At 72.2% G+C, this 114474-nt stretch carries 100 protein-coding genes, 2 tRNA genes, 4 pseudogenes and 1 riboswitch; of the genes and pseudogenes, 59 read left to right on the top strand and 47 right to left on the bottom strand.

What is annotated here, in order from left to right:
• Positions 1–30: 30 nt before the first annotated feature.
• On the top strand, positions 31–159 hold the full coding sequence (locus tag OO52_RS51935) for a DLW-39 family protein (protein WP_003999697.1): 129 nt from the start codon (positions 31–33) through the stop codon (positions 157–159).
• Between the two features lie 371 nt (positions 160–530).
• Positions 531–1838: a hypothetical protein gene (locus OO52_RS00525; RefSeq protein ID WP_030640195.1), complete on the top strand. Its 1308-nt coding sequence runs from the start codon at positions 531–533 to the stop codon at positions 1836–1838.
• Here the strand turns inward: OO52_RS00525 and OO52_RS00520 are convergent.
• Both OO52_RS00520 and OO52_RS00515 read right to left on the bottom strand, forming a co-directional pair.
• Positions 1802–3172, bottom strand: a complete 1371-nt coding sequence (locus OO52_RS00520; protein ID WP_030640197.1) for a serine/threonine-protein kinase — start codon at positions 3170–3172, stop codon at positions 1802–1804. The genes OO52_RS00525 and OO52_RS00520 overlap by 37 nt on opposite strands.
• A 112-nt stretch (positions 3173–3284) precedes the next feature.
• Positions 3285–3833, bottom strand: a complete 549-nt coding sequence (locus tag OO52_RS00515; RefSeq protein WP_030640199.1) for a helix-turn-helix domain-containing protein — start codon at positions 3831–3833, stop codon at positions 3285–3287.
• Positions 3834–4014: 181 nt separating this feature from the next.
• Between OO52_RS00515 and OO52_RS00510 the strand changes: the two genes are divergently transcribed.
• Positions 4015–4087, top strand: a tRNA-Ala gene (locus OO52_RS00510).
• Between the two features lie 189 nt (positions 4088–4276).
• Here OO52_RS00510 and OO52_RS00505 read toward each other — a convergent pair.
• Positions 4277–4978, bottom strand: a complete 702-nt coding sequence (locus OO52_RS00505; RefSeq protein ID WP_030640201.1) for a DUF5324 family protein — start codon at positions 4976–4978, stop codon at positions 4277–4279.
• A gap of 274 nt (positions 4979–5252) precedes the next feature.
• Between OO52_RS00505 and OO52_RS00500 the strand changes: the two genes are divergently transcribed.
• Together OO52_RS00500 and OO52_RS00495 are read left to right on the top strand one after the other, a co-directional pair.
• The gene (locus tag OO52_RS00500; protein WP_030640202.1) at positions 5253–5783 is read left to right on the top strand and encodes a peptidylprolyl isomerase; all 531 of its coding nucleotides are present in this window, start codon (positions 5253–5255) and stop codon (positions 5781–5783) included.
• 84 nt (positions 5784–5867) lie between these two features.
• Positions 5868–6758, top strand: a complete 891-nt coding sequence (locus OO52_RS00495) for a rhomboid family intramembrane serine protease (RefSeq protein WP_030640204.1) — start codon at positions 5868–5870, stop codon at positions 6756–6758.
• A gap of 266 nt (positions 6759–7024) precedes the next feature.
• Here OO52_RS00495 and crgA read toward each other — a convergent pair whose 3' ends face one another.
• Positions 7025–7279, bottom strand: coding sequence for a cell division protein CrgA (gene crgA / locus OO52_RS00490; protein WP_014673794.1), 255 nt, complete (start codon positions 7277–7279; stop codon positions 7025–7027).
• A gap of 152 nt (positions 7280–7431) precedes the next feature.
• Here crgA and OO52_RS00485 point away from each other — a divergent pair, with 152 nt between their 5' ends.
• The 6 genes and pseudogenes from OO52_RS00485 to OO52_RS00460 all read left to right on the top strand — a co-directional run bounded on the left by OO52_RS00485 (position 7432) and on the right by OO52_RS00460 (position 11742).
• Positions 7432–8220 carry a DUF881 domain-containing protein gene (locus OO52_RS00485; RefSeq protein WP_030640206.1) on the top strand — a complete coding sequence of 263 codons (789 nt, stop codon included), beginning with the start codon at positions 7432–7434 and terminating at the stop codon, positions 8218–8220.
• Between the two features lie 21 nt (positions 8221–8241).
• Positions 8242–8908 (top strand): annotated as a pseudogene (locus tag OO52_RS00480) (class E sortase).
• 53 nt (positions 8909–8961) lie between these two features.
• Positions 8962–9123 (top strand): hypothetical protein, encoded by a 162-nt coding sequence (locus tag OO52_RS49360; protein WP_030609287.1) that lies wholly within the window; start codon positions 8962–8964, stop codon positions 9121–9123.
• On the top strand, positions 9120–9758 hold the full coding sequence (locus tag OO52_RS00470; RefSeq protein WP_030640214.1) for an aminodeoxychorismate/anthranilate synthase component II: 639 nt from the start codon (positions 9120–9122) through the stop codon (positions 9756–9758). Before OO52_RS49360 ends, OO52_RS00470 begins: the two co-directional genes overlap by 4 nt.
• Entirely contained in the window at positions 9755–10957 is a 1203-nt protein-coding gene (locus OO52_RS52390) for a class E sortase (protein WP_030640216.1), read from the top strand. The genes OO52_RS00470 and OO52_RS52390 overlap by 4 nt, the downstream gene beginning before the upstream one ends.
• 29 nt (positions 10958–10986) lie before the next feature.
• Positions 10987–11742 (top strand): class E sortase, encoded by a 756-nt coding sequence (locus OO52_RS00460; RefSeq protein ID WP_030640218.1) that lies wholly within the window; start codon positions 10987–10989, stop codon positions 11740–11742.
• Positions 11743–11802: 60 nt separating this feature from the next.
• Here OO52_RS00460 and pknB read toward each other — a convergent pair whose 3' ends face one another.
• The 6 genes from pknB to OO52_RS00430 form a co-directional block, all read right to left on the bottom strand.
• On the bottom strand, positions 11803–13791 hold the full coding sequence (gene pknB / locus OO52_RS00455; RefSeq protein WP_030937538.1) for a Stk1 family PASTA domain-containing Ser/Thr kinase: 1989 nt from the start codon (positions 13789–13791) through the stop codon (positions 11803–11805).
• Between the two features lie 195 nt (positions 13792–13986).
• Positions 13987–15474: a peptidoglycan D,D-transpeptidase FtsI family protein gene (locus OO52_RS00450; protein WP_030640222.1), complete on the bottom strand. Its 1488-nt coding sequence runs from the start codon at positions 15472–15474 to the stop codon at positions 13987–13989.
• Positions 15471–16913 (bottom strand): FtsW/RodA/SpoVE family cell cycle protein, encoded by a 1443-nt coding sequence (locus OO52_RS00445; protein ID WP_030640224.1) that lies wholly within the window; start codon positions 16911–16913, stop codon positions 15471–15473. Before OO52_RS00445 ends, OO52_RS00450 begins: the two co-directional genes overlap by 4 nt.
• A gap of 27 nt (positions 16914–16940) precedes the next feature.
• Positions 16941–18509 (bottom strand): Stp1/IreP family PP2C-type Ser/Thr phosphatase, encoded by a 1569-nt coding sequence (locus tag OO52_RS00440; RefSeq protein ID WP_199819931.1) that lies wholly within the window; start codon positions 18507–18509, stop codon positions 16941–16943.
• Positions 18510–18641: 132 nt separating this feature from the next.
• Positions 18642–19169 (bottom strand): FHA domain-containing protein FhaB/FipA, encoded by a 528-nt coding sequence (locus tag OO52_RS00435; RefSeq protein WP_030640228.1) that lies wholly within the window; start codon positions 19167–19169, stop codon positions 18642–18644.
• Between the two features lie 10 nt (positions 19170–19179).
• Positions 19180–20049: an FhaA domain-containing protein gene (locus OO52_RS00430; protein WP_030640230.1), complete on the bottom strand. Its 870-nt coding sequence runs from the start codon at positions 20047–20049 to the stop codon at positions 19180–19182.
• A gap of 484 nt (positions 20050–20533) precedes the next feature.
• Here OO52_RS00430 and OO52_RS00425 point away from each other — a divergent pair.
• The 6 genes from OO52_RS00425 to OO52_RS00400 all read left to right on the top strand — a co-directional run bounded on the left by OO52_RS00425 (position 20534) and on the right by OO52_RS00400 (position 27913).
• Positions 20534–20617: transfer RNA gene (locus OO52_RS00425), tRNA-Leu, on the top strand.
• A 310-nt stretch (positions 20618–20927) separates the two neighbouring features.
• Positions 20928–24185 (top strand): FG-GAP-like repeat-containing protein, encoded by a 3258-nt coding sequence (locus OO52_RS00420; RefSeq protein ID WP_234339559.1) that lies wholly within the window; start codon positions 20928–20930, stop codon positions 24183–24185.
• A gap of 231 nt (positions 24186–24416) precedes the next feature.
• A complete protein-coding gene (locus OO52_RS45970) occupies positions 24417–24932 on the top strand; it encodes a DUF3293 domain-containing protein (RefSeq protein ID WP_051818158.1) in 516 nt (171 codons plus the stop codon).
• 110 nt (positions 24933–25042) lie between these two features.
• Positions 25043–26530, top strand: a complete 1488-nt coding sequence (locus tag OO52_RS00410; protein WP_234339557.1) for a DUF2252 domain-containing protein — start codon at positions 25043–25045, stop codon at positions 26528–26530.
• Between the two features lie 191 nt (positions 26531–26721).
• Positions 26722–27534, top strand: coding sequence for a hypothetical protein (locus OO52_RS00405; protein WP_030640238.1), 813 nt, complete (start codon positions 26722–26724; stop codon positions 27532–27534).
• A 49-nt stretch (positions 27535–27583) separates the two neighbouring features.
• Positions 27584–27913: a rhodanese-like domain-containing protein gene (locus OO52_RS00400; RefSeq protein WP_030640240.1), complete on the top strand. Its 330-nt coding sequence runs from the start codon at positions 27584–27586 to the stop codon at positions 27911–27913.
• 42 nt (positions 27914–27955) lie between these two features.
• Here the strand turns inward: OO52_RS00400 and OO52_RS00395 are convergent.
• The 6 genes and pseudogenes from OO52_RS00395 to paaA form a co-directional block, all read right to left on the bottom strand.
• Positions 27956–29096: pseudogene (locus OO52_RS00395) on the bottom strand (acyl-CoA dehydrogenase family protein).
• Between the two features lie 116 nt (positions 29097–29212).
• Positions 29213–30277, bottom strand: coding sequence for a 2Fe-2S iron-sulfur cluster-binding protein (locus OO52_RS00390; RefSeq protein WP_030640242.1), 1065 nt, complete (start codon positions 30275–30277; stop codon positions 29213–29215).
• Positions 30277–30837, bottom strand: a complete 561-nt coding sequence (paaD, locus tag OO52_RS00385) for a 1,2-phenylacetyl-CoA epoxidase subunit PaaD (RefSeq protein ID WP_030640244.1) — start codon at positions 30835–30837, stop codon at positions 30277–30279. The genes OO52_RS00390 and paaD overlap by 1 nt, the downstream gene beginning before the upstream one ends.
• A complete protein-coding gene (paaC, locus tag OO52_RS00380; RefSeq protein ID WP_037628465.1) occupies positions 30831–31586 on the bottom strand; it encodes a 1,2-phenylacetyl-CoA epoxidase subunit PaaC in 756 nt (251 codons plus the stop codon). The genes paaD and paaC overlap by 7 nt, the downstream gene beginning before the upstream one ends.
• Positions 31583–31870 carry a 1,2-phenylacetyl-CoA epoxidase subunit PaaB gene (paaB, locus tag OO52_RS00375; RefSeq protein ID WP_030640248.1) on the bottom strand — a complete coding sequence of 96 codons (288 nt, stop codon included), beginning with the start codon at positions 31868–31870 and terminating at the stop codon, positions 31583–31585. Before paaB ends, paaC begins: the two co-directional genes overlap by 4 nt.
• Positions 31867–32883, bottom strand: coding sequence for a 1,2-phenylacetyl-CoA epoxidase subunit PaaA (gene paaA, locus OO52_RS00370; protein ID WP_030640250.1), 1017 nt, complete (start codon positions 32881–32883; stop codon positions 31867–31869). Before paaA ends, paaB begins: the two co-directional genes overlap by 4 nt.
• Positions 32884–33314: 431 nt before the next feature.
• Between paaA and OO52_RS00365 the strand changes: the two genes are divergently transcribed.
• The 3 genes from OO52_RS00365 to OO52_RS00355 are packed head-to-tail and all read left to right on the top strand — an operon-like array spanning position 33315 to position 36126.
• On the top strand, positions 33315–34169 hold the full coding sequence (locus tag OO52_RS00365) for a DUF5819 family protein (protein ID WP_030640252.1): 855 nt from the start codon (positions 33315–33317) through the stop codon (positions 34167–34169).
• Positions 34166–35377, top strand: coding sequence for an HTTM domain-containing protein (locus tag OO52_RS00360; RefSeq protein ID WP_030640254.1), 1212 nt, complete (start codon positions 34166–34168; stop codon positions 35375–35377). The genes OO52_RS00365 and OO52_RS00360 overlap by 4 nt, the downstream gene beginning before the upstream one ends.
• Positions 35374–36126, top strand: coding sequence for a TrmH family RNA methyltransferase (locus tag OO52_RS00355; protein WP_030640256.1), 753 nt, complete (start codon positions 35374–35376; stop codon positions 36124–36126). Before OO52_RS00360 ends, OO52_RS00355 begins: the two co-directional genes overlap by 4 nt.
• On the opposite strand, the gene paaN is transcribed toward OO52_RS00355, so the two are convergent.
• Positions 36123–37814: a phenylacetic acid degradation protein PaaN gene (gene paaN / locus OO52_RS00350; RefSeq protein WP_030640258.1), complete on the bottom strand. Its 1692-nt coding sequence runs from the start codon at positions 37812–37814 to the stop codon at positions 36123–36125. The two genes, OO52_RS00355 and paaN, sit on opposite strands and share 4 nt — an antisense overlap.
• A gap of 159 nt (positions 37815–37973) precedes the next feature.
• Between paaN and OO52_RS00345 the strand changes: the two genes are divergently transcribed.
• Together OO52_RS00345 and OO52_RS00340 are read left to right on the top strand one after the other, a co-directional pair.
• Positions 37974–39488: a 3-hydroxyacyl-CoA dehydrogenase gene (locus OO52_RS00345; protein WP_030640260.1), complete on the top strand. Its 1515-nt coding sequence runs from the start codon at positions 37974–37976 to the stop codon at positions 39486–39488.
• Positions 39485–40072 (top strand): TetR/AcrR family transcriptional regulator, encoded by a 588-nt coding sequence (locus OO52_RS00340; RefSeq protein ID WP_030640262.1) that lies wholly within the window; start codon positions 39485–39487, stop codon positions 40070–40072. Before OO52_RS00345 ends, OO52_RS00340 begins: the two co-directional genes overlap by 4 nt.
• 2 nt (positions 40073–40074) lie before the next feature.
• Here OO52_RS00340 and OO52_RS00335 read toward each other — a convergent pair whose 3' ends face one another.
• The gene (locus OO52_RS00335; protein WP_030640264.1) at positions 40075–40560 is read right to left on the bottom strand and encodes an Lrp/AsnC family transcriptional regulator; all 486 of its coding nucleotides are present in this window, start codon (positions 40558–40560) and stop codon (positions 40075–40077) included.
• Between the two features lie 190 nt (positions 40561–40750).
• On the opposite strand from OO52_RS00335, the gene pdhA (OO52_RS00330) reads away from it, so the two are divergent.
• The 7 genes from pdhA (OO52_RS00330) to OO52_RS00300 are packed head-to-tail and all read left to right on the top strand — an operon-like array spanning position 40751 to position 48827.
• Complete coding sequence (gene pdhA, locus OO52_RS00330) at positions 40751–41914, top strand: pyruvate dehydrogenase (acetyl-transferring) E1 component subunit alpha (RefSeq protein WP_030640266.1); 1164 nt, start codon at positions 40751–40753, stop codon at positions 41912–41914.
• On the top strand, positions 41911–42915 hold the full coding sequence (locus tag OO52_RS00325) for an alpha-ketoacid dehydrogenase subunit beta (protein ID WP_030640268.1): 1005 nt from the start codon (positions 41911–41913) through the stop codon (positions 42913–42915). Before pdhA (OO52_RS00330) ends, OO52_RS00325 begins: the two co-directional genes overlap by 4 nt.
• Positions 42915–44351, top strand: a complete 1437-nt coding sequence (locus tag OO52_RS00320; RefSeq protein WP_030640270.1) for a dihydrolipoamide acetyltransferase family protein — start codon at positions 42915–42917, stop codon at positions 44349–44351. Before OO52_RS00325 ends, OO52_RS00320 begins: the two co-directional genes overlap by 1 nt.
• A gap of 60 nt (positions 44352–44411) precedes the next feature.
• A complete protein-coding gene (locus tag OO52_RS00315; protein ID WP_030640272.1) occupies positions 44412–45341 on the top strand; it encodes an NTP transferase domain-containing protein in 930 nt (309 codons plus the stop codon).
• Entirely contained in the window at positions 45338–46723 is a 1386-nt protein-coding gene (locus tag OO52_RS00310; RefSeq protein WP_030640274.1) for a molybdopterin molybdotransferase MoeA, read from the top strand. Before OO52_RS00315 ends, OO52_RS00310 begins: the two co-directional genes overlap by 4 nt.
• The gene (locus OO52_RS00305; RefSeq protein ID WP_030640276.1) at positions 46720–47817 is read left to right on the top strand and encodes a potassium channel family protein; all 1098 of its coding nucleotides are present in this window, start codon (positions 46720–46722) and stop codon (positions 47815–47817) included. Before OO52_RS00310 ends, OO52_RS00305 begins: the two co-directional genes overlap by 4 nt.
• Before the next feature lie 29 nt (positions 47818–47846).
• Entirely contained in the window at positions 47847–48827 is a 981-nt protein-coding gene (locus tag OO52_RS00300) for an NAD(P)H-quinone oxidoreductase (protein ID WP_030640278.1), read from the top strand.
• 24 nt (positions 48828–48851) lie between these two features.
• On the opposite strand, the gene OO52_RS00295 is transcribed toward OO52_RS00300, so the two are convergent.
• Entirely contained in the window at positions 48852–49721 is an 870-nt protein-coding gene (locus OO52_RS00295; RefSeq protein WP_234337815.1) for a hypothetical protein, read from the bottom strand.
• Between the two features lie 198 nt (positions 49722–49919).
• Here OO52_RS00295 and OO52_RS00290 point away from each other — a divergent pair, with 198 nt between their 5' ends.
• Positions 49920–50465: a bacterial proteasome activator family protein gene (locus OO52_RS00290; protein ID WP_030640283.1), complete on the top strand. Its 546-nt coding sequence runs from the start codon at positions 49920–49922 to the stop codon at positions 50463–50465.
• 82 nt (positions 50466–50547) lie between these two features.
• Here OO52_RS00290 and OO52_RS00285 read toward each other — a convergent pair whose 3' ends face one another.
• Positions 50548–52185 (bottom strand): Stk1 family PASTA domain-containing Ser/Thr kinase, encoded by a 1638-nt coding sequence (locus OO52_RS00285; RefSeq protein ID WP_030640285.1) that lies wholly within the window; start codon positions 52183–52185, stop codon positions 50548–50550.
• A 343-nt stretch (positions 52186–52528) separates the two neighbouring features.
• Here OO52_RS00285 and OO52_RS00280 point away from each other — a divergent pair, with 343 nt between their 5' ends.
• Positions 52529–54166, top strand: a complete 1638-nt coding sequence (locus tag OO52_RS00280) for a protein kinase domain-containing protein (protein ID WP_030640287.1) — start codon at positions 52529–52531, stop codon at positions 54164–54166.
• Between the two features lie 99 nt (positions 54167–54265).
• On the opposite strand, the gene OO52_RS00275 is transcribed toward OO52_RS00280, so the two are convergent.
• Positions 54266–55282 (bottom strand): phosphotransferase, encoded by a 1017-nt coding sequence (locus OO52_RS00275; RefSeq protein ID WP_030640289.1) that lies wholly within the window; start codon positions 55280–55282, stop codon positions 54266–54268.
• Positions 55283–55820: 538 nt separating this feature from the next.
• Between OO52_RS00275 and pdhA (OO52_RS00270) the strand changes: the two genes are divergently transcribed.
• From pdhA (OO52_RS00270) to OO52_RS00260, 3 genes are read left to right on the top strand one after another with little or no spacing between them, the layout of a single operon-like run.
• The gene (pdhA, locus tag OO52_RS00270) at positions 55821–57059 is read left to right on the top strand and encodes a pyruvate dehydrogenase (acetyl-transferring) E1 component subunit alpha (RefSeq protein WP_030640291.1); all 1239 of its coding nucleotides are present in this window, start codon (positions 55821–55823) and stop codon (positions 57057–57059) included.
• 1 nt (position 57060) lies between these two features.
• Positions 57061–58038: an alpha-ketoacid dehydrogenase subunit beta gene (locus OO52_RS00265; protein WP_030640294.1), complete on the top strand. Its 978-nt coding sequence runs from the start codon at positions 57061–57063 to the stop codon at positions 58036–58038.
• Between the two features lie 10 nt (positions 58039–58048).
• Complete coding sequence (locus OO52_RS00260) at positions 58049–59437, top strand: dihydrolipoamide acetyltransferase family protein (RefSeq protein ID WP_030640296.1); 1389 nt, start codon at positions 58049–58051, stop codon at positions 59435–59437.
• Between the two features lie 73 nt (positions 59438–59510).
• Here OO52_RS00260 and OO52_RS00255 read toward each other — a convergent pair whose 3' ends face one another.
• Entirely contained in the window at positions 59511–60413 is a 903-nt protein-coding gene (locus tag OO52_RS00255; protein WP_030640298.1) for a D-alanyl-D-alanine carboxypeptidase family protein, read from the bottom strand.
• 189 nt (positions 60414–60602) lie between these two features.
• On the opposite strand from OO52_RS00255, the gene OO52_RS00250 reads away from it, so the two are divergent.
• Complete coding sequence (locus OO52_RS00250; RefSeq protein ID WP_030640300.1) at positions 60603–61277, top strand: GntR family transcriptional regulator; 675 nt, start codon at positions 60603–60605, stop codon at positions 61275–61277.
• Positions 61274–62584 carry an MFS transporter gene (locus OO52_RS00245; protein ID WP_030640303.1) on the top strand — a complete coding sequence of 437 codons (1311 nt, stop codon included), beginning with the start codon at positions 61274–61276 and terminating at the stop codon, positions 62582–62584. The genes OO52_RS00250 and OO52_RS00245 overlap by 4 nt, the downstream gene beginning before the upstream one ends.
• Before the next feature lie 61 nt (positions 62585–62645).
• Here the strand turns inward: OO52_RS00245 and OO52_RS00240 are convergent, their stop codons facing one another.
• Entirely contained in the window at positions 62646–63470 is an 825-nt protein-coding gene (locus tag OO52_RS00240; RefSeq protein WP_030640305.1) for a maleylpyruvate isomerase family mycothiol-dependent enzyme, read from the bottom strand.
• A gap of 183 nt (positions 63471–63653) precedes the next feature.
• On the opposite strand from OO52_RS00240, the gene OO52_RS00235 reads away from it, so the two are divergent.
• Positions 63654–64448 (top strand): carbon-nitrogen family hydrolase, encoded by a 795-nt coding sequence (locus tag OO52_RS00235; protein ID WP_030640307.1) that lies wholly within the window; start codon positions 63654–63656, stop codon positions 64446–64448.
• Between the two features lie 7 nt (positions 64449–64455).
• Here OO52_RS00235 and OO52_RS00230 read toward each other — a convergent pair whose 3' ends face one another.
• Positions 64456–64950: an LURP-one-related/scramblase family protein gene (locus OO52_RS00230; protein ID WP_030640309.1), complete on the bottom strand. Its 495-nt coding sequence runs from the start codon at positions 64948–64950 to the stop codon at positions 64456–64458.
• Positions 64951–65038: 88 nt separating this feature from the next.
• Between OO52_RS00230 and OO52_RS00225 the strand changes: the two genes are divergently transcribed.
• The gene (locus OO52_RS00225) at positions 65039–65545 is read left to right on the top strand and encodes a hypothetical protein (protein WP_030640311.1); all 507 of its coding nucleotides are present in this window, start codon (positions 65039–65041) and stop codon (positions 65543–65545) included.
• On the opposite strand, the gene OO52_RS00220 is transcribed toward OO52_RS00225, so the two are convergent.
• Positions 65499–66551, bottom strand: coding sequence for a helix-turn-helix domain-containing protein (locus tag OO52_RS00220; RefSeq protein ID WP_078876843.1), 1053 nt, complete (start codon positions 66549–66551; stop codon positions 65499–65501). The genes OO52_RS00225 and OO52_RS00220 overlap by 47 nt on opposite strands.
• Positions 66552–66602: 51 nt before the next feature.
• Here OO52_RS00220 and OO52_RS00215 point away from each other — a divergent pair, with 51 nt between their 5' ends.
• The 3 genes from OO52_RS00215 (at position 66603) to OO52_RS00205 (ending at position 69959) form a co-directional block, all read left to right on the top strand.
• Entirely contained in the window at positions 66603–66989 is a 387-nt protein-coding gene (locus OO52_RS00215) for a cupin domain-containing protein (protein WP_030640315.1), read from the top strand.
• Positions 66990–67159: 170 nt separating this feature from the next.
• Positions 67160–68014, top strand: coding sequence for a calcium-binding protein (locus OO52_RS00210; RefSeq protein ID WP_030640318.1), 855 nt, complete (start codon positions 67160–67162; stop codon positions 68012–68014).
• Positions 68015–68123: 109 nt separating this feature from the next.
• Positions 68124–69959: a thioredoxin-like domain-containing protein gene (locus OO52_RS00205; RefSeq protein ID WP_030640320.1), complete on the top strand. Its 1836-nt coding sequence runs from the start codon at positions 68124–68126 to the stop codon at positions 69957–69959.
• Positions 69960–70030: 71 nt separating this feature from the next.
• Here OO52_RS00205 and OO52_RS00200 read toward each other — a convergent pair whose 3' ends face one another.
• The 3 genes from OO52_RS00200 to OO52_RS00190 form a co-directional block, all read right to left on the bottom strand.
• Positions 70031–70282, bottom strand: a complete 252-nt coding sequence (locus tag OO52_RS00200) for a DUF6458 family protein (RefSeq protein WP_014673852.1) — start codon at positions 70280–70282, stop codon at positions 70031–70033.
• Positions 70283–70348: 66 nt separating this feature from the next.
• On the bottom strand, positions 70349–71647 hold the full coding sequence (locus OO52_RS00195; protein ID WP_030640323.1) for a M18 family aminopeptidase: 1299 nt from the start codon (positions 71645–71647) through the stop codon (positions 70349–70351).
• A 97-nt stretch (positions 71648–71744) separates the two neighbouring features.
• Positions 71745–73571 carry an acyl-CoA dehydrogenase gene (locus OO52_RS00190; RefSeq protein WP_030640325.1) on the bottom strand — a complete coding sequence of 609 codons (1827 nt, stop codon included), beginning with the start codon at positions 73569–73571 and terminating at the stop codon, positions 71745–71747.
• 263 nt (positions 73572–73834) lie between these two features.
• Between OO52_RS00190 and OO52_RS00185 the strand changes: the two genes are divergently transcribed.
• The 4 genes from OO52_RS00185 to OO52_RS00170 all read left to right on the top strand — a co-directional run bounded on the left by OO52_RS00185 (position 73835) and on the right by OO52_RS00170 (position 77084).
• A complete protein-coding gene (locus OO52_RS00185) occupies positions 73835–74263 on the top strand; it encodes a calmodulin-binding protein (RefSeq protein ID WP_030640327.1) in 429 nt (142 codons plus the stop codon).
• 39 nt (positions 74264–74302) lie between these two features.
• Positions 74303–74779, top strand: coding sequence for an SseB family protein (locus OO52_RS00180; RefSeq protein WP_030640329.1), 477 nt, complete (start codon positions 74303–74305; stop codon positions 74777–74779).
• Positions 74780–74892: 113 nt separating this feature from the next.
• Positions 74893–75864, top strand: coding sequence for a pirin family protein (locus OO52_RS00175; RefSeq protein WP_030640331.1), 972 nt, complete (start codon positions 74893–74895; stop codon positions 75862–75864).
• A gap of 155 nt (positions 75865–76019) precedes the next feature.
• Complete coding sequence (locus tag OO52_RS00170) at positions 76020–77084, top strand: AI-2E family transporter (protein ID WP_030640333.1); 1065 nt, start codon at positions 76020–76022, stop codon at positions 77082–77084.
• On the opposite strand, the gene OO52_RS00165 is transcribed toward OO52_RS00170, so the two are convergent.
• Complete coding sequence (locus OO52_RS00165; protein ID WP_030640335.1) at positions 77036–79186, bottom strand: ATP-binding SpoIIE family protein phosphatase; 2151 nt, start codon at positions 79184–79186, stop codon at positions 77036–77038. The two genes, OO52_RS00170 and OO52_RS00165, sit on opposite strands and share 49 nt — an antisense overlap.
• 162 nt (positions 79187–79348) lie before the next feature.
• Here OO52_RS00165 and aspS point away from each other — a divergent pair, with 162 nt between their 5' ends.
• Complete coding sequence (aspS, locus tag OO52_RS00160) at positions 79349–81112, top strand: aspartate--tRNA ligase (protein WP_030640337.1); 1764 nt, start codon at positions 79349–79351, stop codon at positions 81110–81112.
• A 111-nt stretch (positions 81113–81223) separates the two neighbouring features.
• Here aspS and OO52_RS00155 read toward each other — a convergent pair whose 3' ends face one another.
• The 3 genes from OO52_RS00155 to OO52_RS00145 form a co-directional block, all read right to left on the bottom strand.
• The gene (locus tag OO52_RS00155) at positions 81224–81916 is read right to left on the bottom strand and encodes a nucleotidyl transferase AbiEii/AbiGii toxin family protein (protein ID WP_030640338.1); all 693 of its coding nucleotides are present in this window, start codon (positions 81914–81916) and stop codon (positions 81224–81226) included.
• A gap of 63 nt (positions 81917–81979) precedes the next feature.
• Positions 81980–82300, bottom strand: coding sequence for a hypothetical protein (locus OO52_RS00150; protein ID WP_030640340.1), 321 nt, complete (start codon positions 82298–82300; stop codon positions 81980–81982).
• The gene (locus OO52_RS00145; protein ID WP_048910359.1) at positions 82297–83226 is read right to left on the bottom strand and encodes a DNA-binding protein; all 930 of its coding nucleotides are present in this window, start codon (positions 83224–83226) and stop codon (positions 82297–82299) included. The genes OO52_RS00150 and OO52_RS00145 overlap by 4 nt, the downstream gene beginning before the upstream one ends.
• Positions 83227–83607: 381 nt before the next feature.
• Here OO52_RS00145 and OO52_RS00140 point away from each other — a divergent pair, with 381 nt between their 5' ends.
• Positions 83608–84483, top strand: a complete 876-nt coding sequence (locus OO52_RS00140) for a helix-turn-helix domain-containing protein (protein WP_030640346.1) — start codon at positions 83608–83610, stop codon at positions 84481–84483.
• Positions 84480–84692 (top strand): DUF397 domain-containing protein, encoded by a 213-nt coding sequence (locus OO52_RS00135; protein ID WP_030640348.1) that lies wholly within the window; start codon positions 84480–84482, stop codon positions 84690–84692. Before OO52_RS00140 ends, OO52_RS00135 begins: the two co-directional genes overlap by 4 nt.
• 88 nt (positions 84693–84780) lie before the next feature.
• On the opposite strand, the gene metG is transcribed toward OO52_RS00135, so the two are convergent.
• The 5 genes and pseudogenes from metG to OO52_RS00110 form a co-directional block, all read right to left on the bottom strand.
• A complete protein-coding gene (gene metG / locus OO52_RS00130) occupies positions 84781–86397 on the bottom strand; it encodes a methionine--tRNA ligase (protein ID WP_030640351.1) in 1617 nt (538 codons plus the stop codon).
• Positions 86398–86478: 81 nt separating this feature from the next.
• A complete protein-coding gene (locus OO52_RS00125) occupies positions 86479–88110 on the bottom strand; it encodes a VWA domain-containing protein (protein ID WP_030640353.1) in 1632 nt (543 codons plus the stop codon).
• Between the two features lie 84 nt (positions 88111–88194).
• A complete protein-coding gene (locus tag OO52_RS00120; RefSeq protein WP_030640355.1) occupies positions 88195–90138 on the bottom strand; it encodes an FUSC family protein in 1944 nt (647 codons plus the stop codon).
• A 62-nt stretch (positions 90139–90200) separates the two neighbouring features.
• Positions 90201–90443, bottom strand: a pseudogene (locus tag OO52_RS00115) (endonuclease/exonuclease/phosphatase family protein); the annotation flags it as partial.
• Positions 90444–90477: 34 nt separating this feature from the next.
• Positions 90478–91260 (bottom strand): alpha/beta fold hydrolase, encoded by a 783-nt coding sequence (locus OO52_RS00110; RefSeq protein ID WP_030640358.1) that lies wholly within the window; start codon positions 91258–91260, stop codon positions 90478–90480.
• 87 nt (positions 91261–91347) lie between these two features.
• Here OO52_RS00110 and OO52_RS00105 point away from each other — a divergent pair, with 87 nt between their 5' ends.
• The gene (locus OO52_RS00105; RefSeq protein ID WP_030640360.1) at positions 91348–92694 is read left to right on the top strand and encodes a PLP-dependent aminotransferase family protein; all 1347 of its coding nucleotides are present in this window, start codon (positions 91348–91350) and stop codon (positions 92692–92694) included.
• On the opposite strand, the gene OO52_RS00100 is transcribed toward OO52_RS00105, so the two are convergent.
• Positions 92594–93517: a hypothetical protein gene (locus tag OO52_RS00100; RefSeq protein ID WP_031097533.1), complete on the bottom strand. Its 924-nt coding sequence runs from the start codon at positions 93515–93517 to the stop codon at positions 92594–92596. The genes OO52_RS00105 and OO52_RS00100 overlap by 101 nt on opposite strands.
• A gap of 209 nt (positions 93518–93726) precedes the next feature.
• Positions 93727–94242, bottom strand: a complete 516-nt coding sequence (locus tag OO52_RS00095; RefSeq protein WP_030640364.1) for a membrane protein — start codon at positions 94240–94242, stop codon at positions 93727–93729.
• Between the two features lie 151 nt (positions 94243–94393).
• Between OO52_RS00095 and OO52_RS00090 the strand changes: the two genes are divergently transcribed.
• A complete protein-coding gene (locus OO52_RS00090) occupies positions 94394–95518 on the top strand; it encodes a PP2C family protein-serine/threonine phosphatase (RefSeq protein WP_199819930.1) in 1125 nt (374 codons plus the stop codon).
• A gap of 361 nt (positions 95519–95879) precedes the next feature.
• Complete coding sequence (locus OO52_RS00085) at positions 95880–97028, top strand: hypothetical protein (RefSeq protein WP_030640368.1); 1149 nt, start codon at positions 95880–95882, stop codon at positions 97026–97028.
• Positions 97029–97031: 3 nt separating this feature from the next.
• Here OO52_RS00085 and OO52_RS00080 read toward each other — a convergent pair whose 3' ends face one another.
• Complete coding sequence (locus OO52_RS00080; RefSeq protein ID WP_030640370.1) at positions 97032–99005, bottom strand: YncE family protein; 1974 nt, start codon at positions 99003–99005, stop codon at positions 97032–97034.
• Positions 99006–99689: 684 nt separating this feature from the next.
• A complete protein-coding gene (locus tag OO52_RS45965; RefSeq protein WP_030640372.1) occupies positions 99690–99893 on the bottom strand; it encodes a hypothetical protein in 204 nt (67 codons plus the stop codon).
• Between the two features lie 115 nt (positions 99894–100008).
• Between OO52_RS45965 and OO52_RS00070 the strand changes: the two genes are divergently transcribed.
• On the top strand, positions 100009–101352 hold the full coding sequence (locus OO52_RS00070; RefSeq protein WP_030640373.1) for a helix-turn-helix domain-containing protein: 1344 nt from the start codon (positions 100009–100011) through the stop codon (positions 101350–101352).
• Positions 101353–101356: 4 nt separating this feature from the next.
• Here the strand turns inward: OO52_RS00070 and OO52_RS00065 are convergent, their stop codons facing one another.
• Positions 101357–102145 (bottom strand): hypothetical protein, encoded by a 789-nt coding sequence (locus OO52_RS00065; protein WP_030640375.1) that lies wholly within the window; start codon positions 102143–102145, stop codon positions 101357–101359.
• Between the two features lie 300 nt (positions 102146–102445).
• On the opposite strand from OO52_RS00065, the gene thrS reads away from it, so the two are divergent.
• Positions 102446–103672 (top strand): threonine--tRNA ligase, encoded by a 1227-nt coding sequence (gene thrS / locus OO52_RS00060; protein WP_037628473.1) that lies wholly within the window; start codon positions 102446–102448, stop codon positions 103670–103672.
• Between the two features lie 48 nt (positions 103673–103720).
• The gene (locus tag OO52_RS00055) at positions 103721–104683 is read left to right on the top strand and encodes a nucleoside hydrolase (protein ID WP_030640379.1); all 963 of its coding nucleotides are present in this window, start codon (positions 103721–103723) and stop codon (positions 104681–104683) included.
• Positions 104684–104685: 2 nt separating this feature from the next.
• Here the strand turns inward: OO52_RS00055 and OO52_RS00050 are convergent, their stop codons facing one another.
• Positions 104686–105768, bottom strand: coding sequence for a HoxN/HupN/NixA family nickel/cobalt transporter (locus OO52_RS00050; RefSeq protein ID WP_234338044.1), 1083 nt, complete (start codon positions 105766–105768; stop codon positions 104686–104688).
• A gap of 28 nt (positions 105769–105796) precedes the next feature.
• Positions 105797–105978, bottom strand: a riboswitch (cobalamin riboswitch).
• Positions 105979–106058: 80 nt separating this feature from the next.
• Between OO52_RS00050 and OO52_RS00045 the strand changes: the two genes are divergently transcribed.
• Together OO52_RS00045 and OO52_RS00040 are read left to right on the top strand one after the other, a co-directional pair.
• The gene (locus OO52_RS00045) at positions 106059–106409 is read left to right on the top strand and encodes an ArsR/SmtB family transcription factor (RefSeq protein WP_030640383.1); all 351 of its coding nucleotides are present in this window, start codon (positions 106059–106061) and stop codon (positions 106407–106409) included.
• 80 nt (positions 106410–106489) lie between these two features.
• The gene (locus tag OO52_RS00040) at positions 106490–108148 is read left to right on the top strand and encodes a glycoside hydrolase family 13 protein (RefSeq protein WP_030640385.1); all 1659 of its coding nucleotides are present in this window, start codon (positions 106490–106492) and stop codon (positions 108146–108148) included.
• Here OO52_RS00040 and OO52_RS00035 read toward each other — a convergent pair.
• Complete coding sequence (locus OO52_RS00035; protein ID WP_030640387.1) at positions 108145–108897, bottom strand: DUF4142 domain-containing protein; 753 nt, start codon at positions 108895–108897, stop codon at positions 108145–108147. The genes OO52_RS00040 and OO52_RS00035 overlap by 4 nt on opposite strands.
• A 225-nt stretch (positions 108898–109122) precedes the next feature.
• On the opposite strand from OO52_RS00035, the gene OO52_RS00030 reads away from it, so the two are divergent.
• From OO52_RS00030 to OO52_RS00020, 3 genes are all read left to right on the top strand, one after another.
• A complete protein-coding gene (locus tag OO52_RS00030; RefSeq protein WP_030640390.1) occupies positions 109123–109809 on the top strand; it encodes a DUF6445 family protein in 687 nt (228 codons plus the stop codon).
• Positions 109810–109890: 81 nt separating this feature from the next.
• Positions 109891–110556 (top strand): SDR family NAD(P)-dependent oxidoreductase, encoded by a 666-nt coding sequence (locus tag OO52_RS00025; protein ID WP_030640392.1) that lies wholly within the window; start codon positions 109891–109893, stop codon positions 110554–110556.
• Between the two features lie 147 nt (positions 110557–110703).
• Positions 110704–111651 carry an MIP/aquaporin family protein gene (locus OO52_RS00020; protein ID WP_030640393.1) on the top strand — a complete coding sequence of 316 codons (948 nt, stop codon included), beginning with the start codon at positions 110704–110706 and terminating at the stop codon, positions 111649–111651.
• A gap of 162 nt (positions 111652–111813) precedes the next feature.
• On the opposite strand, the gene OO52_RS00015 is transcribed toward OO52_RS00020, so the two are convergent.
• The 3 genes and pseudogenes from OO52_RS00015 to OO52_RS00005 form a co-directional block, all read right to left on the bottom strand.
• Positions 111814–112410 (bottom strand): hypothetical protein, encoded by a 597-nt coding sequence (locus OO52_RS00015; RefSeq protein WP_051818161.1) that lies wholly within the window; start codon positions 112408–112410, stop codon positions 111814–111816.
• Between the two features lie 41 nt (positions 112411–112451).
• Positions 112452–112877, bottom strand: coding sequence for a hypothetical protein (locus OO52_RS00010; RefSeq protein ID WP_078876837.1), 426 nt, complete (start codon positions 112875–112877; stop codon positions 112452–112454).
• A gap of 505 nt (positions 112878–113382) precedes the next feature.
• Positions 113383–114474 (bottom strand): annotated as a pseudogene (locus tag OO52_RS00005) (cbb3-type cytochrome c oxidase subunit I); the annotation flags it as partial.

Below are 114474 nucleotides of genomic sequence, written 5' to 3'. Positions count from 1 at the left end.
CCCTACGTCAAGGAAAGACGAGGTCGCGCGGTGAAGAAGCTGCTCCTGGTCGCACTGGCCGCCATCGGCGGGCTCCTCGTGTACCGCCAGATCCAGGCGGATCGCGCCGAGCAGGATCTGTGGACGGAGGCGACTGACTCCGTGCCCACGGGTTCGTGAGTCCCGATACCCGATCTGTACCGACCCCGGCCGCCTGCGCGGTCGGGGTTTCGCGTTCCCCGGCCGTGTCGGGCGGGCCCCCGCTTCGTGTTGCGGGGTCCCGGCGGGTGCGGTAGACGGCCGGGGCGGACGGTGCCGGACGGTGCCGGGCGTTTCGGACGGGCGTACGCGTTGCCCGGATGGCGCAGCGGCGGCCGGGGCAGGATGGGCCTGCGGTCCGCCGGTCCGGTGCGGCCGTCCGACGACTGGGGGTGTGGCGCGTGCGGGGCCGAGGGGGCGGTACGGCGGCGGGGGCGGGGTCGGCCGGGTGGTCGGCGGCGTGTCCGGCGCGGGCGTGGGCGCGACGGCGGGCGGTCGTCGCCCAGAGTGCCGTGATCGCGCTGCTGCTGGGGCTCTCCGCCGTCCTCGCCCCGCCGACCGCCGCCCTCGCCGTGCCGGCCGGTGCTCCGGCCGCCGCCGACGCACGCCCGGGGTCCTACGCCTTCACCCCCGGCGCCCGGACGGTCGCGGGCACGAAGAGCCCCACGGACGCCGTCCTGCTCGACCCCGGCCACACCTACCGCAGCTCCCTGCCCCGCGACGGCAGGCTCTACTACCGCCTCCGCCTGACCGCCACGGACACGGCGTACGCCCCCGTCACCGCCGTACCACCGGCGGACACCACCGTCTCCTCCACCGACGGCATCCGCGTCTCGCTCCGGGACGCGAACGGCACCTCCTGCTTCTACGACTCCGCCCGCATCGGCGCCGGGCTCAGCCCGCGCCCGGTCACGGCCCTGGCCCAGCGCGAGGCCGGCAAGGCGCTGTGCCAGGGCGGGGGGACGTACTACCTGCTCGTGGAACGCCTCGACGCCGAGGGCTCCGGGGCGGCGGCCTCCGCCGAGCCGTGGGACCTGGAGATCGCGCCCGCCACGGAACCCGGCCTCGCCGAGGCCGGACCCACCACCGCACCGCGGCCCTGGGACTCCACCACACCGCAGCCCCTCGCCGGCACCCCCGAAGACCGCTCCGGCGGCACCGGTTTCGCCACGGCGCGCGCGGTGGGCCAAGGGATCTGGCGCACCCGCCTCACCCCCGGTGAGACCCGCTTCTACAAGGTGCCGCTGGACTGGGGCCGGCAACTGCACGCCTCCGCCGAGCTGGACGGCGCCCCGGGCCACGGCTACGTCGGCGGCGCCCTCGGCCTCTCCCTCTACAACCCCGTCCGCGGTCACGTCGACGACGCCTCCCTCGGCTACACCGGCACCCCGAAGTCAGCCGCCCTCGCACCGCTCCCGCCGGTGGGGTACGCCAACCGGTACGCCGTTCCCGCCGGGGTGACCTCCGTCCGCTTCGCCGGCGAGTACTACCTGGTCCTGCACCTCAGCGCGCGGCTGGCCGACACCTTCGGGCAGGGTCCGTTCGAGGTGACCCTGCGGGTCCGGGTGCGCGGACAGGCGCAGCCGGGGCCCGCGTACGCCGGCCGGCCCGTGCCGGACGACGTCTTCACGGTCACCCACGACGACCGTGAGGCCGCGCTGACCGGGGGCACCGGGGGCGGGTCCGACGACCGGACGATGCGGCTGGTCGCCGCCGGCGGGATCGGCACGGGTACCGCGCTGCTGCTGGTCCTGGGCGGGTGGACGGTGGCGGCCCGGCGGGCTCACACCCGGGCCAGCGCCCAGAAACCCACGGCGTAGCAGGCTAGCGCCAGCAGCAGGAGCGGGATCGCGGCCCCGGCCGGGGGACCGGGCCGCCGGGCCGCGCGCCGCGCCCGACGCCCGCGGGTGGGTGGTCGGGGGGCCGGTGAGGGCGGTGGAACCTGTGGGTCGCGGGTGGTGTAGGCGGCGGTGGCGGTGTCGATGCGGGGGTCCGGAGCCGGTACGGGGACCGGGGGCGGGGTCGATACCGGATGCGGGGGCGGGACCGGGGGGACGGGTGATTGCTGGGGAGGTGGCAGGCGGAAGCTCCCGGTGTCCGAGAGGGAACCGGTGGACGTGGGCGTCGGACGCGCGTCCACCGCGGAACCCGGAACGGGGCCGGCCGACCCACCGTCGGCACCCTCGACTGCCCTGCCCGTCACCGGATCAGCCGCCGCACCGGACCCGGCGCCCCCGCCCGGGACCAGTTCCGCCGCCACACCGGAGGCCTGCCGGAGGGGGCCGTCGGGCCCGAACCCCGGGGGCAGCGGGCCGAGTTGGTCGAAGATCTCGATGATCTCGTCGTCGGGACCCGGTTCCGGCAGGAGTTCCGCGGCGGCGGCGAGCGCCTTGCGCGCCCCCGTGGCGGTGCGGAACCGGTCCGCGGGATCGGGCTGGAGCAGTGAGGCGACGACCTGCCACAGCGGCTCCGGAACGCCCTTGGGCGCGCCGGGCGTTCCGTGTTCCAGGAAGTACTGCACCAGCGCCTTGGCGTCGGGCTTGGCGCCTTCGAGGAGGTACAGGGCGACCAGGCCGACGGCGAACAGGTCGGCCGGGAAGTCGGGTTCGGCGCCCAGCATCTGCTCGGGGGCCAGGTAACCGGGCGTCCCCACCACGAGGTTGGTCTCCGTCAGCCGGGGCTCCCCGAGCCGCATGGCGATCCCGAAGTCGGACAGCCTGAGCCGGGGCCGGCCGGTGCCGGTGGCTTCGAGGAGCACGTTGGCGGGCTTGACGTCCCGGTGGACGACGTCCTCTGCGTGGACGGCGGCGAGCCCGGACAGCAGCTGGTCCAGCAGCGTGCAGACGAACGCCGGCGGGAGGGGGCCGTAGTCGCCGACCAGATGGACCAGGGAGCCGCCGGCGACCAGGTCCATGGTGAACAGCACCTTGTCGTCGTCGGCGGCCCAGCTCGCCGGGGCGAGGACGTGCGGGTGGTCGATGCGCAGGGCCTGCTCGCGGACGAAGCGGAGCAGGGAGTGGGCGTCACGCTGCTGGAGGACCTTGGCGGCCACGTACCGCCGGCGGCGGTGGTCCCAGGCACGCCACACGGCGCCCACCCCACCGCGTCCGATCGGGTCGGCCAGCTCGTACCGGCCGGCGAAGACCTCACCCATGGCAGCCGCCGCTCCTCCCCTGGTCCGACGAAACCCCCACGCCACCGCACTCCTGCGGGACGTACCCCGCCTCCGGCCGGCCCGGACCCCCCGTCCCGAACCGGCCGCCGGGTCAGTTCTGGTGGGACTGGTAGTGCGCGACGGCGTCGGAGGTGCGGCCGGCGCCGTAGACGCGGAGGAACTCCGCGAGTTCGGGGTGGCTCGGGGCGAGGGTGTCCGCGGCGTCGATGATGTCACCCGCGGCGGCCACCGAGCGGAGCAGCGACTGGATCTCCCGCACCACCCGCTTGACCGTGGGCACGCCCGAACTGTTCGTGGTGTGGGTGGTGTTGCTGAGCACGGAGCCCCCCTGCGACTTCTTGATCTCGTCCATCCGCTCGGTCGCCTCGGCGGCGCTGACGCTGCCGTCCGCGACCTGGGACGCCAGTTCCTGGAGCAGCTGCACCCGCTGGACCACCGCCGGATTGCCGATCTTCGCGCGCTGGCCGCTCATGAGCTGCGAGAGCATCGGTGCGGACAGGCCCAGGACCGCCGCGAGCCGGGCCTGGTTCAGCCCGAGATCGTCGATGAGCTTACGGAAGAGCGCCCCCAACGGCTCTCCGTACCAGTTCCGCTGCAGCTCCCGCGCTCTGGCGGTGGCTTCCTGCTGTGCGGCGTCCATTGCGTCTCCCCATCGCTTCCCCTGAAAACCGCGGTTCGCTGTAGCGAACCACGTCGAGCATCTTACGGAGAGTGGTCATCCGCGGGGACCCCCAATCTTTTTGCGGGATACGGGGGGTGACCCGGTACTCTGGTCTGCGGCGCCCGCCGGACGTGATCCCTCCGGCCGGTCGCTCCTTCTCGGGGCCTTAGCTCAGTTGGTAGAGCGCCGTCTTTGCATGGCGGATGTCAGGGGTTCGACTCCCCTAGGCTCCACGCCGAGAAATGCCCCCTGACCTGCGGGAACGCAGTGTCAGGGGGCATTTTGTGCGAAGCTCCCGGCGCATGCGGCACGACCCGGGTGCGCGTACGACAAAGACCCTCCGGCCCGATCGATCACGGCCGGAGGGTCTCCTGGTGTCTTTCCGGTGTCTTCCGGTTTCTTCCTGAACGTGTGCCTGGCGCTCAGACCTCGTCGTCGCGGTCCGCGGCGTCGTCCTCCGCCTGCTTGGCCTGGACCTCGGGGTCCAGGGCCGAGGCGTCGCTGCCGTCCACGGACGTGATGCGGCCCTCGTCGGGGACCTCCGTCGCCGCGGGCGGTTCGACCAGCCAGTCGGGGTTGGCCTGCTTGTCCCACCACTTCCAGGCCGCGAAGGCGCCTCCCGCCAGGGCGGTCAGCACCGCCACCACCTTCAGGGTGCGGCCGGCCCGGGACCGCCGGGCGTTCCGCCGGGCCAGCTTCTGGATGTCCTGGGCCGAGACCTGGCCGCGCAGCGCGGCCAGCGCGGCGGCGCCGCGCGCGGCGGCCTCGTCGCGGACCGGAGCGGCCACGGCCACTGCGTGTTCGATCTTCGGACGTGAGTAGGCGGCGGCCTGCAGGGCCGCCTTGCGGGTGCGGACGGCGGCTTCCTGCGCGGCCAGGTCCACCTTCGGCGGTACATGCGTGCGGGCCTGCTCCAGGCGCGGGGCGAGCCGGGCGTCGTACTGCACGCGGGCCTGTTCGGCGGCCTGCGACACCACGGGCGCCAGCCGTACGCGTGCCTCCTGCGCGTAGTACGCGGCACGCTCCTTGGCCGTGTCGGCGTAGGGCGCCACCACTTCCGCGGCGTGCAGCACGCTGTCCTTCGCCGAGCCGGTCGCGGCGCGCACGCTGTCGATGCGGGTCACGGGTTCCTCCTCCTCGGTGGCGTACGGTATTTCGACTTTCCACCCTTTTACGGATCATGCCTGTCCGCGGCCGGTGTGGCATGTGCGGGCGGGCATACGGGTGCCGATCTCCCCCTCCGGCGTGATTCGGGGCAACGGGGGCTTGCGGTCGACACTGCCACGAATCACCGGCGCGCGCCGCCCGCCCCGCACAAGTCACGGCCGCCCGGCGACGCGCGGACGGGAGCGTGGAAGGATCGGAGGTGTCGCGGCGGACGACGACGGAAGGCAGATCGTGGCCGAGCAGCTCTACGCCACCTTGAAGACCACCCTCGGCGACATCGAGGTGCGGCTCTTCCCCCTCCACGCCCCCGTCACGGTCAGAAACTTCGTCGAGCTGGCCCGCGGCGAACGCGAATGGACCCACCCGGGCACCGGCGAGAAGAGCAGAAACCCGCTCTACGACGGCACGGTCTTCCACTCCGTCATGAGCGGGTTCATGATCCAGGGCGGTGATCCCCTGGGCAACGGCCTCGGCGGGCCCGGTTACGACTTCGAGGACGAATGCCACCCGGACCTGGCCTTCGACACCCCCTATCTGATGGCCATGGCCAACGCAGGCCCGGGCACCAACGGCTCGCAGTTCTTCATCACCGTCACCCCGAGCACCTGGCTGAACGGCAAGCGCACCATCTTCGGCGAGGTCACCGACCCGGCCTCCCAGAAGGTCGTCGACGCCATCGCGAACGTGCCGACCGGACGCAACGACCGTCCGCTGGCCGACGTCGTCATCGAGACGGTGGTGGTGGAGACCCGCGAGGGCTGAGGGAACCAAACACACCGCTCGTCCGTAAGGATGGGCGGGGCAGGATTGTGCCGTCAGGACGGACACGACGAGCAAGGGGATCCGATGGACCAGGCCGAAGGGAGGGCGCAGGACGCCGCCCGGAGCGTGCCCGTGTGCTACCGGCACCCGGACCGCGAGACCGGCGTGCGCTGCACCCGTTGTGAGCGGCCCATCTGCCCCGAGTGCATGGTCAGCGCCTCGGTCGGCTTCCAGTGCCCGGACTGCGTCCGCGAGGGCTCGGGCACGGGACACGGGCCGGCGGCGTCCCGGCCGCGCACGGTCGCCGGGGGCACGGTCACGGCCGACCCCCGCCTGCTCACCAAGATCCTGATCGGGATCAACCTCGCGGTGTTCATCGCCGTCCAGGCCGACAGCTCCCTCCTGAACCACCTGGTGCTCTACGGAGCCTTCCCCCCGAAGCCGTTCGCGCCGACCTCGGGCGTCGCAGGCGGCGAGTGGTACCGCTTCGTGACGTCGATGTTCACGCACCAGGAGTACTGGCACATCGGCTTCAACATGCTGAGCCTGTGGTGGATCGGCGGCCCGCTCGAAGCCGCCCTCGGCCGGGCCCGCTACCTGGCGGTCTACTTCGTCTCCGGACTGGCCGGCGGCGCGCTGACCTACCTGCTCACCTCCCCGCAGACCGCCTCGCTCGGCGCCTCGGGCGCGATCTTCGGGCTCTTCGGCGCGACCGCCGTGCTGATGCGCCGGCTCAACTACGACCTGCGGCCGGTCATCGCGCTGCTGGTGATCAACCTGATCTTCACCTTCAATCCCACCATGAACATCGCCTGGCAGGCGCACATCGGTGGCCTCGTCGCCGGCGTCGTCACCGGGTACGCGATGGTCCACGCCCCGCGCGAGAAGCGGGCCCTGGTGCAGTACGGCACCTGCGCCGTCGTCCTGGTGCTGTCGGTGGCGCTGGCGCTGGTCAGGACCGCTCAGCTCACCTGAGACCCGGGGGAACGGGGTGGGGAACACCCTGATACCGAACCGTTGTCCACAGGGTGTGGCGGATCTTGTGCACACTGTGCGACCACAGGTGCGCCCCCTGTCGCTCGGATGTGTTTCCGCAGGTCGGACAGGGGGCGAACGGGTGTCTGACGGGCAGTCGGCCAGTCACACCGGCGTCAACACCCGATGGGTTATCCACAGATCTTCGTTCTTTTCCCCATGTGGAAAACCGCTGTGGATAACTCAGTGGATAGCCGTGGGCAGAGCTACTTCCACTGCGTGGAGACGCCGAAGCCGGCGGCGATGAAGCCGAAGCCGACGACGATGTTCCAGTTGTCCAGGCTGTCGACCGGCAGCGAGCCGTCGGTCACGTAGAAGACGACGATCCAGGCCAGGCCGATCAGGAACATGGCCAGCATCACCGGTGCGACCCACGCGCGGTTGGTGAGCTTGATGGCCTGCGCCTGCTTCGCCGCCGGCGGCGTGTAGTCGGCCTTCTTGCGGATACGTGACTTCGGCACGAGGGTCTCTCCTGTCGATGCGCTGCGTGGCCGCGCAGGTAACTGGGTCGGGCTCGGGGCAGCGTACAAGGGGCCAACATGACGACTCTGTGTGCTCCCCCGGGCGTCCGTTAGCGTAGTGCTTCCGCGGCGCCGAAGGAGATAAGGGTACGTTGAGCAATTCTGCCGACTCCCCCGGGACGGGATCAACGGGTGCGGGCCCCGTCCGCCGACCGCGTGTGCGGCCCGTGCGGATCCTCACCGCGGCCGTCTTCGCGCTCGCCGGGCTCATCTTCTTCACCAGCTTCAACACGGCCAAGGGCACCGACATCCGCCAGGACGGCTCCCTGCTGAAGCTGTCCGACCTGATCCAGCAGCGCAGCCGCAAGAACAAGGAGCTGGACGAGTCCAACGCGACCCTGCGCGACAGCGTGGAGTCGCTGGCCGAGAGCGACGACGGCAGCACCAAGGCCGAGGACGAGAACCTCGGCCGGCTGGAGAAGAGCGCGGGCACCCAGAAGCTGACCGGTGAGGCCATCACCGTCACCCTGAACGACGCTCCGCCCAACGCCACCGCCAAGCTCCCCGGCTATCCCGAGCCGCAGCCCGACTACCTGGTCATCCACCAGCAGGACCTCCAGGCCGTGGTGAACGCGCTGTGGCAGGGCGGTGCCCGGGGCATCAAGGTCATGGACCAGCGGCTGATCTCCACCAGTGCGGTGCGCTGCGTCGGCAACACCCTGATCCTCCAGGGCCGCGTCTACTCACCGCCGTACAAGATCACGGCGGTCGGGGACCCGGACCGGTTGAAGCAGGCGCTCGCCGCGAGCAAGGCGATCCAGACCTACATGGTCTACGTCAACGTCTACGGCCTCGGCTGGAAGGTCACCGACGACGGGACGGTGACTCTTCCCGGCTACTCCGGCACAGTGGATCTGCACTACGCGAAGCCAGTGGGGTAGACGTCCGTCCGGGAGCCGCCGGTGCGCGTGATCGTCAGGACCGTCAGCGAGCTGTGCATCACCGTCGGCACCCTGATCGTGCTCTTAGTCGTCTACGTGCTGTTCTGGACGGGTGTGCAGGCCGATCGGGTGATGGGCGACCAGATCGACCGGTTGCAGCAACGGTGGTCGCGGGGGAGTGTCCAGCCGGAGGCCGTGGCGGCACCCCAAAGGTACGAACCGGGCGCACCCTTCGCGATCATGTACATCCCGCGGCTCGGTTTCACGTGGAACAAGCCGGTGCTGGAGGGCACCGCCACCGGCACCCTCAAGAAGGGCCTCGGCCACTACGCGCGCACCGCGCGGCTCGGCCAGAAGGGCAATTTTCGCGGTGGCCGGGCACCGGCGGACGTACGGCGACCCGTTCAAGGACTTCCCCGAGCTCCGGCCGGGTGACGCGGTGGTGCTCACAAACGGAACCACTTGGTTCACGTATCGGATCGACAAAGGGCCATACAAAACAGTGCCGACCGATGTTGAAGTGATCGACCCTGTCCCCCGTAAGTCCGGGTCCACACGTCCGGGCCGGTATCTGACGCTGACCACGTGCGATCCGGAATGGGGGCACAGTCACCGGCTGATCGCCCGGGCGCACCTGGATTCCACACAGCCTGTGGAGGCAGGCGAACCGAGGGCTCTGCGCCGTTAGTCTGGTGACGTACGGCGTGGGTCTGGTGCCGTAGGGGATACGGAAGGGACGGCATGTACGGCTGGATCTGGCGGCATCTGCCGGGCAACGCGTGGGTGAAGGCCCTGATCTCCCTCGTACTGATCCTGGCCGTGGTCTACGTCCTCTTCCAGTACGTCTTCCCGTGGGCCGAACCGCTGCTGCCCTTCAACGATGTGACGGTGGACAACCAGTGAGTGCGCGGATTCTCGTCGTCGACAACTACGACAGCTTCGTCTTCAACCTCGTCCAGTACCTGTACCAGCTGGGCGCGGAGTGTGAGGTCCTGCGCAACGACGAGGTGTCGACCTCGCACGCCCAGGACGGCTTCGACGGCGTGCTCCTCTCGCCCGGACCCGGGACCCCGGAGGAGGCGGGCGTGTGCGTGGACATGGTCCGGCACTGCGCGGCCACCGGCGTGCCGGTCTTCGGCGTGTGCCTCGGCATGCAGTCGATGCAGGTGGCGTACGGCGGTGTGGTCGACCGGGCACCCGAGCTGCTGCACGGCAAGACCTCGCTGGTCGAGCACGAGGGCAAGGGCGTCTTCGCGGGGCTGCCCTCCCCCTTCACGGCGACCCGCTACCACTCCCTGGCCGCCGAACCGGCCACGGTCCCGCCCGAGCTGGAAGTGACCGCCCGCACGCACGACGGCATCATCATGGGCCTGCGCCACCGTGAACTGCTGGTGGAGGGCGTGCAGTTCCACCCCGAGTCGGTGCTGACCGAGCACGGCCACCGGATGCTGGCCAACTGGCTGGCCGAGTGCGGCGACCAGGGTGCCGTGGCGAGGTCGGCGGGGCTCGCCCCGGTGGTGGGCAGGGCCACGGCGTGACCGCGCTGCGCCCCGAGCGCGAGGACTTGTACGACGGCGAGAGACCGTACGAGTCCTCCGGCGGTGCGCGGCCGTACGGGGCCTCCGGTGGTGCGGGGTCGTACGAGCTCTCCGGCGGTGCGGTGGCGTACGTCCGACGGCGGCAGGATCCGCCGACGGCTCCGATGCCCCGGCTGACCGAGGAGAACCCCACGGCGCCGCCGCCCGCCGTCGGTGAGGACCTCACGGCACCCCTGCGTCCCGTCGACGAGGAGACGATGGCGCTGCGGATCCCGCGGCCGGCGGGGTACGGCGCGGAGGGCGACGCCACACGGACGGGCACAGGGGCCTCTGGAGCCTCGTCGGCCGCTTCGGCCACCGGAGTCACACCGGGCGGCCGTGCGGCCCGGAGAAAGGCCGCCAAGCGGCGTGGTGGGCGGCACGGCGGGCCCAGGGACGCCCGTGAGCCGGTGGCTCCCCCCACGGAGGGGGACCCGCGGCGGCCCCTGACCCGGGTGGAGGCCCGGCGGCAGGCCCGGCTGCGCAAGCCGAGCCCGGCGACCGTGGCGAGCCGGGCGATCGGCGAGGTGTTCATCACCACCGGCGTCCTGATGCTGCTGTTCGTCACCTACCAGCTCTGGTGGACCAACGTCCGCGCGCACGCGCAGGCCGGCAGCGAGACGCACCAGCTCCAGGACGACTGGGCCAACGGCAAGCGGAATCCGGGCGTCTTCGAACCGGGGCAGGGCTTCGCCATCCTGCACATCCCGAAGCTGGACGTGGTGGCGCCCATCGCGGAGGGCGTCAGCAACAAGAGGGTGCTCGACAAGGGCATGGTCGGGCACTACGGCGAGGCCCCGCTGAAGACGGCGATGCCCGACGCCAGGACCGGCAACTTCGGTCTCGCCGCGCACCGCAACACGCACGGTGAGCCCTTCCGGTACATCAACAGGCTCAGGGCCGGCGACGCGGTCGTGGTCGAGACGCAGGACACGTACTTCGTGTACAAGGTGACCTCGATGCTTCCGGTGACCCCGCCGTCCAACACCAGCGTGCTGGATCCGGTCCCGCCGGGCTCCGGTTTCACCGGGCCCGGCCGCTACATCACCCTGACCACCTGCACGCCGGAGTTCACCAGCAAGTACCGGTTGATCGTCTGGGGCAAGATGGTCCAGGAACGCCCGCGCAGCAAGGGCAAGCCGGACGCGCTCATCGAGTAGGGCTCACCGAACCAAGGGCAGAGGACACAGTGGCAGCGACCGCCGACGAGACCGAAGAGACCACGGACGCGTCCGAACCGGATCCGGAACCGGCTCCGCGCCGGCGCCCCGGCCGGATCGCGCTGGCGGTCAGCGTCTTCGGGGAACTCCTCATCACGGCGGGTGTGCTGCTCGGCCTGTTCGTCGTCTACTCGCTGTGGTGGACGAACGTGATAGCGGACCGCAAAGCGGACCGGCAGGCCGACAAGGTGCGCGAGCACTGGGCCGAGCAGCAGCAGTCCGGTCCCGGCGCGCTCGACACCAAGGACGGCATCGGGTTCCTGCACGTGCCGGCGATGCGGAACGGCGAGGTGCTGGTCGAGAAGGGCACGGGCACGGACGTCCTCGACGACGGTGTGGCCGGCTACTACACGGACCCGGTCAAGGCCACGCTGCCCACCACCGGCAAGGTGGGCAACTTCGCCGTCGCCGCCCACCGGGACGGGCACGGCGCGAAGTTCCACAACATCGACAAGCTGAGGACGGGCGACCCGATCGTCTTCGAGACGAGGGACGACTGGTACGTCTACAAGGTCTACTCGGTCCTCCCCGAGACCTCGAAGTACAACGTCAAGGTCCTGTCCTCGGTCCCCAAGGAGTCCGGCAGGAAGAAGCCGGGCCACTACATCACCCTGACGACCTGCACCCCCGTCTACACCTCCCGCTACCGGTACGTGGTCTGGGGCGAACTGGTCCGCGTGGAGAAGGTGGACGCCGAGCGGACGCCGCCGAGGGAACTGCGCTGAGAGTGCGCGTGGGCCCCTGCCGGGAAGTCCTGGCAGGGGCCCACGCGTGTGCGGGGTGTGTCAGCCGCCGATGAAGCCGCCGCCGCCGTTGTCGCCGCCGTTGTTGCCGCCGCCGAAGTCCGCGGTCGTCAGGACGATCTGGGTGCTGCCGGGGTCGGCCTGGGTGCCCTGCTGCGGGGTCTGGAAGACGACCCGTGCTTTGTCGTCATTGGGTCCGTTGACCTGGATCTGGGTGAAGCCCTGCTGTTGCAGGATCTGCTGGGCCTCCTTCACGGTCTTCTGCGTCACGTCCGGCACCGGCTTCTGCTGCGGTTGCTGCGCCTTGCCCACGTTGATCGCGACGGGCGTGTTCTTGGAGACCTGCTGGCCCGCCGCCGGGTTGGTGTTCTGGACCTTGCCGTCCTGGGCGGGGTCGGCGACCGGGGTCTCGGTGCAGCTCGAGTTGGGTGCCAGCCCCTTGGCCTGGAGTTCGGCCTTCGCCTCGTCGCAGGACTTGCCGGTGACGTCGGGGACGGTGATCTTCTCCTCGGCCTTGGCGACCGTGAGGGTGATCGTGGTGCCCTTCTCCTTGCTGGTGCCGCCCTCGGGGTCCTGGGTGATGACGACATCGGGCGTCTGGGTCGACACCTGCGTCTTCTTCTCGACCTGGAAGCCCTTCTCCTTGAGCTGGGCCTCGGCCTGGTCGAACTGGATGCCGCGCACGTCCGGCACGGTGACCTTCGGCGCACCCGTGGACACCACCAGGGTGACGGTGCTGTTCTTGTCGACCTTCGTGCCCTCGTCCGGGTCCTGGGAGCACACGTTGCCCGTGGCCTGGTCCTCGCAGGCCTTCTTGGTGATCGACACCTTGAGGTCGACGTTCTCGGCCATCTTGCGGGCCGTCTTCTCCGGCTGGCCCACGAACGACGGCACGGGCACCTTGCCGTCGCCCTTGCCGTCGCCGCCGAACGCGTACATGCCGATCAGGATCGCGCCGACCAGCACCAGCACGCCCGCGACCACCAGCAGGATCGTGGAGCTGTTGGACTTCTTCTGCTGGCGGCGGCGGTCCGGGCGCTCGTCGTAGCCGTAACCGCCGTCGTCGGGGTTCATCGGCGGGAGCATGGTGGTCGCTCCCGCGCCCGGCTCCGAGCGCAGGGCGGTCGTCGCCTGGTCGTCGTGGTAGCCGCCGTAGCCGACGGCGCCCATCGCGGCCGTGGCCGCGACCGGCTGGCCGTCCAGGCACGCCTCGATGTCGGCGCGCATCTCGTCGGCCGACTGGTAGCGGTAGTTGGGGTCCTTGACCAGCGCCTTGAGGACGATCGCGTCCATCTCGGGCGTGATCTCGGGGTCGAAGACCGACGGGGGCTGCGGTTCCTCCCGGACGTGCTGGTAGGCCACGGCCACCGGGGAGTCGCCCACGAAGGGCGGCCGTACCGTCAGCAGTTCGTACAGGAGGCAGCCGGTCGAGTAGAGGTCCGACCGGGCGTCGACCTGCTCGCCCTTCGCCTGCTCCGGCGAGAGGTACTGGGCGGTGCCGATGACCGCCGCGGTCTGGGTCATGGTCATGCCGGCGTCGCCCATGGCACGGGCGATGCCGAAGTCCATCACCTTGACCTGGCCGTTGCGGGTCAGCATGACGTTGGCCGGCTTGATGTCGCGGTGGACGATGCCGCTGCGGTGCGCGTACTCCAGGCCCTGGAGGATGCCGATGGTCATCTCCATCGCGCGCTCGGGCAGCAGCTTGCGACCGGAGTGCAGCAGCTCGCGGAGCGTGGAACCGTCGACGTACTCCATCACGATGTACGGGATGGAGACCCCGTCGATGTAGTCCTCGCCCGTGTCGTAGACCGCGACGATCGCGGGATGGTTGAGCGAGGCGGCCGACTGGGCCTCCCGGCGGAACCGGGCCTGGAAGGACGGATCGCGCGCGAGGTCCGCGCGCAGCGTCTTCACCGCCACGGTGCGGCCGAGCCGGGTGTCATGCGCGAGGTAGACCTCCGCCATGCCACCGCGGCCGAGCACCTGGCCCAGCTCGTACCGGCCGCCGAGGCGACGCGGCTCTTCCATAGCTACCTACCAGCCCTCTCCGTCGGTCTCGGCCGCGCACCTCTGTGCGCGGCCGGAGGCTGCCGTCCGGGCCTACCGTACCCGGCTCGCTCTGTGTGACCTGGCCAAGCCCGTAACCCGATACAGGACCGGTATCGCAACGTGCGGCGATGTGAAGGAGATGTGAGCGGCGTCACTCCCGGTGGCCGACGACGGTCACTTCTTGGAGTCGATGACCGCCTCCATGACGTTCTTCGCGATCGGCGCGGCCAGGCCGCCACCGGAGATGTCGTCGCGGTTGGCGCTCTCGTCCTCGATCACCACGGCCACGGCGACCGGCGAGCTGCCGTCGGGCAGCTTGGCGTAGGAGATGAACCAGGCGTACGGGTTCTCGCTGTTCTCCACACCGTGCTGGGCGGTACCGGTCTTGCCGCCGACCGTCACGCCGTCGATCTTCGCCCGCGTACCGGTGCCCTTCTCGACCACCGTCTGCATCATGTCCTGGAGGATCTGCGCGTTCTTCGGCGACAGCGGCCGGCTCAGCTCCTCCGGCTTGGTCGTGGCGACCGGGTCCAGGTTGGAGGACTGGAGCGAGTCGACCATGTACGGCTTCATCAGCTTGCCGTCGTTGGCGACCGCGGAGGCGACCATGGCCATCTGCAGCGGGGTGGCGGCGGTGTTGTACTGGCCGATGGAGGACAGCGCGGTCTGCGACTGGTTCATGTCGTCCGAGAACACCGAGGCGCTGGAGCGGACCGGGGTGAACTGCTCGGCGTCGAAGCCGAACTTCTTCGCTTCCTCGAGCATCTTGTCGTTGCCGAGGTCGGCACCGATCTTGCCGAAGACGGTGTTGCAGGAGTACTGGAGCGCGACCCGCATGGTCGCGTTCTCGCACGGGATGTTGCCCTCGTTCTTCAGCTCGGTCGTGGTGCCCGGCATGGTCCACGGCAGCGGCGAGTCGGTCCGCTCGTCGGCCGAGGTGTACTTGCCGTTCTCCAGCGCCGCCGCGGCCGTGACCACCTTGAAGGTGGAGCCCGGCGGGTAGGTCTCGCGCAGCGCCCGGTTCAGCATCGGGTCGTTGGGGTTGTACTTCTTCTGGAGCTTCTTCCAGGCCGCGGCGTCGTCGTTGGTGTTGCCCGCGAACGACGAGGGGTCGTACGACGGGTAGGAGGCGAGCGCCAGTATCTTGCCGGTGGAGGGGTCCAGGGCGACGACCGCGCCCTTGCCGCCGCGCTGCTTCAGACCGTCGTACGCAGCCTTCTGCGCGGCGGCGTTGAGCGTGGTGACGACGTTGCCGCCCTGCTGCTCCTTGCCGGTGATCATGTCCAGCGTCTTGCGGAAGAACAGCCGGTCGTCGTCGCCGGTGAGGATGCCGTCCTCGATGGACTCGAGCTGGGTGGCGCCGAAGGCCTGCGAGGCGTACCCGGTGACCGGCGCCCACATGGGGCCGTTCTTGTACGTGCGCTTGTACTTGAGGTCGTTCAGACCGGTCTTGCTGGTCAGGGTGGACCCGGTGATGGGGTCGCCGCCGGACACGATGATGTCGCCGCGCGGGGTGGCGTAGCGGGCGATGGTGACGCGGCGGTTGTTCGGGTCGTCCTTGAGCTTGTCGGCCCTGACGTACTGCAGGTAGTTGTCCCGCAGCAGCAGGGTGAGGACGAGGAGGCCGCAGAAGATCGCGATCCGGCGCAGGGGCTTGTTCATGACGGGCGGACCACCTGGGTCATCTCGGCGTCGGGGTTGGCGGCGGGAGCGGGCGCCGGGCGGCGGGCGGTGTCGCTGATGCGGATGAGGATGCCGATCAGCGCCCAGTTCGCCAGCACGGAGGAACCGCCGTACGCCATGAACGGCATGGTCATACCGGTCAGCGGGATGAGGCCCATCACACCGCCGGACACGACGAAGACCTGGAGCGCGAAGGCGCCGGACAGGCCGATGGCGAGCAGCTTGCCGAAGGGGTCGCGGGCGGCGAGGGCGGTGCGCACGCCGCGCTCCACGATCAGGCCGTAGATCAGCAGGATCGCCATGATGCCGGCCAGGCCCAGCTCCTCGCCGAAGGTGGCGAGGATGAAGTCGGAGTTGGCGGCGAAGCGGATCAGGTCCGAGTGGCCCTGGCCCCAGCCGCTGCCGAGGGTGCCGCCGGAGCCGAAGGCCCACAGCGCCTGCTGGAGCTGCTCGGAGTGGCCGACCTGGCCCTGGCGGCTGAGGGTGTACTCGCGCATCGGGTCGAGCCAGGACTGGACGCGGCTCTTCACGTGCGGCTCGATGCTGGCCACGCCGACCGCGCCCGCCGCGGACATCAGCAGACCGAAGACGATCCAGCTGGTCCGCTCGGTGGCGACGTACAGCATGATCACGAACATGCCGAAGAACAGCAGCGAGGTGCCGAGGTCCGTCTCGAAGACCAGGATCAGGATCGAGATCGCCCAGACGACCAGGATCGGGCCGAGGTCACGGCCGCGCGGCAGGTAGAGGCCCATGAAGCGGCGGCTGGCGAGGGCCAGGGCGTCACGCTTCACCATCAGGTAGCCGGCGAAGAAGACCGCGAGGACGATCTTCGCGAACTCACCGGGCTGGAGGGAGCCGAGACCGGGGATGTTGATCCAGATCTTGGCGCCGTAGATGTTGGCGCCAAGACCCGGCACCAGCGGCAGGACCAGCAGGACCAGCGCGCTGAACATGGAGATGTACGTGTAGCGCTGCAGGACGCGGTGGTCCTTCAGGAAGATGAGCACCACGACGAACAGGGCGATGCCCAGGGCCGTGTACAGCAGCTGGCGGGGCGCGGCCGCGACGAAGTTCGGCAGCGACTGCAGCAGCTTGGACTGGTCCAGCCGCCAGATGCACACCAGGCCGAGCCCGTTGAGCAGGGTGGCCAGCGGCAGCAGCAGCGGGTCCGCGTACGAGGCGAACTTGCGTACGGCGACGTGGGCGACGCCGGCCAGCAGGCCGAGCCCGAGGCCGTAGCTCAGCAGGCCCGCGGGGACCCGGCCGTCGAGGGCCAGACCCACGTTGGCGTAGGCGAACACCGGGATGACCACGGCGAAGATCAGCAGGGCCAGCTCGGTGTTGCGGCGGCTCGGCGCGCCGATCGCGCCGATCGTGGACGTGTGGTGCGTCGGCGAGTTCGTAGTACTGCTCATCGTGTGACAGGGCCTCTCACGGCTTGCCTACTGCTTACCGCACAGCGAGACGACCTTCTGCTCATCCTCCGAGAGAGTGGGGCCGGGGCTGGGGGTCGCGGACGGGGTCGTGGACGGCGACTTCGAAGGGGACGTCGGGGACGTCTTCGAGGCCGACGGGTTCGGGGTCGTGTTCGGCGTCGGGGAGGCCTTGACGAAGGCGGTCTGCGTGGTGGTGCCCGTGGACGCGCCGGTGCCGGTCTTGTCCTTGCCGTTCTTGGCGTCGTTCCGCGCGCGCTCGGCCGCCTGGCGCTCGGCCTGCTTGCGGCAGGCGGAGGCCTGCACGGCCAGCTCCTGGACCTTCGTCTGGGCCGCCTGCAGACCGCCCTCCGTGATCGTCGCCTTCACCTGCTTCTGCTGGTACGGCGGCAGGTACTTGAGTTCGATCTCGGGGTGGTCCTTCTCCACCTTCGACAGCGACACCCAGGCCAGGTCCTGGCTGATCCCGCGGTACAGCGCGACGTGCTCGTCCTTGGCGCCGACGTAGTACTGGGTCTGCGTCCAGCGGTAGCCGCCGTACAGACCGCCGCCGACGACGGCGAGGGCGAGGACGCCGTAGAGCGAGGTCTTCAGCCATCTGCGCCGCTTGCGCGGCTTGGTGAAGTCGTCGTCGGCGTAGTCGCCGAAGCCGTCGGCCGGGATGTAGCCGGTGTCGCCCGAGCCGGGCGGACCGAACTCGCCGCCGCCGTGCCCCTGGCCCTGACGGCCCAGGTGGGAGGCGCGGCCGGCCGGGGTCTGCATGATGCCGTTGTCGTTCAGGTGGTGCTGGTTCTCGGCGACGGCGCCGACCACCACGGGCTGGTCGGACAACTGCCCGGCGAGGGTGTCACCGGTGTCCAGGTCGAGCACGTCGGCGACGATGACCGTGATGTTGTCGGGGCCGCCGCCGCGCAGCGCGAGCTGGATCAGCTCCTGCACGGTCTCCTGCGGGCCCTGGTAGCTTGCGAGGGTCTCCTCCATCGTCTGGTGGGAGACCACGCCGGACAGGCCGTCGGAGCAGATCAGATAGCGGTCGCCGGCCCGGACCTCGCGGATCGACAGGTCGGGCTCGACGTGGTCGCCGCTGCCGAGGGCGCGCATCAGCAGCGAGCGCTGCGGGTGGGTGGTGGCTTCTTCCTCGGTGATCCGGCCCTCGTCCACGAGCCGCTGCACCCAGGTGTGGTCCTGGGTGATCTGGGTGAGCACGCCGTCACGCAGCAGGTACGCGCGCGAGTCGCCGACGTGCACGAGACCGAGCCGCTGGCCGGTCCACAGCAGGGCGGTGAGGGTCGTCCCCATGCCTTCGAGCTGGGGGTCCTCCTCGACCATGGCGCGCAACTGGTCGTTGGCGCGCTGCACGGCCGCGCCGAGGGAGGTGAGGATGTCGGAGCCGGGCACGTCGTCGTCGAGCGTGACCAGGGTGGAGATCACTTCGGAGGAGGCGACCTCGCCCGCCGCCTGGCCGCCCATGCCGTCGGCGATGGCGAGCAGGCGCGGACCGGCGTAACCGGAGTCCTCGTTGCCCTCCCGGATCATGCCCTTGTGCGATCCGGCGGCGAAGCGCAGTGACAGACTCATGCGCACCTCGCCCGTCGGCTCCGGGTACAGCCGGTCGTGTCGAGCCACACTGCCCACCCTCCGGTTGGGAGCGCGCCGGAGACCGGGTGGCGGCCTGCCGCTGCGTGCTCGCTCCGCTCGCTCATCTTCGTACTACTTCCGCAGCTCGATTGCGGTCTTGCCGATGCGGATCGGCGCGCCCAGCGGGATCGGTGTGGGGGTCGTCAGCCGGGACCGGTCCAGGTAGGTGCCGTTGGTGGAACCGAGATCCTCGATGATCCACTGGCCGTCACGGTCCGGGTAGATCCTGGCATGGCGGCTGGAGGCGTAGTCGTCGTCCAGCACGATCGTGGAGTCGTGCGCCCGGCCCAGGGTGATGGTCTGGCCCTGCAGCGCGACGGTGGTGCCGGTCAGTGTGCCCTCGGTCACGACCAGCTTGGTCGGGGCGTTGCGGCCACGCCGGCCGCCGCCCTGCTGGCCGCGCTGCGGCGGGGGCGCGGCCTGTTGCCGGGGCTGCTGCCGGCCCGGCTGCTGCGGCCGGGCCGCCTCCCTACGCGATCCGCGCTGGGTGACGCGCGTACCGAACAGGTCGCTCCGGATGACCTGCACGGCCACGATCACGAACAGCCACAGTACGGCCAGGAAACCCAGCCGCATGACCGTGAGGGTCAGCTCTGACATTGCCCCCGCTTCACCCTTCGGCTTGCCTATAGATAACGGTGGTGCTGCCCACGACGATCCGCGAGCCGTCGCGGAGCGTAGCGCGGGTGGTGTGCTGCCCGTCCACCACGATGCCGTTGGTGGAGCCGAGATCCTGGATCGTCGAGGGCGTTCCGGTCCGGATCTCGCAGTGCCGGCGGGACACGCCGGGGTCGTCGATCCGCACGTCGGCGTCGGTGCTGCGGCCCAGCACCAGCGTCGGGCGGGAGATCTGGTGGCGGGTGCCGTTGATCTCGATCCAGTAGCGGGTGCGCGCGCCGCTCATCGGCGCCGCGGCCGGCCGCTGCGTGGCGGGCTGCGGGTAGCCGTACCCGCCGGGGCGGGTGCCGGGCGGCGGTGCGGACGGCATCGGGGGCGCGCCGGCCGGCGGGGCGGCCGGCGGGTAGCCGTAGCCGCCGGGGGCGCCCGGCGCGGGGCGGCCGGCCGCCGGCGCGCCGGGAGCCTGTGGTGCCCCTTGCTGGTCGCTGGAGGAGGCGAGGGTGCGCGAGCGCACCCGGTACAGGCCGGTGTCCAGGTCGTCGGCCTTCTCCAGGTTGACCTTGATCGGGCCCATGAAGGTGTAGCGCTGCTGCTTGGCGTAGTCGCGCACCATGCCGGCCAGCTCGTCGCCGAGCTGCCCGGAGTAGGGGCTGAGGCGCTCGTAGTCCGGCGCGCTCAGCTCCACGATGAAGTCGTTGGGCACGACGGTCCGGTCACGGTTCCAGATGGTGGCGTTGTTGTCGCACTCCCGCTGGAGCGCTCCGGCGATCTCCACGGGCTGGACCTCGGACTTGAAGACCTTGGCGAAGGTGCCGTTCACCAGACCTTCGAGACGCTGCTCGAACTTCTTCAGGACTCCCATGGGGCACCTCCTCCGTCCCTGCCTCGTCTTGCCTGCTCTGTGCCGCTGCCTCGGCCGCCGCTCGGCCGCTGCTTCGCCGGCTGCCTTGCCGGGTACTGCTGGTACTGCTCACTGATCGTATCTACGCGCCCGCCAATCAGCCGGTTCCCCCAGCGGCTCCCCTTCGAACTCCCGGGTGCGTGTCCTGCTGCATGGATCGTAGAGGTGGGCGAAGTCCAGTGTCCCGCACCCGGCTGCGGACCCGGGCCGCCTCCCGGGCAGATGGCCTGGACCGGTACGAGGTTGATACGAGAAGCGCGCCTCCTTGATACGTGCGGCGTTCGGTGGGTGCGTCGTTGAGGCGCGCGCCGCGCGCGCCGGGGGTGGTGGCCGGGGGGTGGAGCCCGGCGGGAAGCGATGTGAATCCACCCCGTACGACGTGCTAATGTTCTGGGTGTCGGAAGGGGCCGGGCCGAAAGGGCCGGAGCCGGAAGACACACCCAATGCGCGGGTGGCGGAATAGGCAGACGCGCTGGATTCAGGTTCCAGTGCCCGCAAGGGCGTGGGGGTTCAACTCCCCCCTCGCGCACAGAGAAACCGATGAGACGGGTCTCTGCCGGTGACGGAAGTCACGGCAGGGGCCCGTTTCTCGTTGTACTCGCAGTTGTGAGGGATCGCACAGCCGGGCGTCGGTGTGCCGGGACCCGTCTGTGAACTAAGTCACGGGCAGGGTGCGGGGCCAGGCTGCCGCTCCTCCTCGGGAAACCCGCCGAGAGCGTCATGTCCATGCTGTTAGCCTTCTGCGCACGCGCGCGTGGGGGGAGCGGCCGGGGGGCCGGAGGGGATGCCGCGGCGTTGCCGTACCTCCGCCCATGCCTCCCCTGCTCTCTGGAGGAACGGTGGCCCGACTCGGCACGCACCGGCACAGACCCCAGCCCGCATCACGCTCGGCACGACGCACCGCGGCCGTCCTCGCGGCGGCGCTCGGCCTCGGCCTGCCCCTGGCGACCACACCCGCGACGGCGGCGCCGGCCGCGCCCACGGTCTCCGCGGGAGAACTCGTCCTGCCCGCCGCCGCGCGGGCCGTACCCCGGTTCACCTGGATCCTCAACGCCGGGACCAGCGGCTTCCTGTGGGTGCAGGAGGGCGACGACCGGTACCTGTGGACGGACTACGCCACCGGCGCCACCACCGCGCTGGACCAGCGCATGCCGGTCCCGCTCCAGTACGACATCGACAACGGCTCCTACCGTGGGGACGTCTCCTTCGAACCCGGCCACTACGGCGACGGATCGGACACCGTCGCCCTCTACTCGGAGGAGGACGCCCAGGTCACGCTCGTCAAGGGCGCGGGAACGCCGGGCGGCACCGCCGTGGTGCCGGTGCCCGAGGGCCACACGTACGAGGGCACGTTCGGCGACACCGTGCTCACCAGCACGAGCGACCTCGCCGGCAACCCGGACGCGTGGCAACTGCTGCGTGCCGAGAACGGCGAGGTCCGCCGGACGCCCGTGACGGGGCTTCCCGGCGGCGCCTACGGCTTCCGCGTCGAGGACGGCGACGCCCGGTCCGTCATCCTGCGCTACGAGACGGAGGACGGCGGCCACTGGAGCATCGTCGACCTCGCCACCGGCGCGGCGGACCCGCTGCCCGACCGGCCCAGCCCGCAGGAGGCCTGGGAGGTGACCGGCTTCCGGCTGAGCCCCGGCTCGGTGCTGCGGCTGCGCACCGGACGCGGCAAGGCGGACCTGCTCGACCGGGCCGACCCGGCCGCGACGCCCCGCACCCTGGAGACCAGTTCGCTGACGTACCAGGCCTCCTACGCCGTCGTCGGCTCGGCACTGCTGGGCGTCGAGCCGATGTCGCCGGGCGACGACAAGTACCGGGGCCAGCCCCTGTTCGCCCTCACGTCCGACGGCTCGGACACGGCCCTGACCAAGGTCATGGACCCGGCCGCCCATCAGCTCGTCCAAGCCCCGGACGGCTCCGTCCTGGTGGCGGGCGCCGCGACGTACGTGGACCGGGGCGACCTCGACTGGGGCGTGTACCGGGTCGCCCAGGGCGCCGACGGCTCGGTCACCCGCAGCCGCCTGACCGCCGTACAGCCGATGCCCGCGCAGGTCCACGGACTCTCCCTCGGCAGCGGCATCCTCACCACCGCCGACAACAGCACGCTCTACCAGCCGCACACGGTCCTCGGCGCCTACCGCAGCACCTGGCTCACCACGAGCGGCACCCCGAGCCCCGCACGGACCACCGTGGACGGCCTGGTCAGCGGCTGGGACGGGTTCTGCGACGAGACCACGCCCCGCTGCATCCGGATGTTCGCCGACGGCACCGGCCGGCACGGCCGCCGCGACGCCACCGAGTCAGGCCTGACCATGCTCCGCGCCAACGGCGCCGCCGACTGGGGCCCGACGCTCGACACCGGCGACGACTCCCCGGAGCTCAGGGACCTCTCCGGGCGGTACGCCGTCGTCGACGGCGCCTCCTCCGGCAAGCAGTACATCGGTCAGTTCGCCACCGCCGGGGCGGGCAAGGTCCTGCTCGAGCGCGACCGGGTCGCCGCGGCCGTCTGGGGGAACACCCTGTGGAGCGGCGCGGCGAGCGGCGGGAAGGTCACGGCCACCCGGCTCCCCGCGGGGACCGCCGTCGAGTCCTTCACCACCCGCGACGGCTGCACCCCGTCCGACCTCCAGGCCGTGGGCCGCTTCGTCTACTGGGTCTGCCGGGACGCCTGGGGGGATGCGCGCGGCGCCGGTCTGTACGACCGTACGACCAAGCGCACCTCCACCGCCCCGGACGGCCGGGTCCTGCTCGGGGACGGATACCTGGTCGAGCGGGTTCCCGGTACCCAGTCGGACAGCGGGCTGAGGCTGCTCGACCTGCACAACGGGCTGCCGTCCGGCGGCAGTCACACCGGCCTGCCGAGCCGCGAGCTGGCCGACTGGACCGACATCGGTGAGGACAACACCGGCGCCGGGACCAGTTGGACCGTGGACCGCTTCGGCGGCGGCGTCGCCTACGCCGACCGGGACCAGCGCGTGCACGTCGTACCGGCCGGCGTCCCGGCGTCCCCGCTCACGGCCGTCGACGCCACGGTCACCGCGGGATCCGCCAACTGGTCCGGTACCTGGTGGCTGTCCAAGCCCGCCGCCGACTGGAAGGTGACCGTCCGTCGCAAGGCGTCCGGCGCCACCGTCCGTACGCTCTCCGGCGGCACGGCCCGGGGCCTGCTGACGGCCGCCTGGGACGGCAGGGACACCGCGGGCCGCCTGGTCACCAACGGCGCCTACACCTGGACCCTCACCGCCCGGCCCGCCGACGGTCAGGGCGCCGCGCTCACCCTCTCCGGAGACGTCAAGGTGACCGCGGGAACGGCGGCACCGCGCGACTACGCCGGCAACGACGGGGTCGGTGACGTCCTGACCCTCAGCTCCTCCGGCACCCTCACCGTCCGGCGCGGCACCGGTACGGGCACGCTGGGCGGCACGGTCTCCGGCTCCGGGTGGTCTGCCACCGCCCGGATCGTGCCGTTCGGCGACCTGAACGGCGACCACTGCAACGACGTGCTGGTCCGCACCGGCGGCGCCCTGCGGGCCTACCGCCCGGCCTGCGGCAAGGCGCCGACGCCCGCCACGCCGTACACCTCGCTCGGCACCTCCGGCTGGAACGCGTACGACGTCCTGACCTCGCCCGGCGACGTCGACGGCGACGGCCGGCCCGACCTGATCGGCCGCCAGTCCTCGACCGGAGACGTCTACCTCTTCAAGGGCGCGGCGAACGGCAAGCTCTCCGCCCGCACGAAGATCGCCTCTCACTGGACCGGCTACAAGAAGATCGTCGGCGCCGGTGACCTCAACGGCGACGGCCGCGGCGACCTCCTCGTCCAGGACAAGTCCGACGAGCTGTGGCGGTACGACGCCAACACCACGACCACGGGCGGCTTCAAGGCCCGGGTCAAGGTCTTCGCGGACTGGGGCGCCTCCTACAACGCGGTCGTCGGCGCGGGCGACTTCACCGGCGACGGCCGCGCGGACCTCGTGGCCCGTGACACCGCGGGCACCGTGTGGCGGTACAACGGCAACGGCAAGGGCTCGTTCGGGGGCCGCGTGAAGATCGCCACGGGGTGGAAGGCGTACAAGGCCGTCATGTGACGGCGACGGGGCCGTCGCGGGCCGGTCACGGACCCGAACTCCGGGTCCGTGGCCGGTGCTTGACGAGGAGGCGGGGAAGTGCCCGCACCTTCCGGAAGCTGGACTTCCCGCTCGCCCCTGTGTCAACATCCGCCTCGGTCACGAAGCCGATCGCTCCCCCACCGTCCCGTAGGGGTGAGCGCGGATCTCCCTGCCCGGTGGGTAAGGGGGTCCCTCTCGAAGGTGACCCCCATGACCGCCGGCATCCCGATCACGCGAACGCCCCAGTGGGGTCTCTACCAGCGGGCCGTCGTGGACGTGGAGTTGCCCGCAGGACCGGTCCGCATCAGCCCGGCGCCGCCCGGAGTGGCGGTCGGCCGGTTTCCGGTCCCGCACGGGGAGACCGTCCATGTGGTCACGGCCCACAACCCCCGGGGCGCCCGCGCCTCGCGACGGCACAACCACCGCGCGCATCAGGAACTGCTCGGCCTGCTGCGCCGGCGGGGGCTTTCGTGGTGGCCCGCTGTCGGTGGCGACCCGGAGGGCCGGCACACCGAGGCGAGCGCGGCGGTCGTCGGCCTGAGCGACGACGAAGCGCGGGCGCTGGGGCGGGAGTTCGGGCAGGACGCGGTGTTCGCCTGGTCGGCGCCTGCCTGGCGGCTGCTGGCGTGCTTCGGCGCCGAGGAGGCGCTGACACTCGGGTGGCGGGCCACAGAAGCGTCGTCGCGATCCTCGCCCGATGAAGCGCCGGGTTTCCCGGTGGGGTGAGGTCCGAGCGCGGCGTCGAACACCGCACGGCCGCCGGCCCGTGGCGCCGGCGGAGTTTTCCACAGGGTCTGACGCTTTTCGGCCACCGGTTGTACGGTCTTGCCGAGTTGATGTTCGTACCGTCGCCTGTTCGCAGGCGGGCGGGCTGTGCGGGGGAGGCGGTCGCGGTGACCGGAACCGATGGGGGAGCGACGGACGCGGCGGACCGGGGCGCGCGCCGCCTGCCCCGCGTGCGCGGGTTCGCCGCATGGCCGCCACAGGGCTCGCCGAAGGAGGAGGGCAAGGCGCTCCGTTCGAGCGTGCCGCGCTCCGCCCACCGCACGCTGGACCTGGACGCCGCCCGCCCCGACGCGGTGAGCGCGGTGGCCGAGTCCAACGCCGGCCGCATCCCCGAACTGACCCCGCTCCGCGTGGGCCGGATGGCGGCCACCCCCTTCGCCTTCCTGCGCGGCTCCGCCGGACTCATGGCGTACGACCTCGCGCGCACCCCCACGACCAGGATCGGCACCCAGATCTGCGGTGACGCGCACGCGGCGAACTTCGGGCTGTACGGCGACGCCCGCGGCGACCTCGTCATCGACCTCAACGACTTCGACGAGACCGTGCGCGGCCCCTGGGAGTGGGACCTCAAGCGCCTCGCGGCCTCGCTGGTGCTCGCCGGCCGCGAGGCGGGCGCCGACGAGGACACCTGCCGCGCCGCGGCCCGGGACACGGCAGGCGCCTACCGCCGCACCATGCGGCTGCTCGCCAAGCTGCCCGTGCTCGACGCCTGGAACGCCATCGCGGACGAGGAACTGGTCTCCCACACCGACGCCCACGACCTGCTCGGCACGCTCCATCGGGTCTCGGAGAAGGCCCGGGCCAACACCAGCGGCCGGTTCGCCGCGAAGTCGACCGAGCCGGTGCCGGACGGCGGACGGCGGTTCGTGCCCGCGCCGCCGGTACTGCGCCGCGTACCGGACGCGGAGGCCGCCGCGGTCGCCGCGTCCCTGGAGTCGTACGTCGACACCCTTGGCGAGGACCGCCACCCGCTGCTCGCCCGGCACGCCGTGCACGACGTCGCCTTCCGGGTGGTCGGCACCGGCAGCGTCGGCACCCGGTCCTACGTCGTGCTGCTCCTCGACCACCGTGGCGAGCCCCTGGTCCTCCAGGTGAAGGAGGCCCGTCCCTCCGCGCTGGTCCCGCACCTGGTCACGGCCGGTTTCGAGGCGCCCGCGGTGCCGCACGAGGGGCGTCGCGTGGTCCTCGGGCAGAAGCGGATGCAGGTCGTCAGCGACACCCTGCTGGGCTGGACCACCGTCGAGGGGCGTCCGTACCAGGTGCGGCAGTTCCGCAACCGCAAGGGCAGCGTCGACCCGGCCGCCCTCGCCGCCGACCAGATCGACGACTACGGCCGCATGACCGGCGCCCTGCTGGCCCGCGCCCACTCCCACAGCGCCGACCCCCGGCTGATCGCCGGCTACTGCGGCAAGAACGAGGAGCTGGACGAGTCGATCGCCGCGTTCGCCGTCGCCTACGCCGACCGCACGGAGGCGGACCACGCCGAGCTGGTCGCGGGGATCAGGACGGGACGGATCGAGGCCGAGCTGGGGGTGTGACGAGGGAGACCTCCCGGGCCGTGAGGGACGGCTTCCCGTGAGCCGGGGGGCCGCGGCTCCTCGGGGGCGCGGGGAACTGCGCCGGCGACCCCGACGCATCCGGACCCGCACCCGGCACCGACCGGCACCCCTGCGGTGCGCTGCCGCCCGGCCCGAACCGTCCCCGGCGGTATGACGGCTACTCTGGGCGGGTGACGACCCCGGAAGCCGACCAGTCCCAGGCCCCGCGTCCCGAGGAACGGCTGGAACAGGCCGTACGGGCCGCCGAGCAGGCGTTGATCGAGTACGAGATCGCCGTGGAGACCTTCCGCGTCGAGGTCGAGAACTTCGCCCGCCTCCACGAACAGCGACTCGGCCCGCTCTACAGCCGCATCGAGGCGCTGGACGCGGAGATCGCCGAGGCGAAGGCCGCCCGCACCGGCGACCCCGAGGACATCCGCCGCGCCGCGGAGGCCCGCGCCCAGGTGATGCCGATCCCGGGCGTGGAGGAGCTGCTGCACGGCTGGATGGACGGTGACGGCCTGTTCCCGGAGGCCGTCGCCATGCTCACCGACCAGCCGGTACGGCCCCCGCAGCGGGTGCGGCCCAGCGAGGAGGCCCGCAAGCTCTACCGCGAGCTGGCCCGCAAGGCCCACCCCGACCTTGCCCAGGACGAAGCGGAGCAGAAGCGGCGCGAGGAGTTCCTCAGCCGGGTCAACGCCGCCTACGCCCGCGGCGACGAGACCCTGCTCCGGGAGCTGGCCGAGGAGTGGGCCGCCGGACCGGTACCGCCCGAGCGCCGCCCGAGCCCCACCGAGGAGCTGTACGCCCGCCTCGAATGGCTCGCCCAGCGCAAGGAGCTGCTCACCCTCGTCGCCCGCGAACTGGAGGATGGCGCGATCGCCGGCATGCTCCGCCTCGCTCCGGACGACCCCGACGGGCTGCTCGACGAGATCGCCGACCGGCTGCGCGCCGACATCAGCCAGCGGGAGGCGGAACTGGCCGCCCTGCTGGGCCAGGGCTGACCCACCCCCCGCTTCGGGTAGCGTCGGAGCCATGAATTTCGGAGCTGGTGTGCCCACGGTCCAGATCACGGACCTCAAGGACGGCGACTTCCTGCTGGACGTCCGCGAGGACGACGAGTGGCAGGCGGGCCATGCCGAGGGAGCCCTGCACATTCCCCTCAGCGAGTTCGTGGCCCGCTACGGCGAGCTGACCGAGGCCGCCCCGCAGGACGGACGCGTCCACGTCATCTGCCGCTCGGGCGGCCGCTCCGCCCAGGTCACCATGTACCTGGCCCAGCAGGGCGTCGACGCGGTGAACGTCGACGGCGGCATGCAGCACTGGCAGGCCGCCGGCCGCCCGGTCGTCACCGACCACGGCAAGCCGGGCGTCGTCCTGTAGCCCCCGGGCCCTCCCGGCCCCCGGGCGGCGCCTGGGTGTCGGTCAGCCGAGCGGATGGGCGGCCAGCAGGTCGCCCAGCCTCTCCTCGTACGCCGCCGCCGGGCCGAGCGTCAGCTCCAGGTGCTTGGCCCAGGCGTGATAGCGGTGCAGCGGGTAGTCGGTGTCCGCGCCGAACCCGCCGTGCAGATGCTGTGCCGTCTGCACCACCCGCCGTACCCCCTCCGCCGCCCAGATCTTCGCCACGGCGACGTCCCCGGCGGCGGGCAGCGCGCCCGGCGCCCCCGAGGAGATCCGCCACGCGGCCTGCCACAGGGTGGCCTCCATGGCACGCAGGTCGATGTACCGGTCCGCGGCCTGCACCGCCACCCTTGGAACGTCGCGAGCGGATACCCGAACTGCTCCCGCCGGCCGGCGTACTCAGCGGTCATCCGCAGCACCCGCTCGCCCAGCCCGAGGGCCAGCGCGCACGTGCCCGTCACCAGCAGCCCGTGCAGCCACTCCCAGGCACCGTCGGCCTCGATCACCTCACCGGGGTCGACCCGCACGGACCGCAGCCGCAGCTCGGCCAGCCGCTCACCGCTGGTGGAGACCTGCGCGGCGAGCACCAGCCCGTCCGCCTCACGCGGCACCAGCGCCAGCACGGTCCGGTCGCCGGCCGCGCCCTCGATGTGCGCCGGTACGACGACCAGGTCCGCGTCGAACGCCCACGGCACCGCCGTCTGCACCCCGTCCAGCAGCCAGACCCGCCCCTCCCGGCGTGCGGTGACGGCCAGTTCGGCCGGTCGTGGCCGGTACGGCCCTGTGCCGCGACGGTCAGCACCAGCTCGCCCCGGCCCGCCCGGGCCGGCAGCCGGTCCACCTGCTCCGGGCCGCCGTAGGCCTGCACGGCCGCCGCGGCGGCGCAGTGCTCCAGCAGCGGCACCCGGGCGAGCACCCGGCCGGCCTCGCGCAGCACTAGGCACAGCGCGATCGCGTCCAGGGCCGCCCCGCCGTGCGCCTCGGCCAGCAGCAGGCTCAGCAGGTCCGCGTCGGCGAGCCGGGACCACAGCGCCCGGTCGAAGCCCTCGGCCACGGCGCCGGTGGTGAGCGCCGGACTGGGCACCGCGTCCGGCGTGACCCCGGCGAACACCCCGCGCGCCGCCTCGGCCGCTGCCCGCTGCTCCTCGCTGAAGGTGAAGTCCACGGCCTGTCCTCCTGGCGGGTCCGGTCGTCCGGCAGCGCAGCCGAGTCCGGCTGCCGTCATCTGACGGTCCGTCAAGATAGAACAAGTTCTAGGGGAAGGGAACGGTCGTGCGGCCCTCAGCGGTCGAAGTCCAGCTCCACCCTTTCCGTCAGCGGATGCGACTGGCAGGCCAGCACATACCCGGCCTCCGTCTCCTCCGTCTCCAGCGCGAAGTTGCGGTCCATGCGGACCTCGCCCGCGACCAGGAAGGCCCGGCACGTCCCGCACACCCCGCCCTTGCAGGCGTAGGGCGCGTCGGGCCGGTTGCGCAGCACCGCCTCCAGCAGTGACTCGCCCTCCCGCACCGGCCAGCTGCCGCCGCGACCGTCGAGCCGCGCGGTGACGGTGCTGTGCGCGGGCGCCGAGGCCGTGGCCGCCGGGGCCGAGCCCGCGTCCACGTGGAAGATCTCCTGGTGGATCCGGTCCCGGGCCACGCCCAGCTCGCGCAGCGCCTGCTCGGCGCCCCGCACCAGCCCGTACGGCCCGCACAGGAACCAGCCCGCCACCTCGTCCACCGGCAGCAGCGCGGGCAGCAGCCCGGTGAGCCGCTCCCGGTCGAGCCGGCCGGACGGCAGGCCCGCCTGCTGTTCCTCCCGGGAGAGCACGGTCACCAGCTGAAGCCGCTCCGGGTAGCGGTCCTTCAGGTCGGCGACCTCCTCCAGGAACATCGTCGAGGCGGCCGTGCGGTCGCTGCGTATCAGGCAGAACCGGGCCGCCGGCTCGCGCGCCAGCAGCGTGGCGACGATGGACAGCACCGGGGTGATGCCGCTGCCGCCGACGACCGCCGCGTACAGACCGGGCGCCGGTTCCAGCGTGAAGCGGCCCGCCGGGGTCATCACCTCCAGCTCGTCCCCGACGTTGATCTCCTTCAGCGCGTACGCCGAGAAGGCCCCGCCCTCGACCAGCCGCACCCCCACCCGCAGGCTGTCCGGGCCCTCGCCGGCCGGGTCGGGGGCGGGGGAGCAGATCGAGTAGGTGCGCCGGATCTCCGTGCCGGCGACCCGGCGGCGCAGCGCGAGATGCTGGCCGGGTGCGTGCCGGTACTCCTCGCGCAGCTCGGGCGGGACGGAGAGGGTGAGGGCGACGGAGTCGTCGGTGATCCGGTCGACCGCGGCCACCGGGAGCGGGTGGAAGCGGGCCATCACAACTCCTTGAAGTGGTCGAACGGTTCACGGCAGGCCAGGCAGCGGCGCAGCGCCTTGCACGCGGTGGAGGAGAACCGGCTCAGCAGTTCGGTGTCGGCCGATCCGCAGTGCGGGCAGCGGACCGGTTCGGTCGCGGTGTCCTTGGCGTGCGTGCCGTGCATGTCTTGCGTGGCGTGCGCGCGGGTCGGCCCGAGGGTCAGGGACACCGGTCCGTCGCCGTGGCGCACGCGCGGCGGGGCGATGCCGAACTCCCGGAGCTTCTCGCGCCCTTCGGGGGTGATGTCGTCGGTGGACCAGGCCGGGCTGAGCACCGTGCGGACGGTGACCTCACGCATGCCGTGGGCGCGCAGCACCCGCTCGATGTCGAGGCTCATCGCCTCGATGGCCGGGCAGCCGGTGTAGGTGGGGGTCAGGTCGACCTCCACCTGGTCGGCGCCGTGGACATGCACCGCGCGGAGCACCCCCAGCTCGCGCAGGGTGAGCACGGGCAGCTCGGGGTCGGGCACCGCGCCGGCCAGCTCCAGCAGCCGCTCCTCCAGGGCGGTGGCGGTCACCATGACGCCCCCGGGTGGCTGCGGTGCAGGTGCTGCATCTCGGCGAGCATCCGGCCGAACGACTCGGTGTGCAGGCCCTGCCGGCCGGCGCCCGCCGACCAGGCGCCGGTGCGCGGCCCCTCCGGGACCGGGAGGGTGGCCCGGCCGAGCACGCCGGTGACGGACTCGAGCCAGCGCTCCTCCAGACGGGCCCAGTCGGCGGTCAGGCCCTCCACCGGCTGGAACATCTCGCCGGTGAACCGCCACAGCGCGTCGCAGGCCCGGAGCATCCGCTCACGGCTGGTCCCGGTGCCGTCGCCGAGCCGCAGCGTCCACTGCTCGGCGTGGTCGCGGTGGTAGGCGACCTCCTTCACCGCCTTCGCGGCCAGCGGCGCGAACGGGCCGTCCTGCGCGGCGAGTTCGGTGTAGAGCAGCTGCTGGTAGGTGGAGAAGTAGAGCTGGCGGGCGATGGTGTGCGCGAAGTCGCCATTCGGCTGCTCGACCAACTGGAGGTTGCGGAAGGCGCGTTCCTCGCGCAGATAGGCGAGTTCGTCCTCGTCGCCGGCCAGGGACAGCAGCACCCGGGCCTGGCCGAGCAGGTCCAGGGCGATGTTGGCGAGGGCGACCTCCTCCTCCAGGACGGGGGCGTGCCCGGCCCACTCCCCCAGGCGGTGGGAGAGCACCAGGGCGTCGTCGCCCAGGGCGAGCGCGGCGGTCACCGGGACGGGGGCGGAGCCGGTGGCGGGGCGGGCCGCGGGGCCGGTGGCGGTCACAGGTGCTTCACCCCTTCCGGGATGTCGTAGAAGGTCGGGTGCCGGTAGGGCTTGTCGGCGGCCGGCTCGAAGAACGGGTCCTTCTCGTCCGGCGAGGACGCGGTGATCGCGGCGGCCGGGACGACCCAGATGGAGACGCCCTCTCCGCGCCGGGTGTACAGATCGCGGGCGTTGCGCAGGGCCAGCTCGGCGTCGGGCGCGTGCAGGCTGCCGGCGTGGGTGTGGGAGAGGCCGCGCCGGGAGCGCACGAAGACCTCCCACAGGGGCCAGTCGGTGGTGCTCATGCTCGCGTCGCTCCTGTCTCACCGGTGCCGCCGGTGTGCTTGGCCGCGTAGGCCGCGGCCGCTTCCCGTACCCACGCGCCCTCGTCGTGGGCGCGCCTGCGCTGGGTGATCCGCTGTTCGTTGCAGGGGCCGTTGCCCTTGAGGACCTCCCAGAACTCCGTCCAGTCGATCGGACCGAAGTCGTAGTGCCCCCGCTCCTCGTTCCACCGCAGCTCCGGGTCGGGGAGGGTGAGGCCCAGGGATTCGGCCTGCGGGACGCAGATGTCCACGAAGCGCTGGCGCAGCTCGTCGTTGGAGTGGCGCTTGATCTTCCACTCCATCGACTGCGCGGAGTGCTGGGACTCGTCGTCGGGCGGGCCGAACATCATCAGCGAGGGCCACCACCAGCGGTTCACGGCGTCCTGGGCCATGGCGTGCTGCTCGGGGGTGCCCTTGCTGAGGGCCAGCAGCAGCTCGTAGCCCTGGCGCTGGTGGAAGGACTCCTCCTTGCAGATCCGCACCATCGCGCGGGCGTACGGGCCGTAGGAACAGCGGCACAGGGGGACCTGGTTGGTGATCGCGGCGCCGTCCACCAGCCAGCCGATCGCGCCGACGTCGGCCCAGGTGAGGGTGGGGTAGTTGAAGATCGAGGAGTACTTCTGGCGGCCGCTGTGCAGCTTGTCGAGCAGTTCGTCGCGGCCGGTGCCGAGGGTCTCGGCCGCGCTGTACAGGTACAGGCCGTGGCCGGCCTCGTCCTGGACCTTGGCCATCAGGATCGCCTTGCGGCGCAGGGAGGGCGCGCGGGTGATCCAGTTGGCCTCCGGCTGCATGCCGATGATCTCGGAGTGCGCGTGCTGGGCGATCTGCCGGACGAGGGTCGCGCGGTAGGCGTCGGGCATCCAGTCGCGTGGTTCGATGCGTTCGTCGGCGGCCACGGCCGCGTCGAAGGCGCGCTGGTAGGCCGTCGTGTCGACGGTGTCCGGTGCGCCGTCCGCCTCGGTGCCGGCCGTGCGCTGCGCGGCTGCTGTGGCCATGCGATCCCCCTGACCTCGGGCTCTGCGGTGAACTCTGTCCGGTCGATACGTCCCGGCCGGCGTCCCGACCGATCGTTCGGTTCATGCGTAGTCCATGGTGTGCCGGGCCGCTGTGGGTGTCAACCGCTGTGGAAAACTGCGCCCACAGCCTGTGGACAAGGACGGGCGGGCCACGGCGGGCCGTACCCGCGGCCCGCGCCGGGGGCCGTACGCGTGGCGAGGACCACCGCGGTCGGCCCGTACCCGGGGCTGCGCCCGGGCCCGGGGGCTGAGTACCGTTCCGTGCGAGCGCCGAGACGTGGCACTCGTGAACGACGCGACGCCTGTGACGGGCGTTGCTCTCCCGCGTCGCTCCGCCCAGCCGACCGCTGGGCCGGACGACCGGGCCGCGACCGCACGAGCCGAACGACTGACCAGGGGGACGGGACGCAATGGACGCGTACGACGAGGACTCGCGGGGCCCCCTGGTCCCGGACGGGTCGGCCGGGACGCGTCTCCCGGAAGAACCCGCGCAGCCGCCGCCCCCGCCGCCCGGTCACCCACCCAGGCCCCGCAGCGGCGTGGCCGCGCTTCCCCCCGGCTACCAGGTCGGTGCCGCGCAGCCGCCGCCCCCGCCGCCCGGTCACCCACCCAGGCCCCGCAGCGGCGTGGCCGCGCTCTCCCCCGGCTACCAGGTCGGTGCCGCGCTGGCGCTCGCCGTCGTCGCCGTGGCCGCCTGCGTGCATCTGCTGATGGTCTTCCTCAGCCTCGCGCCGGCGAACACCGTGACGAAGCAGCACGGCAAGGCGATAGAGGAGTGGGTGTACCCGGAGTTCGAGCAGAACTGGAAGCTCTTCGCCCCGAACCCGTTGCAGCAGAACATCGCCGTACAGGTCCGCGCCGAGGTGCGGATGCGGGACGGCGGCCTGCGCACCACCGGATGGACCGACCTGTCCGCCCAGGACGGCGCCGCCATCGACGGCAACGTGGCGCCCAGCCACACCCAGCAGAACGAGCTGCGCCGGGCCTGGGACTTCTTCACCGCCACGCACGCCGCCGACAACCGGCCCGTCGGCCTGCGCGGCTCCCTGTCCGAGCAGTACCTGCGCCGCATCGTGGTGATGCGCCTGTACCGGGACGATCCGACGAGCCGGGAAGGCGTGATACAGCGCGTGCAGGTCCGTTCCAGCACCACCAATGTGCAGCCGCCGCCGTGGAGCCGTGAGCGGGTCTCCGACAAGCCCGTCTACCGCCTGCTGCCCTGGTGGTCCGTGACCGCCGACGAGGCCGCCGGAGGTGTGCGGTGAACCGTCTCTCCCTGACGCTGTCGCACGGTATCGCCCGGGTCACCGAGGCGGCCCTCGGCCCGTACCAGAGCGCCGTGATCCGGATCGGCTTCGCCGGGACCTGGCTGCTGTTCCTGCTGCGCGAGTTCCCGCACCGCCAGGAGCTGTACGGCCCCTCCGGGCCGTGGGGCTGGAACCTCGCCAAGCAGCTGACCGCCAACAACGAGGCCTTCACGGCGCTGCTGTGGTCCGACGGACAGCTCTGGTTCGAGTGCTGCTACGCGCTGGCCATCCTCGCCAGCGCCGCCCTGGTGCTCGGCTGGCGCACCCGGACGGCGTCCGTGCTCTTCATGGTGGGCGTGCTGTCGCTGCAGAACCGCAGCGTCTTCGTCGGTGACGGCGGCGACAACGTCCTGCACCTGATGGCCATCTACCTGGTGTTCACCCGCTGCGGACAGGTGTGGTCCCTCGACGCGCGGCGCGCGGCCCACGGCGCGGCGGCACGCGCGCGGGGCGAGTGGGCGCCCGCCGACCGGATGGGACCGGTGCTGTGGGCGGTGCTCGGCCTGGCGCTGGGCACGGTGACGCTGACCGGCCGGTTCGACACGGACTGGCCGATCCCGGTGCTGCTGTGGACGGCGTGGGCGGGGCTCGGCCTGTGGTGGCTCGTCGGACGCCGGGAGGCCTGGCAGCAGCCGCGGATGCTGCTGGACGTCGTCGCCAACATCCTGCACAACGGCGCCCTGGTCGTGATCATGGCGGAGGCCTGCCTGATCTACGCCACGGCCGGCTGGTACAAGGTCCAGGGCTCGCGCTGGCAGGACGGCACCGCCGTCTACTACCCGCTCCACCTGGACTACTTCTCGCCCTGGCCCGGTCTCGCCGACCTGATGTCGTCCAGCGGCACGATCATGATGATCGTCGCCTACGGAACCGTCATGGTGCAGGTCGCCTTCCCGTTCACCCTGTTCAACCGGCGGGTCAAGAACGTCCTGCTGGTGCTGATGATGACCGAGCACGCGGTGATCGCGGTCGTCCTCGGACTGCCGTTCTTCTCGCTGGCGATGATCACCGCCGACGCGGTCTTCCTGCCGACGTCCTTCCTGCGCCGGCTGGGCGACCTGGCGGCACGCGCGCGGTGGCGGCTCGCCCGGCGCGTCGGCCGTACCGTTCCTGCGCCGCGCTCCCCGGAGGAGAGCCCGGCGGACCGCGTAGGGTTCACCGCATGAGCGACCCGCTGAGCCGCTGGCGCGAGCACGCGGACACCGCCGTGCTGCTCGACGGCTTCCACGCCCTGAAGCACGCGCTGCGCTTCGGGGCCGAGGTGCCGGTCGCGGTCACCACCGACCGGCGGGCCGCGCTCGCCCTCGCCGAGGAGCTGGCCGGGGACGTCCGCGACGCCCTGGAGGCCCTCCTGGCGGAGGTGTCCGAGCCGGCGTACGCCTCCCTCGTCCCGCGGCCCCATCCGACCGGCGTGGCCGCCCTCGCGGTACGGCCGCCCCGTGAGGCCAACCTGCGCGCGCTCGCCCGCACGCCCCGCACCGCGCCCGTCGTGGTGCTGGACAACCCCCGCAACCTGGGCAACGCGGGTGCCGTGATCCGGCTGGCCGCCGGTTTCGGGGCGACCGGCGTGGTCACCACGGGCACGCTCGACCCGTGGCATCCCACGGTGGTGCGCGGCGGCGCGGGCCTGCACTTCGCGACCGCCGTGGAGCGCCTCGGCGTCGCCGAGCTGCCCGCCGGGCCGCTGTTCGCCCTCGACCCGGAGGGCGAGGACATCCGCGGCACGAAGCTGCCCGACGACGCCGTGCTGGCCTTCGGCTCGGAGCGCTCCGGCCTGTCGCCGGAACTGCGCGCCCGGGCCGACCACCTGCTGCGCCTCCCGATGCGCCCCCAGGTCTCCAGCTACAACCTGGCCACCAGCGTGGCGATGACGCTGTACCACTGGAGCGCCACCGGAGCCGCGCCCAGGGCCTAGACCTCCCGGCGCACCTCCACCACACGGAAGCGGTTGGCGACGAAGGCGCCGTCGGTGAGGGCCGCGTTGGCCGCCGGGTTGCCGCCCGAGCCGTGGAAGTCGGAGAACGCGGCCGTCTGGTTGACGTAGACCCCGCCGGTCAGGTTGAGCGAGAGCTGGGCGGCCTCCTCCAGGCAGACCTCCTCGACGGCGCGCTCGGTCCCGGCGTCCGTCGTGTACGCGCCGACCGTCATCGCGCCCTTCTCGCGGACAGTGCGCCGCAGCAGCTCCACCGCGTCCGTCACCGAGTCGACGGCGACGGCGAAGGAGACCGGTCCGAAGCACTCGCTCATGTACGCGGCCTCGTCGTCCGGCTTGGCGCCGTCCAGCTTGACGATGACCGGGGTGCGGACCACCGCGTCCGGGAACTCCGGGTTGGTGACCTCGCGGGAGGCGAGGGCGACCTCGCCGAGGCCGGCCGCGGCCTCCAGGCGGGCCTTGACGTCCGGGTTGACGATCGCGCCCAGCAGCGCGTTCGCCCGCGCGTCGTCGCCGAGCAGGCCGTCGACCGCGCGGGCGAGGTCGGCGGTGACCTCGTCGAACGTCTTGGGGCCCTGGTCGGTGGTGATGCCGTCCCGGGGGATGAGCAGGTTCTGCGGGGTGGTGCACATCTGGCCGCTGTACAGGGACAGCGAGAACGCCAGGTTGGACAGCATGCCCTTGTAGTCGTCCGTGGAGTGCACGAGCACCGTGTTGACGCCGGCCTTCTCCGTGTAGACCTGCGCCTGGCGGGCGTTGGCCTCCAGCCAGTCGCCGAAGGACGTCGAACCGGTGTAGTCGATGATCTTGATCTCGGGGCGGGTGGCGAGGGTCTTCGCGATGCCCTCGCCGGGGCGCTCGGCGGCCAGCGCCACCAGGTTTGGGTCGAAGCCCGCCCCGGCCAGCACCTCCCGGGCGACCTGGACGGTCAGCGCGAGCGGCAGCACCGCGCGCGGGTGCGGCTTGACCAGGACCGCGTTGCCGGTGGCCAGGGAGGCGAACAGGCCCGGGTAGCCGTTCCACGTCGGGAAGGTGTTGCAGCCGATGACCAGGGCGGTCCCGCGCGGGACCGCGGTGAACCGCTTGGTGAGGGCCAGCGGGTCGCGCTTGCCCTGCGGCTTGGTCCACTCCGCCGTCTCCGGGGTGCGGACCTGCTCCGCGTACGCGTACGCCACCGCCTCCAGGCCGCGGTCCTGGGCGTGCGGGCCGCCCGCCTGGAACGCCATCATGAAGGCCTGCCCGCTGGTGTGCATGACGGCGTGCGCGAACTCGTGCGTCCGGTCGCTGATCCGCTTGAGGATCTCCAGACAGACCACCGCCCGGACCTCCGGGCCCGCGTCCCGCCAGGCCCGCTGCCCGGCCCGCATGGCCGGGAGCAGCACGTCGACGTCCGCGTGCGGGTACGTGACGCCCAGCTCGATGCCGTACGGCGAGACCTCGCCGCCCACCCAGTCGTCCGTGCCCGGCTGGCCGAGGTCGAGGCGGGTGCCCAGCACGGCGTCGAAGGCGGCCTTGCCCGCCGCGGCGTCCAGGCTGCCGTTCTCCCCGTAGGCCTTCGGGTGTTCGGGGTGCGGGGACCAGTACGCGCGGGTGCGGATGGCCTCCAGGGCCTGGTCGAGCGTGGGCCGGTGCTTTTCGATCAGCTCGGGCGTGGTCAGTTCGGCGGCCATGCGGGACCAACTCCTCGTCTGGAGAACTCGTCGTCGAGTTCGGACCTGGCAGAAAGAGCAGCGGGATGGGACGGTCAGAGCTAGAGTAACCGAACGATCGGTCGGTACAAGGGGGTCCCGCCGCATCTGTGGAAAACCCCGTGCGGGAGGATCGCGCACATGACAGCACTCGACCTCAGCAGCCCCGTGGCCGTCGTCGGTACCGGCACCATGGGCCAGGGAATCGCCCAGGTCGCGCTGGTCGCCGGGCACCCCGTGCGGCTCTACGACGCCGCACCCGGGCGGGCCCGGGACGCGGCCGAAGCGATCGGCGCCCGCCTCGACCGGCTCGTGGCCAAGGACCGGCTCACACAAGCCGACCGGGACGCGGCCCGCGCCCGCCTGAAGCCCGTGGACAGCCTCGCGGAACTGGCGGACTGCGGGCTGGTCGTGGAGGCCGTCCTGGAGCGGCTGGACGTCAAGCAGCGGCTCTTCGGCGAGCTGGAGGAGATCGTCGCCGAGGACTGCCTGCTCGCCACCAACACCTCCTCGCTGTCGGTGACCGCCGTCGGCGGCGCCCTGCGCCGTCCCGGCCGCTTCGTCGGCCTGCACTTCTTCAACCCGGCGCCGCTGCTGCCGCTGGTCGAGGTGGTCTCCGGCTTCGCCACCGACGTCACGTCGGCCACTCGCGCGTACGAGACCGCCCGCGCCTGGGGCAAGACCCCGGTGGCCTGCGCGGACACCCCCGGCTTCATCGTCAACCGCATCGCCCGGCCGTTCTACGCCGAGGCGTTCGCCGTCCACGAGGCCCAGGCCGCCGACCCCGCCACCATCGACGCGGTGCTGCGGGAGTGCGGCGGCTTCAGGATGGGCGCGTTCGAGCTGACCGACCTGATCGGCCAGGACGTCAACGAGTCCGTCACCCACTCGGTGTGGCAGTCCTTCTTCCAGGACACCCGCTTCACGCCCTCGCTCGCCCAGCGCCGGCTGGTGGAGTCCGGGCGGCTCGGCCGCAAGAGCGGACGCGGCTGGTACGACTACGCGGACGGCGCCGAGCGGCCCGAGCCGCACACCGCCGACAAGGAGCAGCCGCCCGCCCACGTCGTCGCCGAGGGCGGTCTCGGCCCGGCCGCCGAACTGCTTACCATGATCCGCGAGGCGGGCATCCCGGTCCGCGAGGAGGACGAGGACCACGGCACCCGCCTGCTGCTGCCCAGCGGCGGCCAGCTCGTCCTCGCCGACGGCCAGACCTCCGCCGAGTTCCGGGACGTCGTCTACTTCGACCTCGCCCTGGACTACCGCACGGCCACCCGTGTCGCCCTGTCCGCCGCCCAGGACACCTCGCCGCGGACCCTCGCCGAGGCCACCGGACTCTTCCAGGCGCTCGGCAAGGACGTCAGCGTCATCGGCGACGTCCCCGGCATGATCGTCGCCCGCACGGTCGCCCGGATCATCGACCTCGCCCACGACGCCGTCGCCAAGGGCGTGGCCACCGAGGAGGACATCGACACCGCGATGCGGCTGGGGGTCAACTACCCGCTCGGCCCCTTCGAGTGGGACCGCAGGCTCGGCCGCGACTTCGCCTTCGGCGTCCTGGACGAGATGCACGAGCGCGAACCCTCCGGACGCTACGCGCCCTCCCTCGCGCTGTACCGCCACGCGTATGCCACCGACAAGCGGGAGGGCACCTCATGACCACGGCCAAGCGCGACACCTACACGCCGGAGACGCTGCTCACCGTCGCCGTCCGCGTCTTCAACGAGCGCGGCTACGACGGCACCTCCATGGAGCACCTCTCCAAGGCGGCCGGCATCTCCAAGTCGTCGATCTACCACCACGTCAGCGGCAAGGAGGAGCTGCTGCGCCGGGCCGTCAGCCGCGCCCTGGACGGCCTGTTCGCCATCCTGGACGAGGAGCACGCGCGCGTGGGGCGGCCGGCCGAACGGCTGGAGCACGTCGTGCGCCGCATGGTCGAGGTGCTCATAGCCGAGCTGCCCTACGTGACGCTGCTGCTGCGCGTGCGCGGCAACACCGAGACCGAGCGCTGGGCGCTGGAGCGGCGCCGCGACTTCGACCACCGGGTCGCCGAGCTGCTGAAGGCGGCGGCGGCCGACGGGGACGTACGCGGCGACGTGGAGGTCCGCCTGGTCACCCGGCTGGTCTTCGGGATGATCAACTCGATCGTGGAGTGGTACCGGCCGGACGCGCGGGGCGCGAGCGACCGGGAGGTGGCCGACGCCGTCGTCCGGCTGGTCTTCTCTGGGCTGCGCCAGGACTGACCTCAGCCCTCCGGCTCCAGGTCCTCCTCCTCGAACACCAGCAGCGTGCGGGTGCTGAGCACCTCGGGGATCGCCTGGAGCCGGGTCAGCACCAGCTCGCGCAGCGCCCGGTTGTCGGGCGTGTGCACCAGCAGCAGCACATCGAAGTCGCCGCCCACCAGAGCGATGTGGGAGGCACCGGGCAGTTGCCTGAGCTGCTCGCGGACCGTGCGCCAGCTGTTCTGGACGATCTTCAGCGTGATGTACGCCGACGTGCCGTGACCCGCCCGTTCGTGGTCCACGCGCGCGCTGAAGCCCCGGATCACCCCGTCCTCGACGAGCCGGTTGATGCGCGCGTAGGCGTTGGCGCGCGAGACGTGGACGCGCTCGGCCACCGACCGTATCGAGGCCCGGCCGTCCGCCTGGAGGATCTTCAGGATGTCCTGGTCGATGGCGTCCAGCGGGCGCGGCGGCGGCAGGGCGGCGCCGTCCTGCGGCCCGGCGGCCATTTGTTCAGCTCCCATGTCCTCCCGCTTCCTCGCCGTGGACGTCCTGCGGTCATTCCAGGCTGTGGAGAACCGTTTGTCCACAGCCTGAAGGCACCTGTAGCCAAAATGTGCCAGCGACCGAACAATCGGTTGGTGAGGCGAGTCACAGACGACGCGCCTCCCGTAGCCACTCCCACGAGGAGGTGCCGTCATGACGGTTCTGGAGCAGCGGGGCGCGTACCGGCCATCGCCGCCGCCCGCCTGGCAGCCCCGTATGGACGCCGCGCCGCTGCTGCCCGACGCCGAGCCCTACCGCGTCCTCGGCACCGAGGCGGCCGCCAAGGCCGATCCCGGCCTGCTGCGCCGGCTGTACGCCGAGCTGGTGCGCGGGCGCCGGTACAACACGCAGGCCACCGCTCTCACCAAGCAGGGCCGGCTCGCCGTCTACCCGTCCAGCACCGGCCAGGAGGCCTGCGAGATCGCCGCCGCCCTGGCGCTGGAGGAGCGCGACTGGCTCTTCCCCAGCTACCGCGACACGCTCGCCGTCGTGGCCCGGGGCGTGGACCCCGCCGAGGCGCTCACCCTGCTGCGCGGCGACTGGCACAGCGGCTACGACCCCTACGCCCACCGGGTGGCCCCGCTCAGCACCCCGCTCGCCACCCAGCTGCCGCACGCCGTCGGCCTCGCCCACGCCGCCCGCCTCAAGGGCGACGACGTGGTGGCGCTGGCCATGGTCGGCGACGGCGGCACCAGCGAGGGCGACTTCCACGAGGCGCTGAACTTCGCCGCCGTCTGGCAGGCACCGGTCGTCTTCCTGGTGCAGAACAACGGCTTCGCCATCTCCGTACCGCTCGCCAAGCAGACCGCCGCGCCCTCCCTGGCCCACAAGGCCGTCGGGTACGGAATGCCGGGCCGACTGGTCGACGGCAACGACGCCGCGGCCGTGCACGAGGTCCTCAGCGACGCCGTACGGCACGCGCGCGCGGGCGGCGGCCCGACCCTCGTCGAGGCGGTGACGTACCGCGTCGACGCCCACACCAACGCCGACGACGCCACCCGCTACCGGGGCGAGGCCGAGGTCGCGGCCTGGCGCGCCCACGACCCCATCGAGCTGCTGGAACGCGAACTGACCACGCGCGGACTGCTGGACGACGCCGGCATCGAGGCCGCCCGCCAGGACGCCGAGACGATGGCCGCCTCCCTGCGGGAACGCATGAACCGGGACCCCGAACTCGACCCCATGGACCTCTTCGACCACGTCTACGCCGAGACCACCACGCAACTGCGCGAGCAGCGCGACCTGTTGCGGGCCGAGCTGGAGGCCGAGCAGGAGCAGCACGGCGAGCCCGGCGCCCGGGAAGGCGGCGCCCGATGACCACCGTCGCCGTCAAGCCCGCCACCATGGCGCAGGCCCTCACGCGCGCGATGCGCGACGCGATGGCCGCCGACCCGGCCGTGCACGTCATGGGCGAGGACGTCGGCACCCTCGGCGGGGTCTTCCGCGTCACCGACGGGCTCACCAAGGAGTTCGGCGAGGACCGCTGCACCGACACCCCCCTCGCCGAGGCCGGCATCCTCGGTGCCGCCGTGGGCATGGCGATGTACGGCCTCAGGCCCGTGGTCGAGATGCAGTTCGACGCGTTCGCCTACCCGGCGTTCGAGCAGCTGATCAGTCATGTCTCCCGGATGCGCAACCGCACGCGCGGCAGGATGCCCCTGCCGATCACCGTCCGCATCCCCTACGGCGGCGGCATCGGCGGCGTCGAGCACCACAGCGACTCCTCCGAGGCCTACTACATGGCGACGCCCGGGCTCCACGTCGTCACCCCCGCCACCGTCGCCGACGCCTACGGGCTGCTGCGCCAGGCCATCGCCTCCGACGACCCGGTCGTCTTCCTGGAGCCCAAGCGGCTGTACTGGTCGAAGGACAGCTGGAACCCCGAGCAGCCGACGGACGTCGAGCCGATCGGCCGGGCCGTCGTCCGCCGGGCCGGCCGCAGCGCCACGCTCATCACCTACGGCCCCTCGCTGCCGGTCTGCCTGGAGGCCGCGGAGGCCGCCCAGGCCGAGGGCTGGGACCTGGAGGTCGTCGACCTGCGCTCCCTGGTGCCGTTCGACGACGAGACGGTCTGCGCGTCCGTCCGGCGCACCGGCCGCGCCGTCGTCGTCCACGAGTCCACCGGGTTCGGCGGGCCGGGCGGCGAGATCGCGGCCCGCGTCACCGAGCGCTGCTTCCACCACCTGGAGGCACCGGTGCTGCGCGTGGCCGGGTTCGACATCCCCTACCCGCCGCCCATGCTGGAGCGGCACCACCTGCCCGGCGTCGACCGCATCCTGGACGCCGTGGCCCGGCTGCAGTGGGAGGCCGAGGGCTGATGGCTCAGGTGCTGGAGTTCAAGCTGCCCGACCTCGGTGAGGGGCTCACCGAGGCGGAGATCGTCCGCTGGCTGGTCCAGGTCGGTGACGTGGTCGCCGTCGACCAGCCGGTGGTCGAGGTCGAGACGGCCAAGGCGATGGTCGAGGTGCCCTGCCCGTACGGTGGCGTGGTCACCGCCCGCTTCGGCGAGGAGGGCACCGAACTGCCCGTCGGCGCCCCGCTGCTGACGGTGGCGGTGGGCGAACGGGAACCGGAACCGGAGGGCTCCGGCAACGTCCTGGTGGGTTACGGCACCCAGGCCCCGGCGGCACGCCGGCGCCGGGTGCGGGCGGGCACGGGTGCGGCCGACGGACACAGCGTCCGGCGCGCGGCCGACGGCAACGGTCAGGCGGCGCCCGGAGCCCCGGCCGCCGGGCAGGCCGCCCGGCGCGGGACCGCCCGGGCCGACGCCCACGCCCACGCGCGCGTGGCCGCACCGGCGGTGGCGCAGGCACCCGCCTCCGCGTCCGCCACCACCGCTGCCCCCACCGCCGCCCCCGCCGAGGGCCCGGTCCCTGTGATCTCCCCCCTCGTGCGCAAACTCGCCCGTGACAACGGCGTCGATCTGCGGCGGTTGGCCGGGTCGGGGCCGGACGGGCTCATCCTGCGCGCGGACGTCGAGAACGCGCTGCGGGCCGAGGCCGCACCGGCCCGCACGGCCGAGGAGCCGGTCGTACGGCCCGCCGCCGCGCCCGCCCCGCAGGGCGGCGGGACCCGGATCCCGCTCAAGGGCGTGCGCGGTGCCGTCGCCGACAAGCTCTCCCGCAGCCGCCGGGAGATCCCGGACGCGACCTGCTGGGTCGACGCCGACGCGACGGAACTCATGCGCGCACGCGCGGCGATGAACGCGGCCGGAGGCCCGAAGATCTCCCTCCTCGCGCTGCTCGCCCGTATCTGCACGGCCGGCCTCGCCCGCTTCCCCGAGCTGAACTCCTTCGTCGACACCGAGGCCCGCGAGGTCGTCCGGCTCGACCAGGTCCACCTAGGGTTCGCCGCGCAGACGGAACGCGGCCTGGTCGTGCCGGTCGTCCGGGACGCCCACGCGCGCGACGCCGAGTCGCTGACCGCCGAGTTCGCCCGGCTCACCGAGGCGGCCCGCGCCGGGACGCTGACCCCCGGGGAACTCACCGGCGGGACCTTCACGCTGAACAACTACGGCGTCTTCGGCGTCGACGGCTCCACCCCGATCATCAACCACCCCGAGGCGGCCATGCTCGGTGTCGGCCGCATCGTCCCGAAGCCATGGGTGCACGAGGGCGAGCTGGCCGTCCGCCAGGTCGTCCAGCTCTCGCTCACCTTCGACCACCGGGTGTGCGACGGGGGCACGGCGGGCGGCTTCCTGCGGTATGTGGCGGACTGCGTGGAACAGCCGGCGGTGCTGCTGCGCACCCTGTGAGGCCCGGCTTCCGCTGAGACACAGGTTCGGAAGGAGGAACCGGCAGGACATACTCGGAGGGTGACCGACACCGCCCCCGCCGCTCCCGCGGACCCGGCTCCCGGGGTCCCCGCGCCGTACGACGCCGTCGTGCTGGCCGGCGGTGCCGCCCGGCGGCTCGGCGGGGCCGACAAGCCGGCGCTCCGGGTCGGTGGCCGCGCGCTGCTCGACCGGGTGCTCGCGGCCTGCGCCGACGCCGGGACGACCGTCGTCGTGGCCGCGCCCCGGCCCACCGCCCGCCCGGTGCGCTGGGCACGCGAGGAGCCGCCCGGCGGCGGACCGGTCGCCGCGCTGGAGGCTGGCCTGCGGCTCACCACCGCCGGGCACACCGTCGTCCTCTCCGCCGACCTGCCCTTCCTTGAACAGCCCACGCTCCGACGCCTGTTGAACGCCCTTCAGGACACCGCGGCCGATGGTGCGCTGCTCACCGACGCCGACGGCCGTGACCAGCCGCTCGTCGCCGCCTACCGCACCGCCGCCCTGCGCCGTGAGCTGACCGCCCTCGCCACCGCGCACGGCGGCCTCAGCGGGCTGCCCCTGCGCCGGCTGACCGGTGCCCTGCGCCTCACCCGCGTCCCGGACCCGCTCGCCTCGTTCGACTGCGACACCTGGGACGACATCGCGACGGCCAGGGCACGCATCAGGGAGCATGGGTCCGTGTTGGATGAATGGATCTCCGCAGTCAAGGACGAGTTGGGCATCGAACTGGACGTCGACACCGGCGTCCTCCTCGATCTGGCCCGGGACGCCGCGCACGGCGTGGCCCGGCCCGCAGCCCCGCTGACCACCTTCCTCGTCGGCTACGCCGCCGCCCAGGGCAAGGGCGGCCCCGAGGCCGTCGCCGAGGCCGCGCGCAGGGCCGCCGCGCTGGCGCTGCGCTGGGAGGAAGAGAACGGTGGGGGCACCACGGACGCGAGGAGCGGGGGCCCGAGCGCCCCGGACGCCGGATGACCGCCCCCGGCACCCGGGCCGAGGCGTCCGCCGAGGACACCGACGACCTCGATGTCGAGGAGGCACTGGCGCTCGTGAGGGATGCCCACCGGGAGCCCCGGGACGACAGCACGGACGACGGCGCGGGCCAGGCGTCCGCTCCGGTCGCCCCGTCACCCGGTGAGCGGCCCGCAGATCGGCACCGGGCCACCCCCTGGCCCCAGGCCCGGGAGGCCGCCGCGCGTGCCGCGCGTTCCCGTGCCCGCCGTGCCCCCGTCTCCGTGGCGCTCGGCGACGCCCTCGGGCTGGCCCTGGCCGCGCCCCTCGACGCGCTCACCGACCTCCCCTCCTTCGACACCTCGGCGATGGACGGCTGGGCGGTCGCCGGACCAGGACCCTGGCAGGTGCGGGAGGAGGGCGTGCTCGCCGGGCACGCGCAGCCCGAACCCCTCACCGACGGCGAGGCGGTCCGCATCGCCACCGGCGCCCGCATCCCCGCCGACACCACCGCCGTCCTGCGCACCGAGCACGGCCGGATCGACGCCCAGGGCCGCCTGCACACCACCTGCGAGATGCTCCACGGCCAGGACATCCGCCCACGCGGCCAGGAGTGCCGCAACGGCGACCAGTTGCTGCCCGTCGGAACCCTGGTCACCCCCGCCGTCCTGGGCCTCGCCGCGGCGGCCGGCTACGACACGGTCACCGTCGTGCCCCGCCCCCGCGCGGAAGTCCTGGTCCTGGGCGACGAGTTGCTGACCGAGGGCCTGCCGCACGACGGGCTGATCCGGGACGCCCTCGGCCCCATGCTGCCGCCCTGGCTGCGCGCGCTCGGCGCCGACGTCATTGCCGTACGCCGGATCGGCGACGACGCCAAGGCCCTGCAGAAGGCGGTCACCCGCTCCGCCGCCGACCTGATCATCACCACGGGCGGCACCGCGGCGGGGCCCGTGGACCACGTCCACCCGATCCTGGAACGCGTCGGCGCCGAACTCCTCGTCGACGGCGTCAAGGTGCGCCCCGGCCACCCCATGCTGCTTGCCCGCACCAAGAACCACCAGCACCTCGTCGGACTGCCCGGCAACCCCCTCGCGGCCGTCTCCGGTCTGCTCACCCTCGCCGAACCGCTGCTGCGGACCCTGGCCGCCCACCCCGCCCCCGAGCGGTACACGCTGCCGCTGCGTGAGGCGGTGCACGGGCACCCCCACGACACCCGGCTCATCCCTGTGGTGCTGCGCGGTGACCACGCCATGCCGCTGCACTACAACGGCCCGGCCATGCTCCGGGGCGTCGCCGCCGCCGACGCGCTGGCCGTCGTACCGCCGGGCGGGGCCCGACAGGGCGAGGAGGCCGAGCTGCTGGACCTGCCGTGGGCGACCGCCGGAATCGGGGTGTGTTTCACGTGAAACTTCCGGGCCATGACGCCATAGCCCGCCAGGCGGGCGAACATCTGGTGACCCATCGGGTGGCACTCCCGAGAAAAGTGGTGGAGCGTCCGATCCGCCAGGTCGTCAAGCGGCTGATCATGGCCCTGGTGGTGCTGGTCGCCACCGCGCTGGTCGTCTACGCCGACCGCGAGGGCTACCGCGACAGCTCCGACGGCCCCGTCGACCTCCTCGACGCGTTCTACTACGCGACCGTCACCCTCTCCACCACCGGATACGGCGACATCACCCCGGTCAGCGACAGCGCCCGGCTCACCAACATCCTCGTCATCACGCCCCTGCGCGTGCTGTTCCTGATCATCCTGGTCGGCACCACGCTGGAGGTCCTCACCGAACGCACCCGTGAGGAATGGCGCCTGAACCGCTGGAGGTCCACCTTGCGTGACCACACCGTCGTCGTCGGCTTCGGCACGAAGGGACGGTCGGCCATCCAGACCGTCTGTGCGACCGGGCTGAAGAAGGAGCAGGTGGTCGTGGTCGACCCCAGCTCCAAGGCGATCGACGCGGCCACCGCCGAGGGCTACGCCGGTGTCATAGGCGACGCCACCCGCAGTGACGTGCTCAAACGGGCCGAGGTGCACAAGGCCCGGCAGATCATCATCGCCCCGCAGCGCGACGACACCTCCGTCCTCGTCACGCTGACCGCCCGCCAGCTCAACCGCACCGCCAAGATCGTGGCCGCGGTGCGCGAGGAGGAGAATGCCCCGCTGCTCAAGCAGTCCGGCGCCGACGCCGTCATCACCAGCTCCGGCGCGGCCGGCCGCCTGCTCGGCCTGTCCGTGCTCAGCCCCGCGGCCGGCATGGTCATGGAGGACCTGATCCAGCAGGGCAGCGGGCTGGACCTCGTGGAACGGCCGGTGGTCCGCGGCGAGGTCGGCAAGAAGCCCCGCGAGACGGACGACCTGGTGGTGAGCGTCCTCCGCGGACACCGGGTGCTCGGCTACGACGATCCGTCCGTCGGCACGCTCCAGCTGACGGACCGGCTCATCACCATCGTCCGCGCCACCCCCGAAACCCGGGTCACCCCGGACATCCGCCCCCTGCCACCCGGATGACCGGTCCCTGGGGGAGTAGCGTCACCGGCATGCATGCGATCACGATTCCCGAACCTGGTGGTCCCGAGGCGCTGGTGTGGGACGAGGTCCCCGATCCGGTGCCCGGCGAGGGCGAGGTGCTGGTCGAGGTGGTGGCCAGCGCCGTCAACCGTGCCGACATCCTGCAGCGCCAGGGCTTCTACAACCCGCCGCCCGGCGCCTCCCCCTACCCCGGCCTGGAGTGCTCCGGCAGGATCGCCGCGCTCGGTCCCGGCGTCTCCGGCTGGGCCGTCGGCGACCAGGTGTGCGCGCTGCTCGCGGGCGGCGGCTACGCCGAGAAGGTCGCCGTACCGGTCGGGCAGCTGCTGCCCGCTCCCGAGGGGGTGGACCTCACGCGCGCCGCGGCGCTGCCCGAGGTCGTCTGCACCGTCTGGTCCAACGTGTTCATGGTCGCCCATCTGCGTCCCGGCGAGACGCTGCTGGTGCACGGCGGCTCCAGCGGCATCGGCACCATGGCGATCCAGCTCGCCAAGGCCGTCGGCGCCAAGGTCGCGGTGACCGCCGGGACGAAGGAGAAGCTCGACCGCTGCGCCGAGCTGGGCGCGGACGTGCTGATCAACTACCGCGATCAGGACTTCGTCGCCGAGATCAAGCAGGCCACCGGGGGCGCGGGCGCCGACGTCATCCTCGACAACATGGGTGCGAAGTACCTGGACCGCAATGTCCAGGCGCTCGCCGTCAACGGACGGCTCGCGATCATCGGCATGCAGGGCGGTGTGAAGGGTGAGCTGAACATCGGCACGCTGCTCAGCAAGCGGGCCGCGATCAGCGCGACCTCGCTGCGCGCCCGCCCGCTGACGGAGAAGGCGGCCATCGTCGCCGCCGTACGTGAGCACGTGTGGCCGTTGCTCACCGCCCGGCACGTCCGCCCGGTGGTGGACCGCGAGCTGCCGATGCCGGAGGCGGCCGAGGCGCACCGGCTGGTGGAGGCGAGCGGCCACATCGGCAAGGTGCTGCTGGTCGCGCCGTAGCGGGGGTCCCGGCCGTCCGGGCGGTCAGCTCTTGCGGAGTCTCAGGCCCAGGAGGGCCAGCCCCAGGCCCAGGCCGATGAGGACCAGACCGCTGCCGAGCGGGAGGATCCGCAGGACCGGCTCCGTGGGGGCCTCGCCCTGTTGGGCCGCCTGCTCGGCGCCGGGCCCCTGCGGGGAACCGGTGGGGTCCGGGCCGGTCTCCAGGGGCGACGGCGAGACGCTCGGCACTTCCGCGGTCTCCGGCTCCTCAGGCTCCTCCGGCTGGGCGGCAGGGGTGGCGGGAGGGGGGGCGTCGTCGCCCTCGTCCTCGATCTCCGGCCCGTCCGGCCGGCCCGGCCGCATCCGCCCCTCACCGGCCCGGCTGCCCGCCCGGGACGGCTCGACGGAGGCGAGGGGGCGATAGGGGCGGACCGACGCCGAGGCGGAGTCGGACGGCATCGGAACGGCGGCCGGCGCTTCCCCCGAGGCCGTCTCGTCCGAGGATGTCTCGTCCGACGGCGCCTCCTCCGATGACGTCTCCTCCGACGCCTCCTCCGATGACGCCTCGTCCGACGACGTCCCGTCCGGGGACGTCCCGTCCGGGGACGTCCCGTCGGGGGACGGCTTCCGTGGTGGACCCTGGTCCGGGCGCCCGCGGTCCGGGGCGGCGTGCTCCGCGGCCGTGTCCTCAAGGGGCCCGTGCTGGGGCACGGCCGTCAGAGCGGGCGCGTGCCCCCGGGCCGCGCCCTGCCTGGTTCCCTGCCGCGTTCCAGCCTGCTCCCGGTGTCCGGTGGCGGACGGGCGGGCGGTGTCCGGCTCCGCGGCGAGGACGGGCGTGCCGCCGTACGCGACGGCGGTGCCGTGCGCCGGCAGGGCCGTCGCCGTGAGGACGACCAGCAGCCTAAGACAGCGCAACGTGAGTCGTGGGCGTGCAGTCACGTCGGTGACCTCCCGGGGCCCAGGTGCCGTGACCGATGGAAAACCGACGGGAACAAGCCTCACATTCCATGGCGAAGAAGGCATTCCGGATTGGGCCGTCGGGTCTAAACGGTGGATCAGCCCCACAAGGGGGCACCACGGTGATGAGGTGGTGGCGTGCGAGAGAATGGCGGCATGGAGATGCCGAGGAACGAACGGTCGCCGGGGAACCCCCAGATCCTCGTCGTGGGTCAGGACGGGATGGCGCTCGGCGGTGGCGACGGGCACGAGGACTCCCGTGAGACCCCGGTGACGGAGCAGGTGGAACAGCCGGCCAAGGTCATGCGGATCGGTAGCATGATCAAGCAACTCCTGGAGGAGGTGCGGGCGGCTCCCCTCGACGAGGCCAGCCGGGTGCGACTCAAGGAGATCCACGCGAGCTCGGTGAAGGAGCTGGAGGACGGCCTGGCCCCCGAACTGGTCGAGGAACTGGAACGGCTCTCCCTGCCGTTCACCGACGACGCCACCCCGAGCGACGCGGAACTGCGGATCGCGCAGGCGCAGTTGGTGGGCTGGCTGGAGGGCCTCTTCCACGGGATCCAGACGACGCTGTTCGCCCAGCAGATGGCCGCGCGAGCCCAGTTGGAGCAGATGCGCCGCGCGCTCCCGCCGGGCATGACCGGCCACGAGGGCGGCGACGACCACCAGACGGGCGGCCGTTCGGGCGGCCCCTACCTGTAAGCCCTCCGGCTCGGCCGGACACACCGAGGGCCCGGCGGACGACCGCCGGGCCCGATCCGTACCCCGAACCGCCGGGGGCGGCTCACTGCGGCGGATTGCCCGTCGACACGCTCAGCTCGATGGTGCCCACGTCGTCCTGGTCGACGTCGGTGCCCTGGGCGGGGAACTGGTCGAGGACGGTCCCGTCGCCCCAGGTGTTGTCGTCCTCGTCCTTGATCTTCCACTTCCAGCCAGCGGCCTGGAGGCACTCCTTCACGGAGCCGATGTCCTTGTACCGGAAGTCGGGCAGCTCGACCTTGTCCGGGTCGGTGTAGGACTCCTGCGGATCGGTGCACTTGGACTTGTCGATCCGGCGGGTGGTGTCCGGGGGGCGGTAGCCCGCCCGGTGGGACGCGGACGCCGAGGCGCTCGACCCGCCGCTGCCGCCCTTGGTGTCCTCGCCGGTGTTCTTCAGCGTGAGCGCGACGATCAGGCCGACGGCCACGACGGCCGCCACCGCGACCGAGCCGACGACCACCGGCCGCCTGTTCCGGCCGCCGCCGGGCCCGCCGGCCTGCTGCGGCGCCATCGTGTACGGCGGCGGGGTCGGGGCGGTGCCCTGCGGGCCGTAGCCCACGGGCGCCGTCTGGTAGCCGCCCTGCTGCGGGTAGCCGTAGCCCGGGGCGGGCGTCGGGTGGCCGTACGGGTTCGGGACCGGTGCCGGAGCCGGCTGGTACGGCGTCTGCACCTGCCCGTGCGGGGCCTGGGTCGCCTGGTCGACCGGCGGGAACACCGCGGAGCCGACGCCCGAGCCGCTCTGCGTCGGACCGGCGCCCGGCACGATGCTCGGCGGGGCCGCATGGAAGGACGCCGCGACCCGCAGGCACTCGTCGCGCATGGACTCGGCGGTCGGGAAGCGCTCGTTCGGGTTCTTCTTCAACGCGCGGGCGACCAGCGCGTCCACGGCGGGCGGCAGCGCGCGGTTGACCGAGGAGGGCGCCACCGGCTCCTCCTGCACATGCGCGTACGCGATGGCCAGCGGCGAGTCCGCGTCGAACGGCAGCCGCCCGGTGACCAGCTGGAACAGCATGATGCCGACCGAGTACAGGTCGGAGCGGGCGTCCACGCCGCGGCCGAGGGCCTGTTCGGGCGAGAGGTACTGCGGGGTGCCGACGACCATGCCGGTCTGGGTCATCGAGGTGACGCCGGACTGCATGGCGCGGGCGATGCCGAAGTCCATGACCTTGACCACGCCCCGCTTGGTCATCATCACGTTGCCCGGCTTGATGTCGCGGTGGACCAGCCCCTTCTCGTGGCTGATCTCCAGGGCCGCGAGCACGTCGGCGGTGACCTTCAGGGCCTTGTCGGCGGGCATCGCGCCGTACTGCCGGATGTCCTCCTCCAGCACGGAGCCCAGCGGGCGGCCCTCGACGTACTCCATGACGATGTACGGCGTCGCCATGCCGTTCAACTCGTCCTCGCCCGTGTCGAAGACGGAGACGATGTTGGTGTGCGTGAGCTTGGCCACGGCCTGCGCCTCGCGGCGGAAGCGCTCGCGGAAGGCCTGTTCCCGGCCGAGTTCGGTGTGGAGCGTCTTGATGGCGACCTGGCGGTCCAGCACGGCGTCGTAGGCGAGGTGCACGGAGGCCATGCCGCCCTCGCCCAGCAAGTCGCGCAGCTGGTAGCGGCCCCCGGCCAGCGCCTGCCCCGCGTACCGGCCGTGTGCGCCGTCCTGGCTCATCTCTCCGCGTCCCCCACCGGCCGTGCGGCGCCGTCAGCCGGCGAACAGGCCTTGATCGAATGTGTCATTCCCGGCCAAGTCTGCCCGAGGGCACTGACACGTCAAGCTCGGTGCCCGTTCCGTGACCGTACGCGCATGAAGCGTCGTGCAAGCGTTACAGGGGACGTACGGCCGGCGCACAGAATTTGCACGACAGCGCGTGCTAGAGGTTTCATGACCGGTCCGTCTCGGGTCGGTCCTGGTTGCCGTTCCGAACCGGTGGCCCCCGCGGAGGCTGTAGCGTGGCGGACGGAGACCGTAACAACACCGCGCGCACCGCGGGCAGAAACGACGGCGAGGACTGATGGCACAGACGCAGCGCTCTCAGGGCCCGTCCGACCCCGAGGCGACTGGCGGCGGCATGTCGGACGCGCCGGAGCTGTGGGGCAACGGCGGGCTCGTCGGCGACGGCCGGTACCGGCTCACGCACCGGCTGGGCCGGGGCGGCATGGCCGAGGTGTTCGCGGCCGAGGACGTCCGCCTGGGCCGCACGGTCGCGGTCAAGCTGCTGCGCGCGGACCTGGCCGAGGATCCGGTCTCCAAGGCCCGTTTCACCCGTGAGGCACAGTCGGTCGCCGGCCTCAACCACCACGCGATCGTCGCCGTGTACGACTCCGGCGAGGACGTGGTGGGCGGCCAGTCCGTGCCGTACATCGTCATGGAGCTGGTCGAGGGCCGCACCATCCGCGACCTGCTGATGAACGCCGAGGCGCCGGGCCCCGAGCAGGCCCTGATCATCGTCTCCGGGGTGCTGGAGGCGCTCGCCTACTCGCACCAGCACGGCATCGTCCACCGTGACATCAAGCCGGCGAACGTCATCATCACCGACACCGGTGCCGTCAAGGTGATGGACTTCGGCATCGCCCGCGCCCTGCACGGCGCGTCGACGACGATGACGCAGACCGGCATGGTCATGGGCACCCCGCAGTACCTCTCCCCGGAGCAGGCGCTCGGCAAGGCCGTCGACCACCGCTCCGACCTGTACGCCACCGGCTGCCTGCTGTACGAACTCCTCTCGCTGCGCCCCCCGTTCACCGGTGAGACCCCGCTGTCGGTGGTCTACCAGCACGTCCAGGACATGCCGGTGCCGCCGTCGCAGGTCTCCGACGGGTCCTGCCCGCCGGAGCTGGACGGCCTGGTCATGCGCTCGCTCGCCAAGGAGCCCGACGACCGGTTCCAGACGGCCGAGGAGATGCGCGGGCTCGTCCAGTACGGCCTGCAGATGCTCTACGACCAGGGCGGGCACACCGGCACCTGGAACACCGGCCCGGTGGAGACGCACGACGGCCGGCAGACCCCGGCCGGCGGCTTCGCCGGGACGACGGTCATGCCCCACCCGGCGGACGCCTCGGGCACCACGCAGATCCCGCAGCCGATCCTGCCCGCGGGCTACGGCAACGGCGACGACGGCGGCTTCGAGGGGCACGGCAACAAGGGCAGCGGGCGCGGCAAGCTGTGGCTGCTCGCCGTGTTCGCGGTCATCGCCATCGCGGCGGGCGTGGCGCTGGCGCTGAACCGCGCGGGCGGCGGCAGCGGCGGCAACGACACCGACATCCAGCCGACCAAGACGCACTCCAAGAGCACGAAGCACGAGTCGCCCACCCCGATCCCGTCCGAGGAGAAGACCGACCAGCCCTCGGACCCGGAGACGGACACCGGCTCGGACACGGGGGGCACCGGCTCCGGCTGGCCGCCGGCGACCACGCCGTCGTACACCCCGTCGAGGACGGCCAGTTCCACCCCGAGCACCGAGCCGTCGCAGCCGCAGACCTCGCAGTCGCAGCCCACGGACCCGACGAACGGCGGCACGGACGCGGGTACCGACGACGGCGGCACGGACGCCGGTACCGGTGACGGCGGCACGGACGCGGGCACCGGCGACGCCGGCACCACCGAGGGCACCACGACGGACGGCAGCACCGGCACCACCACCGCCGGTTGAAGGACACCCACGGCGGCCGGGACGGCGTCCCCTTGAGGTGACACCGCCCGCCCGTCGCGCGAACGCGCCGTGTCGCGCGCGTTCCTGGCCGGCCGGGGCTCACTGCACGAACGCGTCGCACACCGCGTCGTACTCGCGGGTCCACCACACCGCGAGGGCCGACGCGGCCGGGAACTGGGTGTCCGCGCGCGTGTCGCCGCGCTCGTAGTGCCAGCGCAGCATCCAGAAGTCGTTCAGCCGCTCCCACCACACCCGGTGCACGGCCGCCGCCAGCTCCGAGGGCGTGGCGCCGGCCGTGCGCCGGTACGCGCGCGCGTAGGCACGCACTTTCGGCAGGTCCAGGGTTCCGCCGGGCGCCACGAAGAAGATCACGGCGGCGCGTACGGCCTCCTCCGCGCGCGGCTGCACACCGAGCCGGTCCCAGTCCACGATGGCGGCCGGGGCGTCGTCCTTGTAGAGCAGGTTGAACGGGTGGAAGTCGCCGTGCACCCAGCCCACCGAACCGCCGCGCGGCGGGCGCCGGTCCGCGTGCTGTTCCAGCAGCGCGCGGCGTTCCAGCAGCCGGTGCCGGGCGAGTTCGTCGAAGGCGTCCGAGGGGCGGTGCCGGCGCACATGGGCGAGCAGGTCGTCGATGAGGGCGAAGGTGTCGGCCGGGTCCGCGCTCTCCACCGGGTGGGGGCTCGTCGCCGGGCGCGTGCGCCCTTTGGGGGGCATCACGCGCTCCAGACAGGCGTGCACGGCGCCCAGGAGCGCCCCCAGGCGCGCGCTCTCCCCGCGGGTGAGCTGGCCGCCGTGCCGGTGCCTGCCGTCGATCCAGGGATGCAGGGCGTAGGCGTGACCGCCGACGACGGCGACCGTGCGGCCCTCGCGGTGCGCGAGCGGCACGGCGACCGGCACGCCGAGGTCGGCGAGGCGCCGGGTGGCCAGGTGCCGGCGTTCGATGGCGGCCGGGTCGGCGGTGTCCGGGTCGAAGTGGTGCTTGAGGAAGTAGCGGCCGCTCGTGGTGCACAGCCGGTAGCCGCGGTTGAGCAGGCCCTGGTCGACCGGCTCACAGGTGAGGGCGGTACCCGCGGCGTACAGGCGGAGCAGGGCGCCCAGGGGGAGTGCGTGGGGCACGGGGGGTGGTACACATGAGCGCGGCACGCGCCAGATGCTAGGGCACGGGCAGCCCCCGTGAGCTGGGGCTTGTCACAGACAGTCGTCGACGGTCGCTTTCGGTCACGAGGTGTGCTTTTCCGTCTCCGTGCGGCTCGCGACAGGGGCTCACCCGTACGCGGCTCGGCGCCTCATCCGTATGCAGTAGAAATTCCGCGACTTTTCCGGCTTCGTGTGCGAGGCCGGTCTCACATGAAACTCTTCCCGTGACCTGGGTGCGCGGGATAACGTGCGGGTGCTCCGGACTGCCGCAAGGCTGTGACCAGCGCGCTTTCACACCACCTCGATTTACTTGGAAATCCAAGCAAAATCGCAGGTCAAACGGGGTTTCACAGAAATGTGGGGCACTGGGTAACGTGATGGTTGCAGGGCGCTCGCCGGGGCACCTGTCACGCCTGTTCCCGGCCGAGTGGCACCCACCCCGTGCCCGGTGGTCGAAACAGGTGAGCCGCACTGGCCTACCGGCAACCCCGGGGGCCGGAACGACGGAGGAGCACACGTGACCGTGGAGAGCAGTGCCGCGCGCAAGCCGCGACGCACCGCCGCAGGCAAGGCCGGCACCACCGGCGGCAAAACCGGCACCACCGGAGCCGCGACCGGAGCCACCGGCACCAAGCGCACCACCCGCACCACCCGCAGCGCCGCCAAGAAGAGCACCGAGCCGGAGCTCGTGCAGCTGCTGACGCCGGAGGGCAAGCGGGTCAAGAACGCCGAGTACGACGCCTACGTCGCCGGCATCACCCCCGAAGAGCTGCGCGGCCTGTACCGCGACATGGTGCTCACCCGCCGCTTCGACGCGGAGGCCACCGCCCTGCAGCGCCAGGGCGAACTGGGCCTTTGGGCCTCCCTGCTGGGCCAGGAGGCCGCCCAGATCGGCTCCGGCCGGGCCACCCGCGAGGACGACTACGTCTTCCCGACCTACCGCGAGCACGGCGTCGCCTGGTGCCGCGGGGTCGACCCGACCAACCTGCTCGGCATGTTCCGCGGCGTGAACAACGGCGGCTGGGACCCCAACAGCAACAACTTCCACCTGTACACGATCGTCATCGGCTCCCAGACGCTGCACGCCACCGGCTACGCGATGGGCGTCGCCAAGGACGGCGCGGACTCGGCGGTCATCGCCTACTTCGGGGACGGCGCCTCCAGCCAGGGCGACGTAGCGGAATCGTTCACCTTCGCCGCGGTCTACAACGCCCCGGTGGTGTTCTTCTGCCAGAACAACCAGTGGGCGATCTCCGAGCCGACCGAGCGCCAGACCCGCGTCCCGCTCTACCAGCGCGCGCAGGGCTACGGCTTCCCCGGCGTCCGGGTCGACGGCAACGACGTGCTCGCCTGCCTCGCGGTCACCAAGCGGGCGCTGGAGCGCGCCCGCAACGGCGAGGGCCCGACCCTGGTGGAGGCGTTCACCTACCGCATGGGCGCCCACACCACCTCCGACGACCCCACCCGCTACCGGGGCGACGAGGAGCGGCTGGCCTGGGAGGCGAAGGACCCGATCCTGCGCCTGCGCCGGTACCTGGAGGCGTCGAACCACGCGGACGAGGGATTCTTCGCGGAACTCGAGACCGAGTCCGAGGCGTTGGGCAAGCGAGTGCGCGAAGCGGTCCGCGCCATGCCCGACCCGGACCACTTCGCCATCTTCGAGAACGTGTACGCGGACGGGCACGCGCTCGTCGACGAGGAGCGCGCCCAGTTCGCCGCCTACCAGGCGTCGTTCGCCGATGAAGGGGGTCACTGAGATGGCCGAGAAGATGGCGATGGCCAAGGCCATCAACGAGTCGCTGCGCCGTGCCCTGGACACCGACCCCAAGGTCCTGATCATGGGCGAGGACGTCGGCAAGCTCGGCGGCGTCTTCCGCGTGACGGACGGCCTGCAGAAGGACTTCGGGGAGAGCCGGGTCATCGACACCCCGCTCGCCGAGTCCGGCATCGTCGGCACCGCGATCGGCCTGGCCCTGCGCGGCTACCGCCCGGTCGTGGAGATCCAGTTCGACGGCTTCGTCTTCCCGGCCTACGACCAGATCGTCACCCAGCTCGCCAAGATGCACGCCCGGTCGCTGGGCAAGGTCAAGCTGCCGGTCGTCGTCCGCATCCCCTACGGCGGCGGCATCGGCGCGGTCGAGCACCACTCGGAGTCCCCGGAAGCGCTGTTCGCGCACGTGGCCGGCCTGAAGATCGTCTCCCCGTCCAACGCGTCGGACGCGTACTGGATGATGCAGCAGGCCATCCAGAGCGACGACCCGGTGATCTACTTCGAGCCCAAGCGGCGCTACTGGGACAAGGCCGAGGTCGACTTCGAGGCGATCCCCGCCCCGCTGCACAAGGCGCGCGTGGTCCGCGAGGGCACCGACCTGACCCTGGCGGCCTACGGCCCCATGGTGAAGCTGTGCCAGGAGGCGGCGGACGCGGCGGCCGAGGAGGGCAAGTCCCTGGAGGTCCTGGACCTGCGCTCGGTCAGCCCGCTCGACTTCGACTCCGTCCAGGCCTCGGTGGAGAAGACCCGCCGCCTGGTCGTGGTGCACGAGGCACCGGTGTTCTTCGGCTCCGGCGCGGAGATCGCCGCCCGGATCACCGAGCGCTGCTTCTACCACCTGGAGGCACCGGTCCTGCGCGTCGGCGGCTACCACGCCCCGTACCCGCCGGCGCGCCTGGAGGAGTCGTACCTGCCGGACCTGGACCGCGTGCTCGACGCCGTCGACCGCTCGCTGGCGTACTGAGGAGAGGGCCGTGACGACGATGACGGAAGCGTCCGTACGCGAGTTCAAGATGCCCGACGTGGGCGAGGGGCTCACCGAGGCCGAGATCCTCAAGTGGTACGTCCAGCCGGGCGACACGGTGACGGACGGCCAGGTGGTGTGCGAGGTGGAGACGGCGAAGGCGGCCGTCGAACTGCCCATCCCCTACGACGGCGTGGTCCGCGAACTGCACTTCCCCGAGGGCACCACGGTGGACGTGGGCACGCCCATCATCGCGGTGGCCCTGGCCGGCGGTGCCGCGCCGGAGGCCCCCGCCGAGCAGCCGAAGCCGGCGACCGAGGAGCCCGAGCCCAAGCCGGAGGGCCGCCAGCCGGTCCTCGTCGGGTACGGCGTGGCGACCTCCTCCACCAGGCGCCGTCCGCGCAAGGGCCCCGAGGTCACCGTCCCGGCGCCGGCACAGGCGATCCAGGCGGAGCTGAACGGCCACCGCGGCGCGGTCGCCGAGAAGTCCCGCCCGCTGGCCAAGCCGCCGGTGCGCAAGCTGGCCAAGGACCTGGGCGTCGACCTGGCGGCGATCACCCCGTCCGGCCCGGACGGCATCATCACCCGTGAGGACGTCCACGCGGCGGCCACGCCCCGGACGGCCGAGCCGGCCGCCCCGGTCACGGCGGCGCCCGCCGCTCCCGCGGTCCCGGCGCCCGTGGCGTCGTACGACACCGCGCGGGAGACCCGCATCCCGGTCAAGGGCGTCCGCAAGGCGACGGCGGCGGCCATGGTCGGCTCGGCGTTCACGGCCCCGCACGTCACGGAGTTCGTGACGGTGGACGTGACCCGCACGATGAAGCTGGTCGAGGAGCTGAAGCAGGACAAGGAGATGCAGGGCCTGCGGGTCAACCCGCTCCTGCTGATCGCCAAGGCCCTGCTGGTCGCCATCAAGCGCAACCCGGACATCAACGCGTCCTGGGACGAGGCGAACCAGGAGATCGTGCGCAAGCACTACGTCAACCTGGGCATCGCGGCGGCCACCCCGCGCGGCCTGATCGTCCCGAACATCAAGGACGCGCAGGACAAGACGCTCCCGCAGCTCGCCGAGGCGCTGGGCGAGCTGGTGTCCACGGCCCGCGAGGGCAAGACCTCCCCGGCGGCGATGCAGGGTGGCACGGTGACCATCACCAACGTCGGCGTCTTCGGCGTCGACACCGGCACCCCGATCCTCAACCCGGGCGAGTCGGCGATCCTCGCGGTCGGCGCGATCAAGCTCCAGCCGTGGGTCCACAAGGGCAAGGTGAAGCCGCGTCAGGTCACCACGCTGGCCCTGAGCTTCGACCACCGCCTGGTCGACGGGGAACTGGGCTCCAAGGTCCTGGCGGACGTCGCAGCCGTCCTGGAACAGCCGAAGCGGCTGATCACCTGGGCCTGACCGCCCCACGACCCGCCGGTGCACGGCGAAGGGCCCGCCGCACGGGATGCGGCGGGCCCTCGTCGTCGGTGCGTCAGCCGAGCCTGGCGAAGCCGTAGTTGAGGAGCTTCTTCGCGTCCGCCTCGCGCTGGGCGATGGAGGAGGAGGCGAGGACGGTGCCGATGACGGTCTTGCCGTTCCGGGTCGCGGCGAAGACCAGGCAGTACTTGGCCTCCGGGCCGGAACCGGTCTTCACGCCGATGGTGCCGCTGTAGCTGCTGAGGAGCCCGTTGGTGTTCTTCCACGGGTTCATCGTGCGGGTGCTGCCCGTCTTGGTGATCGTCTTGGCGGTGTACGACTTCGTCTTGACGATCGTGCGGAACGTGGAGTTCTTCATCGCGCTGCTGGCGATCTTCGTCAGGTCGCGCGGCGTCGAGTAGTTGGAGCCGTTGCCGATGCCGTCGAACGAGTCGAAGTGGGTGTTCTTCAGACCCAGGTTCTTGGCGGTGGTGTTCATCTTGCCGATGAAGGACTTCACCCGCGCGGCCCGCGTGGAGCCGGATCCGAACTTGTCGGCGAGCGCGTAGGCGGCGTCGCAGCCGGACGGCAGCATCAGGCCGTACAGAAGCTGGCGCACCGTCACCTTGTCGCCGACGATCAGGTGGGCCTGGGAGGCGTTGTTCCTGACGACGTAGTCGCTGTACGCCTTCTGGATCGTGACCTTGGCGTCGAGGTTGAGGTTCGACTGCGCGAGCACGACCTTGGCGGTCATGATCTTGGTGGTGGAGCCGGTGGAGCGCCTGGTGTCCGCCGCCTTCGTGTACAGCGTCGAGCCGCTCGCGTTGTTCATGACGTAGCCGCCCTTGGCCACGATGGAGGGCGCGGTGACGGCCTGTGCGGGCGCTGCGGTGAGGGCACCGGTCGCGAGCAGCGCGCCGGACGTGACGGCGACGGCAGTTGCTCTGCGGAGGCGGATGCCCTTGATGCCGGTAATCAAAGTGATGTACCTCGAATGTCTTGAATGCCCCTGGAGTGCGGCCGAGTTGAGGTGGCAAGCGGAAGGGGGCCGCGTTGGTGTGACACGTAAGTAGCACAGAAGGTTGTGCGGGCGCTGGGAGAGGCGTGCGTCACGTCCGCATGATGGACGGTCCCGCCCTTGCGTACGTGTTGTATCTATGCTGTGGGCATGAACACGGCCGTCGAGCAGTCCGCCCCGCAGTCCCTCAAGCCGCCACCCGCCGCCGACCGCGTGTACACCCACGTCAAGCAGGGTGTGCTCGACCGCCGTTACGAGGGCGGCACCCTGCTCACCGAGGGCGAGCTGGCCGAGGCCGTCGGGGTCTCGCGCACGCCGGTCCGGGAGGCGCTGCTGCGGCTGGAGGTCGAGGGCCTCATCCGGCTCTACCCGAAGAAGGGCGCCCTGGTCCTGCCGGTCTCCGCACAGGAGATCGCCGACGTGGTGGAGACCCGGCTGCTGGTCGAGGAACACGCGGCCCGCAAGGCCGTGCCCGCGCCGCCGGGCCTGCTGGAGCGGCTGGCGGAGCTGCTGGAGCGGCAGAAGGCACAGGCCGCCGCCGGTGACCTGGCCGCCGCCGCGGTCACCGACCGCTGCTTCCACGCCGAGATCGTGCGCAGCGGGGGCAACGAGATCCTCTCCCGGCTCTACGACCAGCTGCGCGACCGGCAATTGCGGATGGGTGTCGCCGTCATGCACTCCCATCCCGACCGGATCGCCAAGACGCTCGCCGAGCACGAGGAGATCCTGGACGCGCTGCGCGCCGGCGACGCGGAGGCGGCCGTCGGGATCGTGCACCGGCACGTGGGCTGGTTCTCGCACCTGGCACGGGGTGAGGTCCGATGAGCCTTCCGGGGCGCGGCGCCACCCTTCCGGGTGATCCGCCGGGCGGGCGCCGGGCCGTCGCCGTGTGGTCCATAGGCGTGGCCGTCTACTTCGTCGCCGTCATCTTCCGTACGTCGCTGGGGGTGGCCGGCCTCGACGCGGCCGACCGCTTCCACGTGGGCGCCTCGGCGCTCTCCACGTTCTCCATCCTCCAGCTCCTGGTCTACGCGGGCATGCAGATACCCGTCGGCCTGCTCGTGGACCGCCTCGGCACCAAGAAGGTGCTGAGCATCGGTGCGGTGCTCTTCACCGCCGGACAGCTCGGCTTCGCCTTCTCCCCCTCGTACGGCACCGCGCTCGCCTCCCGCGCGCTGCTGGGCTGCGGTGACGCGATGACCTTCATCAGCGTGCTGCGGCTGGGCACCCGCTGGTTCCCGGCCCGGCGCGGGCCGCTGGTCGCCCAGCTCGCGGGCCTGATCGGCATGGCAGGCAACCTGGTCTCCACCCTGGTCCTGTCCCGGCTGCTGCACGGCATCGGCTGGACCCCGGCGTTCGCGGGCAGCGCGCTGGCGGGCGCGGTCGTCCTCGTGCTGACCCTGCTGTTCCTGAAGGACCACCCCGAGGGGCAGGAGCCGGAGCCGTCCCCGCACCAGGGCGCGGCCTACGTCCGCCGGCAGATCCTCGCGTCCTGGCGGGAGCCGGGCACGCGTCTGGGGATGTGGGTGCACTTCACCACCCAGTTCCCGGCGATGGTGTTCCTGCTGCTGTGGGGCCTGCCGTTCCTGGTCGAGGCGCAGGGCCTCAGCCGGGCCACGGCCGGTGAACTGCTCACTCTCGTCGTGCTGTCCAACATGGTGATCGGCCTGGTCTACGGCCAGATCGTCGCCCGGCACCACGCGGCGCGGCTGCCGCTGGCGCTGGGCACGGTGGCCGCCACCGCGCTGCTGTGGGCGGCGACCCTGGCCTACCCCGGGGAGCACGCGCCGATGTGGCTGCTGTTGGTGCTGTGCGCGGTGCTCGGTGCGTGCGGACCGGCGTCGATGCTCGGCTTCGACTTCGCCCGGCCGGCCAACCCGCCCGAGCGACAGGGCACCGCGTCAGGCATCACCAACATGGGTGGCTTCGTCGCCTCCATGACGACGCTCTTCGCCATCGGCGTGCTGCTGGACGCGACCGGGGACGACTACACGGTGGCGTTCAGCGCCGTGTTCGTGCTCCAGGCACTGGGGATCGGGCAGATCCTGCGGTTGCGGGGGCGGGCGGCCCGGCGGGAGCGGGAGCGGTTGGTCGCCAGCCGGGTGGAGACCGTGCACGTGCCCGCGGCGTGAGCCGCGGGTCCTCCCGCACGCCCACCCGCCTCCGGTCGGCCGAGAGGCCGGCCGGACGCCGTTACGGCGTCACCGCGAAGTGGCGCAGGATGGCCGCCGCCAGGTCCAGGTCGCCCTCCGTCTTCACCCGGTCCGCCACCGCCTCGGGACTCACCCGGCCGCAGGCCAGGCGGACGTAGGTCTCCCAGTCGAGGGTGAGGGTGGCCGCGGGGCCGAGGGCGGGGGCGGTCTCCACGGTGCCGCGGCCCTGGATGTCGACGCGGACCGTGCGCAGGAACTCGACCGGGCCGTGCACGTCGAACACGATCGCCGAGCTGCGCGGGGCGTTCGCGTCGTGCGCGACGACCTTGGGCAGCGCCTCCAGCAGGACGTCCCGCGTGACGTACGCGCCCGGCGAGTCCAGGTTGCCGGGGCGGCCGAGGGCCGCGCGCAGGTCCTGCTCGTGCACCCACACGTCGAAGGCCCGGGCGCGGTAGGCCTGTTCCAGGGTGATCTCCTTGCCCAGCGGCCCGCGCACCATGGTGCCGGGGTCCCGGGCCTCGTTGCGCAGCTGGCGGTTGCGGCGGATGACCGTGTACTCCAGCTCCGCCGTCATCTCCGGCGCCGTGTGGTGGCGGCGGACGTCGACCTGCATCTCCATGTAGCGCTGGTGCTCGGTGGTGACGTGGAAGAGGTCGCGCGGCAGGGAGTGGATGGGGCGCGGGTCGCCGAGCATCTCGCAGTCCAGGCCGATGACGTGGGACACGATGTCCCGCACCGACCAGCCGGGGCAGGGTGTCCGCCGGTTCCACTCGCCCTCGACGAGCGACTGCACCATCTCGGATATCGCTTCGATGGAGTGGGTCCAGGCGTCGGCGTAGGGCTGGAGGGTGGGATGCAGACTCACGGAACGGGACCCCTCGGCGGTCGGTACACGGGCAGGTTGTGGCGGCATGGCCAGCGGGCGGCGGCTGCACTTCGGCGGGTGTCTTGAGAGGCTAAGTTACGCTGCTGAAAGGCACCCCGGCAGTGCTTTCGTGTGACGATCGTAGGCCTGTGTGGACGACTCGAATGCCAGGACGGTGGTAGTGTGCGCGCCTCGCTGATCCAGATCGCCGTGGACGAGGGCGAACCGGTCGACTCCCGGCGCCGGCGCGTGGCCGCGCTGGTGCGGGAGCAGAGCGGTGCCGACCTCGTCGTACTGCCCGAACTGTGGACCACCGGTGCCTTCGCCTTCGAGGAGTTCGGCCGTGCGGCCGAGCCGCTCGAAGGGCCGACGTACGAGGCGATGGCCAAGGCGGCGAGCGGCGCGGGCGTGTGGCTGCACGCCGGCTCCCTTCCCGAACGCGACCCTGACGGCACCCTCTACAACACGTCTCTCGTCTTCTCCCCCTCCGGCGAGCTGGCCGCGGCCTACCGCAAGATCCATCGCTTCGGCTTCGACAAGGGCGAGGCCGTGCTGATGGGCGCGGGCCGGGACCTGGTGACGGTCCGGCTGCCCGGGACCACGCTCGGCGTGGCGACCTGCTACGACCTGCGTTTCCCCGAACTCTTCCGCGGTCTGGTCGACGCCGGCGCCGAGACGCTGGTGATCCCGGCGGGCTGGCCCGAGCGGCGACGCGCGCACTGGACGCTGCTGGCTCAGGCGCGGGCGGTGGAGAACCAGGCGTTCGTGCTCGCCTGTGGAACGGCCGGGACCCACGCCGGAGTTCCGCAGGCGGGTCACTCGATCGTGGTGGATCCCTGGGGCGAGGTGCTCGCCGAGGCCGGCCCCGGAGAAGAGGTCCTCACGGTCGACCTGGACCCGGCGAAGGTCGGCGCGACCCGCGAACAGTTCCCCGCGCTCAAGGACCGGGTGCTGGGCCTGGAACCGCCCCTTCGCTGAGCGCCCGTCAGTCCTCTTGCCCCTCCTTCTCGGCGAGGTGGATCACGCACACCGCCACCGCGATCAGCAGCGCCGGGTCGGCGTCCTCCCGTACGACGTCCACGCCGTACGTGTCGCGGACGGTCAGCCAGCGTCGGGAGATCACCGCGAGGAGTTCGCCGTCGTACTCGACGGCGAACTCGCGGTCCAGGATCTTCCCGCTGACGTCGAGTTCGGTGCCGTCCACCAGGGAGACCCGGTAGTGGTTGCGCAGCAGGGACAGCCGCTTGCGCCGGATCCTGGCCAGGGGCTCGCCGTCGCGTTCGATCACCATCGTGTCGCGCAGGGCGAGCATCTTCTGGTGGATGTCGACCAGGACCCGGCCATCGGTGTCCTTCAGCTCGAAGGTGTCCCGCAGACGCATCGCCTTGCCGTCGACGAGGAACACCTTCCGGCCGTGTTCGTCCTCGATCCACCAGTCGTCACCGATGCCGAGGATCCGGTCGCGTACGAGGAATCTCATACGGGTCATGCTTCCCCGGCACGGGTCGATCGTCACAGGACGTGTGAGTTCGTCAGGTCGGCTTGAAGGGCCGCGGAGGGGACGAGAAGTGGTCAGACCGATCAGACGGGCAGGTCTGCTGAGCGTTGGGGCCGCCCTGCTCGCAGCCGGCTCCGGGTGTTCGTACGGGGGGCCGTGCGCCGGCTACGACGTCGCCTCCGGCGTCGGCGTGCTGTTCGACCACCGGGGATACGGCGATCTCACCGGCGGCTCCTACGAGCTGTGCGCGCGGGGCGAGTGCGCGGAGGGCACACTGCGGCGGGAGCGGATCACGGACGTGAGCCTTCCGCTGCCGCGTGACGTCGACCCCGACTCCGGCCCGATCCGCTTCCGGGTCACTCGCAAGGGTGAGCGACGGCCCGTCGTCGACACGTCCGTCGACGTACGGCTCACCCACCAGACCGACGGCTGCGGCAGCAGTGCCTACACCCGGGGACTCGCCTTCACCAAGGAGGGGGGCCTGACGGCGAAGGTCCCGAAGGCGCTGTCGGACGCCTGGGGAAAGCAGGTCAGAGCGCGGGCGACCGCGGAGTCGGACCCGTCCCCGCCGTCCTGACCCGGTCTTCCGGCCGATGCGTCCGGCCGGCCGTACCCGCCACCGGCACCGTCCCGAACCGCCTGCGGTACTCCGTTGGGCTCAGGCCCGTCTCCCGCCGCAGCCGCGCCCGCAGATTGGCCGCCGTGCCCAGGCCGCTGCGCGCCGCCACGACGTCCAGCCGCTCCTCACCCCGCTCGATCAGCCGGCACGCCAGCGCCACCCGCTCCGCGGTGAGCCAGGCCAGCGGGGTCGTACCGAGCTGGCCGCGGAAGCGGCGGTGCAGCGTGGCGGGGCTGACCGCCGCGCGGGACGCCAGGTCGGCCACCGTCAACGGCTCGCCCAGCCGTTCCTGCGCCCACGCCAGCAGCGGGCCGAGGGACTCGTCGGGCACCTCCGGCACCGGCCGTTCCACGAACTGCCGCTGCCCGCCGTCCCGGTGCGCGGCGAAGACGAGCCGCCGGGAGACGTGGTTGGCGATCTCCGCGCCGTGGTCCCGGCGGACCAGGTGCAGGCCGAGGTCGAGCGCGGAGGCGCTGCCGGAGGCGGTGAGGATGTCGCCGTCGTCCACGAAGAGCACGTCCGGCTCCAGGCGCACCTCGGGGAAGCGGGACCGGAAGGCCTCCGCCCACATCCAGTGACAGGCCGCCCGGCGCCCGTCCAGCAGCCCGGCCTCCGCGATCGTGAACGCGCCCGAGCAGAAGCCGACGAGGCGGGCGCCCCGCGCGTGTGCCCGGCGTACGACGTCCAGGACGCGCTCCGCGCGCGGGACCTCGGTGTCCGGACGGTTCGGCACGATCAGCGTGTCGGCCTCCTCGGCGGCCTCCAGGCCGGCCACCCCGCTGAGCGTGAAGAATCCGTCCCGCATCCGGGTGTGCGGCTCGGCCGCGCACAGCCGGAAGTCGTACAGGTCGCGCCCCAGCTCGGGCCGTGGCAGCCCGAAGATCTCGATGGCACAGCTCATCTCGAAGGGGTTGGAGTTCTCGTCGACCACCAGCACGACACGGTGAGAAAATCCTTGCGGCATATGCGATTCCTAGCACTCGTGCACCGCCCCCGCCACCCGCACGATGAGCGCATGGAACCGATCTCCCTGGACGTGGCCCTCGCCTCCTTCTCCGAGCAGTGGAGCCCCCGCATCGTCACCGCCGTCAACGACTACGACGTCCGCGTGGCGAAGTTGGAGGGCGAACACCTCTGGCACGCGCACGAGCACACCGACGAGTTCTTCCTGGTCCTCTCCGGTGAGCTGCGCATCGGCCTGCGCGAGCCGGCCGGCGAGCGCACGGTGGTCCTGCCCAAGGGCTCGGTGTTCACCGTCCCGCGTGGCACCGAACACAAGCCGTACGCGCCCGTGCCCACCGAGATCCTGCTCTTCGAGCCCACCGGGACGCTGACCGTCGGCGACCGGCACGAGGACGTCCCGGGCCACGTGGACGCGACCACGGGTCACGCGCTCTCGTGAGGCGCTTTTGACGGCACGCCGGAATCCACCGGGACACCAGGTGTCGCGTCGATGAACTTCCGGTTCCGGCAAGGCCGTTGGCCAACCAACGGAACCACCCCCGAGTCGAACGGTGCGGAAGTCGGCGGAAGCCGGCCGAACCGTCCGCCCGTTCCTCCCGGAGGCCCACCATGTCCGCTCGCACCCACCGCCGGCCCGTCCGCGCGCTCGCCGTGGCCGTCGGCACGGCCGCCGCCCTGGCCGTGCCGTTCGCCCTGTCCGGCACCGCGTCGGCGGCCACCTCGCCCGCCACCGCCGAGGTCAACGCCTACGACTGGCAGCTCACCTACCAGGCCGCCCCCGGCCAGGCCAACAAGGCCACCGTCACGGCGTCCCTCACCGCCGACCGCACCGGCATCACCTACGTGATCGACGACACCGTCACGATCAAGGCGGGCCACGGCTGCTCCCACCCGGACGGCGCGGACCGCACGAAGGTCTCCTGCACGGTCACCAGCCTCGACAGCCAGGACCCCTACGCCGCCCTGCTCGTGCGCCTCGGCGACCGCGACGACACCCTTGCGTACAGGAACGCCACCGACCAGATCTACTACTACGCCGAGATCTCCCTGGGTTCCGGCAACGACAAGGCGACCGACTCCGGCCGCCTCGACGGCGCCTACGTCTCGGGCGACGCGGGCGCCGACATCCTCACGGTCGGCAAGGAAGGGCTGGCCTGGGGCGGCGACGGGAACGACACGATCAACGCGAGCGGCGGCGACAACATCGTCCAGGGCGGCAAGGGCGACGACGCTCTGCACGGCGGCGCCGGAGCCCAGTACCTGGCCGGTGACGACGGCAAGGACACGCTCACCGGCGGCTCCGGCGACGACACCCTGTACGGCGGCAAGGGCGACGACGTCCTGTACGGCAACAGCGGCAACGACAAGCTGTACGGCAACAGCGGGAACGACAGGCTCTACGGCGGCCCGGGGCGGGACACGCTCTCCGGCGGGCCCGGCCGGAACGTGATCCACCAGGACTGACGGCCGCACCGGCACCGGGCAGGCCGCACCGGGCCCGGGTTGTCCACAGGGCCCCGGTTGTCCACAGGCGCCGGAACGGCTGCCGGCGTCAGGTGGCACCCTTGGAGCCATGACCGACTCCGCACCCCGACGCGCCCGAGTCCGCGCCCCCGAGCTGATCGGCAAGGGTGGCTGGCTGAACACGGGAGACCAGCGCTACACCCTCGCCGACCTGCGCGGACGCATCGTCCTCCTGGACTTCTGGACCTTCTGCTGCATCAACTGCCTGCACGTCCTGGACGAGCTGCGTGAGCTGGAGGAGAAGCACCGGGACACGCTCGTGGTGATCGGGGTGCACTCGCCGAAGTTCGTGCACGAGGCCGAGCACCAGGCGGTCGTGGACGCCGTCGAGCGCTACGGCGTGGCGCACCCGGTCCTGGACGACCCCGAGCTGGCCACCTGGAAGCAGTACGCGGTGCGCGCCTGGCCGACGCTCGTGGTGATCGACCCCGAGGGGTACGTCGTCGCCCAGCACGCGGGCGAGGGCCACGCGCACGCCATCGAGCGGCTGGTCGAGGAGCTGGAGGCCGAGCACGAGGCGAAGGGCACCCTGCGCCGCGGCGACGGTCCGTACGTGCCGCCGGAGCCCGAGCCGACGACGCTGCGCTTCCCCGGCAAGGCGCTGCTCCTGCCGTCGGGGAACTTCCTGGTCAGCGACACCACCCGGCACCAGCTCGTGGAGCTGGCCGAGGACGCCGAGACCGTCGTACGGCGCCTCGGCTCCGGCGCGCGCGGGTTCTCCGACGGCGGCCCGCGGGAGGCGTCCTTCAACGAGCCGCAGGGCCTCGCCCTCCTCGACGACGGCTCGGTGGTGGTCGCCGACACCGTCAACCACGCCCTGCGCCGCCTGGACCCGGCCACCGGCGAGGTGACGACCCTGGCGGGCACCGGCAAGCAGTGGTGGCGGGGCTCGGCGACCTCCGGCCCGGCACGCGAGGTGGACCTCTCCTCCCCGTGGGACGTGGCGGTCTTCGGCGGCAAGGTGTGGATCGCGATGGCGGGCGTCCACCAGCTGTGGACGTACGACCCGGCCGCCCGCACGGTCGGCGTGGCGGCGGGCACCGCCAACGAGGGCCTGGTGGACGGGCCGGCCGACGAGGCCTGGTTCGCCCAGCCCTCCGGCCTCGCGGCCACCGCCGACCGGCTCTGGCTCGCCGACTCCGAGACGAGCGCGCTGCGCTGGGTCGACCTCGACGGGCAGGTGCACACCGCCGTCGGCACCGGCCTGTTCGACTTCGGCCACCGGGACGGCGCCGCCGGCCAGGCCCTGCTCCAGCACCCGCTGGGCGTCACCGCCCTGCCGGACGGCTCGGTCGCCGTCGCCGACACCTACAACCACGCCCTGCGCCGCTACGACCCGGCGACCGGCGAGGTGACCACGCTCGCCACCGACCTGCGCGAGCCCAGCGACGCCGTCCTCGTCGGCGAGGACATCGTGGTCGTGGAGTCGGCCCGGCACCGGCTGACCCGGCTGCGGCTGCCGGAGGAGGCGGTGCGGGTGGAGTCGGTCGCCCACCGCACCCAGCGCGCCGCGACCGAGGTCGCCCCCGGCCGGCTGCGTCTGGACGTGATCTTCCAGGCCCCGGCCGGCCAGAAGCTCGACGAACGCTACGGCCCCTCGACACGGCTGCTGGTCTCCGCCACCCCGCCCGAGCTGCTGCTCAAGGGCGAGGGAGCGGACACCGACCTGTGCCGCGAGCTGGAACTGAACCCGTCCGTCACCGAGGGCGTCCTGCACGTCTCCGCGATGGCGGCCTCCTGCGACGACGACCCGGCCAACGAGTACCCCGCCTGCCACGTCCACCAGCAGGACTGGGGCGTCCCGCTCCGCCTTGCTGAAGGAGGCGTGGACCGCCTGCCGCTGGTGCTGGCCGGGATGGACGAGACCGCCCCCGGACAGGGCTGAGCGGCGCGGGTCGGCAGGCAGGCTGCCGGGGAACGGCTGAACCCACCTTCAGGAACAGGTGGGTTCAGCCGTCAGACGCCGTAGCCGTCGGAGTAGCCGTCGACGCGGTGGTGGCGCGGTTCCTCCTCCACCACCGGGGTCGTCGGCGGTACCACCACGCGGCGGCGGCGGGCTATCCCGCTGAACGTCGCCACGCCGATCAGGCCCACGGCCATCAGGATCAGGCCGACGACGGTGAGGTTCACGCCCTGCATGTGCCAGTCGGTCGCGAACGTCAGAATGGCCCCCACGGCGATGAGGATGATGCATCCGCCGAGACCCATGAGACCTCGCCTCCCCTTCTGGTTCCGGAATCTCCGGTGCCGTCCGGGTACCCGGTGAGGCCCCGACTAGCCCTCCAGGAAGGCGGTCAGCGCGTTCGCCAGCAGGAACGGGTCGTCGGCGCCGCACAGTTCACGGACGCTGTGCATGGAGAGGATCGCCACGCCGATGTCGACCGTGCGGATGCCGTGCCGGGCCGCGGTGATCGGGCCGATGGTGGTGCCGCACGGCATGGAGTTGTTGGAGACGAAGCTCTGGAAGGGGACGTTCGCCTTCTCGCAGGCCGCGGCGAACACCGCGCGGCCCGAACCGTCCGTGGCGTAGCGGTTGTTGACGTTGACCTTCAGGATCGGGCCGCCGTTGACCCGCGGGTGGTGCGTCGGGTCGTGCCGCTCGGCGTAGTTGGGGTGCACGGCGTGACCCGTGTCGGAGGACAGACAGACCGTTCCGGCGAAGGCGCGGGCGCGGTCCTCGAACGACCCGCCGCGCGCGAACACCGAGCGCTCCAGGACGGTTCCGAGCAGCGGGCCGTCCGCGCCGGTGTCCGACTGGGAGCCGTTCTCCTCGTGGTCGAAGGCCGCCAGCACCGGGATGCGGGTGAGCGGGGCGCCGGAGGTCACCGCGGCGGCGAGGGCGGCGGCGCCGGCGTGCACGGACAGCAGGTTGTCCATCCGCGGACCGGTGACCAGCTCGCGGTCCCGGCCGAGGTAGGCCGGCGCCTCCAACGGATACGTCATCAGGTCCCAGCCGGTCACCGAGCCCGCCGCCAGCCCGGCCTCCTGCTCCAGGAAGGCGATGAGGTCCCCGTCCAGCACCTCGTTCCCGAGGCCCCACACCGGTTGCAGGTGCCGCTGCTTGTCGAGCTTGAGCCCCTCGCTGCTGACCGAACGGTCCAGGTGGATGGCGAGCTGCGGCACCCGCAGCAGCGGCCGGTCCACGTCGACCAGGACCGAGGAGCCGTCGCGCAGGCTCAGCCGGCCGGCCAGGCCCAGATCCCGGTCCAGCCAGGAGTTCAGCAGCGGACCGCCGTAGATCTCGACCGCGACCTGGCGCCAGCCGTGCGCCCCGCTGTCCGGGCGCGGCTTGACCCTGAGGTTCGGGGAGTCGGTGTGCGCGCCGATGATGTGGAAGGGGGTGTGCGGCTCGGCGCCCTCGGGCACGTACCAGGCCACGATCGCGCCACCGCGCAGCACGTACTTGCCGCCGAACGTCCCGTCCCAGGCGTCCGTCTCCGCCACCTGCCGGAAGCCGGCCTTCTCCAGCCGCCCGGCGGTGTTCGCCACGGCGTGGTACGGCGTCGGACTCGCCGCCAGGAAGGACATCAGGTCGTCGGTGTGGCCGCGGTCGAAGCGGGCTGGTGCGCTCATGGGATTCACCTTAACGACGTGCACGGGCCCGCTCCCGGTAAGGAGCGGGCCCGCGCGAGGAATCGATGGGGACGTCCGGAACGTCCGGACGGACCGGCTAGAAGGCCGCCTCGTCCAGCTCCATCAGGTCCAGCTCGACGCCGGCGGCGACCTTGCGGGCGAGCGTGACGCCGGGCAGGACGTTCGCCGCGAAGAACTTCGCCGCGGCGATCTTGCCGGTGTAGAACGCCTTGTCCTTCGCCGAGGCCGTGGCCAGCTTCTCGGCGGCGATCGCGGCGCCCTTCAGGAGCAGGTAGCCGACGACCACGTCACCGGAGGCCATGAGCAGGCGGGTGGTGTTCAGGCCGACCTTGTAGATGTTCTTGGTGTCCTGCTCGGTGGCGGCGAGGTCGGTCAGCATCAGGCCGACGATCGCCTCCAGCTCCACGGCCGCCTTGGCCAGGTGCTCGCGGGCGCCGGCCAGCTCCTCGCCGCCGGTGCCGAGCGCCAGGAACTTCTTGATGTCCTCGGCGAGGGAGTTCAGCGCGGCACCCTGGTTGCGGACGATCTTCCGGAAGAAGAAGTCCTGGCCCTGGATCGCCGTGGTGCCCTCGTACAGGGTGTCGATCTTGGAGTCCCGGATGTACTGCTCGATCGGGTACTCCTGCAGGAAGCCGGAGCCGCCGAAGGTCTGCAGCGACTGGGCGAGCAGCTCGTAGGCCTTCTCGGAGCCGTACCCCTTGACGATCGGCAGGAGCAGGTCGTTCAGGGCGTGCTCGGTGGAGGCGTCCTCGCCGTTCGCCTCCTTGATCTGGATGGCGTCCTGGACCGAGGCGGTGTACATCACCAGGGCGCGCATGCCCTCCGCGTACGCCTTCTGCGTCATCAGCGAGCGGCGCACGTCGGGGTGGTGGGTGATGGTGACCTTGGGCGCGGTCTTGTCCATGAAGTTGGCCAGGTCCGGGCCCTGGACGCGCTCCTTGGCGTACTCCAGCGCGTTCAGGTAGCCGGTGGACAGCGTGGAGATCGCCTTCGTGCCGACCATCATGCGGGCGAACTCGATGATGCGGAACATCTGGCGGATGCCGTCGTGCTTGTCGCCGATCAGCCAGCCCTTGGCGGGGTGCTTGTCGCCGAAGGTCATCTCGCACGTGTTGGAGGCCTTCAGGCCCATCTTGTGCTCGACGTTGGTGGCGTAGACGCCGTTGCGCTCGCCCAGCTCGCCGGTCTCGAAGTCGAAGAGGTACTTCGGGACGAGGAAGAGGGACAGGCCCTTGGTGCCGGGGCCGGCGCCCTCGGGACGCGCGAGCACGTAGTGGAGGATGTTCTCCGACATGTCGTGCTCACCCGAGGTGATGAAGCGCTTCACGCCCTCGATGTGCCAGGAGCCGTCCTCCTGCTGGACCGCCTTGGTGCGGCCGGCGCCGACGTCCGAACCCGCGTCGGGCTCGGTGAGCACCATGGTGGAGCCCCACTGCTTCTCGACGGCGATCTTGGCGATGTGCTTCTGGACCTCGTTGCCCTCCTCGAAGAGGATGCCGGCGAACGCGGGGCCGGAGGAGTACATCCACACGGCCGGGTTGGCGCCCAGGATCAGCTCGGCGTAGGCCCAGATCAGGGAGCGCGGCGAGGTGGTGCCGCCGATCTCCTCGGGCAGGCCGAGCCGCCAGTACTCGGAGTCCATGAAGGCCTGGTAGCTCTTCTTGAAGGACGCGGGGACCGGTGCGGTGTTGGTCTCCGGGTCGAAGACCGGAGGGTTGCGGTCGGCGTCGGCGAAGGACGCGGCCAGCTCGTTCTCGGAGAGGCGGGTCAGCTCCTCCAGGACGCTCTTGGCGGTCTCGACGTCCATCTCCTCGAACGGGCCGGTGCCGTACACCTTGTCGCGCCCCAGTACTTCGAAGAGGTTGAACTCGATGTCGCGGAGATTCGGCTTGTAGTGCCCCATGGCGACGGCTCCGTAGAGGGATCGGCGAGGCACTTGCTCCTCGCACCTAGTTCACGTACCAACAAGTAGCTCCGATGATGCTACCCGCCGGTAATAAGAAGCAACCCCGAACCGGTCATTTGTGACGCGTCTCAAGTGCGCGTCGGGCGATCCGGTGCGCCTCGGCCGTCCGGGTGAATCCATGCCTCCGTTCAGGGCACGTCACGTAACCAGGCTGCTACTTTCAGTGACGGGCGGATCCCTTCTCGTGCGCGGAGGCACTCATGCGACGACTCCTGACCAGGCTCGGCGGGCTGGCGGCGGCGACGATGCTCACCGTCGGGCTCGCCCACCCCTCCCAGGCGGCGGACCCGGCCTACTTCGAGTTCACCGACATCACCCACGAGCGGGCGATCGTCCGGATCGACGACCCGGCCAAGATCCAGCACGCCCGGGACCTGCTCAGCGGCGTGACGGACGAACGTCCCCACCTCATCGGGCGGATCGTCAAGCGCCAGGCGCCGTACAACCCGCGGTGGTCCTTCCACTACAACCCGGACACCGTCGACTTCTTCGACGTCGCCATCGAGGTCTGCGACGCCACCCTCCCCTATGTCGAGGACCATCTGGACGAGGCGGGCGGCGCCTTCCTGCCCGGGCTCCACTGGTGTCCCTGGACCTCCCGGCTGACCCGTGAGGTTTTGGCCCCGTAGGCCGTTCGGGCGGCGGGGCGGCTCGGTACGCTTCTCCCCATGTACGGATACGGCCAGCCCATGGACGGGGGCGGTGCCCAGCAGCAGTACGCCCCGCCGCAGCAGCCGATGGCCGGCGGATACGGGCAGCAGCCGCCGCTGTACCCCGAGCCGTCCCCGCCCTCGCTCGCGGACGCGGTGCGTGCTTTCACCACCGGGCAGATGTCCGCCGAGGACTTCCAGCAGATCTTCGCCACGTCGAAGGTGTACTGCCCGCGCGGCGACACCCCGGGCTTCCTGGCGCTGCACAACACCCAGCAGCCGGTGATCCCGATGTTCACCTCGCTGAAGGAGCTGCGCAGGTACGCGGGCAAGGAGTCCAAGTACTTCGTCATCACCGGCGCCGAGGTGATCGACCTGCTGCCGACCGGCTACGGCTTCGTCCTGGACATGGAGGGCGAGCACCGGATGGTCTTCGACGCGAAGGCGGTCGAGCAGATGGTCGACTTCGCGATGCGCCGCATGTACGGCGGTTGATCCGCACCCGCGCGCAGGCGAGCCCGGAGGGAATGCCCTCCGGGCTTTCTCTGTTCTGGGTAGCAAGAAGTTCAACGCTCAACTAAAGTGGGCGTACCAAGGAGGTACCCACCATGCCTGCAGTGACCGTCGAGAACCCGTTGACGCTGCCCCGTGTGACCGCTCCCGCCGACGCCGTGGCACGCCGCGTGCTCACCGTCACGACCGCCCCGAGCGGTTTCGAGGGCGAGGGCTTCCCGGTGCGCCGGGCGTTCGCGGGCATCAACTACCGCCACCTCGACCCGTTCATCATGATGGACCAGATGGGCGAGGTGGAGTACGCGCCGGGCGAGCCCAAGGGCACGCCCTGGCACCCGCACCGCGGCTTCGAGACCGTCACCTACATCATCGACGGCGTCTTCGACCACCAGGACAGCAACGGCGGCGGCGGCACCATCACCAACGGCGACACCCAGTGGATGACCGCCGGCTCGGGCCTGCTGCACATCGAGGCCCCGCCGGAGTCCCTCGTCGTGTCCGGCGGTCTCTTCCACGGCCTGCAGCTGTGGGTGAACCTCCCCGCCAAGGACAAGATGATGGCCCCGCGCTACCAGGACATCCGCGGCGGCAACGTCCAGCTCCTCACCACCCCCGACGGCGGCGCGCTGCTGCGTGTCATCGCCGGCGAGCTGGACGGCCACCAGGGCCCCGGCATCACCCACACCCCGATCACGATGATCCACGCGACCCTCGCCCCGGGCGCGGAGATCACCCTGCCGTGGCGTGAGGACTTCAACGGTCTGGCGTACGTCCTCGCGGGCCGCGGCAGCGTCGGCGCCGAGCGCCGCCCGATCCACCTGGGCCAGACGGCCGTCTTCGGCGCCGGCTCCTCGCTGACCGTCCGCGCGGACGAGAAGCAGGACTCGCACACCCCGGACCTGGAGGTCGTGCTCCTCGGCGGACAGCCCATCCGGGAGCCGATGGCCCACTACGGCCCGTTCGTCATGAACACCAAGGAAGAACTGATGCAGGCCTTCGAGGACTTCCAGAAAGGCCGTCTCGGCAGCATCCCGGCGGTCCACGGGATGTCCGAGGGCGGCATCTGACCGCTCCTCGGCGACGCGGCGGCCGTGAACGCCCCGCCGGTCGCCGCCGGTTCCCCTTCACGACCCCGGCCGCACCGCGGCCGGGGTCGGCGTTTCCTCACCCGCCCGGACCCGCGTCGCAGGACAGTTCCGGCGCCGCGTGATCCGCTGGACGCGTGCAGTTCCTACCCGTCGCCGTCCGCCGGTTCGCCGCCTGGTGCGTCGTGCTGCTGCTCGCCGCCGGGGTGGGGTGGGTCGTGGTGCAGCTGTGCGCGGAGTTCCGTACGGCCGTCACGCCGGTGCTGCTCGCCCTGCTCGGGACCGCGCTGCTCGGACCGTTGTACCGGCAACTGGTGCGGGCGGGGGTGCAGGCGTCGGTGGCGGCCGGGCTCACCTGCGTCGCCGTCGTGGCCGTCGTCGGCGGTGCCGTGTACATCGTCGTCGCCGCGCTCGTGGACACCGGCGCGGAGATCCTCGCCTCGCTGCGGGAGGCGGCGAAGGGGGTCGCGCGGCACTTCGGGGCCGCCGGAACGAGCCTGGACGACCTCGCCGCCAACGCCCGTCAGCTGCTGGGCAAGTTCGGCAGCACCGCCGCGTCCAACGTCATCAGCGGCGTCAGCGTCGTCGGCGAGTCCATCGCCATCGCCGTGCTCGCCCTGCTCCTCGTCTTCTTCTTCCTGCGCGACTCCGACCGTGCCGTGGCCACCCTGCGAGCGGTCGCGCCCGGCGACAGCGCCGAGCTCCTGGAGGCCATCGCCCAGCGGTCCTTCGCCGCGGTGGAGGGGTTCATGCGGGGCACGACCTTCATCGCGCTCATCGACGCCCTGTGCATCACCGTCGGCCTGCTGATCCTCCGGGTGCCCGGCGCGATCGGTCTCGGCGCGCTCGTCTTCGTCGGCGCCTACATCCCCTACCTCGGCGCCTTCCTCTCCGGCGCGGTGGCCGTGCTGGTCGCCCTCGCCGACCGGGGCTTCGTCATCGCGCTGTGGGCACTCGGCGTGGTGCTGGCGGTGCAGGTGCTGGAGGGGCACGTGCTCCAGCCGGTGATCCAGAGCCGGACCGTGCAGATGCACCCGGCCCTGGTGATGGTGACGATCACCGCGGGTGCCTCCGTCGCGGGCATCCTCGGCATGCTCCTCGCGGTCCCGATGACCGCGGCGGCCTTCGGGGCCGTCCAGGAGATGCGGGGACGTCAGGCCACCTCCTCCGACGCGTCGGCCCCGGAGCCGCCCGGCTCGTAGAGCTCGAACCAGATGCTCTTGCCCTCGCCCCGCGGGTCCACCCCCCACCCGTCCGCGAGGAGTCCGATCAGCATCAGGCCACGCCCGGAGGAGGCCAGTTCACCGGGGCGGCGCTTGTGCGGGAGGTCGTCGCCGGTGTCGAAGACCTCCACCCGCAGCCGCCGCCCGGGACCCTCGCCCATGACCTCCGCGAGCAGCAGCGCGTCGGCGTCCGTGTGCACCAGCACGTTGGTGACCATCTCCGAGACCAGCAGCACCGCCGAGTCCACCTGCTCGGCCGACGCCCAGTCGTGCAGCAGCCCGCGCAGGTGCTGGCGGGCCTCGGCGATCCGCTCCGGCTCGTCCTGCGCCACCGACAGCAGCGTGCGCCGCACCGCCGGCCGTACCGCGACGGTGTCGCCGCGCCCGCGGCCCTCCCCCGGCCGGCACAGCAACAGCAGCGCGATGTCGTCCTCGCGGCGGTCGGCCAGCGGGCCGGTGGTGTGGTGCGAGGACGGCCCGTGCACGCCCTGCACCAGCGAGTCGGCCAGCGACTCCAGGTCGCCCGTGTGGTCCTCCAGGATCGCCCGCAGCCGGCGCCAGCCGCTGTCCATGTCGTGCCCGCCGGTCTCGATCAGGCCGTCGGTGCACAGCATCAGCGTCTCGCCGGGTTCGAGCGTGAACCGGGTCGTCGGGTAGTCGGCGTCCGGGTCCAGGCCCAGCGGCAGCCCGCCCGCCGTCGGCCGTGCCATCACCGTGCCGTCCGCCATCCGGATCAGCGGGTCCGGGTGCCCGGCGCGGGCGATCTCCAGCCGGCCGGTCGGCGGGTCGGCCTCCACGTACAGGCAGGTCGCGAAGCGGAGGTCGGCCAGCGCCTCCTCCCCGGCGGCATGGGTGAGGCCGTGCAGGAAGCGGGAGGCGCGGGAGAGGACCGCGTCCGGGCGGTGCCCCTCGGAGGCGTAGGCGCGCAGCGCGATCCGCAACTGGCCCATGAGGCCGGCCGCGCGCACGTCATGGCCCTGGACGTCCCCGATGACCAGGGCGAAGCGGCCGGAGGGCAGCGGGATCATGTCGTACCAGTCGCCGCCGACCTGGAGTCCGCCACCGGTCGGGATGTACCGGGCGGCCACCCGCATCCCGGGGATCTCGGGGCCGAGCGACGGCAGCATGGAGCGCTGGAGGCCCTCCGTCAGCTCCCGCGCGGACTCGGCGGCGCCGGCCCGGGACAGTGCCTGGGCGAGCATCCGGGCGACCGTCGTCAGGACCGCGCGCTCGTCCGGGGTGAACGCGACCGGGTAGGTGAAGGCGGCCATCCAGGCGCCCATCGTGCGTCCGCCGGCCGTCAGCGGCAGGAACGCCCAGGAGCGGCGTCCGAAGTGCCGGGCGAGCGGCCAGGTCGCCGGGTAGCGGTCCCGGTAGTCCTCGGGCGACGACAGGTACACGGCACGGCCCGTGCGGACGACCTCGGCCGCCGGATAGTCGGTGTCCATGGGCATGTTCGAGAAGGGGCCCATGGCGGCCGGGGTGTGCCCGTGCTGCCCGATGATCGTCAGCCGGTCGCCCTCGACGCCGAACACCACGAGCCCGTCCGGTGAGAACCCCGGCATCGACAGGCCGCCCGCGACCCGCAGCACCTCCGCCGTGGACCGGGCCTCCGCCAGCGCCCGGCCCGCGTCCAGCAGGAACGCCTCGCGGGAGCGCCGCCAGTCCCCGGTGACCGCGCTGCGGCCGGCCGCCGTGCCCGGGGTCGGCTCGGTCACCTCCTGGAGGGTGCCGATCAGCTCGTACGTGTGGCGCTCGGGGTCGAAGGACGGCTTCGACCGGCTGCGGACGACCCGCAGGATGTTGCCGTCCCCGTCCATGATCCGGATGCGCACCTCGGCGAGGGTGCCCTCGGCGACCGCCAGCCGCACCACCCCGGTGATCTCGTTCCAGTCGACCGGATGGAAGCGGGCCCGGGTCTGGGCCTCCGTGAGGGTGGTGGGAGCCGCGGGCAGGCCGAGCAGCCGCGCCGCCTCCGCGTCCACGGTGACCAGCCCGGTGTCGGTGTCCCAGTGCCAGAGCCCGGTCGCGAGGGCGGCGAGGACGTCCCCCATGGACGGCAGAGGCTCGCCTGTGCGCATTGCCCCACTTTATGGAGAGGTGAGTGAAGCCTGCCACCGTAGGCGGGCGAGGGCTGAGAGAGGTAATGGTGGGAGCCGATCTTGGGGTGCCCGGTACCCTTGGGATGGCCTAGGCCGTACCCGCCTGGCGACACCCGATCCGCAAAGACTGGATGAACGACGATGCATCGGTACAGGTCCCACACCTGCGGCCAGCTCCGCGCCTCTGACGTCGGCACCGACGTCCGGCTGAGTGGCTGGCTGCACAATCGGCGCGACCTGGGCGGCATCCTCTTCATCGATCTCCGTGACCACTACGGCATCACGCAGCTCGTCGCGCGCCCGGGCACCCCGGCGTACGAGGCCCTGGACAAGATCTCCAAGGAGTCCACGGTCCGCGTCGACGGCCGCGTTGTTTCACGTGGAACCGAGAACGTGAACCCCGACCTGCCCACCGGCGAGATCGAGGTCGAGGTCGCCGAGGTCGAGCTGCTCGGCGCGGCACAGCCCCTGCCCTTCACCATCAACACCGAGGACGGGGTCAACGAGGAGCGGCGCCTGGAGTACCGCTTCCTGGACCTGCGCCGCGAGCGCATGCACCGCAACATCATGCTGCGTACGGCCGTGATCTCCGCGATCCGCCAGAAGATGGCGGCGATGGGCTTCAACGAGATGGCGACGCCGATCCTGTCCGCCACCTCCCCCGAGGGCGCCCGCGACTACGTGGTCCCCTCCCGGGTGCACCCGGGCAAGTTCTACGCGCTGCCGCAGGCCCCGCAGCAGTTCAAGCAGCTGCTGATGATCTCCGGCTTCGACCGCTACTTCCAGATCGCGCCCTGCTTCCGCGACGAGGACGCCCGCGCCGACCGCTCGCCCGGCGAGTTCTACCAGCTCGACGTGGAGATGAGCTTCGTCGAGCAGGAGGACGTCTTCCAGCCGATCGAGAAGCTCATGACGGAGCTGTTCGAGGAGTTCGGCGGCGGCCGTCACGTCACCTCCCCCTTCCCGCGCATCCCGTTCCGCGAGGCGATGCTGAAGTACGGCTCGGACAAGCCGGACCTGCGCGCCAAGCTGGAACTGGTCGACATCACGGACGTCTTCGAGGGCTCGGAGTTCAAGGCCTTCGCGGGCAAGCACGTGCGCGCGCTGCCGGTGCCGGACGTCTCCGCGCAGCCCCGCAAGTTCTTCGACCAGCTCGGTGAGTACGCCGTCGAGCAGGGCGCCAAGGGTCTGGCCTGGGTGCGCGTGGCCGAGGACGGCTCACTGTCCGGCCCGATCGCGAAGTTCCTCACCGAGGCGAACGTCGCCGAGCTGACCAAGCGCCTCTCCCTCGCCCCCGGCCACGCCGTCTTCTTCGGCGCGGGCGAGTACGACGAGGTCTCGAAGATCATGGGCGCGGTCCGCGTGGAGGCGGCCAAGCGGGCGGGCCACTTCGAGGAGGGCGTGTTCCGCTTCTGCTGGATCGTCGACTTCCCGATGTACGAGAAGGACGAGGAGACCGGCGGGATCGACTTCTCGCACAACCCCTTCTCGATGCCGCAGGGCGGCCTGGAGGCCCTGCAGACCCAGGACCCGCTGGACATCCTGGGCTGGCAGTACGACATCGTCTGCAACGGCGTCGAGCTGTCCTCCGGCGCGATCCGGAACCACGAGCCGGAGATCATGCTCAAGGCGTTCGAGATCGCCGGCTACGACCGGGAGACCGTCGAGGAGAAGTTCGCGGGCATGCTGCGCGCGTTCCGCTTCGGCGCCCCGCCGCACGGTGGGATCGCCCCCGGCGTGGACCGGATCGTCATGCTCCTCGCGGACGAGCCCAACATCCGCGAGACGATCGCCTTCCCGCTCAACGGCAACGCCCAGGACCTGATGATGGGCGCCCCGACCGAGCTGGACGAGTCCCGCCTGCGCGAGCTGCACCTGACCGTCCGGAAGCCGCAGCCCAAGTAGGCAACCGGGCGAGCGCCCGGCCGTGCGCGCCGATCCGTCCTGACCCGCTCTGGACGATCGGCGCGCACAGCCGTCTCCGGGTCCGGTGACAGGTTGCGTCCCTCTCCCGGCTCACTCGCCCTGCTCGTCCGGCTCGGTGTCCGGGGACGCGCCCTCCTCCAGCAGCCGCTCGGCGATGTCGTCGGACCAGTGCTGGGCCCAGGCGCGCAGGGCGACGACCCCGGGCGCGTCCAGGCCGTGGCGGAGGAAGTCCCCGTCGGAGTAGAAGTCCGTGCCCGTCAGCCGGGACTGGAGGGTCGGCAGGTCGAACGGGTCGTGGGCGTGCCGGCGGCCGAGTTCCTCCAGGTCCGGAAGGGAGAACCGGGCCGCCGAGGCCTGCGCGTCGATGAGGTCGACGGCGGCGCCCCGGTCGTACAGGGCGCGGATCTTCGTGCCGACGGCGTCCGCCAGGGAGAGCGCCGGGCCGTACGCGGTCAGTTCCGGCGACTGCCAGAACGCCTCCTTGTGCAGCGCGAGCGCGCACGGCTCGCCGGTCGGCGGGTCCGTGACCGTCAGCTGTGCGGTGCGGGCGGTGACCGCTCCGGCCCGCACCCGCCGCCCCCGCGCCTCCAGGGCCGCGCCGACGGCACCGGCGATGTGCTCCATGGACTCGGCGCTCTCGGTGGCGAAGTCCAGGTTGGCGTGCGGGCGGCGGAGCAGTCCGTGCGCCTGGAGGGCGTAGCCGCCGGCCAGGACCAGACCGTACGGGCCGCCCGCCGCGACGACGTCCGCGAGGAGCCGGCGATGAGGTTCGGGGATGTCCACGGGAAGATCTTTCCGGCTTCCGGCCACTCCTGCGCGACGAGCGGCAACGCCTCTGAGCGGGGCCTACTGCTGCTCGTCGCTTGCTGCCTCGTAGCGGGGCAGGCCCTCGGTGGAGATGGTCCAGTCGCCGATGGTGACGTCCTCGCCGTAGACGAAGTCCTTGCGGGCCACGATCTCCTCGGGCATGACCTTCTCCAGGCGTTTGCGGAGACGGAGCGCCGTGAGCTCGTGCGGCCGGACAGGCGACCTCATGTCGAGGACGATTCCTTCTTTGGTGATCTCGAACTTGCCGGGGAGGGTGCCGTCGGTGGACTCCACGAAGTCGCGCATGGCCCGGTACAAGTGGGAGGAGCCCTGCCGCGCGTTGTCCGGGGCGAGGGTCATGGCGCTCGCTCCTCGTCGTCTGTGCCCAGGGGCAAGGATCGTCGCTCCCATGCTAGGCGGCCTCCGGGAGATGGATCGGACCGGCAGTCGCGGCACCGGCCCGGTTCAGGCGCCCGGAAGGCGCGGTCGCAGCCGTCGCAGGTCTGGAGGGGATGCCGGGGCTCCGGGGCTGGTGCGGCCGGTGGCCGCAGCGGCGGCGGGGGTGGCAGCTGGGCGGCCAGGCGGTGGGCGAGGAGGGCGGCCGGGCGGATCAGTGGTTCGTCCGGCAGGTTCGCGGTCAGGGCGTGGCGTACGGCGGTGGGGGTTAGGTCGCGTTCCAGCCAGGCGGCGACACCTGGGGCGAGGTGTTCGGCGTCGGTGGCGGAGAGGAGCAGGCGGGGGTCGTGGCGGCGCAGGCCGGCGAGGACGTCCACGGCTGTCTGGAGGAGGGCGGGGGCGGGGTACGAGGGCTGGGGTACGCCGGGGAGACGCTTGCGTGGCGCCGGCTCGTCGGAGGACGTGCGCCGGGTGGCGGACCTGCGGGTGGGTGTCTCCCGGGCGGCGCGGTGGCCGGGGCTGTTGCAGGACACCGTGCGGGTGACGATCCGACCGGTGGGGGTGCGCTCGCGGGTGCGGCGCAGGTAGCCGTGTGTTTCCAGTTCCCGTAAGGCGGTGGCGATACGGGTCGGGCCCTCGGGGAAGCGGGCCGCGAGGGTCTTGATGTCGACGGAGGTGCCCGGCCGCACCGATTGGATGTAACAGGCCAGTCCGATGGCGAGCAGGGACAGCTCCGGATGCTGGGCCAGGTCGTTGCCGATCACCGTGAAGTTCTCGGTGTGGCGGATGTGGTCGTGGGTGACGCCGGCGGTGCGGTGCCCGTCGGGGTGGTTTTTGCCCGGGATACGGGACTGGACGCGGTCGGGCGCGCTACGGTTTTCGGTGTCCATCGGGAAGAGGTCCTGTCTTCCTCGGTGGTCAGGCCCTCGCACTGGGATGGCAGTCCCGGCGAGGGCCGTCGCATGTCCGGGTGGTGTCGTGCTGAGCGTAAGGCAGGCAACAGGTCGCGAATCCAGCCCAGTTGGCATATTCACTCGCGGGAGTGAGTGTGCCTGACGGGAGGGAGGGGTGGGGCTTGGCAGGGTCCTTTCTCCCTGGTGGGCAGTACATAGGGAGCGCAGGTCGGACCGGGGTATGGGCGGTCGGGTCCCGGTGGCGTGGTCGCGTACGGTGACTGTCCTGTCGTTGTCCGGTGGTGTCCGGGCTTGTTCGGGCGTCGCGTACGGGTAGGGCGTGGCTGGTACGAGGCGGTACGACGGAGGGGCGCGCGCATGTCGGTGGACGGCGAGGTCCGGCAGCTGAGGACCGAGGCTGACGAGCCGGGGTGGGAGGTGGACCCGGACGACGAGTGGGGCGTGGCGGTGGTCACCACCGTAGGGCGGCAGCTGAAGCTGCGGCGCGAGGCGGTGGGCATGCGGGCCGGCGACTTCGGGAAGGCCGTGGGATACGGCGAGGATCTCGTCTACAAGATCGAGAGCGGGAAGCGGATTCCCCGGCCCGAGTATCTGGACAGGGCGGACGAGGTGTTGGGGGCGGGTGGGCTGCTCTCCGCGATGAAGGAGGACGTCGACAAGGTCCGGTACCCGAAGAAGGTGCGCGCCTTGGCGGAGATGGAGGCCAAGGCGGTGGAGATGGGGGTCTACGTCGGGCTCAGCATCCATGGCCTGTTGCAGACGCCCGAGCACGCGCGTGCCCTGTTCGAGGTGTCCCAGTCCGCTTATACAGAAGCGGAGTTGGATCGGCTGGTAGCCGCCCGCATGGGGCGCAAGACCATCTTCGACCGGTCCCCGCGCCCGGCTCTCAGCTTCGTCCAGGAAGAGGTGACGCTCCGTCGACGGGTGGGAGGCACAATGGTGTGGCGTCAGCAGCTCGCGCACCTGCTCGAAGTCGCGCAGTTGCGCAACGTCACTCTTCAGGTGATGCCGACGGACTCTGGGGCTCACCCCGGGCTGAGTGGCAAGATCGAGGTGCTGAAGTTCGAGGACGGTACGGCCACGGGGCGCTCCGACGGCGCCTTCAACGGTCGCCCGACCTCTGATCCGAAAGAGCTCCGCATCCTTGAGCTGAGGTACAGCACCATTCGGGCACAGGCTCTTACCCCACGGGAGTCGCTGGCCTTCGTCGAGCAACTGCTGGGAGAAACATGATCCGCAAGGCCTTCGCCGGGGACACCTCCGAACTGGCGTGGTTCAAGAGCAGCTACAGCGACGGCCCCGAGGGTGACTCCTGCGTCGAGGTCGCCACCACCCCCCGCACCATTCACGTCCGCGACTCCAAGTACCGGGACGCCGGACCCCGCCTCGCCCTCACGCCGGAGGCGTGGGGGAACTTCGTGACGTACGCGTCCGGGAACTGACCCGCCCGAGCCTCCGCCTCGGTCTGACGACGGAAGGGCCCGGGAAGCGCGTGCTTCCCGGGCCCTTGTGCTCGCGCTACGGCACCGCTCAGGCGGCCGGCTTCTCCTCCAGGCGCGGGAAGAGCACCGCGCCCTTCGTGATCGTGGAGCCCGCCGGCAGCTTGCCCCACTCGCCCGCCTCCTGGACCCGCTGCTCGGCCAGGGCGCCGAGGCCGGCCTCCGCGCCCAGGGAGTCCCAGAGCTTCTGGGAGGTCTCCGGCATGACCGGGTTCAGCAGCACGGCCACGGCACGGAGGGCCTCCGCGGCCGTGTAGAGGATCGTCGCGAGGCGGGCCCTGCCCTCCTCGGACTCGTCCTTGGCCACCTTCCACGGCTCCTGCTCCGTGATGTAGCCGTTGACCTGCTTGACGAAGTCGAAGACGGCCAGGATGCCGCCCTGGAAGTCCAGCTGCTCACCGATGCGGCGGTCCGCCTCGGCCACGGCCTTGGCCAGGCCGTCGTGGACCGCCTTCTCCGCCTCGCCGTCGGCGGCCGACTCCGGCAGCGTGCCGCCGAAGTACTTGCCGACCATGGCGGCCACGCGGGAGGCGAGGTTGCCGTAGTCGTTGGCCAGCTCGGAGGTGTACCGGGCGGAGAAGTCCTCCCAGGAGAAGGAGCCGTCCTGGCCGAAGGCGATGGCCCGCAGGAAGTACCAGCGGTAGGCGTCCACGCCGAAGTGCGAGGTGAGGTCCTGCGGCTTGATGCCGGTCAGGTTCGACTTGGACATCTTCTCGCCGCCGACCATCAGCCAGCCGTTGGCCGCGATCCTGCCGGGGAGCGGGAGACCCTGGGCCATCAGCATGGCGGGCCAGATCACCGCGTGGAAGCGGAGGATGTCCTTGCCGACGAGGTGGACGTCGGCGGGGAACGTGGCCTCGAACTTCTCCTGGTTCTCGTTGTAGCCGACCGCCGTGGCGTAGTTCAGCAGCGCGTCGACCCACACGTAGATCACGTGCTTGTCGTCCCAGGGGATCGGGATGCCCCAGTCGAAGGTCGAGCGGGAGATGGAGAGGTCCTGAAGGCCCTGGCGGACGAAGTTCACGACCTCGTTGCGCGCGGACTCCGGCTGGATGAAGTCCGGGTTGGCCTCGTAGTGGGCGAGGAGCTTGTCGGTGTACTCGCTCAGCTTGAAGAAGTAGTTCTCCTCGCTGAGGATCTCCACCGGCCTCTTGTGGATCGGGCACAGCTTCTGGCCCGCGAACTCGCCCTCGCCGTCGAGCAGCTCACCGGGGAGCTTGTACTCCTCGCAGCCGACGCAGTACGGGCCCTCGTAACCGCCCTTGTAGATCTCGCCCTTGTCGTACAGGTCCTGGACGAATTCCTGGACGCGGTCGGTGTGCCGCTTCTGCGTGGTGCGGATGAAGTCGTCGTTCGCGATCTCCAGGTGCTCCCAGAGAGGCTTCCAGGCCTCGGTGACGAGCTTGTCCGCCCACTGCTGGGGCGTCACCCCGTTCGCCTCGGCCGTGCGCATGATCTTCTGACCGTGCTCGTCCGTGCCGGTGAGGTACCACACCTTCTCGCCGCGCTGACGGTGCCAGCGGGTGAGCACGTCGCCTGCGACGGTCGTGTAGGCGTGGCCCAGGTGAGGAGCGTCGTTGACGTAGTAGATGGGGGTGGAGACGTAGTACGCCTTGCCACCCTGCTTCTCGGATCCAGTGGCCGCCATAAGTCGAAATCCTACTGGCCCGCCGAAGATCGACTCACATGCGTTTCGGGGGGTGGACGGGTGTCCACCCCCCGGTGGCGGTCACGGACGCCAGGTGGCCAGTACGCCCTCGTACAGCTCCGTGTCGGTCAGCTCGCGCGGGCTCGGGCCCGCGTGGAAGAAGGACGTGTTGCCGGTCTTCAGCTTGCGGAGGTAGTCGAAGGCCTTGTTGTCGTGGTCACCGAAGGCGACGAAGGAGAAGAAGACGGCGGGGTGGCTGGTCGCCGTCTCGGTGAGGGACTGGGTGGCGGGGGTCTTGGCGTCCGGGGCGCCGTCGGTCTGGAACACGACCAGGGCGGGGGTGCCGGGGGCGGTGTTCTTCTCGTAGTGCGCCACGACGGCCTGTACGGCGGCGTGGTAGCTGGTACGGCCCATGCGGCCGAGGTCGGCGTGGACGTCGTCGATCTTCGTCTCGTGGTCCGGGGCGAGGGTGAGGTCGGTGGTGCCGTCGACCTCCGTGGAGAAGAAGACGACGTGGACCGTGGCCTCGGGGTCGAGGTGGGCGGCGAGGGCGAGGGTCTGGTCGGCGAGGGCCTGGGCCGAGCCGTCCTTGTAGTACGGCCGCATGCTCGCCGAGCGGTCGAGGACGAGGTAGACCTTGGCGCGGGTGCCGGTGAGGTCGGTCTTCTTGAGGGTGGCTGCGGCGGCCTTGTAGGCGGTGGTGAGGGAAGGGGCGCGGGACCGTACCCGGGTGAGCGGGATGGCGGGCTGGGGCTTGTCGTCCGCCTGCGGCGCCGGGTCCGCCTCGGCTTCGTCGGTTGCCTGCGGCGCCGGGTCCGTCTCGGCTTCGTCGGTTGCCTGCGGCGCCGGGTCCGTCTCGGCTTCGTCGGTTGCCTGCGGCGCCGGGTCCGCCTCGGCTTCGCCTTCGGCGTCCGTGTTCCCACCCGCACCACCCGTGCGGCTTTCGTCGTCGGCCGCGGGTGGCCCCTGTGGGGCGTCCTCGCCGTCGGCGGCCTGCGGGGCGGTGGTCGCCTCTGCGGCTACGGCGGCTTCGTCGCCCTCCGCCTCCACGTCCGCCTCCGGCTCGGGCTCGGGCTCCTCGGTGGTCTCCGTCTTGGCCTCGGCCTCAGGCGTGACCGGCTGCTCGGTCCCCTCCTCGGCCTCCGGCTCGACCTGCGCCGGGGTCGTCGGCGTGGCCTTCTCATTGGCCTTCTCCTCGGGCGCGTCCTCGGTCCGGATGGGCGCCGGCTCTTCGGCCCCCTCCTCCTCGGCCTTGGCCGGGGTCGGCTCCTCGACCTTCTCCTCGGCCTTGGCCGGGGTCGGCTCCTCGGCCTTCTCCTCGGTCCTGGCCGGGGCTGGCTCCTCGGCCTTCTCCTCGGTCCTGGCCGGGGCCGGCTCCTCGACCTTCTCCTCGGCCTCGGCCAGGGCCGGGTCCTCGACCCTCTCCTCGGCCTCGGCCGGGACCGGGTCCTCTGCCGGCTCCTCTGCCTTGGCCGGGGTCGGTTCCTCGGGGGTGTTCGCGGGGTCGGACGGGGTTTTCACCTTGTCGAAGGCCGCTGCCACCAGCTCGTGTTCTTCAGCCGCTGCCACCAGTTCGCGTTCCTCGGCGGGAGTGCGGCGGGGTTCCGGGACCGAGGGGGAGTGCGCGGGGGTCTGGGTCGCACCCTCCGGCTCGGTGGCTCGTGCTTTGCGTGAGCGGCCGAATGCGTTCCGCAGGAGAGTGAGAATGCCCATGTGCGCAACCCTTCGTGAGTTGTAGCCGTCAATCCCTGGCCAGGACGGACACGTAAGGTTAGCGGCCCCGGATTGCGGGAGTGCTCAGCGCGGGGACGCGATCGCGCGGGCCGCGGCGACCTCCTGGCGCAGAGGTTCCAGAACGCTGCCCGCCGGGCCGGTCAGGTCGGTGCGCACGGCGATGAGTGTCTCCGCGTTCCGTACGCCCTCCGACAGCTCCCGCAGTTGCAGGGTGACCTGGGCGATCTCGGCCGTGGAGGGTGTCGCCGCCCCGTGGCGGACGCGGACGCGGGCGGCCGTCGTGGCGTCCACGATCCGTTCCACGGCGACGACCAGCGGCCACCACGCGGCGGCGCGCCGGCCGGTCGGTGGTGGTTCGGTCAGGGCCCGCTGGAACTCTGTCCGGATGACGGACAGGTCGCGGTAGAGGCGGCGGCGCATGCGGGCCCGGGCGGGCGGGTCGGCGTGCGGACCGAACGCGGCCTCGACGTACGCCGCCGTGTCGGCCACCGCGTCGGCGAGGCGGTCGCCCACCCGGGTGTGCCAGCTCTCGGGCCACAGGAGGTAGCCGGCGGTCAGGGCGACGGCGCAGCCCAGGAGGGAGTCGGCCAGCCGGGGCAGCAGCAGGGCCGTGCCCTGGTGGTTGAGGACGTCGGAGAGGATCAGGATCACCGGGGTGATGGCGGCCGTCTGGTAGCCGTAGCCCCGGGGGGTGAGGGCCGGGATGAGGGGGGCGAGGAGGAAGAGGACGGGGACGTCCCACCAGCCCAGCGGGACCTCGGCCAGCACCACCGCGGCGATCAGCAGGCCGGCGACGGTGCCGAGCGCGCGCAGCAGCGCGCGGGAGAAGACCGAGCCGAAGTCGGGCTTGAGGACGAAGGTGATGGTCAGGGCGACCCAGTAGGAGCGCGGGACGGGGATCAGGGACACCAGGGCCTGCGCGATGCCGATGCAGACCGCGAGGCGTACGCCGTAGCGCCAGGAGTTGGCGGACAGCACGACGTAGCGGGCCGCGCGGGCGGTGCGGATGCCGAGGGCGGCCGGCCGGCCCAGGCGGTCGTCGATGCCCCGGGGGTCCACGTCGGGGGCGGTGACGACCTCGGCGGTGTGGCGCAGGGCGTGGTCCACCGCACGGGCCGTCTCCGTGGTGGGGACGGGGAGGTGCAGGGGCGGGAAGGTGTTCGCCCCGGTGGCGACGGCGTGGGCCAGGTGGTGGAAGGCCCGCGGGATCTCCGGGGGGAGCGGGCGGGCGGCCAGGTGGGCCGCCGGGGCCGCCTCGATCACCGGGGTGATCGCGTTGAGCTGGGCGAGGAGGCGGGTGAGGTCCGGGCTGCGGCCGTGGTGGCGGGCGCGCCGGGCCAGGATCAGGTCGTAGGACTCGTTCAGGGACCGGGTGACGGAGCGGCGGGCCTCCTCGTACTCCTCGGTGCGGTCGGTTCCGGCGGTGGCGAGGAGGGTGGCGACCGTGCGGTAGGTGGCCGCGACCGCGGCGCGTTCGGGCACGCCCGCGCGCAGCGGCCAGGCCAGCAGCCCGAGGACGAGGACGAGGAGACCGCCGCCGGCCAGCAGGGTGGGGGCCAGCCACCAGGGGGAGGGGAGCGGGAGGCCCGCGCCCACCACGCAGTTCAGCAGCAGGAGCAGGCCGGAGACCGAGGCGACCGCGCCGATCGTGGAGATCATGCCGGAGACCAGGGCGACGCCGGTGACCGCGACCACCGCGTACCAGCCGTGCCCGTACACCAGCGTGCCCAGGGTCACGCCGACCGCGCCGAAGAGCTGCGGCACGGCGATGTTGAGGACGCGCATGCGGTAGGCGTCGGCGGTGTCGCCGATGACGCCGGACAGGGCGCCCATGGAGGCGAGGGCGCCGTAGGCGGGGCGGCCGACGGCGAGGCCGAGCGCCAGGGGGAGGGCCATGGCGAGGGCGGCGCGGGCCACGGCGGCCCAGTTGACGGGGGCCTGCTGGGGTTTGAGGTTCCGGACCAGCCAGTCGGGAGGGGTGAGGCTGATGGGGAACTCTCGGGACATGCGGCCATTATCTCCGGGTTGATCCATCCGGGTCAGGCCCGTCCGTGCAGGGTCCGGGCCTGTCAGCGCACTGTTCGGTCCCGCCGGTGCAGGGTGAGGTCCACGACGAGGGCGCGGTGGTCGGTGCCGGACACGCGCGGGAAGCGGGCGCCGGTCGCGGTGAAGTCCCGGGACACCAGCACGTGGTCGATCTGGGCGCCGATGACGGAGGCGGTGCGGGCGGGCCGGCTCGGGGCGCGGTCGCGGCCGGCTAGGCGGGCGGCGTCGGTGAGGCCGGTGTCGAGGATGCGGCGGAAGGCCGCGTGGGGGTGGCGCCGGGGCATGGAGCGAGCCTGTGTTTCACGCGTCCAGGCGCGCCAGGAATTCCGCCAGCGCGCGGTTGAACTCCGCGGGCCGTTCCAGGTTGGGCAGATGGGCGGCGCCCTCGACGACGTGCAGGACGGAGTCGGGGAGGGCGGCGTGCATCGCCTCGGCGCCGGCGACCGGGGTGTAGGTGTCGTCGATGCCGACCACGACGAGGGCGGGCACCGGCAGTGTCGCCAGCAGGGCGCGGTAGTCGGGGCGTTCGGCCCGGCCGCGCAGCGCGGCGGCGGCGCCCTCCGGGGAGGTGGCCGTCATCATGCGGTGCACGTGGGCCTTGACCTCGGGGTCGGCGTAGGGGGCGACCATCTTCTCCAGCACCTCGTCGGCGTAGCCGCGCATGCCCTCGGCGAGCAGCCGGCCGGCCATGGCCTCGCGGCTCCGCCGGCCCTCCGGGGTCTCGGCCTCGGGGAAGGTGTCGGCGAGGACGAGGCCCCGGATCCGGTCGCCGAGGCGGGCGGCGCACTCCATGGCGATCTGGCCGCCCATGGACAGGCCGGCGAGGACGAAGGTGTCCACGCCCAGGTGGTCCAGGAGGTCGGCGATGTCCTCGGCGTGCCGGGCGAGCGGGACCTTGCCGGGGGTCACGGGGGAGGCGCCGTAGCCGCGCAGGTCGGGGGCGATCACCCGGCGGGTCGCGGCGAACTCGGTGAGCTGCGGCTGCCACATCGTGCGGTCGAAGGGGTGGCCGTGGACGAGGACGAGGGGAACCCGGGAGGAGTATCCGGGGTCTTTGTCCTCGTATGCGAGGAAGGAGGGCATGTGACGACCCTAGGGCGCCGCGCTTGCTCGGTGCAATAAGATCTTTGCCCTCGGTGCAATGCAACCGGCCCGGGAACAGGGGGAGTTGTGGACGACTACCGGCGCATCGCCGACCGGATCGCCGCCGACATCACCGGCGGGCGGCTGCGGCCCGGCGAGCGGCTGCCGCCCCAGCGGGCGTTCGCGCGCCGGCACGGCATCGCGCCGTCGACGGCCGGGCGGGTCTACGCCGAACTCGTGCGCCGGGGGCTGGTGGTGGGCGAGGTCGGACGCGGCACGTTCGTGCGGGCGACCGCGCCGGACGGGCAGCCCGGGATCGCCCTGACGGAGGCGGCCGGCGCCCCGCTCGTCAACCTGGAGCTGAACTATCCCTCCGTGCCCGGCCAGGCCGAGCTGCTGGCCCCGGCCCTGACGACGCTGCTGCGGCCGGACGCGCTCGGCCAGGCGCTGCGGCCGGCGCCGGCGGCGGGCACCCCGGCGGCCCGGGAGTCGGTCGCCGCCCTGCTCGCCCGGAGCGGGCTGCGGACCGGGCCGGAGCGGATCCTGTTCACCGGCAACGCCCGCCAGGCCATCGCCGCCACCCTCGCCGCGCTGGTCCGGCCCGGCGGCCGGGTCGGAGTGGAACCGCTGACGTATCCGCTGGTCAAGGAGATCGCGGCGCGCCTCGGCCTGGTCCTCGTCCCGCTCGCCACGGACGCGGAGGGACCCCTGCCGGAGGCGGTGGCCGCCGCCCACCGCAGCGCGCCGCTGTCCGCCCTCTACCTCCAGCCGGCCCTGCACAACCCGACCTCGCGCACGATCGGCGCGGGGCGGCTGCGGGAGTTGGCCGACTGTGTCCACAGGCTGGGGACACCGGTGGTGGAGGACCGGATCTGGGCCTTCCTGGACACCGGCGGGACGCCCCCGCTGGCCGCGCTGGCTCCCGGCCTGGTCCACCTCGTCGACAGCCTGTCCAAGCGGGTGGCGCCCGGACTCACCGTCGGCTTCGCCGTCGTACCGGAGGACCGCGTGGAGGCGGTGGCCCGGGCCGTCCGCTCCGGCGGGTGGAGCGCGGGCTCCTTCGCGCTGGAGGCGGCCGTGCGCTGGCTCGGCGACGGCACCGTGGACCGGCTGGTGGCCGCCAAACGGCAGGACGCGCGGCAGCGGCAGCGGCTGGTCGCCGAGAAGCTGGCCGGGTTCGCCGTACGGTCCGACCCGGCCGCCTACTTCGCGTGGTGGGAGCTGCTCGCGCCCTGGCGGGCGGACACCTTCACGGCCGCCGCGCGGGAGCACGGCATCGCCGTCACCCCGGGTACGGCCTTCTGCGTGGACCCGAGCCGGACGCCGGACGCGGTCAGGCTCGGGCTCGGGTCGGTGTCGGAGGGGCGGCTGGGGCGGGCGCTGGAGATCCTCGCCGGCGTCGCGCGGGGCCGGGCGGCCGGAGGTGACGGGTGAGCCAGACGGTGAGGGCGACCGCCAGGCCGAGGCCCAGCAGCAGCCAGGCGACCGTGCGCAGGGTGCCGGTCAGGGCGTCGTAGACGGCGCCCGCCGCCGGGTGGGACACCCCGGCGGGCAGGTCGGCCAGGGTCAGACCGCGGCCGACGGTCAGGGCGACGGCGAGCAGGGCGCCGCCCAGGGCCGTGCCCAGGGCGGTCGCGGCGACGGCCCGGCGCCGGTGGACGGCGAGCGCGATCCCGCCGACGGCGAAGGCGACGGCCGCCACCGGCAGCCAGAAGCCGGCGACTTCGAGCACGTGGTACCCCTTCCGGAGCGTGGTCAGCCGGTCCGCCGGGAGCACGGCGACCTCGGTGTGCTCCACCGGAATGCGTGCGGCGAGCGGCACGTGATCACGGGTGAGCTGGCGTTTGACCTGGGCGGTGACGGGGGCCAGGTCGACGGTGACGGCGCGCTCGTCCTCCCCGCGCAGGGCGCGCAGGACGGCGTCGTGGGTGATCCGGTTGCCGGTGTCCCAGGCCAGCCGGAAGGCGCGGGTGTGGGTGAAGGAACGCACCGCGTCGTGCACGAACGGCCGGACCGAGCCGCGTAGCGGGCGCACGTCCAGATGCTCGTCCACCGCGCGCAGGATGCCGTCGCCGACCGTGTCCACGACGGCCTCCCGCACGGCCGGGTCGGCGGCGAGCGGCGCCATCGTGGTGACGTACCGGCCCGTGTCGGCGAGCCCGTACGCCGCCCATGCAGCCAGCGCGCCGAACGGCACGAGGAGGCAGGACAGGGTGATCAGTACGGCCGACAGGGCGCTCCTTAGGCGTGAGGGCACGGTTCCAGGCAACGGCCACCGGCGCCGGTGCGCGAGCGGGAGGACTGCGTTCGGGCGCTCTCCGGTGGAGGGTTCACCCGAACGGGTGTTTCCTGGTGCTGGGGAGAACAAAGTGGCTGATGTGGGTCACTGGGGACACAGGGGAGTGCGTGGGCCCCGGCCGACCGGCCGGGGCCCACGCACGCCCACGCACGCCCGGCCCGGCCTCCTCATCGGATCCGGCGTCCGGACGCGTCCTCCCGCGTGTAGTAGCGGTAGAAGAACACGGCGAAGGTGGCCGCCGACACCAGCAGGGACATCAGCACCGACCGCAGCACGTCACCGCCCTGGCTGCCGCTCTGGGTGGGGAGGAAGCTGCCGCTCTGGTTGTAGAGGAAGCCGAACGCACAGCCGACGAACGCCGTCCACAGCAGCGCGTGCACCTCCCGCGGCATCCGCGGCGCCAGAACCAGCAGGGCCGCGCACAGCACCGCGAACACCAGCGCGCTGACGAGGCCGAGCAGCACGTTCCAGCCGGTGATCGGACCGCCGAAGCGGTTGTTGGCCGCCACCCAGTAGCCGTAGATCAGCCCCAGCACGACCGGCACGGCCAGCCGGCCGACGGCGTGGGTGCGCGCGTCGAAGACGTCGGGTGCACGCCGGACCACGTCGGACGACCGGCGCTCCGCCTCGGGCGTGCGGCCGGGCCGGGACATTCCGCCGGGCGTGGGTGCCGCTTGAGCCATGAGAGCACTCCTCTCTCCTCGCCCCCGTGTCCAGGGCACACCGGGGCGCACGGCCTGGCAACTCGGCCAGGAGGGTGACGGGTGCCCGGATGCGTGCCGTTCCCTCCCGTGGTTCGCTGAAGGACATGGAGGGCCGGCCGCCGTGACGGGGATGGAGTACGAGCGGCGGCGCCGCCGGCTGCTACGGATCCGCGGGGTGAGCGTCGCGTGGCTGCCGCCCCTGCTGCTGCTCGCCGGCGTCGTCCTGCTGGACTTCAACACCGGCGAGAGGTTCCGCATCGTTACCTGGATCGTGCTGGTCCCGGGCATCGCCGCCGCGATCTGCGGGGTGTGGACGACGGCCGCCTACAGCCTGCTGTCCGTGGTGACGTACGTGCTGGTGGACAACGCCTGGCCCGACCAGTACCAGGCCGGACTCGCCGACTTCCTCCTCGTCGCCCTCGGCGGTGCCCTGGCAGCCCTGGCCGCGGTCGTGCGCGTGCGCCATGAACGGCACGTCGGGCACATGCGGGACATCGCCGAGACCACCCGGCGCACCGTGCTGCGCCCGCTGCCGCCGCACTGGGCCGGGCTGGAGCACGCGGGCGTGTATCTGGCCGCAGACGTCGACGCGCGGGTGGGCGGCGACTTCTACGACATCCAGCCCGGCCCGCACGGCACCCGGGTGCTCGTCGGCGACGTGCAGGGCAAGGGGCTCGGCGCGGTGGAGGCCGCGGCGGCGCTGCTCGGCACGTTTCGCGAGGCGGGGTACCACGAGAAGGATCTGCGGACCGTCGCCGAACGCCTGGAGACCCGGATGCGGCGGCAGCGGGCGCACACCGCCGCGCTCGGCCGGGACGACGGCGACCGCTTCGCCACCGCCGTCCTCATCTCCTTCCCCGGGGGCACCCCGGACGCGATCGACGTCACGAACTTCGGCCACGAGCCCCCGCTCGCCGTCGGCCCGTGCGGAGTCCGGGAGCTGCCCAGTGGAGACGGGCTGCCGCTCGGCCTCGGTGACCTCGCGGGCGGCCCGCCGCCCGTGCACCGGGTGCGGCTGGCCGCCGACGAGACGCTGCTGCTGGTCACCGACGGGGTGACCGAGGCCCGCGACAAGTCCGGCGAGTTCTACCCGCTGGCCCGCGAGGTGTCCCGCGCGGTCCGCGCCGACCCCCGCCGCACCGAGCCCCGCCGCCTGGTCCGCCGGGTCCGCGACGGCGTCCTGCGCCACAGCGCCGGCTGCCTGGAGGACGACACGACGATCTTCGCGGTACGGCGCCTGAGCGGGGACGAGTGATGCCGGGCGCCTTGGGTGCGGGAAGCCGGGGTGGAGCGTGGCGGCGGGGTGCTGGAGGTGCGGGAGGGTGTGGGGCGTGGGTCGCATGGGCGTGGAGGGCCTGTGGCGCGGTGGGGAGCCTCGGGCGCCGGGGGGTTGCGCCGGGCGTAAGCCGTGGGGCGCACGGGGCGTGGAGGGCGTCGAGGGTCTGCGGAGCGGGGGGTTCCGGGGGTGGTCGGCGGCTACTCCGGGACGGAGTGTTTGCCAGGGGGACGCGTCGGTTTGCAGGCGCAGCGGTTACGGTGCTGGCTGGAGAGCGGATCCACGGGGCCCCGGGTACGGAGGGGTCGCGGGGTCCACAGGGTGACTTGGGGGAGGCACGATGCCCGGAACCGTGCTGCTGCTCGCGGCCGCGCCGCTGGGCCGGGGGCGCCTGGTGGACGCGGCCGGTGTCCTGCCGGTGCTGGCCGCGGTCGCCCCCGCCGTACTGTCCGGAACCGGCACCGCGAACGTCATCGAACTCGCCGATCCGCTGGAACCGCAGGCCGTCCTCACCCGGCTGCGGGCCGCCGCGGCCTCCCCCGGCCCGCTCACCGTGTACGTCACCGGCCAGCTCCAGCTGGACCGCCGCCAGCACCAGCCCCACCTCGCCCTGGCCCGCACCACGCCGGCCACGGTCCGCTACACCGCGCTGCCCTGGCACTGGATCCGCGAGGAACTGCGCCTGCGCTCCGCCGCGGACACCGCGCTCCTCGTGGACCTGCACGCGGACGCCGAGGCCTGGCGGTACGTCACCGGGCGCGGCCTCGACTCCGGCCGGAACACCGCCGTGTACGGCCGCATCGCCCCGGCGGCGGGACGGCGGGGCCTGGCGGAGCCGGCGTACATGAAAACGGTGGCCACGCTGCTGCGCAGCGGCCACCGGCCCCCGCTGGACGCCTTGCACCAGCAGGCGGTGGGCCGGATCCCGCAGGAGACGCAGGGCAATCTGCTGCTGGCCGACGCGGGGGGCTACGCCGGATCCGCGCTGCCCGCATCCCCCGCATCCCCCGCCTCCCCCACCACGTTCACCGCCCCTCTCACCGCCCCGCTCCCCGCTCCCCGCCCCGAGGACCCGCACGCCGTCATCAGTGCCGCCGTTCGGGCCGGGCGGCACGCGGAGGCCGACGGGATCGCCGCCCGGTACGAGGCGGAGGCGGTGCGGGGGTACGGCGCCGCTTCCGAGCAGGCGCTGCACTGGAGCGAGGTACGGGCCGATCTGGCGATGTTCGCCGGGGACCCGGTGGGCAGTTGCCGGGCCTGGCTGACGGTGGCCGAGACGCGGCTGTCCGCCGGGCAGGCGGTGGACGCGCCCGCCGTGGAGGCGGCCGTGGACCGTGCCCACCACCAGTGGACCCGTATCAAGGACACGGCGCGGGCCCGTGAACTCGGGCCCGCGCTCGCGGAGTTGCGTCTCAGGGTGCCGGGGCGCCGGCGGGGCGCGCTGGAGAACGTCCAGCGGCAGCTCGGCCGGCTCCAGGCCGCCCAGTGACCCTTACTTGGTGAACGTGAAGTACTTCCAGGCGCCGTGCGTCGTGGAGTTCACGATGTCACCGGACGAGCTGTTGATGTACGACGAGCGCACCCGGAACCGCCAGCCGACGTCCTGGCCGTGGTCGCCGGTGATGCGGACCTTGGAGACGCCGTCGGAGCCCAGCTTGAAGTACGCGGGGTCGCCCGGGTACCAGCGGCCCTGGTAGTACACCTCGAAATCGAACTTCTGCGCCCGGCCCGGGTAGTACGACATCTTCGTCGTGATCAGCGGGTCCTTGGTCTTGTGGAAGAAGTAGTACGTGTGGCCCCACGCCGACTTCGCCTTGTAGTGGCTGCTGACCGAGGTGGACACGCTGACCCGGGCGCCGACGGTGCTGGCGGCGGACGCCGGCTTGTACCGGGAGTCGCCCGCGAACTTCGCCGTGACCTTGGCGTCCCGCTTCAGGTCCAGCGTGACCGACAGGTTGCCGTCGGAGTTGACCTTGCCGGACTTCACCAGCTTGTTCGGCTTGTCGCCGCCGAACGGGTCGGCCCAGATCTCGACCGTGCGGTTCTTGTACGTCTTGCCCAGGTGCGCGGTGAACTTGACGTCCTGGCCGTACGAGTACACCTTGCCGTTGTTGTTGATGGTCAGCGTCGGCTTGGCGCGGGAGACCTCGACGGAGTCCGAGCCGGAGGCCGCCGCGTGGTCGGCGTCGCCGGCGTAGGCCACCGTGTACTTCACCTTGCCGCCGGACGGCGGGGTGTCGGTGAAGGAGAACGTGCCGTCGGCCTTGGTGACCGCCGCCGCGAGGGCCTTGCCCTTCGGCGACTCCAGGTCGGTGCGGGTCACGGTCAGCTTGGTGCCGGCCGGGACGGCCGTCTTGGACGTGACCTTGCCCTTGACGGTGAGCTGCTTGGCGCGGGTGGCGGTGGCCGGCGCGTCCACGGTGACGGCGGAGACCGCCTTCGTGGGCGCGTTCAGGACACGCAGGGAGAACACGCCCTCGTTGTTGCTGGTCACCGCGAACAGCCGGGAGCCGTCGGGGGCCCAGGCCAGGCCGCCCCGGGCCAGCAGGTCGGAGCCGCTGCTGGTGCCGGTGTTGGGGAAGTCGTAGGTGCGGACCGCCTCCCCGGTGCCGGGCTTGAAGACGTAGACGTCCGGCTCGTAGGAGCCGTCGATGCCCGCCGCGACCGTGCCGTTCGGCGCGATGGCGACGGAGTTGGGGTACGCGTCCGTGACGTACTTGCCGTCCTCGTTGAGGTCGGAGGTCCGGAACACCTGCTGGTAGTACGGCGCGCCGCTGGCCACCACGACGTCCTTGCCGTCGGGGGTGACCTGGAGGTCGCCGAGGTTGCTGCCCGCCTCACGGGTGCTCGCCACCTTCGTGGCGGTGCCCGACGAGACGTCGTAGGAGGCCAGTTCGACCGGGCTCTGCCCGATCGCGCCGGCGACGAGGGTGCTGGAGCCGGGCGCGGCGTCCAGCAGCGGGGCCGCGTACCAGCCGTTGTCCTGGCCGAGGGTGACCGTGTGGTCGTCGGCGGCCAGGTCGACGGAGCCGACGTTGCCCGCGGCGGCGCCGCCGTAGCCGAACCACAGCTTGCCGCCCGCGAGGGCGACGCTGAGCGGCTTGTCGCCGACCTCGTACCGGGTGGTCTCGGCGTCGGTGGCGGTGTCGATGACGGCGATGGCGTCGAGGTCCTGCACGGCCGCGTAGAGCGTGCCGGAGTCGGCGGACAGCTCCAGGCCGGTGACGCCGGAGAGGTTGGTGGTGAGCTGCTTGACGACCCGGCCGGCGTAGTCGGTGACGACGATCTTGCCGTTCAGCGGGTCGCTGATGAAGACCTGCTGGTGGGCGGCGTCGACGACGATGTCACCGGTCGTCCTGACGGGCAGGATCTGGGTGGAGTCGGCGAAGGCCGGGGTGACGGCGAGGGCCGCCGAGCTGAAGAGGACCGCCAGGGTGGTGGCGGCTGTGAGAGAGCGCTTGCGCACGCTGATTCGAACCCCCCGGAACGAATGAAAGAAATGGGTGCCGCGCGGGCATGGCGATGCGTCTGCCCCCTGTGCATGAGCCGTGTGCGCCTCGTGCGGCAAGTGTGGAAAGACTAGGTCATGCCACTGACAAAAGCGCGCGCGGGGAGGGGTGCGGGCCAGCCGGGAACGCACGCTTGCGACCCCGCGCCTGCCGCGCCACGCGACGGCCTGTGCGGACGTGACGGGCGTGCACGGCGGCACACCCGAGGCCATCGGCCGGGAAGCCACTCGCGTCGGCGTTCCGAGCGTCGGTGACCGGATGTCGGCGGTCCGCAAGCCCGGCGTGGTCCGCTTTGCGACGGTCCGGGAGTCCTTGGTGGTCCGCTTTGCGGGCGGGCGCTTCGGGGCGCCTGAGTGTCCCGACGCGCTGCCCCGGCCGGTCGTGGTCGTCAGCGGCCCGGTGCTGGTGGCCGGGTGTCGGCGGGACGGTCCGGGAGTCCTTGGTGGTCCGCTTTGCGGGCGGGCGCTTCGGGGCGCCTGAGTGTCCCGACGCGCTGCCCCGGCCGGTCGTGGTCGTCAGCGGTCCTCGGGCGCCGGCGACCGGGTGTCGGCGGTCCGGGAGCCCGGCGTGGTGCGTCCTCCGGGCGGGCGTTCCCGAGGCGCCTGGGTGTCCCGGCGTGCTGCCTGGGCCGGCCGTGGGCGTCAGCGGTTCGTCTGCTGGGCCGTCGCCGGTGCCGCGGGTGCCGGGGTCGTGTCGGCCGCGCGGGCCGGGCCGGCGTTCGCCGCCAGGAGGAGGGCCGCCGCGGCGATGACGGCCGCGATGATCCCTCGGGCGGTGGATGTTCTGCCGATCGGGCGGATGCGGGAGTGGGGCGGTGCGTAGGGTGCGGATGTACGTCCGGGCACGGCGACCTCACAACACAACAGCGGCGTGTTAAGCATGTTTAATTCGCCGTTTAACCTAGGGGCTGCCGGAGCGCAACGGCAAGGGGTGTCAGGGGAGTTGGGGGGAGCAGAGGGCATGCGGGAGCGGGACGACCCCGAGGTCATCGGGCGACGGGTACAACGGCTGCGCAATCAACGGGGGCTCACTCAGCGACAGTTGGCGGAGCCCGCGTACACGCCCGCCTACATCTCCACCCTGGAGGCCGGCCGGGTCCGCGCCTCCGACGACGCGTTGCGGCACATCGCGGACCGGCTCGGGGTCGCCTTCGAGGAACTGGCCGTCGGCCGGCCCGCCCACCTCGCCACCGACCTGCGGTTGCGGCTCACCGAGGCCCAGCGGGTCCTCGCCGACGGGCGGGCCGAGGAGGCCGCCGCCCAGTACGCCGTGCTGCGTGCGGAGGCCGAGGCCCACGCACTGGGGTGCGAGCATGCCGCCGCCCTGCTCGGGCTCGGCGAATGCGCCCTGGAGACCGGGCAGTTGACCGAGGCGCGCGAGTACTTCGAGCAGGCCGAGGAACGGCTGGCCGACAAGACCCTGCCGGTGCGCGTGCCGGCCCTGCGCGGCCGGGCCGTCGCCCACTACCTCGCCGGTGAACTCCGGTACGCCGTCTACCTCCTGGAGACCGCGCTCGACGAGCTGAACCGGGGCGGGCTGCACGACCCCGACGCCCTCCTGCTGCTCTACGCCAGCATCATCGGCCCGTACATGGACATGGGCGCCCACGCCCGCGCCGCCCAGGCCGCCGAGTTCGCCCTCGCGCTCGCCCCGCAGGCCGGCGACCCCGCGCTGATCGCCCGCATGCACCGCTCGGTGGCCCGCACCCTGCTCGCCGAGGGCCGGGCCGCCGAGGCCGACGCCTCCCTGGCCAAGGCCGCCGAGCTGTACCGCCGGCTGAGCCTGCGCACCGAGCTGGCCAACTGCCACTGGATGCGCGGCTACGTCTGCGCCCAGAACGGCGAACTGGACCGGGCCGAGGACGAGTTGCGGCAGGCGTACGCCATGCTGTCGGAGACCCGGGCCGCCCTGTACCGCAGCCAGGCCGCCGTCGAACTCGCCGACGTCCTGCACCGCCGGGGCAAGTCCGAGGAGGCCGCCGGACTGCTGGAGGGCGTCCTCGGCGACTTCTCCTCCGAGCGCGGCGCCGTCCACGCCGCCGGCGCGCACCGCCTCCTCGGCATCATCGCCGAGGACGCCCGGGACACCGAGGCCGCCGAGGAGCACTACGTCCGCGCCCTCAGCCTGCTGGAACGCGCGGGCGCCGCCGGCGACCTCGCCGACCTGTGCCGCCTCCTCGGCGACCTGTTCCGCCGTACGGGCCGCGTCGAGGCCGCCCTGGACGCCTACCGCACCGGCCTCGGCCACCGCACCGCCCCCGGCACCACCACCCTCGGCCCGGCCCCGGCCCAGCCGCCGCTGTGAGACCTCACACCTGCGCCCGGCCCTGCTTGCGGATGTCGGCCAGGCGCAGGGCGCCGATCTGCACGGCCGCCTGGGTCGCGTCGTTCGGTACGTCACCCAGGCTGCCGTTGGTCAGCGCGAACGCGTCCTCGCCGACCCGGACGGCGGCCACGTCCAGGGTGAGCAGGAACTCCTGTTCGTCGGGCGTCATGCCGGCGAGGGTGACGCGCAGCCCCTGGCGGGCGTCGCCGACCTCGGGCAGCGGGGCGTCCACGACCTGCACGTCCTCCACCAGCCCCAGTTCGGTGGTGGCCGTGAACCGCGCGCACTGCGCCGGCAGCGTCCGCAGCCACGCCAGCACGGCGTCGACGTCCGCCGGGCGGCGGGCGCCGATCTGGTAGCGCAGCTGGGCGTCGGTGTCGGCGTCGTCCAGGCCGACGGCGATCCGGGGCGGTCCGCCGAGCAGTTCGTCGCTGTACAGGGCGTCCAGCAGCCGCTGGCACTCCCCGGCCGTGGTGTGCGCCTTCAGCAGCCCGTCGTGCCAGGTGGCCGCGCCGCGCGTGGATGTCCAGGGATCGCCGAGGTCGGTCTGGTTGATCAGCGCGGCCTGCGCCTGCTCGTCGCTGAGCGAGGAACCGTCGGCCCGTGCGGACGCCCTGGGCGTCGGGGCCGGCCGGTCGAGCGTGGGCAGCGGATGGGGCGCGCTCGCCGGGTGCTTCAGGCCGAGGGCCGCGCAGCCGCCGGCGGCCAGCAGGCCGGCGCCGATCAGGGAGAGGACGACGGCACGGGGGAGCTGGGGTATCGCGGGGGACATCGGTGCCTCCTGGGCTGGGCGCGGCCGACGGGGTGCGTGATCTCACGGCACCACCGCCCTGACCTGCGCACCAGCGCTCCGGGCCGTACGGGTGAGGGGCGGCGGAAAATCCGTGGTGCGCTCCCCGCCGGGCCGGTATGGTGCCGTCCATGCAGCGCGCCCACCTGTGCCCGTCGAGCACGACGACGCCGGAGACCGTCCCGGCGCGCTGACACCTGACCAGCACCGAAGCCCCGGGGCGCACGCCCCGGGGCTTCGTCGTGCACCGGGCCGCGCGCCTCCCGCACGCAGGAGACCCGGATGAACGACAAGCTGCCCGACCACCGCCGTCTCGGCCGCGAACTCGGCCTCTTCGACACCGACCCCCTGATGGGCGCGGGCCTTCCGTACTGGCTGCCCGACGGGGCCGTCGTCCGGCACACCCTGGAGGAGTACGTCCGGGACGCCGAACGGCGGGCCGGCTACCGGCACGTGTACTCGCCCGCGCTCGGCAAACGGGAGCTGTACGAGATCTCCGGGCACTGGGACCACTACCGCGACGACATGTACCCGCCGATGCGGCTCGGCGCCGAGGAGGTCGTCCTGCGGCCCAGCCTCTGCCCCCACCACGCCCTCATCTACCGCTCCCGCTCCCGCAGCTACCGCGAACTCCCCCTGCGCATCGCGGAACTGGGCGCCATGCACCGCGCCGAGCTGTCCGGCGTGCTCGGCGGCCTGACCCGGGTCCGCGCCATCCACCTCAACGACGCGCACATCTTCTGCACCCTGGACCAGGCGGTGGCGGAGGCCCGCGCCGCCCTGGAGCTGATCGCCCGCGCCTACGCCGACCTCGGCATCCAGGCCGTACGCCACCGGCTCTCGCTGCCCGGCGCGGGCGGCAAGTACGTCGCCGCCCCGGAGCTGTGGCGCCGGGCGACCGGGCTGCTGCGGGAGGTTCTCGCCGAGGCCGGGGTGGCGTACGAGGAGGCGGAGGGCGAGGCCGCGTTCTACGGCCCGAAGATCGACGTGCAGATCGCGGACCCGGCGGGCCGCGAGTCCACCCTGTCCACCGTGCAGATCGACTTCCACCAGCCCGCCCGCTTCGACCTGCGCTACACCGGTGCCGACGGCGCGGGGCACCGGCCGGTGATGGTGCACCGCAGCGTCATCGGCAGCGTGGAGCGGGCCGTCGCCCACCTCGTCGAGACCCACGGCGGCGCGTTCCCGGCCTGGCTCGCTCCCGTCCAGCTGGCCGTGCTGCCGGTGGCCGAGGAGCAGGTCGAACCGGCGGCGGCGCTGGTCCGCCAGGCGCTCGCGCTGGGCCTGCGCGCCGAGCTGGCCGGGCCCGGGGAGGGCACCCTGGGCGCCAGGATCCGCGCCGCCCGCCTGGTGCCGTACCAGGCGGTGATCGGCGCCCGGGAGGCGGACGCCGGCCTGGCCGCCGTACGCCTGCGGGACGGCCGCCGCCCCGGCCCCCTGCCCGCCGCCGAACTCCTGCGGCGCGTCGCCGAGCGGGTGGCGGGACGGGGGACCGGGCTCTGGGACTGATCCCGGACGGGGACTGATCTAAGGTCGGCACGACGGAAGGAGTCCGCCGTGGACGGTCAGCCCATTCCCGTGATCATCGACTGCGACACCGGCGTCGACGACGCCCTGGCCCTGCTGTTCGCCGTACGCCACCCGGGACTCGACCTCCGGGCGGTGACCTGCGTGGCCGGGAACACCGACGTGGACGGGGTGGTCCGCAACACCCTCACCGTGCTGGAGCAGGCGGGCGCCCCCGACATCCCGGTGGCCCGGGGCGCCGAGCGCCCGCTGCTGGAGCCGGCCCGCCCGGCCCCGGTGCACGGCGCCGACGGCATGGGCGACCTGGGCCTGCCCGCGCCCACCCGGACCCCGGTGGCCGTCGACGCCGTCACCCTCCTGCACCGGGAGATCCTGGCCTCCCCGCGCCCGGTGACCCTGATCCCGACCGCGCCGCTCACGAACATCGCCCTGCTGCTGCGCAGCCACCCCGAGGTGACCCGGAACATCGAGCGGATCGTGTTCATGGGTGGGGCCGTGGCGACCGGGAACGCCACGCCGGTCGCGGAGTTCAACGTCTGGCACGACCCCGAGGCGGCGGCGATCCTGCTGACCGCCGGGGTGCCGATCACGATGTACGGCCTGGACGTCTTCCAGCAGGTCGTCGTGGACAGCGAGGAGGTCCACCGGCTGCGCGCCAGCGGCGAGCCCGGCACCCGCCTGGCCGGTGAGCTGCTCGCCCACCGGCCGGCCCACCAGGGCGAGCCGCCTCAGGCGGAGGAGGCGGGCGGTCTCGGCGACGCGGGCGCGGTGTGCGCGGTCGCCGACCCACAGGGCATCACCACCAGCCTGCTCCCGGTCGAGGTCTCCCTCGCCCCCGGCCCCACCCGGGGCCAGACCGTCGTCGACCGCCGCCCCCGCCTCGGCGAGTCCGAGATCTACGAGGGCGGCCACGAACGCGCCCTGATCGACGTGGCGTTGGAGGTCAACGCCGACCGGTACGTGAAGCTGTACCTGGAGACGGTCGCGCGCTAGGGCTACTCGGCGGCGGACGGGGAGACCGCCCAGCGCTCCTCCACCCGGGCGACCTTCCAGTACGCCAGCGCCGCCCCCCACACCAGCACGAACAGGCCGACGATGAGGTAGCCGACGTTGTCCAGGTCGAGGCCGGCGATCCAGCCGGTGACGTCGTCGTGCAGGCCGAACTTCTCGTGCAGGACGCCGACCAGCTCGATGGTGCCGATGAAGAAGGCGACGGCGATGGACAGCCCGGTGATGGCGAGGTTGTAGAAGACCTTGCGGACCGGGTTGGAGAACGCCCACTGGTAGGCGAAGTTCATGAACGTGCCGTCGAGGGTGTCGAACAGGCTCATCCCGGCGGCGAAGAGGAGCGGCAGGCAGAGGACCGCGTACCAGGGCAGTCCCGCCGCCGCGCCCGACCCCGCCATCACCATCAGCGTGACCTCGGTGGCCGTGTCGAAGCCGAGGCCGAAGAGGAAGCCGAGCGGGTACATCTGCCCCGGTCGGGAGACGGACTTGGTCAGACGGCCGAGGACGCGGTTCATGAACCCCCGGGAGTCCAGGTGCTGTTCCAGCTCCTGCTCGTCGAACGCGCCCGCGCGCATCGCCCGGAAGACCTTCAGGATGCCGATCAGGGCGACCAGGTTCAGGGCGGCGATGAGGTAGAGGAACGTGCCGGAGATCGTCGTGCCGAGGAAGCCGAGCACCTGGTGGGTGGTGGAGCCCTCGTTCATGACCTTCCCGGCCAGCGTGGTGCCGCCCGCGATCAGCAGCGCCAGCAGCACCACCACGCTGGAGTGGCCGAGCGCGAACCAGAACCCCACCGACACCGGCCGCTTCCCGTCGGCCATCAGCTTCCGGGTGGTGTTGTCGATCGCCGCGATGTGGTCGGCGTCGAAGGCGTGCCGCATGCCGAGCGTGTAGGCGGTGATGCCCAGTCCGATTCCGAAGACATCGGAGCCGACCTTGTAGTGCTCGGGTGCGACGAGGACGTAGAGGATTCCGAACGCGACGACGTGCAGGGCGACGATCACCGTCATCAGCCCCGCTGTCTTGACGGTGTCCTCGCGTCGCCAGCGGAAAGACGCGGCATCGGCCATGGGTTCACGCTCCAGCACCTCGTGGATCACTTCGTGAGCTGCCGTGGCCGGTCTCCTGGCTTACGGGTCGTGCGTCCGCCGTTCCTGCCTTCCCGGTCTGCGACCAGTGGCCCGGCTGTGCCGGACGGAACGGGAACTCCCCGATCACAGTGGCGAGGGCCGCGTCGACCTTCCATCGACTTCCCGAACACCACGGCCCGCCCACCGTAGAGGGGCACGCGGTTTCCTGCATAGCTGCGTACCTGCGCAGGTATCGAAGATCACAAAAGGGCGCCTGCCAGACTGGCCCCATGCATCTCGTGCCTGCCGACCGAGCCGATCGTCGTTCCATCGACGGGCATCGGGTGTGTGAGGCGATCGCCGCCATCGGTGAGGCGGGGCGTCTGCGCACCTGGGCCGACCGTTTCTCGTTGCTCGCCGACGCCAACCGGCTGGCGCTGCTGGTCGCGCTGCACCGCACCGGTCCGCTCGCCGTGTCCGACCTCGCCATCGCCACGGGGATGAACGACCCCGCCGTCTCCCAGGCCCTGCGGCTGCTGCGGGCGGCCGGGGTCGTGGCGGGGGAGAAGGAGGGGCGCGTGGTGCGGTACCGGGTGGTGGACGCCGACGTTCGGGGGTTGTTGGAGCACTGCGTCGGCTGAACGGCCCGCGCAAGGTTCCCTTTCCGGGCAATGTGGACAGATACAGATTCCGTAGTGTCGTCCGTCCCCTGGGAGCCCGTATGGCAGACCACTCGCCGGACCTCTCGTCCAGGAACCCCGACTGGTGGCGGCAGGCCGTCATCTACCAGGTCTATCCGCGCAGCTTCGCCGACGCCGACGGTGACGGCCTCGGCGACCTCCGGGGCGTCACCCAGCGGCTGGGCCACCTCGCCGGCCTCGGCGTGGACGCCCTGTGGCTGAGCCCCTTCTACCCCTCCGAACTCGCCGACGGCGGTTACGACGTCATCGACCCGCGCGGGGTCGACGAGCGCCTCGGCACCCTGGACGACTTCGACGCCCTGGTGGCCGAGGCGCACCGGCTCGGGCTCAAGGTCGTCGTGGACATCGTCCCCAACCACACCTCCCACCTGCACCCCTGGTTCCAGGAGGCGCTGCGCGCCGGGCCCGGATCCACCGCACGGGAGCGTTACGTCTTCCGGCCGGGGCGCGGCGCGCACGGTGAACTGCCGCCCAGCGACTGGCAGTCGGTGTTCGGCGGCAGCGCCTGGCGGCGGGTGCCCGACGGCGAGTGGTACCTGCACCTGTTCGCCCCCGAACAGCCCGACCTCAACTGGGACCACGAGGAGGTCCGCGCCGACTTCCGCACCACCCTCCGGTTCTGGTCCGACCGGGGCGTGGACGGCTTCCGCGTGGACGTCGCCCACGGCCTGGCCAAGGACCTCACCGAGCCGCTGCGGGACCTCGGGGACATCGGCGCGACCGGTGAGCAGGCCCTGCCGCTGGTGCCGCCGGGCAGCCACCCCTACTGGGACCGGGACGAGGTCCACGAGATCTACCGCGACTGGCGCAAGATCTTCGACGCCTACAGCCCGCCGCGCACCGCCGTCGCGGAGGCCTGGGTCCCCGGCGCCCGCCGCGCCCTGTACGCCCGCCCGGACGAACTCGGCCAGGCCTTCAACTTCGAGTACCTGGAGGCGCGCTGGGACGCCGAGGAACTGCGGGACGTCATCGCCGCCGAGCTGGTCACGGCACGGGCCGCCGGGGCCTCCGCGACCTGGGTGCTGTCCAACCACGACGTCGTACGCCACGCCTCCCGGCTCATGCTGCCGGCCGGCACCGACCCGGCCGCCTGGCTGCTGTCCGGCGGCACCGCGCCCGCGGTCGACGCGGCGGCCGGACTGCGCCGGGCCCGGGCGGCGACCCTGCTGATGCTGGCGCTGCCCGGCTCGGCGTACCTCTACCAGGGGGAGGAACTCGGCCTGCCCGAGGTCGCCGACCTGCCCACCGAGGTGCTCCAGGACCCCATCTGGGAGCAGACCGGCCATGTCCGCAAGGGCCGCGACGGCTGCCGGGTGCCGCTGCCGTGGACGACGACCGGACCGTCGTACGGCTTCGGGCCCGGGCCCGGCTGGCTGCCGCAGCCGGCGGCCTTCGCGGCGTACGCCGTCGAGGCGCAGGCCGGTGCCGAGGGTTCCACGCTGGAGCTGTACCGCTCGGCCCTGCGGCTGCGCCGCAAGCTCCTCCAGGGCGAGACGCTGACCTGGACGCCGGACGCGCCCGCGGGCGTCCTGGACTTCGGCCGCACCGAGACCTGGCGGAACGTCACCAACCTCGGCACCGGGGCGGTGCCGCTGCCGCCGGGCGAGGTCCTGATGAGCAGCGGCCCGCTGCCGGAGGGGAGGGTTCTGCCGCCGGACACCACGGTGTGGCTGGCCTAGCCGGCCGGCGGCACCGCCGGGCTCGGGCTCGTCCCGGCACCCGGGTTCGCGCCGCCCGCGATGCCGTCGATGTCCACGGGGGTGGACGTGGCGGTCGGCGGCGGGGTGAGCACCACCTCCGGCTGGCCGGCGGGCGGGGGCGGCGGGGTGAGGTCGGAGTCGGGGAGCTTCGGCGGGGTGGTCTGCTGGAAGAGGGTCTGGTCGAAGTCGACCAGGCCCGTCTTCTCCATCACCGTGATGTGGTCCAGGACGGTGTCGTTGGCCTGGTCGGCGAGCGCCCGCACCAGCGAGTTCTTCGTGGTGGAGCGGATCTTCGCGACCGTGTTGAAGATCGAACCGTGCGTCATCCGCAGGATGTTGGCGAAGTCGGTGTCGAACTGCTTGCCGCTCTCGCCCTTCAACTGGTTGACGAAGCCGACCTGTTGCGGACTCGCCACGTTGGGCAGCGTGATGTTCAGCATCGGCGCGATCTTGCGGCAGGTGGTGTCCAGCGCCGCGTGCCCGTCGATCAGGTGCTGGCTGGCCGTGATCACCGCCTTGGAGCTGCCCTTCTGCACCCCGATCTGCCCCACCGGGTACTCCCACAGGCCGGCCGCCCGCACCTTCACCACGAAGTCCCGGTCGGCCTCGGTCAGCGGACCCCACTGGGTGTCGGCGATGACCCGCGACGGCGAGCTGGAGACGGTGCTCAGCCCGAGCATGCTCGGGTAGGCGAGGGCCGCGAGGGTCAGGGCCATCGCACCGCCCACGAAGAGAGTTCCCGTCGCGTTCCGCGAAAAGCGCACCGTTCCTCCTGCCTGTGGGTCCCGCCCATGGTTCGGACGCACAGCAGTACGGATGCGGGGGCGGTTCGTCTCAGCCCTCGCGAGTAAAGAATCTCCCGGGCGGGGTTGGCGGAAGGTTGACCGCTCCCGGGCACAAGGTTGACCACTCCTCGGGAGAAGGCAGACCGGGCCCGCCCCTAGATTCGCCGCATGCCCCCACCGTCACCGCCCCGGCCCCCCGCCGCGCTGCCCGTTCTGCCCTACCGCAAGCCCACCAAGGGCCGCGACTACTGGGTGCTGGACGACGTCCTGCCGGACGTCGACGCCGTACGGCAGCGGTGCCTGGCCAAGGACGACTGGGTCGAGGGGTATCCGTACACCTCCGAGACCTGGCCCGGCCTGCGCGCCATGCCCGGCCTGGAACCGGGCGAAATCGCCCGGATCGAGCGGCTGGTGAAGAAGGCGACCGGGGCGAAGGAACTGTGGGTGCAGCGGACGCCGGGCGGCGGCACCCTCAACCACAACTGCGTCCAGGTGGTCGGCGAGGGCGAGAGCGAGCCCCGCCCGCACACCGACTCCCGCGCGCTGTGCCGGTACGCGGCCGTGCTCTACCTCAACCCCGGGGTGCCGGGGGACTGCGGAACCGCCTTCTACCGCCAGTCGCTGCCCGGTGGCCGGCTCGGCGGGAACATCGTCCAGGCCCCGCACACCAACCTGGTGGAGGCGCTGGGGACGCGGTACGTCCCGGCGGACCACTTCGAGGAGGACGTCCGCGTCCCGCACCGGTACAACCGTCTGCTGCTCTACCACGCCAACCTGGTGCACAGCGCGACCGGTTACTTCGGCCGGACGCTGGAGGAGAAGCGGATGACGGCGGTGTTCTTCTGGATGGCCTGACCGGTACGGCCCGCACCGCCCGCCCCGGCATGTGGCCGCGGGCGGTGTGAGGAGGCCGGGACCGCGGTACGGATGACAGGTATGAGCAGTGTCGCCATCGTGGGAGCCGGGCCGGGCCTCGGGACCGCCGTCGCGCGCCGGTTCGGGCGGGAGGGGTTCGCCGTCGGGCTCGTCGCCCGGGACCGGGGACGGCTGGACGCGATCGCCGAAGCGCTCGCGGCCGAGGGCGTCACCGCCCACGGGTTCGCCGCCGACGTGCGCCGGCCCGAGCGGCTGGCCGCGGCGCTGGGCGAGCTGGCCGAGGCCCTCGGGACCATCGAGGTGCTCCAGTACAGCCCGGTGCCGCACCGCGACTTCATGCGGCCCGTGCTGGAGACCCGGCACCGGGACCTGGTGGGACCGATCGAGTTCTCCGTGTACGGGCCGGTGGCCGCCGTGCAGCAGGTGCTGCCGGGCATGCGGCGGCTCGGACGCGGCACGATCCTGTTCGTCAACGGCGGGAGCGCCGCCGTACCGCATCCCGAGCGGGCCGGCACCTCGATCGCCTTCGCGGCGGAGAGCGCCTACGGGCACCTGCTGCACGACCGGCTGGCGGGCGAGGGGATCCATGTCGCCCAGCTGATCATTCCCGGTGCCATCACGGCAGGTCACGAGCGCAAGGACCCGGAGGTGCTCGCGGAGCGGCTGTGGGCCCTGCACCGGGAGCGGCACGGGTTCCGGCACTACGCCGACGACCTCGACAGCTGACCCCGACAGCTGACCCCGACAGCTGACCCGCCGCCGACCGGCCGCTGACCAGCCGCTGACCGGCCGGAGGCGGTCACCCTGCGGGGAGTGACGTTGTGAGCCAATATGGGGCTATTGGCCGCTTTGCTCTCTTCAAAGGGGGCCTCAATGGCTGTCGAAATCCCTCCGCTCATCAAGCCCTCGCGGCTCAGAAGCCGGGGCGGACTCCTGGGCGAGTGCGTGGCGGAGTTCCTCGGAACCTTCGTCCTCATCTCCTTCGGCTGCGGTGTGGTCGCGATGGCGGTCGCGGCACTGCCCGGTTCCGGCCGGGCCGCCACCGCAACGACGATCTTCCTCGCGGCCGGTGACTGGCTCCTGATCACCTGGGGCTGGGCGCTGGCCGTCGTCTTCGGCGTCTACGTGGCCGGCGGCGTCAGCGGCGCCCACATCAACCCGGCCGTGACCCTGGCCATGGCCGTGCGCCGCGGCTTCCCCTGGGTGAAGGTGCTGCCGTACTGGTTCGCGCAGGTCGTCGGCGCCCTCACCGGTGCCGCGCTGGTCTACCTCGTCTACCACAACGCGATCGACGCCTACGACAGCACCGTGACGGGGCCGAAGGTCAACGGGCACACGAACGCCACGTTCTCGATCTTCGCGACGTTCCCGGCGCCGTACTTCCACGGCGGCATCTGGGGGCCGCTGATCGACCAGATCGTCGGCACGGCCTTCCTGCTCATGCTGATCGCGGCCGTGCTCGACCTGCGCAACCAGGCCGTGAAGGCCAATCTCGCACCGCTGATCGTGGGCTTCGTCGTCGCCGCGATCGGCATGTCCTACGGCGCGAACGCCGGCTACGCCATCAACCCGGCCCGTGACTTCGGGCCGCGCCTGCTCACGTACGCGGCGGGCTGGGACAGCCTGGCGTTCCCAGGGAGCGTGTCCGGCTCGTTCAGCGCCTACTGGTGGATCCCGATCGTCGGTCCACTGATCGGCGGCCTGATCGGGATCCTGATCTACGACCTGTTCATCGGCGACGTCCTGCTCCTGCGCTCCGAGCTGGCCCAGCTCCCGGAACCGGGCCGGTCGACCCCTGTACAGACCACCGACGAGGAGTAGTCGGAAGGTGCCGGCCCGGGTCCGGGCACCGGGCTCCCCGCTTCGGACCCGGGCCGCCGCCGGCGGGGTCGCTCCCTGGTCGGCGACTGGTCGGCGACCGCGGTGAGGTCACTCGCCTGCCCGGCATCGACGCCTGCGAGGTGAGCATCCGCGTCCGCCGCCTCAAGACCGGGGGACCGCCACCGTCGTGACCACTCGTACGGCGCTGGGCCTGCGGGGCGCCGAACCGAACCCGAACCGCACAGGCGGCGCGACGGGCGCGAGCGGGCCCTGGTCCCGGCCGCCGTACACCGTGCCTGCCGACACCACCGGGAGCAGGTCGAGGGCGCCGTACCACTCGCGCCGCCCGCCGCCCGCGCTGCCCCGGGTACGCACGCCGAGCAGCAGCCTCGCGGGCGGGTACGTCACCACGGTCCAGGCCGGCCGGGCGGCGAGCGGCGCGGGAACGGCGCGCAGGAGGCGGCCCGTGAGGCCGCGCTGGCCGGTGGTGAGGCGCAGGTCCAGCGGGCCGGCCGCGATCTCCCAGCGCCGGCCCGCGACCCGTACGGCGACGGGCGTGACCTGCACCTCGTCGAAGGCGTAGGTGGCGGCGATGAAGTCGGCGGTCCGCCGGGAGGGTGCCAGCAGCAGCCGGTGCCCGTCCGCCCGCTCGACCATGACGTCGCTGAACCGGCCGAACGGCGACCGGGCCCAGTGGCCCACCACCACACGGGTGCCGGACGCCGTCCCGGTCCCGATGATCCACCCGTCGAAGCGCATCCGCGTCTGCCGGCCGGCCACCGCGTCACCGCGCCCCGGCGTCACCGTGCACGTGACGCGGACCGAGTGCCATCCTGCGGTCTCCCGCCCGCGGGCCTCCCGCCGTGCCTCCCGCACCGCGGCATCCCGTACCGGCACCAGGCCGCCAGCCAGCCGGCCTGCATCGCCGCGTCGAGCAGGTACGTGGGGCGGATGCGGCCGAGCGGCACGTAGACGAGGTCCACGGCCAGCAGGGTCACGGCGGACCCGATGCCCGCCCGGCGCGCCTGGCCGAGGGATTCGGGGGCCGGGCCGGTGCGCAGCAGACTCCAGCCGGTGGTGACGAGCAGGCCCGCCGTCGTCCGCTGGAGCCAGACGTCGGTCTTCGGTCCGAAGACCCGCTCGAAGCTCCGCAGGTGCATCAGGGGCCACCCGCCGCCGACGAGATTGAACAGGCCCTGGGCCCGGGCGACGGTCAGCGCGCTCATCGGCTTCCTCCCGGTCACCTCATGTCCCCCCTGGACACCACCGGTCCCGGGTGACCCGCGCGTGCCCCGGCAAACCGGCCGGCGCGGGTCAGAGGGCCAGAAGCAGCGCGGCCAGGGTGGTGAAACCGGCGCACACCGCGAGCGCCACGCCGACACAGCGCCGCCGCAGCTCGGCGTACCGCTGCTCGTACTCGGCCCGCAGCGACACGCACCGGGCCGCGATGCGTTCGAGGTCGCCGCGGGCCCGCAGCAGGCTGTCGGCGACGTACCGCCGCTCGACCTCCTCGCGCTGTGCCGTCGTCAGCCACTGAAGGGCGTCGGCGAACTCCCGCGCGCGCTGCTCCGCCTCCGCGACCCTGGCCTGCCACAGCAGATAGCCCTCGACCTCGTTGCCGAGGTCGCCGCTGACTCCGGCCCCCTGCTGGGGCAGACCGCTCACCTCCCGCCCCGGTCGCTCGTGATCGCGGCGGTGTGGCCCTCCTGCTCCCGCATCGCGATGTCCGGGGTTCAGCGCGGTGAAGCCGTCGGCGGCCAGGTAGTCGGCGTACCGGCGCGGCATGCCCTCGGCGCCCAGCCAGTGCTGGACCAGGAAGGTGCCGTGGAAACCGAGGAACAGCGTCCAGAAAGTGATCTTGCCGAGACGCTCGTCGAGCATCTTGCCGGTCCACTTCGGCCACCAGAAATGGAACCCGGCGAACATCGCGAAGACGACCGTACCGAACACGACGTAGTGGAAGTGGGCCACCACGAAGTAGCTGTCGGACACGTGGAAGTCCATGGGCGGCGAGGCGAGGACGACGCCGGTCAACCCGCCGAAGAGGAAGGTCACGAGGAAGCCGGTCGCCCAGAGCATGGGTGTCTCGAAGGACAGACTCCCCTTCCACATGGTGCCGATCCAGTTGAAGAACTTCACACCGGTCGGCACGGCGATCAGGAAGGTCATGAAGGAGAAGAACGGCAGCAGCACGCCGCCGGTGACGTACATGTGGTGGGCCCACACCGTCACCGACAGACCGGCGATCGCGATGGTGGCGGCGACGAGACCCATGTAGCCGAAGATCGGCTTGCGGGCGAAGACCGGGATGACCTCCGTGACGATCCCGAAGAACGGCAGCGCGATGATGTACACCTCCGGATGGCCGAAGAACCAGAAGAGGTGTTGCCAGAGCAGGGGGCCGCCGTTGGCCGCGTCGTACACATGGGCACCGAAGATGCGGTCCGCGGCCAGCGCGAACAGCGCGGCGGCCAGCACCGGGAAGGCCAGCAGGACCAGGACGCCGGTCAGCAGCACGTTCCAGGTGAAGATCGGCATGCGGAACATCGTCATGCCCGGGGCGCGCATGCAGATGATCGTGGTGATGAAGTTGACCGCGCCGAGGATGGTGCCGAAACCGGAGAACGCCAGACCCATGATCCAGACGTTGCCGCCGATGCCGGGGGTGCGGATCGCGTCGGACAGCGGGGTGTAGGCGAACCAGCCGAAGTCGGCCGCGCCGTTCGGGGTGAGGAAGCCGCCCACCGCGATGAGCGAGCCGAACAGGTACAGCCAGTAGGCGAACATGTTCAGCCGGGGGAACGCCACGTCGGGCGCTCCGAT

Source organism: Streptomyces flaveolus (genome assembly GCF_000716535.1).
Taxonomy (GTDB): domain Bacteria; phylum Actinomycetota; class Actinomycetes; order Streptomycetales; family Streptomycetaceae; genus Streptomyces; species Streptomyces flaveolus_A.
The sequence above is the reverse complement of the archived record's forward strand: the minus strand, read 5'-3'. Positions and strand labels throughout refer to the sequence as shown.

Coding starts and splice junctions, on each gene's coding strand:
- OO52_RS00165 (WP_030640335.1), bottom strand. CDS start 79,186: ATGCGCACAGGCGAGCCTCTGCCGTCCATGGGGGACGTCCTCGCCGCC.
- OO52_RS00065 (WP_030640375.1), bottom strand. CDS start 102,145: ATGTCCCCCGCGATACCCCAGCTCCCCCGTGCCGTCGTCCTCTCCCTG.
- OO52_RS00185 (WP_030640327.1), top strand. CDS start 73,835: ATGCGACGACTCCTGACCAGGCTCGGCGGGCTGGCGGCGGCGACGATG.
- OO52_RS00040 (WP_030640385.1), top strand. CDS start 106,490: ATGGCAGACCACTCGCCGGACCTCTCGTCCAGGAACCCCGACTGGTGG.
- OO52_RS00440 (WP_199819931.1), bottom strand. CDS start 18,509: ATGAGTCTGTCACTGCGCTTCGCCGCCGGATCGCACAAGGGCATGATC.
- OO52_RS00120 (WP_030640355.1), bottom strand. CDS start 90,138: ATGTCCCGAGAGTTCCCCATCAGCCTCACCCCTCCCGACTGGCTGGTC.
- OO52_RS49360 (WP_030609287.1), top strand. CDS start 8,962: ATGTACGGCTGGATCTGGCGGCATCTGCCGGGCAACGCGTGGGTGAAG.
- OO52_RS00365 (WP_030640252.1), top strand. CDS start 33,315: ATGGACGCGTACGACGAGGACTCGCGGGGCCCCCTGGTCCCGGACGGG.
- OO52_RS00190 (WP_030640325.1), bottom strand. CDS start 73,571: ATGGGGCACTACAAGCCGAATCTCCGCGACATCGAGTTCAACCTCTTC.
- OO52_RS00310 (WP_030640274.1), top strand. CDS start 45,338: ATGACCGCCCCCGGCACCCGGGCCGAGGCGTCCGCCGAGGACACCGAC.
- OO52_RS00175 (WP_030640331.1), top strand. CDS start 74,893: ATGCCTGCAGTGACCGTCGAGAACCCGTTGACGCTGCCCCGTGTGACC.
- OO52_RS00180 (WP_030640329.1), top strand. CDS start 74,303: ATGTACGGATACGGCCAGCCCATGGACGGGGGCGGTGCCCAGCAGCAG.
- OO52_RS00095 (WP_030640364.1), bottom strand. CDS start 94,242: ATGGCTCAAGCGGCACCCACGCCCGGCGGAATGTCCCGGCCCGGCCGC.
- OO52_RS00070 (WP_030640373.1), top strand. CDS start 100,009: ATGCGGGAGCGGGACGACCCCGAGGTCATCGGGCGACGGGTACAACGG.
- OO52_RS00090 (WP_199819930.1), top strand. CDS start 94,394: ATGGAGTACGAGCGGCGGCGCCGCCGGCTGCTACGGATCCGCGGGGTG.
- OO52_RS00210 (WP_030640318.1), top strand. CDS start 67,160: ATGTCCGCTCGCACCCACCGCCGGCCCGTCCGCGCGCTCGCCGTGGCC.
- OO52_RS00050 (WP_234338044.1), bottom strand. CDS start 105,768: ATGGCCGATGCCGCGTCTTTCCGCTGGCGACGCGAGGACACCGTCAAG.
- OO52_RS00410 (WP_234339557.1), top strand. CDS start 25,043: ATGTTCGTACCGTCGCCTGTTCGCAGGCGGGCGGGCTGTGCGGGGGAG.
- paaD (WP_030640244.1), bottom strand. CDS start 30,837: ATGGTGACCGCCACCGCCCTGGAGGAGCGGCTGCTGGAGCTGGCCGGC.
- OO52_RS00390 (WP_030640242.1), bottom strand. CDS start 30,277: ATGGCCCGCTTCCACCCGCTCCCGGTGGCCGCGGTCGACCGGATCACC.
- OO52_RS00290 (WP_030640283.1), top strand. CDS start 49,920: ATGGAGATGCCGAGGAACGAACGGTCGCCGGGGAACCCCCAGATCCTC.
- OO52_RS00345 (WP_030640260.1), top strand. CDS start 37,974: ATGACAGCACTCGACCTCAGCAGCCCCGTGGCCGTCGTCGGTACCGGC.
- OO52_RS00025 (WP_030640392.1), top strand. CDS start 109,891: ATGAGCAGTGTCGCCATCGTGGGAGCCGGGCCGGGCCTCGGGACCGCC.
- OO52_RS00265 (WP_030640294.1), top strand. CDS start 57,061: ATGGCCGAGAAGATGGCGATGGCCAAGGCCATCAACGAGTCGCTGCGC.
- paaN (WP_030640258.1), bottom strand. CDS start 37,814: ATGGCCGCCGAACTGACCACGCCCGAGCTGATCGAAAAGCACCGGCCC.
- OO52_RS00520 (WP_030640197.1), bottom strand. CDS start 3,172: ATGGGTGAGGTCTTCGCCGGCCGGTACGAGCTGGCCGACCCGATCGGA.
- OO52_RS00435 (WP_030640228.1), bottom strand. CDS start 19,169: ATGTCAGAGCTGACCCTCACGGTCATGCGGCTGGGTTTCCTGGCCGTA.
- OO52_RS00220 (WP_078876843.1), bottom strand. CDS start 66,551: ATGCCGCAAGGATTTTCTCACCGTGTCGTGCTGGTGGTCGACGAGAAC.
- OO52_RS00335 (WP_030640264.1), bottom strand. CDS start 40,560: ATGGCCGCCGGGCCGCAGGACGGCGCCGCCCTGCCGCCGCCGCGCCCG.
- paaB (WP_030640248.1), bottom strand. CDS start 31,870: ATGAGCACCACCGACTGGCCCCTGTGGGAGGTCTTCGTGCGCTCCCGG.
- OO52_RS00300 (WP_030640278.1), top strand. CDS start 47,847: ATGCATGCGATCACGATTCCCGAACCTGGTGGTCCCGAGGCGCTGGTG.
- OO52_RS00045 (WP_030640383.1), top strand. CDS start 106,059: ATGCATCTCGTGCCTGCCGACCGAGCCGATCGTCGTTCCATCGACGGG.
- OO52_RS00215 (WP_030640315.1), top strand. CDS start 66,603: ATGGAACCGATCTCCCTGGACGTGGCCCTCGCCTCCTTCTCCGAGCAG.
- OO52_RS00085 (WP_030640368.1), top strand. CDS start 95,880: ATGCCCGGAACCGTGCTGCTGCTCGCGGCCGCGCCGCTGGGCCGGGGG.
- OO52_RS00195 (WP_030640323.1), bottom strand. CDS start 71,647: ATGAGCGCACCAGCCCGCTTCGACCGCGGCCACACCGACGACCTGATG.
- OO52_RS00125 (WP_030640353.1), bottom strand. CDS start 88,110: ATGGGCATTCTCACTCTCCTGCGGAACGCATTCGGCCGCTCACGCAAA.
- OO52_RS00020 (WP_030640393.1), top strand. CDS start 110,704: ATGGCTGTCGAAATCCCTCCGCTCATCAAGCCCTCGCGGCTCAGAAGC.
- OO52_RS00450 (WP_030640222.1), bottom strand. CDS start 15,474: ATGAACAAGCCCCTGCGCCGGATCGCGATCTTCTGCGGCCTCCTCGTC.
- OO52_RS00205 (WP_030640320.1), top strand. CDS start 68,124: ATGACCGACTCCGCACCCCGACGCGCCCGAGTCCGCGCCCCCGAGCTG.
- OO52_RS00245 (WP_030640303.1), top strand. CDS start 61,274: ATGAGCCTTCCGGGGCGCGGCGCCACCCTTCCGGGTGATCCGCCGGGC.
- OO52_RS00515 (WP_030640199.1), bottom strand. CDS start 3,833: ATGGACGCCGCACAGCAGGAAGCCACCGCCAGAGCGCGGGAGCTGCAG.
- OO52_RS00320 (WP_030640270.1), top strand. CDS start 42,915: ATGGCTCAGGTGCTGGAGTTCAAGCTGCCCGACCTCGGTGAGGGGCTC.
- OO52_RS00230 (WP_030640309.1), bottom strand. CDS start 64,950: ATGAGATTCCTCGTACGCGACCGGATCCTCGGCATCGGTGACGACTGG.
- OO52_RS00285 (WP_030640285.1), bottom strand. CDS start 52,185: ATGAGCCAGGACGGCGCACACGGCCGGTACGCGGGGCAGGCGCTGGCC.
- OO52_RS00200 (WP_014673852.1), bottom strand. CDS start 70,282: ATGGGTCTCGGCGGATGCATCATCCTCATCGCCGTGGGGGCCATTCTG.
- OO52_RS00325 (WP_030640268.1), top strand. CDS start 41,911: ATGACCACCGTCGCCGTCAAGCCCGCCACCATGGCGCAGGCCCTCACG.
- aspS (WP_030640337.1), top strand. CDS start 79,349: ATGCATCGGTACAGGTCCCACACCTGCGGCCAGCTCCGCGCCTCTGAC.
- metG (WP_030640351.1), bottom strand. CDS start 86,397: ATGGCGGCCACTGGATCCGAGAAGCAGGGTGGCAAGGCGTACTACGTC.
- OO52_RS00355 (WP_030640256.1), top strand. CDS start 35,374: ATGAGCGACCCGCTGAGCCGCTGGCGCGAGCACGCGGACACCGCCGTG.
- OO52_RS00015 (WP_051818161.1), bottom strand. CDS start 112,410: ATGCGCTTCGACGGGTGGATCATCGGGACCGGGACGGCGTCCGGCACC.
- paaA (WP_030640250.1), bottom strand. CDS start 32,883: ATGGCCACAGCAGCCGCGCAGCGCACGGCCGGCACCGAGGCGGACGGC.
- OO52_RS00150 (WP_030640340.1), bottom strand. CDS start 82,300: ATGACCCTCGCCCCGGACAACGCGCGGCAGGGCTCCTCCCACTTGTAC.
- OO52_RS00010 (WP_078876837.1), bottom strand. CDS start 112,877: ATGAGCGCGCTGACCGTCGCCCGGGCCCAGGGCCTGTTCAATCTCGTC.
- pdhA (WP_030640266.1), top strand. CDS start 40,751: ATGACGGTTCTGGAGCAGCGGGGCGCGTACCGGCCATCGCCGCCGCCC.
- OO52_RS00135 (WP_030640348.1), top strand. CDS start 84,480: ATGATCCGCAAGGCCTTCGCCGGGGACACCTCCGAACTGGCGTGGTTC.
- thrS (WP_037628473.1), top strand. CDS start 102,446: ATGAACGACAAGCTGCCCGACCACCGCCGTCTCGGCCGCGAACTCGGC.
- OO52_RS00030 (WP_030640390.1), top strand. CDS start 109,123: ATGCCCCCACCGTCACCGCCCCGGCCCCCCGCCGCGCTGCCCGTTCTG.
- OO52_RS00140 (WP_030640346.1), top strand. CDS start 83,608: ATGTCGGTGGACGGCGAGGTCCGGCAGCTGAGGACCGAGGCTGACGAG.
- OO52_RS00250 (WP_030640300.1), top strand. CDS start 60,603: ATGAACACGGCCGTCGAGCAGTCCGCCCCGCAGTCCCTCAAGCCGCCA.
- OO52_RS00340 (WP_030640262.1), top strand. CDS start 39,485: ATGACCACGGCCAAGCGCGACACCTACACGCCGGAGACGCTGCTCACC.
- OO52_RS00145 (WP_048910359.1), bottom strand. CDS start 83,226: ATGGACACCGAAAACCGTAGCGCGCCCGACCGCGTCCAGTCCCGTATC.
- OO52_RS00280 (WP_030640287.1), top strand. CDS start 52,529: ATGGCACAGACGCAGCGCTCTCAGGGCCCGTCCGACCCCGAGGCGACT.
- pknB (WP_030937538.1), bottom strand. CDS start 13,791: ATGGAAGAGCCGCGTCGCCTCGGCGGCCGGTACGAGCTGGGCCAGGTG.
- OO52_RS00110 (WP_030640358.1), bottom strand. CDS start 91,260: ATGCCCTCCTTCCTCGCATACGAGGACAAAGACCCCGGATACTCCTCC.
- OO52_RS00445 (WP_030640224.1), bottom strand. CDS start 16,913: ATGAGCAGTACTACGAACTCGCCGACGCACCACACGTCCACGATCGGC.
- OO52_RS00430 (WP_030640230.1), bottom strand. CDS start 20,049: ATGGGAGTCCTGAAGAAGTTCGAGCAGCGTCTCGAAGGTCTGGTGAAC.
- OO52_RS00495 (WP_030640204.1), top strand. CDS start 5,868: ATGGACCAGGCCGAAGGGAGGGCGCAGGACGCCGCCCGGAGCGTGCCC.
- OO52_RS45970 (WP_051818158.1), top strand. CDS start 24,417: ATGACCGCCGGCATCCCGATCACGCGAACGCCCCAGTGGGGTCTCTAC.